The following is a 115,343-nucleotide window of genomic DNA, read 5'->3' on the forward strand; positions in this document are numbered from 1 at the left end:
TAAAAAAGCCCACGCAAAAAATTTCCGCGTGGGCTTTTTTTTACGCCCTCCGCAAGGGGACGTTGGCGAATCAGCAGCGACTATCAGATCTCGATCTTCGTCCCCAACTCCACCACCCGGTTGGCCGGAATACTGAAGAAGTCCGTCGGCTTCGCGGCGTTCTGGTGCATCCACGCGAACACCCGTTCGCGCCACACCGACATGCCCGGCAATTGCGTCGGCACCACCGTTTCGCGCGCGAGGAAGAACGACGTGTCCATCAATTCGAAAGTCATGTCATGCGTGCGGCCGACTTCGAGCAGGACCGCCTTCACGTCCGGCGTTTCGTTGAACCCGTAGGCCGCCTTGACGAGATACAGACCGCCGTCGATATCCTTCACCGTCACACGCTCTGCGTCGTTCACGTATGGAATATCGCGCGTCACGAAGGTCAGGAAAATGGTGCGCTCATGCAGCACCTTGTTGTGCTTCAGATTGTGCAGCAGGCTCACCGGCACGAGCGAATCGCTGCCGGTCAGATAGATCGCGGTACCCGACACGCGGTGCGGCGGATGCGCGAGCAGCCCTTGCAGGAACGGCATGAGCGGAATACCGTCGGCCGCCGTGCGTTCCTTGACAATCATGCGGCCCTTGTACCAGGTCATCAGCAGGAAGAACAGCAACGCGCCGATGCCGAGCGGCAGCCAGCCTCCCTCCTCGACCTTCAGCAGATTGGCGCCGAAAAAGCCCAGATCGACCGTCATGAATACGCCGATGATCAGCGCCACCAGCAGCTTGTTCCAGTTCCACACTTTCACCATCACGACGCAGGCGAGAATCGTGGTGATCACCATGGTGGCCGTCACCGCGATACCGTATGCGGCCGCGAGATTGTCCGAACTCTTGAAGGCGATCACGATGCACAGAATGATGAACAGCAGCATCCAGTTCACCACCGGCACATAGATCTGGCCGATCGCCAGTTCCGACGTGTGCAGAATCTTCATGCGCGGCACGTAGCCGAGCTGGATTGCCTGGCTCGTCAGCGAATAGGCGCCGGAAATCACCGCCTGCGAGGCGATCACCGTCGCGACGGTGGACAGCACGACGAGCGGCAGCAACGCCCAGTCCGGCGCGAGCAGGAAGAACGGATTTTCGATGGCTTTCGGATCGTGCATCAGCAGCGCGCCCTGGCCGAAGTAGTTCAGCACCAGCGACGGCATCACCAGCACGTACCACGCCATGCGGATCGGCTTCGCGCCGAAGTGGCCCATGTCGGCGTACAGCGCTTCGGCGCCGGTCAGCACCAGCACGACCGAGCCGAGCACGACGTAGGCCTGCAGCACGTGCGCAGCCATGAAGGTGTAAGCGTAGTACGGGTTGAGCGCGCGGATCACGTTCGGCGACTGCAGGATGTGCCACAGGCCGAGCGCCGCGAGCACCACGAACCACAACACCATGATCGGACCGAACAGGCGGCCGACCATGGCCGTGCCATGCCGTTGAATCCAGAACAGCAGGATGAGGATCACGATCGTGAGCGGCAGCACCAGATGCGACAGATGTGGTGCGGCGATCTCCAGACCTTCGACCGCCGAGATCACCGAAATGGCCGGTGTAATCACCGCGTCGCCGTAGAACATGCAGGCGCCGAAAATGCCCAGCATCATCAGCAAGCCCGCCATCTTCGACTTCCCGTCGAGCGAGCGCAACGCCAGCGCCATCAGCGCGAGAACGCCGCCCTCACCGTTATTGTCCGCGCGCATCACGAACAAAACATATTTGACGCCGACTACGATCACGATCGCCCAGAACAGCAGCGAGATCACGCCAAGAATGGATTGATCGGTCAGCGGAATGCCGTGCGATGGGCTGAAGGCTTCTTTCAGCGAGTACAACGGGCTCGTGCCGATATCGCCGAATACCACTCCAATCGCAGCAATGGCGAGGGAAGGCAGAGGCTGTTTGTGCTCGTGATTGTTATCTGTCATAAACGCGAGAAAATCCGTTCCCTGGGCGGGAAAAACGATCGCTATTCTAAACTGCCCATCTGGCACCGCCCGGCTTGTTGTGGATACACCACGTGATGGTCCGCGCAGTGTAGCACCGCGATATGAGCGCGTCTGCTGCGCAAGCCGTATTGTCCACATCGCCGATGCGCGGTTTGCGAGGCGCACGCGCACAGTGCGCAAACAAAAAAACGGAGCCCATTGGGCTCCGTTTTGCGAGACTACGCGGGATACGACGCAACAGGTTCGGCGCCGAAGTGTACATCACGCCCCCGACGACTCCTGCGCTTGTGCCGTGCCGCGCTTGATCCACGCGCCGAGGTTATGCGGACGCACCGTGTCCCATTCCTCGAACGGTTGATGGATCCACGGATTGGTGGGCAGATACTGCACGTGGTAGTCGGGCTTCACCTTCGAGCAGCCCTTGTACCAGAGCACCGCCGAACGCACCGCGGTGATCGCCGGATAACGTTCTTTCAGATGCTGCTGAACACGCGCGAGCGTCACGCCCGAATCGACCAGGTCGTCGACCAGCAGCACATTGCCGTGCAACTCGCCGCGCGTCATGGTGATGTATTGCGCGATGTCGAGTTCGCCCTGCTCCGTGCCGGCCGCCTCACGATACGAACTCGTGGCAAGAATCGCCAGCGGCAGATCGTAAATGCGCGAGAGCTGATCGCCGACACGCAAACCGCCGCGCGCAAGGCACAGGATCTTGTCGAATTTCCAGCCCGACTCGTGCACCTGCAACGCCAGCAGTTCGATCAACCGGTGATACTCGTCCCAGCCGACCCAGAGGTTCTTGTCGTCGTTGCGCGGATCTTTCATCGCAATCATGGGTACACCTTGCACCATGTTTAAACCTTGAACGGATGACGAAGCAGGATGGTTTCATCGCGATCCGGACCGGTCGACACCATGTCGATCGGAATGCCCGCAACCTCCTGCACACGCGACAGATACGCGCGCGCATTCGCCGGCAGCTTGTCCCATTCCTTGATGCCAACCGTGCTTTCCTTCCAGCCCGCGAAGGTTTCGTACACCGGCTCGCAACGCGCGACTTCCGACGCGCCACGCGGCAGCAGGTCGACTTGCTTGCCGTCCACCGTGTAGCCGACGCACAGCTTCACTTCGTCCAGACCGTCGAGCACGTCGAGCTTGGTCATGCACAGACCCGATACGCCGTTGATCTGGATCGAGCGGCGCAGTGCAGCGGCGTCGAGCCAGCCGGTGCGGCGCGGACGGCCGGTGACCGAGCCGAATTCCTTGCCGACCGTGGCCAGTTCGAGGCCGATCGCTTCCTGACGGGCGGCGTTATCCGCGTCGTACAGTTCGCTCGGGAACGGGCCCGAGCCGACGCGCGTGCAGTACGCCTTGGTGATGCCGAGAATGTAGTTCAGCTTTTGCGGACCGACACCCGCGCCCGCCGTGGCCGCACCGGCCACGCAGTTGCTCGATGTGACGAACGGATACGTGCCGTGGTCGATGTCGAGCAGCGTGCCTTGCGCGCCTTCGAACAGCAGGTTGCTGCCGGCCGCGTTGACGTCGTACAGACGGCGCGACACGTCGGTCACCATCGGCTTCAGACGGTCGGCATAGCTGAGCATCGTGTCGAGCGTTTGCTGGAAGTCGACCGCGGCGACGCCCAGATATTGCGTCAACACGAAGTTGTGATAGTCGAGGTTTTCACGCAGACGTTCGGCAAAAGTCTCGGGCTCGAACAGATCCTGCACGCGCAAACCGCGGCGTGCCACCTTGTCTTCGTAAGCCGGGCCGATGCCGCGGCCGGTCGTGCCGATCTTGCCCGCGCCACGGCGCGCTTCGCGGCCCTGGTCGATGGCGATGTGATACGGCAGGATCAGCGTGGTGGCTTCGGAAATGAAGAGGCGATTCTGGACATCGATCCCGGCGGCTTCGAGCTCGCCGATTTCCTTGAACAGCGCTTCCGGCGACAACACGACGCCATTGCCGATGTAGCACGCGACGCCGGGATGCATGATGCCCGACGGAATCAGGCGCAAGATGGTTTTCTTGCCGCCGATGATAAGCGTGTGGCCGGCATTGTGACCGCCCTGGAAGCGAACGACGCCTTGAGCGTGGTCCGTCAGCCAGTCGACGATCTTGCCCTTGCCTTCATCACCCCATTGGGTTCCCACGACGACGACGTTACGCCCGGGGTTCACATTCACTGCGCTGGCAGACATGTTGTTTCGTAAGCTGGTTAAAAACGTATTCTACCTATGTTCGCGGAACCTTCCGAATTTTTCCGTTTCCGCTCAACGGTATGCACGTTATGGTGGGTATAGCGAAAGTGGCGCGGCCAACGGCCGCGCCGTGCTTCGGCGACACGTTCGGCGCCGTCTGACATGCCATGAGGATCGCCCTCTGGCGGGTCTGCCGGAACGCGCTCAGGCGCGCGGTTCGACGACCCAGTTACCGCTGCGTTCGACCAGCACGCGGTCGAACGCGAATTCATCGAGATCGTGTTCGTGGCCAGGCAGCGCCTGAATCACCACCTCGCCGGCATCGCGCAACGCGGCCACGCTCACGCGCAATGCCTCGTCGTGCTGCCACGGCGCGAGAATCGCGCTGCTGCGCGCTTCGACCGGCGAAATCCGCGCCACTTCGCGCAGATCGAGCGAAAAGCCGGTTGCCGCCCGCGCGCGGCCATACGCTTGACCCACGTGGTCGTAACGGCCGCCCCGCGCCACCGCATTCGGTACGCCGTCCACATACGCCGAGAACATCACGCCGCTGTGGTACGCATAGCCGCGCAGATCGGCGAGATCGATCATGACTTCGGCGCCGTCCACCTGGCTCGCGAGGAACGCGAGGTCGTCGAGCGCGCGGGCAATGGCCGGCATATTGGGCAAGCGTGCGCGGGCTTCGTCGAGCACTGAAGCGTCGCCGTACAACGTGGGCAGCGCGCGCAACGCGTCGCGAATCGCCGGCGTGAGGTTGGCCGTCAGTTCGACGAGGCGCGGCACGTCCTTGCCCGCGAGCGCGTCGTAGAGCGACTGGCCGAGTTCGGCCGCTGCCGGTTCGGCTTCGATCAGCGCGGCGAGCACGCCCGCATGGCACAGATCGAGGCGCACTTTCGCAAGGCCGGCCAGACGCAGCGCGTCGAGCATCAGTTGCTGGATTTCCAGGTCCGCTTCGAGGCCGGCGTGGCCGTAGATTTCCGCGCCGATCTGAATCTGCTCGCGCGTGGCGTGCAGGCCGCGCGGACGCGTATGCGCGACGTTGCCCGCGTAGCAAAGACGCGTCACGCCCTGGCGATTCAACAAATGTGCGTCGATCCGCGCGACCTGCGGCGTAATGTCCGCGCGCAGACCGAGCGTGCGTCCGGACAGCTGATCGACGAGCTTGAAGGTGCGCAGATTCAGATCGTGTCCGCCGCCGGTGAGCAGCGACTCGATATATTCGAGCAACGGCGGCATGACCATCTCGTAGCCATACGAACGGAAACGGTCCAGCAGATGGCGCCGCAATTCTTCGATCTTGCGGGCTTCCGACGGCAGCACGTCGGCAATATTCTCGGGAAGTAACCAGGTCGACATCGATACAGTCCTACGACGTTGAACACGGCGGCTGGGTGCGCCGGTAAGTGAGTGTGAATGGCGGGCGGCGGCTCGATTTTGGCGGCTACCGCGGGCGTTCGGGCCGCTTGCGAAGAGCGCTTCCGACGATTGTCCGCAGGCGTTGCAGTTGTAGTTGCTTTGCGCGCCGTTCGGGAACCAACCGCCGGCAGTGGCCGCCGTTTGCAGTTGGCCTCAAGCCTTCGCGCACCATCAGGCTGGCACCAAAAGAGATCCCTTCAGGTCACGATAAACAGCAGGATCAGCCCGAGCACCATCACGATCAGGCCGCCCACGCGAATCTGATGCGGCGGCCGTTCCGCTATTTTACGGAACGTGTCGCGCCAGGCGCTCGGAAAAACGAAGGGAAACATCCCTTCAATAATCAGCATCAACGCGATCGCGAGCAATAACGAGCCGGCTATATCCATGCGAATGAAGGGGCCGCGATGCGGATGCCGCGGCGTTCCGGTTTCCGGTTATCAGTGTTTGCGTGGGACCGCGGGAGCGTCCGGGGCGGCGCCGCCGGTCGGGCTACGCATGAAGCGGAAGAACTCGTTGCTCGGGTCGACCACGATCACGTCGCCCGGCTTGAAGGTGTTCCTATACGCCTGCATGCTTTGATAGAACTGATAGAACTGCGGGTCGGTGCCGTACGCCTCGGCGGCGATTTCCGCAGCCTTCGCATCGCCCTCGCCCTTGATGGTTTGCGCCTGACGATAACCGTCCGCGAGAATTGCCTGTTGCTGGCCGAGCGCGTCCTGCCTGATCTTGTCGGCCTCGGCCGTGCCCTTCGCGCGCTCGTCGGCCGCGACCTGCTGACGCGCGGCGATCATCCGCTTGTAGACGGAGTCCGCCATCGACGCGGGGAAGTCGACACGCGTCAACTGCACGTCGACCACCGACACGCCGAGCGATGCCGCAGCCTTGTCCATCGCGGCGCGCGCTTCGTCGGCGACGGCCTGCTGGCGGGCCAGCGCGTCGGACAGCGTGACCTTCGCGAACGCATCGCCGAGCGCGCTGCGCGACAGCAAGGCGAGCCGGTCCGGCAAGCTCTGCGCATCGCCTCTGGTTTCGGCAAGCAGCTTCAGCGGATCGGTCACGCGATATTTGACGACCGGGTTGGCCAGCAGATCGGTTTTATCGGACGTCATGTAGCGGTCTTCGTCCGGTGCATCGAGCGACTGGATGCGGTTATCGACCAGCGTGACCGTTTGCAACGGCGGCGGCAGTTTGACGTGCAGCCCGGGGCCGAGCAGGCTCGGCGCCTTGTCGCCATGCGACGACAGCACGGCCAGATGACGCTGATCGACGACGAACACCATCGACGAAGCGGCAAACAGCACGATGACGACAGCCACGACGAGCGCAATGATCCTGTTCATGATGTGCGCTCCTTATTGAACGTCGTCTTCGCGCATACGGCTGCGGAAGGAGTCGCGTGAGCGCAGCGCGTCGCTGCTGGCTGCGGCCTGGCTGGCGGGCGCGGCAACTGCTGCCGGCGCGGAAGCAGCGGCGCCGGTTGCGGAGGCAGACGGCGTGGCCGAAGGCAATGCGGCACCGCTCGCCGCTTGCGGCGCGGCAGCAGCCACGGCGCCCGAGGCGGCGGCCGCGTCGGTCACCCGCTGACGGGTCTGTTCGACCAGCTTGTCGAGCGGCAGATACAGCACATTGTTGCCGCTCTTGCTGTCCACAAACACCTTGGTCGTATTCGAATAGATCTGCTGCATGGTTTCCAGATACATGCGCTCGCGAATCACAGCGGGCGCTTTCGAGTACTGCGCGTAGACCTGCTTGAAGCGCTCGGCGTCGCCCTGCGCCTGGGCGACCGTCTTGTCGCTGTACGTTTTGGCTTCGTCGATCTGGCGAGCCACGTCGGCTTGCGCGCGCGGCAACAGATCCGCGGCATAGGCCTCGGCATCGCGTTTCGCGCGCTCGTTTTCCTGACGGACTTTCGCGGCGTCGTCGAACGCGGCTTGCACCTGGTCGGGCGCCTGCACACCCTGGATCGTCACACCGGTCACGGCGAGTCCGGACTGGTATTCATCCAGGGATTGCTGGATCGCCGCCATCAGCTGCTGGCGAATTGTTTCGCGATCCTGATAGAGAATGTCATTGCTGCTGCGCGCGCCGACGATGCTGCGCACCGCCGCCTGAGCGGCCTGCGTCACGCCCTGATCGGGATCGACGCTGCGGAACAGGTAGTCGGTCGGCTTCCTCACCTGGTATTGCACCGCGAAGCGCACGTCGACGATGTCCGCGTCGTGTGTGAGCATCGACGCGTCTTTCACGTTCGCGACTCGCACCACGTTATTGCGGCCAATCTCCACCTGGCGGATCTGGCCGATATTGACGAGCTCATGCGCTTCGAACGGATATGGCAAACGCCAGTGCACACCCTGCCCGGCCGTGTAGCGATATTTGCCGAATTGCATCACGACGCCGGCCTGGCCGTCCTGCACGACGAACACGCCGCTGCCGAGATAAATGGCCAGCAGCACACCGATCACAATGCCAACGCCGATGCGCGCACCCCGACCGTTGTCCGGCCGGCCGCCACCCGCGCCGCCGCCCTTGCGGCCGAACACGCGGCTCAAACGGCGGTTGAAATCGCGCCACATCTCGTCGAGATCGGGCGGGCCTTCACCGTCCTTGCTCGGCGGACGCCTGGGCTCGTTTGGACGTTGCCGGTCGCCATTGCCGTCCCCCCGGCCCCAGCGCGGATCGTTCAGTGAAAGCATGGCGCGCATGCGCAGCCAGATACTCCGCTCGTTGTAATCGTTCACCTGTGTTCGTTCACCAGAGTAGACAGCGGGTCAGTGCAATTGGAACGGGTCAATGCCCGAGTTCTGGAACCTTGCGGTCGTCGCGTGGTGCCGCCGACCGGTCTTCTTCCGAAAGATCGACCAGCGTTTCGGGAAGAGGTTCGGCAGTAGCGATTTCAGCGATGGCAGCGCGCAGTGTGTCCAGCCCCTGCCCTGTGCGCGCGCTCAAAAAGACGCGCGAAATATTACCATACTCGTCCCGCTCGACCGCGTCCCCACGGGCTGCCAACTCCGGCACCGCGTCGATCTTGTTGAAGACCAGCACCTGCCGGATGGTGTCCGCACCGATTGCGTGCAACACCTCGTTCACCTGATCGATCTGATCGAGCCGCACCGCGCTCGACGCATCGACCACGTGCAGCAGCAGGTCGGCGTGAATGGTTTCTTCAAGCGTGGCGCGAAATGCCGCCACCAGTTGGTGAGGCAGTTCGCGAATGAAACCGACCGTATCGGACACCACGACCTGCCCCGCTTCGTCGCCGAGATAGACGCGCCGCGAGGTCGTATCCAGCGTCGCAAACAACTGGTCGGCGGCGTACGCCTGAGCCTTGGTGAGCGCGTTGAACAGCGTGGATTTACCCGCGTTCGTGTAACCGACGAGCGACACGGACATGGTCTGATTGCGGCTGCGCGCACGACGCTGCGTGCCGTGCTGACGGCGCAATTTCTCGAGCCGCGTCTTAAGCGCCTTGATGCGCTCGCCGATCAAACGGCGGTCGGTTTCGAGCTGCGTTTCACCCGGGCCGCGCAAACCGATACCGCCTTTTTGCCGCTCCAGGTGAGTCCATGCGCGGATTAGTCGCGTGGAAAGGTACTGCAACTGCGCGAGTTCCACCTGCAGTTTGCCTTCATGGCTGCGGGCGCGTTGCGCAAAAATGTCGAGGATCAGACTGGTGCGATCGATCACGCGCCGGTTAAGCGCCTGCTCCAGATTGCGCTGCTGCGCAGGCGCCAGAGCATGATTGAAAATGACGAGTTCGATGTCGTTCGCCTCACACGCAAGACGCAGTTCTTCGGCCTTGCCGCTGCCGACGAACATCTTGGCATCGGGGCTGGACCGGCGCCCGGTGAGGGTGACCAGGGGATTCGCGCCCGCGCTTTGCGCGAGCAGGCTGAGTTCTTCGAGACTGGCTTCGAAATCGATCTTACCGAAGTCGATGCCGACAAGCGCTGCATTGATCAAATTGGAGGATATCAAAATGAGGCGGCCGGGAGTAATCGCCAACGGGCGACGTTACGCCGGCCGCGACGAGGGTTAGGACTGTTCGGAATCCGGGTGGAAATTCACCGGACGGGCTGGCACGACAGTCGAGATTGCGTGCTTGTAGACCATCTGGGTGACCGTATTCCGGAGCAACACGACGTACTGGTCGAACGATTCGATGTTCCCTTGAAGCTTGATGCCGTTGACCAGATAGATCGACACCGGCACATGCTCTTTACGCAGTGCGTTCAAAAACGGGTCTTGTAACAATTGCCCTTTGTTGCTCATAGCAAACTCCGTATTTTTTTGCAGGTTGACTTAATTGACGACGAAGAAAAAGAGATCCGCCGTCAACCGCTACACTATAGCCGATTTTCATTTTTGCGCGAGGCACCTGGCCAGGCGGCCAAAGCCAGTGCGCATGCGGGTTTCAGCCTGGATTTAGCCTTTATCCGCGTAAGGGTTCGTCGACGATCTGAACTCTATTCGCAATGGAGTCCCAGTCAGCTTGAAAGTTTCCCGGAAGCGGTTTTCGAGGTAGCGTTTGTAGGTTTCGGTGATCGCGTCGAGCGCGTTGCCGTGAATCACGATGATCGGCGGATTCTGTCCACCCTGGTGCGCGTAACGCAGTTTCGGGCGCACCGGACCGCGGCGGCGCGGCTGCTGGAACTCGACGGCATCGATCAGCGCGCGCGTGAGCTTCGGCGTCGGCAGCTTGGCCATGGCGGCGGCGTAGGCGTCGTCGACCGAGCGCATCAACGGGCCGATTCCGGTTTTTTCCGCGGCGGAAATGAAATGGAATTTGGCGAAGTCGAGAAATTTTAGTTTGCGCTCGAGGTCCGCCTTGGTGCGCTCGCGCACATGCGGATCGAGCCCGTCCCATTTGTTCACGCCCACCACCAGCGCGCGCCCCTGCTCCACTACGAAGCCGGCGATGTGCGCGTCCTGTTCTGAAATATCCTGGCGCGCGTCGAGCAGCAGGATCACGACGTTCGCGTCGGAGATCGACTGCAGCGTTTTCACCACCGAGAATTTCTCGATCGCTTCGAACACTTTGCCGCGGCGGCGCAGGCCGGCTGTATCGATCAGCGTGTATGGCTTGCCGCCGCGCTCGAAATCGACGTAGATCGAATCCCGCGTGGTGCCGGGCATGTCGAACGCGATCACGCGCTCTTCACCCACCAGCGCGTTGATCAACGTCGACTTGCCGACATTCGGCCGGCCGACGATCGCAATCTTCACGCCGCGTGCGGCTTTCTCGTCGTCGTTTTCTTCAGGCTGGCCGGCATAGGCGACTTCGAGCGCCTCGTTGATCATTTCCGTGACGCCGTCGCCGTGCGCCGCGGAAATCGCGCGCGGGTCGCCGAGTCCGAGTTCGTAGAAATCGGCGGCGACCGTGCTGTACTTCATGCCCTCCGCCTTGTTGACGACGAGGAAAATCGGCCGGCCGACCTTGCGCAGATAGTCCGCGATCGACTTGTCCTGCGGCGCGAGGCCATTGCGCCCGTCGACGATGAACACGACAATGTCCGATTCCTCGACCGCCTGGCGGGTTTGACGCGCCATTTCGTGCAGGATGCCGTCTTTGGCGACCGGCTCGAAACCGCCTGTATCGACGACCAGATACGGCCGCTCGCCGGTGCGCCCTTCGCCGTAGTGGCGATCGCGGGTGAGACCGGGCAGGTCGGCAACCAGCGCGTCACGCGAGCGCGTGAGCCGGTTGAACAGCGTGGATTTCCCCACATTGGGGCGCCCAACGAGGGCAATAACGGGTTTCATCAGATGTTGTTCACGGTGAAACGCGGGATCGAAATCGACCGTCCGCGTAGCGACGCCATGCGGCCGCTACACGGCAGCGTTTGACGAAAATTATCACGAATTCGGCCAGCTCCGGATGTGCTGTCAATATGCGCACCGGAGTGGACGGGGGTTTGGCTGTATGGGGCGGTGCAAGGGGCCGCCAGGTTCAGTCTCCCTGCTCGACGACTCGCACGCCAGTTCGAATACGATTCTCCGCGGTATTTGCGAAGATGCCGTCGATGATGGCGCCGCAAGCAGCCACCGATGGCCACGTAGCCCGTGTGCCATATCTGATCCGACTTGCCGGACCAGCCAGTCCGGCGTAATTCTTCTACTTACTCTGCCTTGCAACCAACTCTTCTGAAACGCGTGCGGCCGGCAAAGCCGGCCTGCACGCCAGACGGCGATTGGCCTCGCGCGATCAGCGCGGGCGGTAGCCGTACAGGTCGCCGTCGTGCGTCAGCACCACCAGCGTCTCGCCGGCCAGCACCGGCGCGGCGGTAATCGGGCTGCCGTCGGTCTTCACGCGGGCGACGAGCGTACCGTCGTCGCGGGACAGGAAGTGGACGTAACCCTGGTAGTCGCCCAGCACCGCAGCGTGACCCAGAATGAACGGCACGCTCAGGTCGCGGTTCTTCAGCTTGTCGTTCTTCCACAGCGGCGCGCCGCTGGCGACGTCGAACGCCGACACCACCGACCAGTCGTCCGCCGCGACCACGGCGCGGTCATCCTGCGCCAGACCGCTCGTGCTCGAAAACGCTTTTTCCCACACCGCGCGGCCCGAGTTCGCGTCGAAACAGCCAATCTGACCCTGGAACGTCACTGCGCAGGTTTCCGAACCGACCAGCGTGGGCGGACCGGTCACGTCGTTGATACGCTCCACTTCCGTCACGCCCTTCGGATAGGACACCGGCGTTTGCCAGTAGTTGTCGCCCGTCTGCAGGTTGATCGCGGCGAACGCGCCGCCCGGGAAACCGGCCAGCACGGCTGCGTCGCCCGCGAACGTCATGCCCGACGAGACGCGCAGATTGAGCGGCACCGCGCGGTTGCGGTAGTTCCAGCGCTGCTCGCCGGTTTGTGCATTGAACGCGACGATCTGGCCGTCGACCGTACGCACCACCACGAGGCCATTGCCGACGAGCGGCGGCGAAATGATCTCGCCCGGCGCCTTGGCAGTCCACAACTGCTTGCCGTCCGCGCCGAGCACGTAGACGTCGCCCTTCAGGCCACCGACCGCCGTGAGCGTGCCGTCGCTGCCGACACCCGCCGAGAGGTCGTCATGCAGCTTGATGCGCCAGATGTCCTGACCGGTTTGCGCATCGATCTTCGCAACCGAACCGTTCGCGCCAGCCGCGTACACCGCGTTGCCGACCGCCACCGGCGAAAACAGGTAACGGCCTGCCTTGCCGACGCTCGCCTTCCAGGCCTGCTGCACGTCGAGCACGGGTTTGAACTCGGTGAGCGGCGTCGGCACGCGGCGCTCGTCTTTCGTGGATGAGCAAGCCGCCATGGTGAGGACGGTCATCGCACAGGCAACGGGCACAGCGTAACGTTTCAGCAGATTCATCGGTGGACGAAGCATTCAGGAAATTAGTTAAAAGAGACCAACTGGTCGTTACATGCGGCGCTAATTATGGCGCTTACATGCGGCAATCAGCCGCCCAGCGCGTCCAGCTTGAACTGAATCAACTGGCGTGCCGAACTATCGTTTTTCGACAGCGAGTCGAGCGCGAGCTTGTAGGCCGCGCGCGCATCGTCACGCTTGCCTTGAGCGGCGAGCAGATCGCCGCGGCCGTTCGCCACGATGCCTTTGAACGCGTCGGATTGCGGTTCGGCGAGCAGCGCAAGACCCTGGTCGTAAGCCTTGTCGTCGAGCAGCAGCGAAGCGAGACGCAGTTTCGCAATCTGCTTGAACTCGTCATCTTTTGCGTGATCGATGGTCCATTGCAGTTGCGCCTTCGCGGCGGCTTCGTCGCCCGCGGCGTACAGCGCCTTGGCGGCGCCCAACGCGGTCATCTGCGCATACGCGGTGCGGCTGAACCTGTCTTCCATGTCGGCGGCGACGCGCGTGATCTTTGCCTTGTCGCCCGATGCCACGGCTTGCTGCACCTGGTCATACAGCACGGCGGCTTCCGCCGCCTCGCGCCGCTGCCAGAAATTCCAGCCGTTCCAGCCGGCCGCGGCCACCAGCGCCACCAGCACGATCCATGTGGTTGCATTACCCCACTGCGTCCACCATGCCTTCAGACTTTCAATCGATTCTTGTTCGTCGTGGTAACTCATTGCCCGGCGATTTCCTCTTTCTTGCTACATGTGCGCGTCGAGTCCGATTGAAAACCAACCGGCTCGACGACATCGCGATCAGTCGTCGCCGTCTTCGGCGGTTGCAACCATCGCATTGATTAGAAATTCGGTCAAGTCTTCGGCGGGCACGTTGTGTTGCTCGTTTTTACCGCCGTTAGCATTCGTATCGCGCAGCGGCTTCACGCCGACCGTGCCGTTGGCGATTTCGTCTTCACCGAGCACCACCGCGAAGGCCGCGCCGCTTGCATCCGCACGCTTCATCTGCGATTTGAAGCTGGCCGTCTGACCGTCTGCACTGCAATGCAGGATGACGTCGAGGCCCGTGTCGCGCAAACGCTCGGCGATGATGAAGGCCTGTTCGCGCGCCGCGTCGCCCTGGTGGACCACGTACACGTCGCAACCTTCGTCTTCCGGCACGAGTTGCTCTTCTTTTAGCAATTCGAGAATCCGCTCGATGCCCATTGCCCAGCCGCATGCTGCCGTGGGCTTGCCGCCGAGCTGTTCGATCAGCGGATCGTAACGGCCGCCGGCCGCGACGGTGCCTTGCGCGCCGAGCTTGTCCGTCACCCATTCGAACACGGTCAGATTGTAATAATCGAGACCGCGCACGAGACGCGGATTGATCGTGAACGGAATATTGTTCGCCTTCAGAATGCGCTGCAAACCGTCGAAGTGCGCGCGCGATTCTTCGCCGAGAAAATCGATCAGCTTCGGCGCGTTCTGCGCGACTTCCTGCATGGCCGGATTCTTCGTATCGAGCACGCGCAGCGGGTTCGTGTAGAGACGACGCTTCGCTTCTTCGTCGAGTACGTCCATGTGCTTTTCGAGGTGCGCGATCAGTTCGACACGATGCGCCGCGCGTTCGTGCGCGAGACCCAGCGAGTTGATTTCGAGCTTGATGCCCATCAGGCCGAGGTCGTCCCACAGGCGCTGGCACATCATGATGATTTCAGCGTCGGCGTCCGGACCGGCAAAGCCCAGCGCTTCCACGCCGACCTGATGGAACTGGCGATAACGGCCGCGCTGCGGACGCTCGTGACGGAACATCGGGCCGATGTACCACAGGCGCTTCGGACCGTCGTACAGCATGTTGTGTTCGATCGCCGCGCGCACCACCGCTGCCGTATTTTCCGGGCGCATGGTCAGATTTTCACCATTGAGCGCGTCGGTAAAGCTATACATCTCTTTCTCGACGATGTCGGTCACTTCACCGATACCGCGCTTGAACAACTGCGTATGCTCGATGATCGGCGTACGAATATTCTGGTATCCGTACGAACGCAGCATCGACTTGACGGTGGTTTCGAAAAATTCCCACAACCCGGCTTCCTGCGGAAGGATGTCGTTCATGCCCTTCACGCCGGACAGCTTTTCGAGCTTTTTCTTCTGTTCAGTCATCTGTCTTTCGATAGCCGATATTTAATTGAGCGCGTCGGCGCGGCCGTAGCGGCGCTCGACGTAGTCACTCACGATTTGCTGGAATTCTTGCGCAATGTTCTCGCCGCGCAGCGTCTTCACCTTTTCGCCGTCGATGAACACCGGCGCGGCAGGATTCTCACCCGAACCCGGCAAGCTGATGCCGATGTTGGCCTGCTTCGACTCGCCCGGACCGTTGACGATGCAACCCATCACCGCGACGTGCATCTTCTCGACGCCAGGATACTGATCGCGCCACACCGGCATCTGCGTGCGCAGATAGGTCTGGATCTGCGACGCCAGTTCCTGGAACAGCGTGCTGGTGGTACGGCCGCAACCCGGACACGCGATCACCATCGGCGTGAACGAGCGCAGACCCATGGTCTGCAGGATTTCCTGGCCGACGATCACCTCGCCGGTGCGCGATCCGCCCGGTTCCGGCGTAAGCGAAATACGGATCGTGTCGCCGATGCCCTGCTGCAGCAACACGGACAATGCCGCGGTCGATGCCACGATGCCTTTCGAGCCCATGCCTGCTTCGGTCAAGCCGAGATGCAGCGCGAAATCGCAACGGCGCGCGAGTTCACGGTACACGGCGATCAGATCCTGCACGCCGCTAACCTTGCACGACAGAATGATCTGGTTGCGCGACAGACCGAGTTCGACCGCTCGCTCCGCCGAGCCGATCGCCGACTGGATGAGCGCTTCGTACATCACGCTTTGCGCTTCCCACGGCGTGGAACGCGCGGCGTTCTCGTCCATCATCTTTGCGAGCAGATCCTGATCCAGACTGCCCCAGTTGACGCCGATACGCACCGGTTTATCGTATTTGGCCGCGGCTTCGACCATCTGCGCGAACTGCGTGTCGCGCTTCGCGCCGTGGCCCACGTTGCCCGGGTTGATCCGGTACTTGGACAACGCCTCCGCGCAGGCGGGGTAATCGCGCAACAACAAATGGCCGTTGTAATGGAAGTCGCCGACGAGCGGCACCGACACGCCCATGCGGTCGAGCTGCTCGCGCACGGCCGGCACGGCCGCAGCCGCTTCCGGCGTGTTCACCGTGATACGCACCAGTTCCGAGCCGGCCTGCGCCAGCTCCTTGATCTGGATTGCGGTGCCAATGGCGTCCGCGGTATCCGTGTTGGTCATGGACTGGACGCGCACGGGCGCGTCGCCACCGATCGTGACGAGCTGGCCGCCCCAGCGGACGTCGACCGCGTGCGACTTGCGCCGCGCGGCCTGGCCGCCGAACACCGGCTCGTTGGAAACGATCTTGCTACTGGATTGGGATTGAGCTTCGGAATGCATCGAAAAACCCATTTACGCCGCATGCGCCACTCAAGAGACGTAGCGCCTGAATTGAAAAAGCGCCGCGGACCGGTTGGCCGCGGCGCATACCGTATCTGTCAAGGCAGCGCAAAGCGCGCCACATTACCTTTGGCCGCCGCATATTTCGACGGATCGACCGGCTGGCCGTCGAGCGTCAGCGATTCAAGACCGGCCTTGTTGCCAACCGTGATCCTGAACGGCGCCACACCCGTTACTTCTTTGGTATCGCCTGCGTGCACAAGGCCGGAGAACACTTCCTTGCCATCCTGTCCACGCACGCTGAACCAGCTGTCCTGCGTCACGCGCAATGCGACGATTGCCTCACCGGCAGCCGGCGCCACCGTTGCCGCCGACGCACCCGCGACCACCGCCGCCGGCGCACTTGCGCCCGGCGCTGTGGCAGCTGGGGCCTGCGACCCGGCCTTGGGCGCGGCCGCTGCCGCCGTAACCGCCGGCGCCGGCGCCGACGACGGCGTCGTGCCAGTGGCAAGCGGCGCAGGCATCAGCGTGGCCGATGCTGCATTCTCTGCTGCCACCTGCGCGTCCGGCGTGGACGCGGCCTCGTCCGCCGTTGCTTCGGAACCCGCCGCTTGACCTTGCGCCACCGCGCCCGATGCGCCGGTCGCGCCACCAGCGGCACCATTCGCACTCGCTTTCAGCCGCGCAAGCCACGCCGACGAATCGCCGCCGTTGGTATGCCACATGCCCAGCGCGATCACCGCGACGATCACCGCCGCCACGCCCCACAACCACGAGCGGCTCTTTTGCCCGCTGCCGCCCAGCGAAAGCGACACCCGGCCACGCGGCAAATCCTTACCCGACGACGCCGGCATCGACAGATCCGGCGCGGCCACGCCTTTCTCGCGCCGCAATGCCGCCGTGAACGGCGTGGGATCGGCGCCGAGCATCTTCGCGTAACTGCGCACCACACCCAGTGCGAAAGTGGTGTCCGGCAAGTGGCTGATGTCGCCCGATTCGAGCGCGCGCAACTTGATGGCGGACACTTTCAGACGCGCCGATACGTCCTCGATTGTCCAGCCTTTCGATTCACGCAATTGGGTCAAGCGCGCGCCAACCGCCGCCAACGAATCCATGCCCGGCTGCACAACGGGCTGCACCACCGCCCGTGCAACCGGCGCCGGATGGCCTTCGTTCGTGTCTGTGTCCTGCGGCTGCGGGTGCTGCGGCTCACTCATCCCAAATCCTTTCGCGTCGATTCTTTTTCACTTGTGCAACCCGGACGGGCTCAAGCCTCACGTCCAAATCGCAGACCGTTTATAACAAAATGCGCGGCCTTGTGCGCCGCTTCCGATCGCTTCTGCAAACTTTCTTTTCAATCGACACCGATACGGCAGGTCTTCGCGCGTTCGCAGAGCTTCTTCGAACACCGGCACCCTACCGTCCCGCACGATTACACGGCGCGAACCTCGATAATCTTCGCCGCCTTCCCGGTGCGCTCAGCGAGGCGAGTGCGGTCCTTCACCGCACCGGCCAACTGACCGCAGGCAGCGTCGATATCATCGCCGCGTGTTTTACGCACCGTGGTGACGACGCCCGCGTCCATCAACACTTGTGCAAACCGCTTGATCTGTTCCGGTTTCGAGCGGATGAGGCCCGATTCGGGGAACGGATTGAACGGAATCAGGTTGAACTTGCACGGCACGTCGCGCGTTACCGCCAGCAACTCGCGCGCTTGCGCTTCGCTGTCGTTCACGCCGTCGAGCATGCAATATTCAAACGTAATGAAGTCGCGCGGCGCGACCTTCAGATAGCGCTGGCAAGCCGCCATCAATTCGCGCAGCGGGTACTTTTTGTTCAACGGCACCAGCATGTCACGCAATGGATCGCTAGGGGCATGCAAGGATACCGCGAGCGCCACGGGCAGATCGGCGCCGAGCCGGTCCATCATAGGCACGACACCCGAAGTGGACAGCGTGACACGGCGGCGCGACAAACCATACGCGTTGTCGTCGAGCATCAGGCGCATGGCCGGCACGACCGCATCGTAATTGAGCAGCGGCTCGCCCATGCCCATCATCACGACATTCGTGACGACGCGCTCGCCCTTGCCGTCACCACCCGTGGCGCGGCCGCCGTCCACGCCGCGCGACGCGCGCAGCGCGAACTCGGCCATACGCAACTGACCGATGATTTCGCCGGTGGTGAGATTGCGAGAAAAACCCTGTTTGCCGGTCGAACAGAAACGGCAATTGACCGCACACCCGGCCTGCGACGATACACACAGCGTGCCGCGCGTTTCTTCGGGAATGTAGACGGTTTCAACCGCGTTGCTGTTGCCGACATCGATCAGCCACTTGCGTGTGCCGTCGGTCGAAATATGGTCGCTGACGATGCCCGGCATCGAGATCGTGGCGCGCCCCTTGAGCTTTTCGCGCAAGGACTTCGCCAGATCGGTCATGCCGTCGAAGTCGGCAGCGTTGTATTGGTGAATCCAGCGCTGCAATTGCTTGGCGCGAAACGGTTTCTCGCCCAGGCTGTCGCAGTAGGCGACAAGCCCTTGGGCGTCGAGGTCGAGAAGGTTGACGGTGGGACTGCTCGTCATATCGAATCCTGCCATTTCAGTGCGAGACTACGTTCATGCAACAAGCTGCATGAACGCCATGCCGTTCGCGCCCATTCCTGCTGCTTTTACCTTACTACTTTGCCGGGCGATTCGTGCGATAAATCCAGTCGGCGGCACGAATCCGGCATGGCAAGTCCTGCTTAACGCGAGTAGACGTTCACTTGCGGGAAGAAGAACGCGATTTCAACTGCAGCCGTTTCAGGCGCGTCGGAACCGTGCACTGCGTTCGCGTCGATGCTGTCTGCGAAGTCGGCGCGGATCGTGCCCTTTTCCGCCTTCTTCGGGTCCGTTGCACCCATCAGATCACGGTGCTTCAGGATGGCGTTTTCGCCCTCCAGCGCTTGCACGACAACCGGGCCCGAGATCATGAAATCGACCAGGTCCTTGAAGAACGGACGTGCAGCGTGCACAGCGTAGAACTTCTCCGCGTCGGCGCGCGACAGGTGAACCATGCGCGATGCCACGATCTTCAGACCAGCGTTCTCGAAACGGGTGTAGATCTGGCCGATCACGTTCTTGGCCACTGCGTCCGGCTTGATAATGGACAGGGTGCGTTCGATCGCCATAAAAACTCCAAAAAATTAAGAGGTTACAGATTCAAATGAATCCGCTATTGTAGCATGTTCCCGTGTATGATTGCGATTGAACCCTTACAACATTGAAAGACTCCAAGCAGGAGTTTCCGAATACTGGTAGCGTAGGCAGTGTCGGTATTTTCAGGGCATTGAAACTCCCTGCCCGCGCGCCAATCTTAGGGATGAGAGCGCCGCGGCCGGTGACAGAAATTCCCACGGCGCGGCTCGCTAAACCCGCTTCACAACCATACGTAACTTGCTTCTGAGGTAAGGAGAGACCATGAACGATCATCCGTATAGCTTTGGCCGCAATGGCGCGGTCAGCACGGTCGAAACGCGTAACCGCGTGCTACGGAACACCTACTGGCTGCTCGCGCTGTCCATGATTCCGACAGTGCTCGGCGCGTGGGTGGGCCTCGCCACGGGTTTCTCGCTGTTCGCCGCCACGAGTCCCGCCATGAGCATGCTGGCGTTCTTCGCGATCGCCTTCGGCTTCATGTTCGCCATCCAGAAAACCAAAGACAGCGCGGCCGGCGTGTTCGTGCTGCTCGGCTTCACATTCTTCATGGGCCTGATGCTGTCGCGCATCCTGAGCTTCGTGCTCGGTTTTTCGAACGGCCCGTCGCTGATCATGCTCGCCTTCGGTGGCACTGGTGTGATCTTCGCGTCGATGGCAACCATCGCCACGGTCAGCAAGCGCGACTTTTCGGGTCTCGGCAAGTGGCTGTTCATGGGCGTGATCGTGCTGCTGCTGGCGTCGGTCGCGAACGTTTTCCTGCACCTGCCGGCGCTGATGCTTACAGTGTCGGTCCTCGCCATCGTGATCTTCTCGGCCTACATGCTGTTCGACGTTCAGCGCGTCGTGAACGGCGGTGAAACGAACTACATCACTGCCACGCTCGCGATTTACCTGGATCTGTACAACGTGTTCGTCAACCTGCTGGCGCTGCTCGGTATCTTCGGCGGCAACCGCAACTAAGCCTGATTCGGGGCGCGGCGTTCGAAACGCCTCGCCCTTGAAAGGACAAAGCCCCTAACGAGCGATCGTTAGGGGCTTTTTTCATTGGCGCCGCGACGTCCGCCGCGCCGGGAGAGCAAGAGGCATCTGGCGTGGATTACACGCTCAGCCACGCAAACCCGTCGTCCTGCGAAGCCACCACCACGTCCGTGGGCGCCGTGCCCAGCACACCGGCCATAGCCGCCTGCGCCAGTTCCGGCAGATTGTTCTGCTGGCTCAGATGCGCGGCGACTAGATGGCGCAATCGCGAACGGTCGAGCGAGGCCAGAATTTGAGCCGCCGCGTCGTTGTTCAGATGCCCGTGATTGCCGCCGATGCGCGCTTTCAGCGACTGCGGATAGCGGCTGCCCGCCAGCATCCGCACGTCGTGATTGCATTCGAGCACCAGCGCGTCGCAACCGCTCAGCATCGCGCTGATATGCGGCGTGGACGTACCGACATCCGTCAGCACACCGAGCCGGCTCGCGCCGTTTGAGAACACGTATTGCAGCGGCTCGCGGGCGTCGTGCGGCACGGTGTAAGGGAGAATGCTGAGGTCGCCGATCGCCACCGCTTCGTCGCCCCACAGCACCTGCAGGTCGATATCGGCTTTGTCGGCTCCCACCGCGCGGGCGGTCCCCCAGCTCATATACAACGGAATCGACCACTTGCGCGCCAGCGTCAGCGCACTGCCAATGTGGTCGCTATGCTCATGCGTGATCAGAATCGCGTCGAGACCTTCGACGCTCGCGCCGAGCCGCGTCAGACGCCGCTCGACCTCCTTTGCCGAAAAGCCGCAGTCGAGCAGCACGCGCGTGGTGGTCGCGCCGCTTTGCGCTTCCACCAGCAGGGCATTGCCTTCACTGCCGCTGCCGAGACTCGCGAACCTCACGGGCCGCTTAGTTCAGTTGCGCGTGCAGCAGCGTCACGATGCGCTGCGCGTCGGACGAGTTGTCCACCTGCCCATTCGCGTCCAGCACGGCCACCTGCGTCACGGCGTCACCCTTCGAGCGCACGTTGACGAGGAATTCCTGACCCGGCTTTTTCGACGAATTGCCGCTGTAGAACAGCTTGCCGAGCAGCCCTTCTTTCTTCAGTTCCTGCATCGAGTCCGCGTAGCGCACGTAGTAGATGCCCTTCGCACGATCGCGGTTGTCGACGGTGAAGTTGGTGCGGTCGAGCGCGAGGCCCACGCGCAGCCATGCGCGATCGAACGACTCCTGCAGGTCGAGCGTGGATGCGCCCGCGCTCTGGTCGAGCGTGGTCGGTGCGGCCGCCGGACGCGCGTCGGTCAGCAGTTGCCTGGATTGCGTTTCGGTCAGGCCGAACTTCTGCATCAGCTTGGTGAGGAACAGCGCTTCGAGCGCCGGATCACGCGGACGCTCTTCCCAGCGCGACGATGTCTTGTCCTGCCCGGTCATCACTTCCTCCATTGCGCTGTGCGTGATGGAGATATCGGTCGTGCCGCCCGGCGCGCGCGAGACGAGCGTGCGGAAACTGTCACGCGTGCCCGACGAATACGCGAAGTCGATCACCTTGCCGACCGTGCGGCGGAACCAGTCGTCCGGGATATTGGCGCGGTTTTCGGCCCAGTCGGTCGTCATGATGCCGGTGGCCGGCGCGTCGGTCTTCAGCGCGAAGCCGTTTTCCTGCCAGAACTCCTGCAACTGCGGCCAGAGCTGTTCCGGCGAGCGGCCGTCGACCACGAGCCAGCGGCGATCGCCGTCACGTTCGATATGCATGCCGAGCGGATCCTGCGCGTTCGGCTGGCCTTCGGTCGAATTGCCGGCGGCCGTCACCGCGCGCTTCTGAGCGCCGCCCAGCGCCAGATTGGCGGGCGGTGCGACGTAGCGCTGATCGGTCGGCGTAGTGCTCAGATCGCCCGGAACGGCGAGCGGCGGCGCACTGCCCGCGCCCTTGTAGTTGACGCGGTCGGAAGCAAACCAGTCGTTCAGCGTGTCACAGCCGGCGAGCGTCGTAAGGGCAAGCGCCAGCGCCGCCATGCGGGTTGCGTGGAGGGAAAGTGCGGAACGTTTCATGAGGTCCTTCGTGATGCTGGAACGCGGTGCCTTGGTTCTGTGTGCCGGGAACGCGGGCTGGATCGACGTCGGTTAAGGGAGTGCCGGTGGCAGGCTTTCGTTAGCGCTACGGGTTGCCGCGGACGCTATCCGCCTAGCCCAGCAGGCCCGCTTCGCGCAGCGCGCCGCGCACCACTTCGTGGTACTGCGGGTCGAGCGGCGTAAGCGGCAGGCGGATTCCGCCCTGCACACGACCCATTTGCTGCAGCGCCCATTTGGCCGGAATCGGATTCGATTCGACGAACAGGTTCTTATGCAGCGACAGGAGTTTCAGATGAATCTCACGGGCGGTCTTAGCATCCGCGGCGAGAGCGGCCTTGCAGAGATCGCTCATGGCGCGCGGCGCGACGTTGGCGGTGACCGAAATATTGCCGTGGCCGCCGAGCAGCATCAGCGCGATCGCGGTGGGATCGTCGCCGCTGTAGATGCCGAAGTGCGACGGCGCAAACTTGATCAGATGCGCGGCGCGATCGATATTGCCGGTCGCTTCTTTCACACCGATGATGCCCGGCACCTGCGCGAGGCGCAGGATGGTTTCGTTGCTCATGTCGGCAACGGTGCGGCCCGGCACGTTGTACAGAATCACCGGCAGATCGACGGTTTCCGCGATCTTCGCGAAGTGGCGGTAGATGCCCTCCTGCGTCGGCTTGTTGTAGTACGGCACGACCTGGAGCGTGGCGTCGGCGCCGACCTCTTTGGCCCGCTGGGTAAGTTCGATCGCCTCGGTCGTGGAGTTGCCGCCCGAGCCCGCGATCACCGGAATCCGGCCCGCCGTGTGCTCGACCGCGGTCTTGACCATCAGCACGTGTTCTTCGACCGACAGCGTGGCCGACTCGCCGCTCGTGCCGACCACGACAAGAGCGTTCGTGCCCTCTGCAACGTGCCAGTCGATCAGTTTGCGAAACGCCGGCAGATCCAGACTGCCGTCTTCGAGCATCGGGGTGATGATGGCAGGAATGCTGCCGCGAATCTGAACGCCGTCGTTGCTGCCGAGCTTGCTGCTTTGGTTGCCGTTAGTCATGAAACGCCATGAATTTGATCAGGTAAACCGCGATTGTAGCGGATTAGCCAGCCAACTCGTAACAAGGCGGGGGTGCCGCCTGCGCGGGGTCGTCTGAGCGCTCCGCCTCCAGAATTGCGCAGATCCGCTGGACGTAAGCCGGGCGCGGCTGCGCAAGAAAACCATCTTGAAATGCGACTACCCGGAGTTTGCCGCGCACGCGCTCGAGAAGCTCGCCGGGCGCCAGCAAAAACGCCGGATTGGAAGGTTTGCCGACTCTTTCGTTTCCTTGCGCGAAGGTCTCGTAGACCAGCACGCCGCCCGGAGCGAGCGCGTGCAGGAGCTGCGCGAAGAGCGGCCGGTGCAGGTAATTCGTCACCACGACGGCGGCGAATTTCGCCTCGGCGGGCAACGGCCAGCCGGCACCTTCGAGATCGGCTTCGAGCGGCGTGACGAGCGGCTCTCCGCGCAGGGTAGCGAGCGCCGCCGCATCCCGGTCGATGGCCGTCACCGGATGCCCCAGCGCCGCAAAGAACCGCGCATGCCGCCCCGCCCCGCACGCGACGTCGAGCACCGCGCCGCCCGCCGCGACCAGATGCGCCCAATCGCGCACCCAGGGCGACGGTTCGCCCAATCCATGCAGGGCGGCAGCGGGCGTGTTCATCGGAGTGCTCATACCTTGGCGCGGCTCGTCGGTTGCGTCAGTTGTACGAGAGGCCCATCGCTTCGCGGACGTCGCGCATCGTTTCCGAAGCAAATTTGCGGGCCTTGTCACAGCCGTCGGCGACGATCGCGCGCAACAGCGATGGGTCGTCCATGTACTTCTGCGCGCGCTCGAGCATGGGCTGCTGCTCGCGCAGAATGCCTTCGATCACCGGCTGCTTGCACTCCAGGCAACCAATGCCGGCTGTCCGGCAGCCTTTCTGCACCCAGTCGTGGGTGGCTTCGTCCGTATAGACCTGATGGAGCTGCCACACAGGGCACTTGTCGGGGTCGCCCGGATCGGTGCGGCGCACGCGGGCCGGATCGGTCGGCATGGTGCGGACTTTCTTCGTGATGGTTTCCGCGTCTTCGCGCAAGCCGATCGTGTTGCCGTACGACTTCGACATTTTCTGCCCGTCGAGACCCGGCATGCGCGACGCCTCGGTCAGCATGGCTTGCGGCTCGACCAGAATGATCTTGCGCGAACCTTCGAGGTAGCCGAACAGGCGCTCGCGGTCGTTCATCGACAGACTCTGCGATTCCTGCAACATGGCGCGCGCCTGTTCGAGCGCTTCGTCGTCGCCTTCCTGCTGGTAGGCGTTGCGCAGTTCGTGATAGAGCTTGGAGCGCTTGCCGCCGAGCTTCTTCGCCGCCTCGTTGGCCTTCTCCTCGAAGCCTGGTTCGCGGCCGTACAGGTAGTTGAAACGGCGCGCGATTTCACGCGTCATTTCGACGTGCGGCACCTGGTCTTCACCAACCGGCACGAGCGAGCCGCGATACAGCAGAATGTCCGCCGCCATCAGCACCGGATAGCCGAGAAAGCCGTAAGTGGACAGATCCTTGTCCTTCAGCTTCTCCTGCTGCTCCTTGTAGGTCGGCACGCGTTCGAGCCAGCCGAGCGGCGTGCTCATGCCAAGCAACAGCGCCAGTTCGGCGTGCTCGGGCACCTTGCTCTGGATGAACAGCGTGGCCTGCGCCGGATCGATGCCGGAGGCAAGCCAGTCGGTCAGCACGTCCCAGACGTTCTTTTCGATCACTTCGGGCGTTTCGTAGTGCGTGGTCAGCGCGTGCCAGTCGACCACGCAGAAGAAACACGGGTATTCGGACTGCAACCGCACCCAGTTTTTCAGCACGCCGTGATAGTGGCCGAGGTGCAACGACCCGGTGGGCCGCATGCCGGAGAAGATACGGTCTGGGAACATGATATTTAGAAAAGCGAAACAAGGGGAGTCAGAATGGCGGTGATCGCGCTGTACCCGATCGTGACGAGCGGGTTCAACCAGTAACGCGTCAGCGTGCCCGTCATGACCAGTGCCATCACGATGAAAAAGCCGTACGGTTCGAGGCGCGACAGCGTGATGGATTGGCGCGGCGGCAGCAGCGCCATCAGCACACGGCCGCCGTCGAGCGGCGGCAGCGGAAACAGGTTGAGCACGCCGAGCACGAGGTTCACGCCCACGCCCGCTCCCGCCATGCGCGTGAAGAAGGGCTCGTCGACATTCAACACCGCCAGCGCGACCCCGAACAGGCCCCAGATCAGAGCCTGCACGAAGTTGCAGGCCGGCCCCGCCGCCGCGACCCACAGGCTGCCCCAGCGCGGATTGCGCAGGTTACCGAAGGCGACCGGCACCGGCTTGGCGTAACCGAACATGAACGCGCCGCTGGTGGCGAAGTACAACAGCAAGGGAATTGCAATCGTGCCGAGCGGATCGATGTGCCGCATCGGATTGACGGAGACGCGGCCGAGCACGTAGGCGGTATTGTCGCCGAGCCAGCGCGCGACGTAGCCATGCGCGGCTTCGTGCAGCGTGATGGCGAAAATCACGGGCAACGCATATACCGCAATGGTCTGTATCAGGGAAGAATCCATAACTCGTTATTGTAACAACGCGATTGCGTGCGTCTGTCCGCTTTCACTCATGCCGTCTCTGCAAGGCCGAACGGCGCGAGAGAACCGCGCCCTGCCCGCACCAGCACCGGTTCGGCACCGGTCAGATCGATCACCGTGGAAGGCTCGCACACGCAAGGGCCGCCGTCGATCACCAGATCCAGTTGCTTTTCCAGGCGCGCCCGGATTTCTTCCGGGTCGTTCAGCGGCTGGGTTTCGCCCGGCATGATCAGCGTCGAGCCGAGCAACGGCTGGCCGAGTTCCTCGAGAATCGCCAGCGTGATCGCGTGGTCCGGCACGCGCAGGCCGATGGTCTTGCGCGACGGATGCGAGAGGCGCCGCGGCACCTCCTTGGTGGCCTGCAACACGAATACGTACGGGCCGGGCGTCACCGATTTGATCAGCCGGTACTGCCGGTTGTCCACCATCGCGAAGTTCGAGAGCTCCGACAGATCGCGCACCAGCAAGGACAGCAGTTGCTTCTCGTCGAGTCCGCGAATGCGCCGCAGACGCTCGACCGCTTCCTTGTCGTCCAGATGGCAGGCGAGCGCGTAGCTGGAATCCGTCGGCAGCGCGACCACGCCGCCATCTTTGATGATCTGCACGGCCTGCTTGACGAGGCGCGGCTGTGGGTTATCGGGATGAAGCCGGAAGTATTGGGACATGGCGACTAACGTTGGCTGACGGATGAACAGCGGATGAACGGCAATGGAGTTCTGGCCGAAGACCGGCCGGAAGCACGCGCCGCGCCCAACCGGCGGTCGCGCCGGACGTGCCGCCCCGGCACGGCGCGGTCACAGCCAGCGTTCCCAGACGGGCTTCAGATCGGCGGGCAGCGGCGGCAGCGTGCCGAGGTCGACGCGGCCTTCGCCGGCTGCGTGGAAGTCGGACCCGCGCGACGCCTCGAAGCCGAAACGGCGCGCGACATCCGCGTATTCGCGATACTGGTCGGGCGTATGGCTGCCTGTCACCACTTCGATCGCCTTGCCGCCGAGATCGATGAATTCGGCGAAAAACGCGTCGAATTCGACCGGCGAGTACGCATACCGGCCCGGATGCGCAATCACGGCTTCGCCGCCTGCGGCCTGGATCCAGCCGACCGCATCGGCCAGTTTGGCCCAGCGGTGCGGCACGTAACCGGGTTTGCCGTCGCCGAGATAGCGGGTGAACACGTCCTGCGTGGAACTGGCGTAGCCGCTTTCCACCATGAAACGGGCGAAATGCGTGCGCGAAATCATGTCCGGGTTCGACACGTATCTGAGCGCGCCCTGATAGGCGTCGGGTATGCCGAGCGTGGCCAACTGCTCGCCGATCGCCTCCGCGCGCGCGGCGCGGCCGTTGCGCGTGCGCGCGAGCCCGTCGATCAGGACGGAACTGGTCGGATCGATGCCCAATCCGACGATGTGCACCGTGCGCGAAGCCCATGTCACCGAAATTTCGACGCCGCTCAGATAAGCCATGCCGAGCGCTTCGGCAGTGCTTTTCGCTTCGCGCTGACCGCCCAGTTCGTCATGATCGGTGAGCGCCCACAGCGTCACGCCGCCCGCGTGCGCGCGGCGCGCGACATCGGCCGGCGCGAACTGGCCGTCGGAAACGGTGGAGTGACAGTGGAGGTCGGCGTTCATCGTTGTCTTGAAAAGGATCAGCACTCATTTTACTGCAACGCAGTAAGTGAACGCAGAGCTATCTCGCGCAACCGCCGCCCCGAAGGAAATCCCGTTGGCGGTTCGCGGGAAACCCTGGAAACGATTTGAAAGCGCTATGCGCAAAACCCCTCGATCAGCGCGGCCACCTGCTCCGGCTGGTCGTGGTGCACCATGTGCCCCGCTTCGTCGATGATCTTCTCGCGCCAGTTCGGGAACGCCTGAAAGCGCGCCTTGAATTCGTCGAGCGGGATCTCGCCGGCGATCTGCGCGAGCGTCGGCGAGTTGGCGGCTTCAACGTGCAGCACCTTCGCGCTCACCTTGCGCCACGTCGCCATCACTTCGTCGAGGCGGTACAGCGCGGGGCCGCGCAGTTTGTGCGCGGGATCGGCGAGCAGCATGAAGCGCCCTTCACCGTCCGGCTTCGACCAGTGCTGCGCGAGGAACTGCGCGCGCTGCGGATCGAGGCGCGGATTGGTTTTGACAAGGCGCGCGGCGACGTCGTCGAGCGACGCGTAGCGCTTCAGTTGCGGCGGATCGCGCAATTCGTCCAGCCAGTTGCGCAGGCGTTTGGGCGCCTGCGCCGGGTGCGACGGCGCGAGACCGAAGCCTTCGAGGTCGACTACGCGCCGCACCCGCTCCGGCCGCACGCCTGCATATACGCAGGCGATATTCGCGCCCATGCTGTGGCCGACCAGATTCACTTCGCCGGCCGGCGCATAGTGGTCGAGCAAGGCGTCGAGATCGGCCAGATAGTCCTGAATCCAGTAATTGCCGCCGCCGCGCTCAGCCACTGGCCAGTCCGACAGGCCGAAACCGCGCATGTCCGGCGCCAGCACCTGCCAGTCACCGCCCAGCGCGTCGACGACGAACTGGAACGAGGCCGCCACGTCCATCCAGCCATGCAACATGAATAGCATCGGCGCGTCCGGGTTGCCCCAACGCCGCACATGCAGACGGATGTCGCGCACGGCGACGAATTCAGAGCGGGAAGTGTTCATGAACGGCGCGTCCAAAAAAAGAATGGTCGTTCGATTATAACGAGATAGCCGGCCGATGCACGGCGCCGGATTGCGAAGGAAACCTCAACCGGCGGCGGCCGGCGGCGCGGGTTCCGGCGCGTCGAGGCCCGCCAATGCTGCCAACTCGGCCAGTTCCGCCTCGTCGAAACCGGCATCGCGGCGCGCCTCGAAATTGAACGGACCACGTAATTTCGGTGCGTGATACTGGTCGGCGAGGCGCGTGTAAGTCTCGTGAGGGTCGAGCCCGCTGCCATCGCACAGGTAACGGAACCAGCGGTTGCCGATCAGCACGTGGCCGATTTCATCGCGCAGGATCACGTCGAGAATGGCTGCTGACGCCTGATCGCCCGCCTGCAGCAGGCGCGCGCGGATCGGCGGCGACGCGTCGAGGCCGCGTGCTTCGAGCGTGCGAGGCACCAGCGCCATGCGCGCCAGCACGTCGCCGCGGGTGCGCTCGCACATGTCCCACAGGCCGTCGTGGGCTGGAAAGTCGCCGTAGACGTGGCCGTACTCCGCAAGGCGCGCGGCCAGCAGCGAGAAGTGATACGCCTCTTCGGCGGCGACTTTGAGCCAGTCGGCGTAGAACGCGGCGGGCATGCCGGCGAAGCGCCAGACGGCGTCGAGCGCGAGATTGATGGCGTTGAATTCGATGTGCGCGAGCGCGTGCAGCAGAACCGCGCGCCCTTGCGGCGATTGCATGCTGCGCCGCTTCAGATGGCGCGGATCGACCAGTTCCGGCCGCGCCGGACGGCCCGGCAGTCCGGCCGGTTCGTCGAACGCGAGGTCCGCGGCGCATGCCATGCTGCCTTCGAGCACCGCGGCATAGAGCGCGCGGGCCGCGGCGGCCTTGGCGATCGGGTCGGCTTCGCGCAGTGCGGCGAGCGCCGCGGCGCGCGCGCAATGGGCGCTCCGCCCGGCATCGGCGACAGATGAATCGGGCGACGCGGACAACGCGGACGGAGCGGCAGAGATCATGACGAGCGGATCGACAAAGGAAACAGCAACGGAAGCCCGAAGCGCGGAGGCTGACGAAACGGCGGAGCGAGCGGCGACCGCCAAGTCAACACGCTGCCGTCAAAGCAGCCGTCGCGATAAATCGCGATAAATCGCGATAAACCTACGCAGACCGTGGCCCGAGCAGCGAAGCGGCGAATGCCCGTGCGGCTCCGGCAAGCGGGGCCGGCAGCGGCTCAAGCACACAACCGTTTACAATACCCGATTCGACGACCATTCAGCGCGCCCGGTGCGCCGGAGCGGCGCAGCCGCCCGGGGCGCAAGACCTGTCGGGCGGGTCTGCCGCCCTATCCCGCCACGTGCGTAGCGACCGATCAAAAGGAGACACTGTGACCATTTACAAGCTTGGCGATGCCGCCCCGACCATCCATGAAAGCGTGTTCGTCGCGGATTCAGCGAGCATCATCGGCAACGTGACGCTCGGGGAGAACGCCAGCGTGTGGTTCAGCGCGACGATTCGCGGCGACAACGAGCCCATCACCATCGGCACGGGCAGCAACGTGCAGGAAAACGCCGTGCTGCACACCGACCCCGGTTTTCCGCTGACGGTCGAGCCGAACGTGACGATCGGCCACCAGGTCATGCTGCATGGCTGCACGATCAAGGAAGGCTCTCTGATCGGAATTCAGGCCGTGGTCTTGAATGGCGCGGTGATCGGCCGCAACTGTCTGGTCGGAGCGGGCGCCATCGTCACCGAAGGCAAAGTGTTTCCCGACAATTCGCTGATTCTCGGCGCGCCCGCCAAAGTGGTGCGCGAACTGACCGAAACAGACATCGCCAACATGCAGCGCGGCGCGGCAACCTATGCCGAGCGCCGCGAATATTACAAGGCGCAGCTCGTGCGTATCGGCTAACCAGCCGGAGCGCGCAGCGCGCACGGCGCGGCATCACGCTGCGTCATTCGACCGAGGAAAAGTTGTGAGCGACCAGTTGCAAAAATTCATGTTCAGCGCGGCGCCGGTGCGCGGCGAGATCGTTTCGCTGCGCAATACGTGGCAGGAAGTCCTGACGCGTCGCGATTATCCGGCGCCGGTGCGCACGGTGCTGGGCGAAATGATGGCTGCCTGCGCGCTGCTGTCGGCGAACCTCAAGTTCGACGGCACGCTCATCATGCAGATTTTCGGCGACGGCCCGGTCAAGATGCTGGTGGTGCAGTGCGGCTCCGATCTGTCGATGCGCGCCACCGCCAAGCTGTCGGGCGAAGCGGCCAGCGTGATCAGCGAGACGACCAGCATGGTCGACCTGTTGAACGCGAGCGGTCACGGCCGTTGCGTGATCACGCTCGACCCGGCCTCCAAGCAGCCCGGCCAGCAGCCGTATCAAAGTATCGTGCCGCTGTCGGGCGTGGACGGCCCGCTCAACTCGATGGCCGAAGTGCTCGAGCATTACATGCATCACTCCGAGCAGCTCGACACGCGCCTGTGGCTGGCGGCGAACACCGAGCGTGCGGTCGGCATGCTGCTGCAAAAATTGCCGGGCGACGGCGGCATCGTCCCGCATCCGGGCGATCTGGACGCGGACACGTGGGAGCGCGTGTGCACGCTGGGCGGCACGATGTCGCAAGACGAATTGCTGAAGGAAGAACCGGAAACGATTTTCCGCCGCCTGTTCTGGCAGGAGAACGTTCAGCATTTCGAACCGGCGAAGGCGCGTTTCGAATGCACGTGTTCGCGCGAAAAGGTCGGCGGCATGCTGAAGATGCTGGGCCGCGAAGAAGTGGACGGCGTGCTCGAAGAACGCGGTCACGTCGAGATTCATTGCGAGTTCTGCAACCAGCGCTACGAGTTCGATCCGGTCGATGTGGCGCAACTTTTTGTCGCCGAAGCGCTCTCACAAGGTGTGACGCCCGCGGCTGACCAACGGCACTGAACGGCTCGCCGGCGCGCGGCGCTCATGCGCGCGAGGCGGCGGTTGACTACAGCCGTGTTGAGGCAGTAAAGGTACCGCGCTGCCCGCTGCATTTTCGGGGCTCGGACGGCGCGGTATCGTTGACCATTGCGTTGAATCATTGGCGGTGCGTGCGGGGCATGATTTGCTTAGGCATCCGACCGATGGAGATAGAAACATGAACCATCCTACTTCGTTGATACCGCTGCTGCGCCGTGCGCGCACGGCCGCCGTGCTGGCTGTCCTCGTCGGCGGCGGCGCGCTGGCCGGCTGCATGATGGATCCGCCGGGTCCGTCGCCGATATATAGCCGCCTGCCCGCCGACCAGTCTGGCACCGCCCAACCGCTGACGCCTCAGGAGCGACAGCGCTATGACGCGATCGACCAACAGGTCATGGTCGAGCAGAATCAGGCGATTGCCGCCGAAAACGCGGCGCAGGCGTGGTCGCGTTACTACACGCCGCCTGTGAGCGTGTACGGCAGCTATTACGGCGGTGGTTGGGGGCACGGCTGGGGTACGGGTGTCGGCGTCGGATACGGACCGTACTGGGGCTGGTAGCGAGTAAGCGGCAGAGTTCACGCACGCCGCGGGAATTCCGCCCCGACGGCGGCTCCAAAGAAAAAGGCACGGTTTATTTTTCACCGTGCCTTTTTTGCGTCCTTCGTATCAAACCGTTGCGCGGCGACGAAGCTCAGTGCGCAGGCTTTCTTTCGTTAGCAGCAGCTTTCCCACCGTGCTTGCGGTCCGGCTTCGCGCGCGACTCCGGATTCGGCACCACATGCAGCGGCGCCGCCGACATTTCGCCACGCGTGGACGTGGTTGCCGATGGCGTGTTCGCCGCCGGCAACGGCGCATTCGGCGACACGAACTGCACGAACACTTCGCCGTCCTTCACCATGCCCATTTCGTAGCGTGCCCGCTCTTCGACAGCGGCCGTGCCGTTCTGCAAATCCTGCACTTCGCCTTGAATGCGCTCATTGCGCAGCTTCGAGTCGGCATTCTTTTGCACTTGTTGCGCCAGTTGCTGCTGCAACTCGTGCACGCGCAACCAGCCGCCATGTCCCCACCAGAGCGGGTACTGGATCAGCGCCAGTAGAACGATCAGGACAGCAGTGACAAGCCGCATGAAGTAGGCACAATAAATACACGCCGCCCTGCGCTATACGCAGGGCGGCGGGGTCAATCAGAAACGAAGGATAACCGGCTCATCGGTCAGCGCCAGCAAGAAAGCCATTAGCGCAGATTGTAGAACGCCGACTTGCCCGGGTAGCTGGCGATATCGCCGAGATCTTCTTCGATACGCAGCAACTGGTTGTACTTCGAGATGCGGTCCGAGCGCGACAGCGAACCCGTCTTGATCTGACCGGCGTTCAGGCCGACCGCGATATCCGCAATCGTCGAATCCTCGGTTTCGCCCGAACGGTGCGAGATCACGGCCGTGTAGCCGGCGCGCTTGGCCATTTCGATCGCCGCGAAGGTTTCCGTCAGCGTACCGATCTGGTTGATCTTGATGAGGATCGAGTTGGCGATGCCCTTTTCGATGCCTTCCTTCAGGATGCGCGTGTTGGTGACGAACAGGTCGTCGCCCACGAGCTGAACCTTCTTGCCGAGCTTGTCGGTCAGCGTCTTCCAGCCGGCCCAGTCGCTTTCGTGCATGCCGTCTTCGATCGACACGATCGGGAACTTGTCGGCCAGATTCGCCAGGTAGTCCGTGAATTCCGTGGACGAGAGTTGCAGGCCTTCGCCGGCCAGCTGGTACTTGCCGTCGTGGTAGAACTCGCTTGCTGCGCAGTCGAGTGCGAGCAGCACGTCTTCACCGGCGCGGTAGCCGGCTTTCTCGATGGCTTGCAGGATGGTGGACAGGCATTCGTCGTTGCTGCCGAAGTTCGGCGCGAAGCCGCCTTCGTCGCCCACTGCCGTGCTCATGCCGCGATCCGACAGGATCTTCTTCAGCGCGTGGAACACTTCGGCGCCGCAGCGCAGTGCTTCGCGGAAGGTCGGCTGGCTGACCGGCACGATCATGAATTCCTGGATGTCCAGGCTGTTGTTGGCGTGCGCGCCGCCGTTGACGATGTTCATCATCGGCACCGGCAGTTGCATCGCGCCCGAGCCGCCGAAGTAGCGGTACAGCGGCAGGCCGGCTTCTTCAGCAGCGGCTTTCGCGACGGCCATCGAGACAGCCAGCATCGCGTTCGCGCCCAGGCGCGACTTGTTGTCCGTGCCGTCGAGTTCCAGCAGCGTCTTGTCGAGGAACGCCTGCTCGGAAGCGTCGAGACCCATGATCGCTTCGGAGATTTCGGTGTTGATGTGCTCGACGGCCTTCAGCACGCCCTTGCCGCCGTAGCGGCCGGCTTCGCCGTCACGCAGTTCGATCGCTTCACGCGAACCCGTCGACGCACCCGACGGCACCGCGGCGCGGCCCATCGTGCCCGACTCGAGCAGCACGTCGCATTCGACGGTGGGGTTGCCTCGCGAATCGAGAATCTCTCGACCGATGATATCTACGATAGCACTCATGGTTTCCTCAAGAAATGACGTTGAATTCTTTACTGTGACACTGTACCAGGCGTGTCGAGCCGGAGTGGGTGCTTCAACATCGTGTCGATCCGGAATTAGTGCTTCAGCACTTACTCCGGTCCCACGCGACGCGCTCCGGTCCCATGCAGAGCACCGGTCTCCCCGGCAAACTGCTTGCACGCCGATACGTTCGACGACCATTGCGTGCATTCTCCGCGTGCCGATTGTGGCTAATTGTGCAGTCCGATCGTGACACGCGGTGAATGCCTGAATCAGTTGAAATCGCTTTCGAGGAACGGCGCGCGCTTGACGGCCCGATCGAGCGTGACCAGCGTCTCGAGCAGATCGGCCATGCGATGAAGCGGCACCGCGTTCGGACCGTCCGATTTGGCCTGCGCCGGATTCGGATGCGTTTCCATGAAGAGACCCGCCACGCCCACCGCCACCGCGGCACGCGCCAGCACCGGCACGAATTCGCGTTGGCCGCCCGAACTCGTGCCCTGCCCGCCCGGCAACTGCACCGAGTGAGTGGCGTCGAACACGACAGGCGCGTTGGTTTCGCGCATGATCGCGAGCGAGCGCATGTCCGACACGAGGTTGTTATAGCCGAACGACACACCGCGCTCGCACGCCATGAAACGGTCTTCCGACAGACCGGCTTCACGCGCCGCGTCACGCGCCTTGTCGATCACGTTCTTCATGTCGTGCGGGGCGAGAAACTGGCCTTTCTTGATGTTGACCGGTTTGCCCGAACGCGCGCAAGCGTGAATGAAGTCCGTTTGACGGCACAGGAAAGCCGGCGTTTGCAGCACGTCGACCACCGAGGCGACCTGTTCGATCTCGTGCTCTGCGTGAACGTCGGTCAGTACCGGCAGACCGAGTTGACGCTTCACTTCGGACAGGATGCGCAAACCTTCGTCCATGCCCAGACCGCGGAACGACTTGCCGCTGCTGCGGTTGGCCTTGTCGTACGACGATTTGTAGATGAACGGAATGTTCAGCTTCGCGCAGATTTCCTTCAGCCGGCCGGCTGTGTCGATCGTCATCTGTTCGGATTCGACGACACAGGTGCCGGCAATCAGGAAAAACGGCTTGTCGAGCCCGATTTCGAAATCGCCCAGTTTCATGCTTTCTCCTCGACTTCGGCCGCGGTGCGCGACTGCTGGTGCGCGAGCGCCGCTTCGACGAACGACTTGAACAGCGGATGGCCGTCACGCGGCGTGGACGTGAATTCCGGATGGAACTGCACGCCGACGAACCACGGGTGCATGCTGCGCGGCAGTTCCATCATTTCCGGCAGATCTTCACTCGGCGTACGGGCGCTGATGATAAGGCCGCCCGCTTCGAGCTGGGGCACGAAGCGGTTATTGACTTCATAACGGTGGCGATGGCGTTCGTTCACGTCCTTGCCATAGATCTCTTCGGCCATCGTGCCGGGCTTGATCGGGCAACGTTGCGAGCCGAGGCGCATCGTGCCGCCGAGATCCGACTCTTCTGTGCGCTTCTCGACCCGGCCTTCGCGGTCGTACCACTCGGTGATCAGCGCGACCACGCGGTTCGGCGTTTCCTGATCGAATTCCGTGCTGTTCGCGTCTTTCAGACCCACCACGTCGCGGGCGAATTCGATCACCGCCAGTTGCATGCCGAGGCAGATGCCGAGATACGGCACCTTCGCTTCACGGGCATAACGGATCGCGGCGATCTTGCCTTCGGTGCCGCGCCGGCCGAAGCCGCCCGGCACGAGCACCGCGTCCAGATGCTTGAGGCTTTCGACGCCGTGCGTCTCGATTTCTTCCGAGTCGATGTATTCGATGTTGACCTTGGTCGACGTATGCATCGACGCATGGCGCAGCGCTTCGATCAGCGACTTGTACGACTCGGTCAGATCGACATATTTGCCGACCATGCCGATCGTGACTTCATGCCTGGGATGCTCCAGCTTCTCGACCAGATCGGACCACATGGTCAGATCGGCGGCCTTCGGCTCGAGCTTGAGTTCTTCGCAGATGATCGCGTCCAGCCCCTGATCGTGCAGCATCTGCGGAATCTTGTAGATGCTGTCCGCGTCCCACACCGAGATCACGGCGTCTTCCGGCACGTTCGAGAACATGGAGATCTTCGCGCGCTCGTCGTCCGGAATGCGGCGGTCGGCACGGCACAGCAGCACGTGCGGCGAAATACCGATTTCGCGCAGTTTCTGCACGCTGTGCTGCGTGGGCTTGGTCTTCAGTTCGCCGGCCGTGGCAACCCACGGCACCAGCGTGAGGTGCACGAAGCACGCGCTGTTGCGGCCCATGCGCAGGCTCATCTGACGCGCGGCCTCCAGGAACGGCAGCGATTCGATGTCGCCCACGGTACCGCCCACTTCGACGATGGCGACGTCCGGCTCACCGCACGTTGCGGAAGCCGCGCCGCGTTCGATGAACGCCTGGATTTCGTTCGTGATGTGCGGGATGACCTGCACCGTCTTGCCGAGATAATCGCCGCGGCGTTCCTTGCGGATCACCGATTCGTAAATCTGGCCCGTGGTGAAGTTATTGGCCTTGCGCATCTTCGTGCTGATGAAGCGCTCATAGTGGCCGAGGTCGAGGTCGGTCTCCGCTCCGTCTTCCGTCACGAACACTTCGCCGTGTTGAAACGGGCTCATCGTGCCGGGGTCGACATTGATGTAGGGATCGAGCTTGAGGAGGGTGACTTTAAGACCGCGCGATTCGAGGATCGCGGCGAGGGAAGCGGCGGCAATACCCTTGCCGAGGGAAGATACTACGCCGCCGGTGACGAAAACATATTTGGTCATCGCTGGATGCTCGCGGGAAAAACGGATTATACCGTAAAGCAGGGTCTCAACCCCAGCAAAATCCGAGCTGCGTCTGCAGACGCATGGCGCGGCGGCGGCCATCGTCGCGCGTCGATCATGCACTGTTTTTGCCACGCACATGCCGCGGCACCGCGCTGCGCCCGGCGCCACGTTGGCAGGTCGACGCAACGGCAGCCACCTGACATTCACGCCGCGTGACCGTGCGACCGTCGCCGTCTTGTGGGTGCGTTACCTGCATGCGCCGCCTGACGCGGCATCAGCCTCGCCGCTCCAGTTCATGCAACATGCTTTGCACCGCGCGCGCGGTTTCGACGGGTCTTTCCATCGGGTAAAGATGACTGCCCTCGATCCATTCCACATGGCCGCCGGTCGCGCGGCGGGTGGCCTCCAGACCGGCCTGGCGAATTTCCTTCGAACGCGTGCCGGCGATGAAGCCCACCGGCACCGGCGCGCCCCGCGCGAGCCGCGAGCCGAGCGTGTGCGGCAAGGTCTTGTAGATCTGATATTCGGTACGGCGGTCGAAAGCGAGCGACCGCGAGCCGTCCGGCGATGTTTGCGGAATGCCGAAGTCGATGTAGTCGGACAGCATGCGCTCATCCCAGCGCGCGAACGCCGGCTTCGAATGGAAGTGCCGCCACGCTTCGTCGCGGCTCGCCCACTGCGTGCGGCGCGTACGGGTGGCGGCCGCGGGCGACAGACGCTCGTCGAGGCCGGTCCATTGCGACACGCGCAGCATGCTGCTGCGCCAGCCGGCGATCACCGGCGAATCGAGCATCACCACCCCTCTCACCCACTGCGGCTTCTTCAGCGCGGCCATCAGCGACAGATAACCGCCGAGCGAATGCCCCACCAGCCACACCGGATGTTCGTACGTTCTGCCGATGTCTTCGAGCAACTGCTCGACCAGATGCGGCCAGTCCTGCGTCACCGGAAAGCGCGCGTCGTGACCGATCCGCTCGATGGAGCGCAATTCGTAGTCGTCGGCGAGTTCGGCGAAGATGGTCCGGTAGGTCGATGCGGGAAAGCCATTCGCGTGCGAGAAGTGGATGATGTTTTTCAACTGCGGCTATCTCCGTTCTGTTTTTGCGTGCGGGGTTTTGGTGCGCGCTTACGTACAGCCGCTTCGTCCAGCGACATGCTTTCTGTGCGGTCTGCTGCGCTCCGTCTATCGATGAGCGAACCTGTTAGCGGTCCATCCAGTAACGGTGCTGCGTGTCGCGATAACGATCGAGCGTCAGCGTGGTGTTTTGTCTCGCGGCGCCCTTCGCCCCGGCTTCCGGGTTCACCTCGACTCGCACCGCGCCGTCCGTGTCGCTGCGCCCAAGCTCGATCTGCCGCGCCTTGTAGCGCTCGAACACACCCGCATTCGGATGATGAAAACGGTTGCGATAGCCTACCTGAAATAGCGCGATGAGCGGGTCGATAGAGTCGAGGAACGGCTCGGTCGACGAGGTCTTGCTGCCGTGATGCGGCACGACCAGCACCTGTGCGCGCAACGCGCCGCGATCGCGCGCGAGCAGAATGCGTTCGACGGGTGCCTCGATATCCGCCGTCAGCAAGGCGGCCATGCGCGGCGGCTCCGTTTGAACGCGCGCGCCCGGCCGGCTCGTCGCGGGCGGCGACGTGCTCACCCGCAACACGCAGCAATGCGTGTTCGGCTTGCCTTGCAGCGGACCGGCGTCGGGCCAGAGCATCGCGAACTCGACACCGTCCCACTGCCAGCGCTGCCCCGCCGCGCAGGGCAGCGTGGCGGCGCCGTGCTGCCGCGCGTTCAGCCACAACGCATTCGACGGCGCCAGTGCCGCCACCATCTGATGCACCTCGATTGCGTCCAGAACAGCAGGCGCGCCGCCCGAATGATCGGAATCGGCGTGGCTGACGATCAGCGTATCCAGCGCGTTCACGCCGTGCGCCTGCAGGAATGGCACGACAACCCGTTCGCCCGCGTGAGTCGATTCCGGGCCCGGCCCCGTATCGAACAGCAACGTGTGATGCGCCGTTTCGATCAGCACGGAAGTACCTTGACCGACATCCAGCGCGGTTAGCCGAAAACTGCCATGCGGCGGCCCGGACGGCGCCGGCATCAGGAGCGGCAGCCACGTGAGCGGCGCGGCCCAGCGCAGCGGCCAGCCGCGTGGCGCGAGACACCAGAACACACCGAGCGCCGCCGCGGCCAGCGCCCACGTATCCGGTTGCGGCAGGCGCCAGAGCAGCCAGGCGGGCCCCGAGAGCCGCTGCAAGCTCGCGGCCAGCCACTCCAGCAAAGCGTGCGCAACATGCCATGCGTGGACGTCGAGGGGCGCGGGCAAAACAACGCCGGCGAGTATCGCTGGCGTGACCAGCAGGCTTACCCACGGAATCGCGAAGGCATTCGCGAGCGGGCCGATCAGCGGAATCTGCGTGAACCAGTAGACGGTTAGCGGGGCGAGCGCGACCGTAACGGCGAACTGCACGTGTGCCGCGCTGCGCAGCCGTTCGCCGGCACCGCGCACGCGACGCAGCAATCCGGCACACAGTCCCGACAATTGGGACGATGGCTCGCCGCCCTCGTTCGCAGGGTCGTGGTGCTGTTCATGATCCTGCACGCGCGGTCGCCCGGACATGGCGAACAGAATTGCCGCCACCGCGCAGAACGACAACCAGAACCCCGCCGACACGACCGCCCACGGATCGATCAGCAGCACCAGCCCCAAGGCCCAGGCGAGCACCGCCGAGCGTGCCACGTTGCGCCCGCTGACAAACGCGAGGGCGACGACGCACGCCATCCACAGCGCGCGCTGTGCCGGCACGTTGAAGCCGGCCAATGCAGCGTGCAGCGCGGCGAACAGCGCACCGCCCGTGATCGCGACGACCTGCGCGGGCAGCCGCAACGGCCAGTCGCGGCCGATCCAGCCGGAGCGCCGCCATAACGCGCCCGCGAGCCAGCCCGCAAGGCCCGCGACGAAGCCAATGTGCAGCCCGGAAATCGCCACCAGATGACTGGTGCCCGTGCCGCGCATCAGCAGCCAGTCCGCTGCGCTCACTTCGTCCTGCGCGCCGATGGCCAGTGCCACGACGATTCCGCGGTGCGGCGCGTCACCAAGCACCGCGTCGATGCGTGCGCGCAGCGCGGCGCGCAAGCGGTCCACCGTTACGCCGACACCGCGCGCATCGCCGCGCAGTCGCACGGCGTGAGCCGGCGCACTCACATAGCCGGTGGCCCGCACGTTGCGCGCGAGCAGATTCGCCTCGGCGTCGCGCACGCCGAAATTCGCATTGCCATGCGGACGTTTCAGCCGCACGGTCAACTGCCAGCGTGCACCGGGTTCGAGGATCGGCGGCGGCGCATCTTCGGCGATCCACGCCAGTTGGATCACGCGCGGGAAACTGGCCATTGGCGCGTCGGCCGGGTCGACGTCGAATAGAAAGCGTGCGCCGTTTTCATCGCGTGACGGCAGGCCTTTGATACTGCCGACGACCTCGATATCGCGGCCCTCCCATGCGGTGGGCAAGCTGAGCGCGAGGCGCATGTCCGCGCGCAAGGCCGCGTAGCCGAAGCCCATGCACGACGCCGCACACCACACCGCGCTCCAGCCGGCGAATGAACGCACGCGCGGGCCGAAGCGGACACGGCGTATTAGCGAAGCGAGAACCGCAAGCGCGTGCGCGCATTCTGTGGGCGCAACGGTAGCCTTTGCGGCAAGCGCAATTGTCGCCTTTGCCGTGAGCTCGGCTGTCGCCCCAGTTCCAGCTTCAGCCCGAGCCGTAGCGGCATACCCACCAACCGCCGCAGCCATCCCTCCAGCCACCGCATGCCGCTCAACAGCCCGCGCACTCCCGCCGTCGCCCAAACCCCAAACCGCCACGACAACCGCGACACACGCAGCGAACACCAATCCGCACAACCCGACCCAATCCGGCAGCACCGCTTGCCGCTGCAGCCAGACCACTCCCAACGCAAACCCGCACCACCATGCCCGCATCCGCCCTCCACCAGCAAACGCCGGGCGCAGCAGCGCTTGAGCACAGGCGTTAGCGAGCCCGCCAAGCGTGAATGTCGCCCGGCGCGAACCACTCAGACCTTCCGGGTTCGATTATGCAGAGGAAAGTGCGAGCCGCGGCAGCGCGGCGAGCGCGTTAGCCGTTGTGCCTAGGGCGGCTTCGTCGGCGGCCATGCCGCGCAGTTCCGCGAGGCCCGCGCCGATCGCCGGAATCTGCTCCGGCGAATTGCGCTGCCTGTAAATCCATGCAGGCGCGATGTCCGGCGCATCGGTCTCGACAACCAGCGCGTCGAACGGCAACTGTTCGGCAAGACGGCGGATTTGCCGCGCCCGCTCGAACGTCAGGTTGCCGCCGAATCCGAGATGCATGCCCTGGTCGATATACGCCTGAGCCTGCTGAAAACTGCCGTTGAATGCATGCGCGATACCACGATGAATCTGATGCCGCCGCAGTCCCTTGAGCACCTGATCCTGCGATTTGCGCACATGGCAAATCACCGGCAGATCGAATTCGCGTGCGAGTTCCAGCTGAGCGTTGTAGAAGAATTGCTGGCGCGCGTCGTCGAGACCGTCGACGAAATAATCGAGCCCGATTTCGCCGAGGCCGACGAACCGCGGATCGTCGAGACTCGCCTCGATTTCCATACGCAACAACTCGAGATCGCTCTCTTGCGCCGCTGGCGTGAACAGCGGATGGATGCCGAGCGCATACGCGCCGCCGTCGACCCGGTGCGCCAGTTCGCGCACCGTTGCGAAGTTCTCGCGGCCGATCGCCGGAATCACGATCCGCCCCACGCCCGCGCGGTGCGCCGCCGCCGCGACTTGCGCGCGGTCGGCGTCGAATTCCGAAGCGTCGAGATGACAGTGCGTATCGATCCACATGACGTGCCTCGCTAGCGGCGCAGCATCAGCGCACAGTGTCCGGCAATCAGACCGGCACCGACGGCTCTTCGTGCAGCACGCCGTCGCGCAGCCGCATGATGCGGTCGCAGCGCCCCGCCAGTTCCGGATCGTGCGTGACGATCACGAAGCTCGTTTCGAGCGTTTGCGACAGTTCGAGCATCAGGTTGAACACGGTGTCCGCCGTGCCGCCGTCGAGATTGCCGGTCGGTTCGTCGGCCAGCACGCAGGCGGGCTTCGTCACCAGCGCGCGCGCAATCGCGACGCGCTGGCGCTCGCCGCCCGACAGCTCGCCCGGACGATGCTTCGCGCGGTTCCCCATGCCGACGCGCTCCAGCACCGCGAACGCTTCGCGGCGCGAGGCTTCGGTCGACATGCGGCGAATCCGCAACGGCATGGCGACGTTATCGAGCGCGGAAAACTCCGGCAGCAGGTGGTGGAACTGATAGACGAAGCCCAGCGCGCGATTGCGCAGGTCGTTGCGTTCGCGCTCGGAGAGTTTGGTGAAAGGCTTGCCCATTACCGAGACCTGTCCGGCGCTCGGATCGTCGAGGCCGCCGAGCACGTGCAGCAGCGTGCTCTTGCCGGAGCCCGACGCGCCGACGATCGCCAGCTTCTCGCCGCGCCGCACGCTCAGTTGCGCGTTGTTGAGCACCGTCACATTCAGACCGCCCTGCACGAACGACTTGGAAATGCCGGTCGCTTCCAGCACATAGGGATGCGGCACGGTGTCTGCGGAAGGCATGGATAAGTTAGCGGAACGGTCATTCATAGCGCAGTGCCTCCGCGGGACGGACTTTCGCACCACGCCAGCTCGGGTACAAGGTGGCCAGCGCCGACATCAGGAAGGCGATGATGCCGATCCGCGCGACGTCGGCCGGAATCAGTTCGGACGGCAATTCGCTGATGAAATACACCGACGGCGGCAGGAACTGCACACCGAGCAGATGCTCGATCATCGGTACGAGCCACGGAATGCTCCACGCGATCAGGCAGCCGAGCGCGACGCCGGTGGCCGTGCCGATAAAGCCGATCGTCACGCCCTGCACCACGAAGATCTTCATGATCGAGCCGGGCTGCGCGCCGAGCGTGCGCAGAATCGCGATATCGGCCTGCTTGTTGGTCACCGTCATGACGAGCGACGACACCAGATTGAACGCCGCCACCGCGATGATCAGCGTGAGGATGATGAACATCATGCGCTTTTCGATCTGGACCGCCGAGAACCACGTCTTGTTCTGCTGGGTCCAGTCGCGAATGTATAAATCGCCGGACAGGCTGCGCGCGAGCTGATGCGCGACCTCCGGCGCGCGCTGCATGTCGGTCAGGCGCAACCGCACGCCGGTCGGCGCGGGCAGCCGGAACAGCGCCTGCGCGTCCTTGATGTTGATCAGCGCGAGCGTGCTGTCGTATTCGTAATGCCCCGACTCGAAGATGCCCACCACCGTGAACTGCTTCAGCCGGGGCAGCATGCCGGCGGGCGTGATCGTGCCTTCCGGGGCGACCAGCGTGATCTTGTCGTTGACCGCTACGCCGAGATTGGTGGCGAGGTCGGCGCCGAGCACGATGCCGAAGTCGCCCGGCACCAGCGCGTTCAGACTGCCGCCTTTCATTTCCTTGCCGATATCGGACACCTGCGGCTCGAGCGACGGCTCGACGCCGCGCAGCGCCACCCCGCTCACCGCGTCCTGGCGCGTGAGCAGCGCCTGCGCTTCGACATACGGCGCCGCGCCGATCACTTCCTTGTTCTGGCGGGCTTCCTGGGCGGTGAGTTGCCAATTGGGCATCGATCCGGTCGGCGAGAAGATCTCCACGTGCGCGAGCACCGACAGCATCCGGTCACGCACCTCTTTCTGAAAACCGTTCATCACGGACAACACGACGATCAGCGCCGCGACGCCGAGCGCGATGCCCGACATCGACACGAGCGCAATGAAGGAAATGAAGCCGTTACCGGTCGTGCGTTTGCCGGCGCGGGTGTAGCGCCAGCCAATCTGCCATTCGTAGGGAAATTTCAAGCGAATCCTTTTCTGCGTGTCTTCGGCTTTGTGCCGCGCACGAAGGCGTGAAGCGCCTGCCGTGCGGCCCGAGCGTCGTGATCATTGGTGTCGTTGCGCAGCGGATGGTTCCGGTACGACGCGCCACGTCGTAGCAATGCGCGCGCCATACCGCTCCGCGGCGGTCCGGCAGACGGCTCTTGCCGTTGCCACAATCGCTGGCAGCGCCGATCAAGCGCGAAGTTTGCCATACAATGCCGCCCGCTCGCGTAAAGGCGGTGTGGGCGCGCCCGAGACAGGAAGGGCGGCCGAGTCAGGTCAGGCTGGCTGCGGCGTCTGCGGCGTCGGAGTGGAAAGGCGACGGCCATGCCGACTACTGCTGCGCCGGAATGGAAAGGCGGCAGCCACGCTGACCGCTTCGCCTGGATTGGAAAGGCGGCGGCCGCGCCGGCAAGGCCGCGCTGCGCCGCGCCGGGCGTCCGGCGCGAAACCCGGCACGGCTTTATCTACCGCAGGTTGTACCGCTCGCGCAGCTCGTTGATGATGCCCGCCGCGGCGCTGTTGGCGGCGTCGCGGACGTCGGCGTCCTTGCGGTCGCGGTGCAGATGGGTGATGTCCCAGTTGCAGCCGCTCTCGTCCTCCACGGTCTCGTGGAAGCCGGTCGGAATCCAGCCCGCCGTGGCCGGGTTCGCATCGAGCGCCTTGACGACCAGTGCCAGCAGTTCCTGCTCGGTTTTGATTTCACGCGACATGACGGTCTCCATCGTCCTATGCGCGGTGCCGCCGCGCGCGGCTTTTGCTCCGGGCTCCAGAAGGCGGCGAACGGGTGGCCCGCCGCCGCGGTTCATCGAGCGGGAGCTGATGGACGGAATACTCGCACTCTTTGCCCTTCAATCACGTCTTTTCCCGCAAAAGCTTACCCATCAACGCGGGCAATGCAAAAAGTTGTACCTCTATCTGAGGATACCGCTTCGCATAAGCCTTTGATTTGTAGTGGTTTGGCTTTTCTTAATAGTACAGGCTGGCGCATCAGAACGCTCACGATATACTGTTTATCCATACAGGTTTTTTATGAGCATGACGTGTCCCTGCCGCCTTTCGATCCGCCGACGCTTGCCGATCTGCGCAAGTGGTATCAGCTATATAAAGAGAACGGGGATGTCTGGCGTCTGGTGCTCGAGGTTCAGCATTCGAGAGAGACGCTGGCTCACCTGAACACGTTGCTCGCGAAAGCAGCGCGCGCTGCAGAGCGCTCCGAGTTCGGCAGACTGACTGGCGAAGATGCGCCGCTGCGCGACGCCTGCGCGGTCATCGAAGCAGAAATGTTTCGCGTTGGTCCGATTGGAGGAAAGGGGAAGCGGTGGAAGCAACCGGAGCGATCGATCGAAGGTGCGGCTGGCTTCGACTTTGATCCTGACGATCCGGCCGACCAAGCCGCGTACCTAATCGCGAAAGCACACCAGAAGCGGCGCTAGGCGGATCCGTGAGGAACCATTGCCGCTAGCGCGGCGGCCGTCACGGCGTAGCCATCATTAAACAGGCGATGCCGGATTTCACTCGGCATGTTGCGATCGAGCGTCGACGCATAGCCGGTCTCAACGAATGCCATGCTTGCGCCGGCAGCCTGCGCCGCGCTCACATGCGTCGATTCGCACGCCGATAGCATTAGATCGAGCAGCCGCATGATGAACTGGTGCGGCAGAAGCCGCGCCTTCGGCTTGAGCGGCAACTCCATGCTCACCAGTTGCACGCCGAGCCGGGGCACGTCGTCCACCTTCAGCCGATCGACCGGAATATTGTTCACCATCCCCCCGTCCGACAGCAACGCATCGGCAATCACCACCGGCTCGAACACAAAGGGAATCGACGTCGACGAGCGCACGGCCAGAGCGATTGGCACGTCAGGCGTCGCGACACGCGAGAAGTCAAAGGCCCCCTCGTTGGCCACGTTCGACGCCACCGCCGTGAAGTCGATGGCCAGATCCGCGAAGGTCTTACCACCGGTATGGTCAGTCATCCACGCGAGCAGCGTCTTGCCGTCGCAGAACCCGCGCATGCGCAGCGCTGCGAACGGGCTGAACGACATCATGTTCGACCAGTCGTGCGTGAGCGCCAGCGTCTTCATGTCAGACAGCGACATGCCTGCCGCATAAAGCGCCGCGCAGATACTGCCGCCTGACGTGCCGGCCAGCTCGATCGGATGGTAGCCAGCGTCGGCGATCGCCTGCAAGGCACCGACGTGTGCCGGCACCTTGAAGCCCGATCCGCTGAAGGCAACGCGGATCGGCTTGCTCATGACACGATCAACCCGCTCGCCGCAACGGGCGCCGGCGTCGTGGTCGACGTCGCCGGCTGCAACGATAGCGCCGTGTTGATACCGGTCACCACCACCCCGACCGCTAGCGTCGCCTGCAGCTTCTGCTGATCGGTGAGGCTGGAGTTCGCGATAACCGTCACGACGATCGGGAACGTGGCCTGCACCAGTTTGCGGATGTCGACGGCGGTCACGGTCAGGCTCGCGCCGGCGGCGCAAACCGCGTCGACGTCCGGCTGAACCTGATTCGTCAAAGTGACCTGCGCGCCACCGGTGAAGACCCCCGACTTCTGCAGCACATCGATCTCAGATTGCACGCCCGGGCAGATATTGGCCGCGATCTGCGCCGGCGTTTGCTGTGGGAGGGTGACGCAGGCTGCGAGTGCGACGGACGCGACCAGTCCTGCCGCAAGCAGCATCGAAAGACGTTTCATCTTGAATTTCCTATTTGGGAGCGAATTTCGCAGCCGTGATGGCCGCGCTGGTGACTGCCGCTGAGATATCAGAAGCACCGATCGCAGCGGCGGCGATCGGTCCGGATGCGCTAACTCCGGTTTCAACGAAATGCACGACGTAGGTGCCGTTTGACTCGGTCGCGTAGAAGTTCACCGTCGCGATGTTCTTCGAATTCGTGACGGTCGCTTCGCAGCAGAGCACCTTGCCGGCGCCGGCGTCGTAAAACGGTTTGACGCTGTAGGTCGCGCAGGCCGACAGCGCGCTGGCCAGAAGCGCGACGAGAGCCGCGCGGATCATTGCAGCGTGCCGGCCGCCGATACCATCGGCGCTTCGACCGTAACTGGTCCCGGCGCCGAAACCGTAACTGAAGCCGCCGTCAAAGCCGGTTCGGCGGCCGCCGGCGACGCTCCGACGGTCTGCGCGGATGCAGCTGCCGGCGTTACGCGCGCGAGTAGTGACGCGAGCAGCGGCGACGTCGACGAGCCATTCGACGCGTGGTATATACCGAGCCCCACTAGCGCATAACCGATCGCGTCGACGAGCGGGCCCGGCGGAACGATGCGCATCAGCACAAGCACGAGCCACGCAGAGAACAGGAGAACACCGGCCAGAAATTTGACCCAGGTTGCAGAATTCATCGAAAGCTCCAAACGAAATGAAGCCGCGCGAGGCGGCGGGGAAAATCGAAAATTGATGGTTAGTCAGTGACGCCTAGCGCGGCCTTGCAGCTTGTCCAGAGCAACGACCGGTCATCCATGCCGTTCGGCGTCGCCGTGCTATTCGGGTTGCCGATATTGATCGCCCGACTCAACGTCAGAAAATCGCCGACGTCGGCGTATGCGTTGAAATTGCGGTCTGCCCAGAACTGCGCCGAGGCGAGCGATGCGGTGTCCGGATGCGAGATCTGGTCCGGATCGCCCTCGAGGTCGACGCCGATCTTCTGCCCCATCGTCCGGAAGTTGTACCGACCCGTGATCTGGATCAATCCACCGCCGCGGTACCGGAAGCCGTCGCCGGCCGTCGTGTTGCCCAAGGCCTTCGACGTCGGTGTGAATGGCTCATATAGCTTCTGCGCTGCCGTCGGGCCCCAGAGCTCGCGCAGGAAGAGAAAACGACCGCATTCATGCCCGCACTGAGCTATAAAAGCAGCCTCGCGCGCAGGCGAATCAATTGCGCATAGATCCATTGCAGCCGACAGCGGATCGGCCCACAGCGAGGCACGGGCGAGCGGAATCTGCAGCGCCGCGGCGAGCGTATCGGGTGACATAGAGATCTCCGGCGCGCAGGACAGCGCGCTAGTTAGAAAAGGGGGACCGGCAGGACTAGCGGTAGCCGCCGCTCCAGGGTTTTGCGGGGAGCGCTGGACGGGTGGCAGTGTCGAGCTTCTTGTCGACGGCTTTCGCGGTGCTGGCGGCCTCATCCGCCTTCACGGCGGCCACGTTCACCTTCTGCTCGACCTGAACGGTTGTCTTCTGGGCGGCGGTTGCTGCTACTACCGCCTCGTGCGTCTGCTTCAGCATGACGGCGCTTTGCTGATCGTTTACACGCGCACGATCGCCCATGAAGCGCAGCGTGTAAGCCGCCAACTCGTTCGTCGTCTTCATCAGCGATTTCATATCCGCAACGTCGGCCGCCGTTTGCGTGGCCTGTGCGTCGCGCGCCTCCGCGATGGCCTTAAGGCCGGCAATCTGCGTGGAATATTCGCGCATGCATGCGGCGCGCTCTTCGGCTCGAGCAACCGGAAACCCTTTCATAAGCGTCGCTCGCTCCTCGTTCCATTGCGATCGCTCCACGGACATACCCCACTGTCCGAGAAAGTAGCCGGCCGTCAGCATCCCGCCGAAGCCGCCCATCAGGCAGCCGATGAAAACCCACCAGCGCCAGTCACGAATTTTGGTCATCAATCGATCTCCGGTTGCCGACAGCCCGTTCAAGATCTTCGATACGCCGCTTTAGCTCCAGCACTTCGGTCTCTGCGTGACGTGCCCGCTGCTCTGCCTCCGAAGCGCGCCGTTCTGCATCGCGCATCAGTTGTTCTGCGCGGTCGGCGCGCTGAACAGCAAGCAGCTCGCGCGCCTCGGCGCGGCCCGCGCGCTCTTCGGCGAGGGTAGCAAGTCGTTCGAATCGCGCGATCGATTCGACCTGTCCCGCGGCGTCAGCCTCCGCGATCCTGGCATCGCCTTCGCTCTCAGCCTGGCGACGGCGGTCAATCTGCCGCCACATGCGGCCGCCGACCCAGAACGTGCCCATGCCACCGAGAGCCGTCACGATCGACTTCACACCCTCGTTCCAAAAATCCGACATCGGCTCAATCTCCTATCCGCCGGGCCTGCAGGTGTAAAAAAGCCGCCCGTAGGCGGCTGATATTCATCTTTAGTACAGGCGTAAAAAAACCGCCTTGCGGGCGGTTTCATTAGGACTTAGGGCGCACTATCGCAATTTCCCTGTTTTCGCATCGATGTACACAAACAGCATCGCGGCAGCGAGGAACGTCATGAAGAACAACGTAATCGAGACAATCATTGAAAGTGCATTGCTAGTGGTTATGAGCCGGATCAGCATGCGGGGACACCGACACCTTCGACCGATCCCGCTTCAGATAACGCTTTAGCCCATTCGCCGGCTGTTCTATCAGATGCCACGACAGGAATGCCAGCGCGGAGATAGCTGCAGCCGATGCAATCAAGTTTAGCCAAAGCGGCTGTGTGTTGTGCGACGAATGGATAATCGTCTGCTGGATCGGGAACGCGTAGATATAGAGCCCATACGACAGATCGCCGAACCTGCCAAAGCGACGCAGCACCGGCGACGACATGCTGCCGAGCGTCACCACCACGAACGGCAGCGCGATCACGATAGCCAGATACTCCATTCTCAGTAGCCAGAAAACGACAGCCGCTGCGGCAATTCCCGGCTTGATCCAATTCGCGTACCGCTGCAGGTCAGCGCGGCAGGCGTGCATCATCGAACCCGACAGGAAGCACAGCCCGAACTCGAGCAGGACATGATGCGTCAGTGGCATCGGGAGGATGAATCGGCAGAACGCCAATGCAAGAACCATTGCCGGCAGCACGAACCGCGTGCGGAGCACGCCAAATAGACCCAAGAACGCCAGGAAGCCATACCACTTAAGCTCCACCGGAATCGTCCACAGAGAGCTGTTGACCGTGCCGACATGATTGTTTACGAAGACGCCCGGCAGATGGTCTGGCATATCCCACAACCCGATCGTGCGCACGATGAAATGCCAAACGTCGCGCGAAGCGAAATAATCGGCATGGTCCAGTGTCGAGACCTTCGGCCCCATCAAAAATGCCATCAGCAGCGTGACGCAGATCAGGCCCGGGAAGATGCGCAGTGCGCGCTTCGCTGCGAAACGGGGCAGGCTGGGGTCGCGGTCCCAACTCTGCGCCACTAGATACCCGCTCAACGAAAAGAAGATCAGGACGCCGATGCCGCCGAAGCTGAAGCCCGGGAATGCTTCGGGCTCGGGGCGCCCCATCAGGCCGTACTGGTGGGACCAGATCACCAGCGACGCGGCCACTACGCGGATGAAGTCAAAGTTATTGCTGTGTCCGGCCCCTCTCATGCCAACCTCGGTAAGTCTTTGTAATGGCTCGCATTATAACGAAAGACTTTATCGTGGGCGCCGGGCCTCAATCCAGCCGCTGCAGGTTGCCGTACTTGTTCCGAATCCGAGACTTCCAGCAAGATAAACGGTTCCGGACGATGCCAATGTAATCCTGACTGTACGAGGAGTAACAAACTGCTGCTGACCGGTCGCAAACGTCGCCTGCAGTCCAGTCTCGCCGCCAGTCAGTCCTCCCAAGCTTGCAGACGTCGTGCTAATGCCAGCGAAAACGGCGCTTACAGTCGTTGTACCGGCCGGGACGAACTGAACCGTTCCACGGACATCCCAATCTCCCGCTGAGAGGGGGAGGCTGGCACAAGTGGCAGGAACCCCAGTGGAAAGAGATGTCCCGCTGGAATTGCTCTGGACATATTCCCCAACATTGCCGGCACTCGCATTGTTATTGGTTGCTGTGCCGACAATTCCGCCCCCCGCGGTGAGCACGCCGCTTCCGGTAACGTTGAAATTTGGCGCACTGATATAGTAGGTATGAGTACCAGAACCGATCTGCAGGACAATCGTGCTGTTGCTATCGTCCAAGATCGCAGCATTGCCGAATCCTGTCGCAGTGTCACCGGAAGTTGCATTGAAATGAATACCAATATCGTAAATCCGGTCGAGCGACAGTCCTTCTTTCCACCAGTTCTGGCCAGTTGAGCCGGCTGACCATGCAGAGAATGCCGCTGTGCAATATTGCGGACCCTGACAATAGACCTCTTGGCCATTTATCGGATAGATCCCGGCAGTAGCATTAAATGCTCTGTTAGAAGGCGCCCACGAAGCTGAACCGTAGACGTCAATTTCCTGTCCCTGCACTGGTCCATTGATGTAGTCGCTGGTGGTGCAACCTTCGACTGACCCGCACAGCCCAACCAGAATATTCTGGCCGTACAAAATCGAGCGGTTATTTCCATTTGCGACGCCAATAGTCGAGGCGACGGTATCACCCGCTCCCGGGGTGGCCGTTGGATTGGTGCCGATCCATATTTGCTGGCCCGCGCTATAGCCAGCTGACGTACTGCCGTTCGGGTTCTGCCAGATAAATATCGGCGCCCGGGCGCCGGGCGCGTACGTAGTCGTATAGGCCAGATTCTGGCTCGTGAATGACGCGGCCGCAGGCGTCGTGCCGCCGATAGCGCCGGGCGCGGCGAATGTCGCACCGCCGAGCGTCGCGGCGTTGACTGATGAATTGCAGCCAAAACCAGAGGAGGTCGTCCAGTTCAGTGCAGTAGTCGCCGAACTGCACGATGGCATCGCGAAAGCGGTCGGACTGGCACTCGACCCGGTCGCATTAACCAGAACGGTATTCGCGGCCTGTGTTGTGAGGTTGGCCAGCCCGACAAGCCCCGTCGCCGTGAAGCCGCTTGTCGCCGTTAGTGTCGTGAACTTACCCGTGCTCGACGTGGCTGCACCGACTGTGGCACCGTTGATCGAGCCGCCGGTAATCGTCGGTGCGCCGAGCGCGCTATTCAGCCCGGTCGCGGTCAGTATCTGGCCTGAGGTGAATTGGGCTGCCGCAATGCCCGGAAGCATCGCCGCAATTACGATAAGTGCACGCAGCATTGTTATATCCGTGTCGAAATCAAAAGATGCCGCTTAACCAAGCGTCGCGATCGTGTTACCGAGAATCGTCCAGGTTGTTCCATTCGACTGAAGCATCAGTGCGCCGTACTGGCTCGAAATGGTCTGCGATGTCGCGCCATTGATCGTGTCCGACCCAGCCCGCGCGACCGTGATCGCGTTCGCGCTCGAATCGATCTTCTGGATAACGAAAATGCGATTCGTGCTGCTCGCTGCTGCCGGAAGTGTGTAGGTGACCGCGCCGGAAGCCGCGTTGACCAGTACGACATAGTCCGTTGCAGCGGCCGACGTCGACGCGGTGATCGTGCGATTCGGCATCGCGATCGCGCTCGTCGCCGTAAGCGTCGTTGACGTCACCGCCGCTGCCGTTGAGCCGCCGACCGACGTGCCGTTGATCGACCCGCCTGTGATCGTCGCGCCGGAGCTCGCAAGCGTATTCAGCGTTGCTGTGCTGCTCGCCGCGAGCGTCGTGAACGCTCCAGTGCTTGCAGTCGTTGCGCCGACCGACGTGCCGTTGACCGTGCCGCCAGTCAATGCGACAGACGATGCGGCTTGCGTAGCGATCGAACCCAACCCGAGATTCGTGCGCGCGGTCGATGCGCTGCCAACGTCCGAAAGATTGTTTGATCCCTGCAGAATGCTGCTGAGCGCGGTGAAAGAATATGCGCCTGCACCAGTGCGGTTGATCAGCCCCGTGCCGCTGAAGCCCGTGATGTTGTCGAGTGCGGTGCCGGACGCCGTAGCTGAGTTCGTCCCACCCGACGCGACAGGGAGCGCTGTCGAAAGTGAAAGCGTGCTCGTGACCGTGAGATTGGGCACCGTCAATGGTCCGGTCAGCGTCCCGCCAGCCATCGGCACATACAGTGCGAACTGACTGTTGAGCTGTGCAGCTGTCAGGATTTGACCTGGCGTGAATTGCGCCTCTGCGAGAGGAATGCCTAGCAGCGAGAAAAACGACAATACGAGCGGGATCTTTCGAACGAGACGCAACATGGCGGTTCCGGAAATAAAAAACCCCGCATGTGCGGGGTAAATTGAGCGTGATTCGAGCGTTACGACTATTGGTTGATCGATGCCGCCTTAAGCATATTCATAGACAATAATCTTCCCGCGTATACCGACTCCGCCAATCTGCGCACTCCCACTGGCCGCTGTGAAGGCTCCACATCCACCGGATCCGACCTGAGATCCTGAGTTTCCTGGTCCGGTCCCGACGCTGCCCGTCACACCGCCTCCATACGCTGGAGAGATTCCCCCCGCACCGGAAACGGCTACGCCAGGTGTGATGCACTGCGCTGGCGGACCGGAATTGCCCGATTGTGAAATGATGATCTGCAATACGCCACTGAACGCAGGAGACGGAAGCGCCGATGTATTCCCACCGATGAACGGCGAAGATGTGGGCCCGAGAACACTGCCGCCGGGACCACCTGGACACGTGATGTAGCTCCCGAAGCTCGTCGTTCCACCGTCCTGACCTGACGCACCGGCACCTCCAGTCGAACCGCCCGCACCAACTGTGACCGGGACGGTCGATACGCCCGACAGAGAAATCTTGGCGACACCTCGGGCACCCGAATGGCCACCTGATCCGAAGCCGTTCTGCGAGCCAGAACATGCTGGGCTTCCGCCACCCTGGCCGCCGCCTGCCTGAGCATCTACGATGGCCGTCGTAGCACCCGCAGTCTTCGTATAGGTCGATGAGACCGCCGCGTCGAACACCTGAATATTCAGCAGCCTACCCGAGGCAGAGCTCCCGATTCCGCTCAAAACGAGCTCGTTGATAGCCGCGAGAATCTGGTTGTTGGCAGTCTTGCTGGGCGTGAGGCCTGCTGCCTCGACGACATTGAGCAGCTCCATCATGAGCATGTTCATGAAGTCGGAGCGCAGGATCGTTGCCGGGACACCTCCGGTCGGGCTACCGTCCGTGAAAAATCCCGCAGTTCCCGGCGCCGCAGGTGTCGGCATTGAAGATGCCGCAGTCGGATCGTCGTATTGGTACATGCGAATTCCCAGGTTCTAGCACCGCGGGAGCGATGCTCTATTAGTTCAGGCGAGAGATGATTCGTCGAGGATGAAGGTGTCGTCCAACGCCGCGGTCAACCCATAAATGAAACGCAGCACTGTATGAGCTGGCTTAATGGCATTCAGCTCGCACTCGAGTACCGCGTTGTTCCATGACTCGAGCGCATCGCCCATCGCAGACTGTCCCATCCGGAACGGAATCTCAGATACATAGGGAGCGTTGATGGCCCAGGTGAAAGCCCAGTCAGGACTACCAAGCTGGTCGCCCATCGCCTGCTGTCCCATGCGAAACGGCGTGTATTGCGTGATCGTTACCGTGAAGCCTAATTTCGCCGCATATGCGATGAAATATGGAAGCGACTGGCCGCCGACAGCAGTAAACCGCGCCAGCACCTGTGCCTGGCGTGCGGCGATCGTTGGCTGCGTGCCAGCGCACGGATCGGGCAGCCCTAGCGTGGCTTCCCATTCCGGAAGGAGCTCTTCGGGCGTTGAAGGGAATGCGTCGACGAGAAGATAGTTCGCGCGATCGTTGTGCTGCTGAAACGGGATAGCCAGTCCCTGCAGCGTCTGAGTCTGGATCGCATCGGCGGCCTTCGGCCAAACCCTCCCCCGCGGCATGCAGGCCTGCAGCGCGGCTAGAAAATCGGCTGCCTGAAAGACGGGCGCGTTGTTCATGGTCGTCACGTAAAACTGACCGTCCCGATAGTGGGCAGTTGCCCGATGACATTCGGGATGTTCACTGCCGGCGACGTAATGACGAAACCTTCAGTGCCCGCGATCGCCGCAACCTCTGATTCAATCAGCGAAAGAGCAATGGTTGGAATCGTATTTGTCACCGGGGCGCCGTACTGTAGAAAAACACTCGCGATCGCATCTTTCACGTCAGCCTTGGTCGCGGCGCTCCATTCCGAAGTGCCCGTGAACGTGAAAGGAATCGGATTCGGCGCCGGGGCACACGACCAGACCAATGCTGTAGCAGGCTGCTCGGTGAATATCGCGTTAGCGACTGCTAACAGGTCCTCAGTCGCCTTTGTCGGGCTGCGCGCCTCGTTCGTTGCGACACCGTTCACCCCTTGCGGAAAGCCTCCGTCGCCTGCTTCAGCAACATCGAACATCGTGTAGACGACCACAGTCCCCACGCCAAAGCCGCTCGGGTTGGACCATGCCCGCGTGACGCCCGGCACTGCGAGCGCCCACGTCACATAATCCTGGGCGTCGCCCCCCTGCGGCACGTTCTGATAGGCCTGCAGCATGCGCGTCATCAGGTCGTCCGGCGACTCGATATCCGCGCCGCCCGTGAAGTCCGTCGAGGCCATGCCACCAGACTGAATTCCGTCGATTGCCGTCGCTAGCGTGAAGGTCGTTCCCTCGGCACAATTACCGAAGGCGCCGGTCTGGCCAGTAGGATCCGCATTACAGATCGCCGGCGCTGTCACGCTGCCAGCGCTCACGGTCGCATCGGCCGTCGTCGTATAGCCGACGCCGTCGCCGCGAGTAATCGGCGTGCCGGAAGGAAGATCCTCGCCGTTCGTACCCGGGAAGGTGACGGCGCCCGTCGACTGTGCCGCGGTCTTCTGGAACACATTCTTGAGTGCCGCCCACATCGCGAGATATTCGCCACTCGAAGTGATTGGGACTGCCTGCTGTGCAATCCAGTCGAGGTAGCCGTAAACGGCGTTGATCAGGTTGGCGAGCGCAACACCCGTGATATTCAGATTGCTGAAACGCAAAAGCGGATCCGAACCCTGGAGGCCGGCCGCAATGTCCTGCAAGACCTGCGTCTGCAGTTGCGATAGTGTCGGTCGCGCGAAAGGCATTATTGAAACTGTCCCCAGACCCAGTTGAACTGCGGAAATTTCTTGCCATCAGGCCGGTAGGCCTGAATCCAGATTCCGATACCCCACGTTCCCTTGGCCGTCTGCACCCATGCGAGCGTGATGTCGTGCTTCGCGACCACACCGTCGTCAAGTAACCATTGGACGGCCTCAGTCACATAGGTACGCGCGCGATTCATTGTCTGTTGGCTCTTGATCGCGCGATCGAGCAACCAGAGACGCGAGCCGATCGGATACTTCTGCCCGGCGTCACCGATCCAGCCACGCGCATCGTTGGTGCCATCAGGAATCACGTCCCCAGGCTGCGCCGTACGATCACTGAAGACGCTGATGAGGTAAGCCGACTGGAGGTCCTGTCCGGTCTGAAGCATGACTCCAGACAACGCCCAGTCGCCGCGTGCGTTAGCGACATCCCAGACTGTCGATGTATCGGTCATTCGGGCACCGTTGGTGTTCCAGTCGTTATCGTGCTGCCACCGGTCTGCACGTCGACGACAGGATGGCCGTGCTCGTTGTATTCGGTGCGCATCGTCTTCATGGTGCTGCCGCCGGTGCCGGCGTTGTCCTCGATATCGCCCGTCGAAATGACAAGTGGGGTATCGAATTCGATGCCGCCAGGCGCAACAACCTTGAACTTGCCAGTGCATGTCCATGTCACGTCGCTGGCGTTGTTCACGTTCACAGGCTGGCCATTGGCATTGACCACGATTTCGCCGTTGGCCAGATATAGACTCGTGCCGGCGGGTCCGTTATAGATCTGCGTTTCACCTGACTGCAGGCCGGTAGGCCGCGTTTTCTGATGGTTCGTACCGACAACGGCGCCATTCGATGGATCGCCGCCGATATTCAGGATGTACGCATCAGTCCCTTCGGGCGGATTCGACGTCAAACCGTACTCAGCAATGCGCGGCAGGTTATCTCGTGTCTCGAGGCCGCTCGGCGGAAGCTGCACCCTCTGGATCAAGCCGCTGTCGTCGACGAGCGATATCTTCCCTCTGCGGACCATCATCATGGTTCGCAGGTAGTGACGCTCTCCATAGTCGCTCATTGGGCCGTTCCGGCAGGCACATCGGCCTGGAAGGGCTGCAGCAGGATTGGCTCCGGATTGAATGCTTCGGGCGGCATGATCGTCAGCATCGCTCGCATCCCGTTGTCGCCCCGCGCGTAGGTCACATCACCGATCACCCATATCTTGCCCGTGACTTTCAAGGTGGGCAAATCCAGCGGCACGAGCGTATTCGGGGTATAGAGCACGCCGGCGCTGTCGCGCCAGCTGTCAGTAGTCAACGTCACAACGCTGCCGCGGCCATATCGGCGTGCTGCTTCCCAATTCGCACGCTGCTTCGCGACATCCTGGCCACCACCACCGGCCTCGGCGATGATCACGCGGCGCCGGTGCCGTTCGACGCCATAGTCGTACGCGACGCCAAGCAGATTGCCGCCGTTCCCTGTGTCGGTGAAAACGTCGACCGACTGCAGGAACGCGACATATTCGGAGAATCGCTGATCCATCGAAAACACGGCACGCGCGCGCTCGACATTGATGCCCTCGCTGAACCCATTCGCCGCCTGCACCGTGCCGAGCGCACCGAGGATCAGATTTCCATCGGTGCCGTCATACGGAAGCAGTGCGCGGTACCGACAGATCCGCTCGATCACGTCATAGCCGGTCTCGCCGAGCAGCAGGTTGAACTGCGGGATGTTCCCGCCGACATCGCCTGTGCAACTGACCGTGATGCCGTAGATCTGCGCCAGTTTCTGAGCGATCGCGAGCACAGATGAGCCGAGGATCTGTCCACCGGGCCACTCGGCCGCGCAATCGACCAGATCCTGACACTTGCTGCGCCCGCTGATCGTGATCGAATGCGAATCCGAATCGTAGGCAGGCGAGACCTTGTCAACATAGCCGGTAATCACCAGATCGTCGCCGATGAGCACCTGACACGAGTCGCCCGCCTGCACCGTGATATCGAACGGTTGCCCGGGATACTTCTCAGTCATCTCGATCTGGAAGTCCGACGGGCATCGCTCGATGCCGCGCGTCACGCGCACCTGGGTCCATCCTGAGAGCTGCCGATCGCCGGCGACGAGCGTCAGCTCATTGTTGAAAACGGTCATGAAGACAGTACGGTAAAGCCAGGTGGCAGGAACGCCGGATGCGGTGCGCCCGACTCGGTCACGAGCTCATCGGCGCGCGTCGGATCGCTGTATAGGCGCTGCCCCATCACCGGCGCCGGCATCGATGTCGGGAAGTTCACGACCATCGTGCCTGGCAGACCCGCGGCCCGCGTCTGCAGGTCCTGCACGACCGCCGAGCGCAGCGAGCGAAGCGCATTGAACGTGTTGTCTTCGCCCTGGTTGCCCGCCACGAGGATCTCGGCATCGAGCAGTTGCGTAACCGTCGACCGCAGTTTCGCGGCATCGGTCGTCGACGCCGGCTGGTAATTCGCCGCGGCCCGGCACAGTGCGACCACGGCAGCGCGCCTGAACAGATCCCCGCACGCATCCTGCATCGTGCCCATCGACATCCCGACAACTGACGACGACGTGATGGCGTTCGGTTGGAAGCTGGCGAGATTCGAGAGCAGCCGCACGCCGTCGGCGGGATCGATCGCCGATCCGCGGCCGCCGACCAGTTCACGAACGTGCGGAGGACGTCCTGGTGGTTCACGAACTCGTCGTAGAAACTGTCGCCGCACAGCGCATAGATGCGCGTGGACGGAACGAACGAGCCTTGCGCCTTTCGCGCCATCGTCCGGCGGATGCCGTTGATGATCGGCCGCAGCGAGTACTCGGTGTTTGCTGCGAGGTTGAACGGGGTCGCGTTCGGCGGCGTAATGCCAAACTCATCGAACCAGTCGAACAGGATGTCGCCATTCGCGTCGAGCAGCTTGCCCTGCACAGCCGCGAGACGGTGGAATTCCCACGTGTACTCGATATTGCGCAGGATCCCGGTCGGCCCGTTCATGCGACGCGCAACTTCCACCTGCACCTGCATCAGTTCGGACTCGGTGCCGAACTGGCGGATATTCTGGATTTCGTTCGCGTAGATCGTGTCGCTGTGCATCAGACGCGGGACGTCGAAATAGCGGGCTGCCCGCTTTTCAGTCGTACGCTGAAGGCCTTCGGCACCGCGGGGCGAAGTGGGCACGATGACCAGTTTGCCCTGCCGCTGCTCGACTGCGAGTGCCGTGGTGCGGATCGGGTCCGGATCGAAGATATCCAGATCGCCGAGCCCCGTCGGCTGGAACGGATATTTGTCGACCGCAGCGGTGAGCTGGATGGTTGTGAAGGGATCCTGATGGAATACGTCCAAGCTGGCCATTATTAGGCTCCAGAAAGAATAATGGCCGCTTGCGCGGCCAACAGGTCTTGAAACAGAGGGAGATCGGCGCTGCGGATCAGCGCGTGATGATTCCCAGCGCGGTGAGCTGTGCGGTCGCCGCCGCAATCTGCGCAGCAGTCGCGCCGGTAGGCCAGAGGAGCTCAGAGCCGTTGACTTCGCATTCGCGGGTAACGACGGTGCCGGGCACATCGTTGAGCGTCGCGTCGACGAAGTTGAACGAGATCCCCGCCGCGTTCTGCGAGCCGTCGCTGGCCGACGGGTTCAACGGAACGAATGCGCCGGTGGGGAGTGCCTCGACCTCGATCGAGAACTCATCGCCGGCGACGAATGGAGTTGAACCGATCGTGATCGAAAACGCGATCTGATTGCTGAATGCGGGGGGACGGGGTCAACCCAGCCACGTGCGGGCCCAAGCCACGAGCAACCGGCATAGGCCGTCGCGGCCTCAATGAAATCTGGCGCGCCATTGGGCAGAGGCAACTCCCCGTTTTCCATCGCCTCGCGCAGCCAGACCGCATACATCGGCGTCGCGGTGCCGGCGGAAAATTCAAGCCGGCGACGAATCAGCGTCTTCCAGCTCTCGAGCAGCGCAGCGCGCGCGCTCGAATAGGTCGTACGCGTCCAGTCCTGGGTCACCTGCTCGAGCGATATGCCGAGAGCCGACGCAATGCCTCCCTGCATCTCATGAACGAAATCGCTGAATCCGCTGTGTGGGTGGTCAGAGCTGACAGACGAGATTTCTTCGCCCGGCGCGAGCGCGGGAATGCGCGCACCCTGGAACATGGCGGGCCGCTCGTCGTTCCATTCGCCGCGGAGGGTCTGATAGAACTTGAGCTCCGAGTCACCACCGATCGCGTCCTGCATACGGCCGAGCGAACTGTTGCGTCCGGTTCGGTGAGGAAATACGGGATCGCCGGAATCTGCAGCGGATCGCGGCCAACCGGAAACGCCTGCACCACAACGTCGTTGCTGTCGTCGTCGTAAGTGCCGATCAGAATGCCAACCGTCGGCCTCGTGAAGAATGGCGAGCGCACCATGACGCCTTGGCCCAGGGCCGGACGTTCCGCAGCGGCGGGTATCGCCCTCGGCTTCGGTTTATTCATCACACACCTTCACGTGAATCGCGCGGCGTACAGCAATTGGTTGCGGGGGCAGGAATTGAACCTGCTGCTCTCGGGTTATGAGCCCGATGGTCTGCCGGTGGCGTACACCCGCAATGGGCAAAGAAAAGTCGTTCAGCTGGCGTCGGTTGCGTCCGGCGCCGCTGCCGGTGCGGGCTCTGCACCTTCGGTTTCGGAAGCAGCGGGAGAAGTCTCAGCCGGTGCGGCTTGGCTTGCGGCGTCAGCGTCGGCCGGTGCGGGATCGGCAACCGGCTCAGCGACAGCGGCAGGCGGCGGTTCGCACGGCGTGATGTCGAAGTAGTACGTCTTGCCGATGACCAGCTGCTCGAGCGCCAACGGATTGTCGATTGTGTATTCGAGCAACAGCTCGCTCTCCTTCAGCGGCGGCTTTGGCTCGTCATCCGATACGTCGGGCGGCTCGCAGGCCTCGGCTGGCCAGAACGGCAACGGCTATTCATCGCAGTGGAGCAATTCGGCTGGTGGTGGTTATGCCATCGGCGGAACGGTGATCGGCGCCGGCGTCGGTTCGTACGGCTTCGCTGGTATTGGCGGTGGCGTTTCGGCGTCGGGTAGTTACACCGGTAGCACCTCAAACGCAAACGCCGGCGGCTACACCACGGGCAGCGGCTACGGCTCGAGCAAGTCGGGTGTCGGCACCGATGTCGCCGGCTATGGCTATACCAACCTCGCCGGCAGCTATTCCTTCAGCCAGTAAAAAGAAGGCCTTCGATACCGTAAATATCGAAGGCCCGACTACACACCTTGGGGGTGTAACGATGAACACGAAATTCGCCGTCGCATTGATTCTAGCATTGGGGGCAGTCAGCCATGCGCAAGCTCAATCGTCGACTTCGGCAACAGCAACTCAGCAGTCTGCCGCCACATCAACGGCGCAAGGCTCGATCCAGTTTAGCCAGACTCCGGAGCACACCACGGAAACGGTGCGAAACGTTTCTGCTCCGGTTCTCGGCGCATACGCTGCGTCGTTCAGCCAGATGAACTGCGGCCAAACCGTTCAGTTTGGTGGTGCGATCGCCGGCGTTTCGCTGGTCGGTGGTGCCTCTCACAGCCTGCTCGATTGCAAGCTCGAGGTCGCGGCCGCTGAGACCGTGCGCCAGTCGACCGTCACTGACGACACGACGACCAAAGCAAACCTGCAGAAGGCCGCGGTGCTGATTCGCTGCCAGGTGAGCAAAGAGATCTATGACGCGTACCGCGCCGCCGGCCTCGACTGCTCGCTTAAACCGTCCGAAATGCTGTCGCGCACCGACACGCAGCCGGCCAACTATCGAGTGGCGGGTAACTGATGTATGGCGAACCGCGCCGCCGTGGAGCGTTCCTGGACGCGGCGCGCGCCTACGCCACTTCGCGGATCCCGACGGACAGCGCGACGCACACGTTGTGCGCCGAGTTCGTCGAGATGCTCGCGCGAGATCGCGGTGAGCGAGTTGTGTTGCACGTGGGTCCTGTCGTGATCGCGCGCAGCAGCTCGAGCGCCAAACTGAGTAGTTCGGCGCGCTGATCCTCTCGTCAGCGCGGCGTGTGTTTGACCGGGCCTGCACCTCGGCTGGCCCGGTCCTTTTTCAGAGGACAGATATGAGCTTCGATTACATCAAATCCTATTACGGCGTCGACGTGAAGCGTGGCCAACGCGTCACCGCCTTCGGCAAGCCCGGCGTCATCACCGGCGCGGATGGCCAGTACTTGAGCATCCGCCTGGGCGGGCAGAAGCACTCTAACCCCTACCACCCCACCGAAGGCATCGATTACGAGCCGGCAGACGAGTAACCGACATGCCATGCACGCCCTTTCGCCTGCCCGGTGGTATCTCAGGCATCGTCTGCACCCGCGGGCGAAAGAGCGAGCGTCGCTGTTCCGTCGCCGGTTGCAACGCGCCGAGCGGCTTCCAGTGCGATTACCCGGTCAAGGCCGGCAAGACATGCGATCGGCACCTATGCGTAAAGCACGCGCAAGAAATTGGCACTGACATACACCGCTGTCCGGAGCACGTCGACGCGGCGGCGCAAAGCGATCTATTTGAGGAACATAAGTGAACTCACCAAACATCCTTCCCGCTAACGAGCATGATGCGGCGCCTGTCAGCGACCAGCTGGTGCTCTCGGCTATCAATGCCCTTCGCAGCTATGAATACGGCAACGCCGCTCCGGATCTCGCCAAAGCAATCGCCGATCAGCTCGCGGCTGCCCGCGCGGGCACCGGCGAGCCCGCCCTCATCTACCCCGCTGAGATCACGCCCGAACTCCGCCACGTGCTCGGCATGATGTGCTTCCAACTGGCGCGCTACGCCCACCTATTCCGCTCCATCGGGGCCGATATCAAACCGCGCGCCGAGGATGAACAGGCCTATTGCCTCCACTGGCTGATCAAGCATGTACTCGCGCACGGCGCCGAGTGGGCCGATCACGCTGACGCAGATGTCGCCGCAGCCCGCGAAAAGATTGCTGCCGCACAGGACGCCTCGGCAACGCAATAACCCGGTTTGTCAAACCGCCGTCTTTCTACCAAGGAGAAGTGATGCAACAGATTCAGATTCCGCCCCTCGCGGAAGGCGAGATTTACCTATGTGGATTCGTCAATGCGACCGGCGACATCGAGCACGTCGTCTTGCTGGCCGCCGATAGCGAGCGCGCAACGTGGCAGGAGCAGCTCGATTGGGCAAAGAGCATCGGCGGTGATTTGCCGACGCGCCCCGAGTTGGCTGTCGCTTTCGCGAAGCATCGCGATTTGTTTCAGAAGGCCGGCTATTGGTCGAACGAGACAGACGCTGACGAACCCGGTTGGGCCTGGTATCACGCGCTTCGACGACGGCTTCCAGGACTTCAACGCCAAGATCATCAAGTTGCGCGCCCGTGCCGTCCGGAGATTGACCATTTAACCATTCATCCATTTTCAAGGAGCGTCTGCAATGACGATCACGCTTGAAGCAATCGAGGCGCAGCAGTCACGCATCGCCGAGATGATTGCGGCCTTTAAAACTCAGCCGCGCGCCAGCGAATATCGCATCGACGCCGCGACAATCCCGCTCGCACCCGGTGAGCGATTCGCAGGCCCCGTGCTGAGCGACGATGGCACGCCGATGCATTACCTGATCCTTCTGCCCGGCGAGGCCGAAGAGGTCGACTTCCAGGCCGCGAATGAATGGGCGGGAGAGCGCGGTGCCACGCTCCCAACACGGCAGGAGCAAGCGCTCTTGTACGCGAATCTGAAAGCCGAGTTCGAGTCAAGCTGGTACTGGTCCGGCGAAACGCATGAAAACGACTCCGGTTGGGCCTGGTGCACGGGCTTCAGCTACGGCATCCAGGACAGCTACGACAAGTACGACGAGTTGCGCGCCCGTGCCGTCCGCAGATTTATCCCTTCAGTAATTTGATTATTTAATTTCCCATGGCTCTGCATACCCAATTGCCGATCTACAAAGCCGCATACAAGCTGCTCGATGTGGTGACCGATATTGTCACCAATATGGAGCGCGCCTTTAAGCGGTCGATCGGCGAGAAGATCAGTAGCGAGTGCCTCGAAATCATGGTGTTGGTGTTTCGCGCCAACGTCGCAGCCGACAAGTCGCCCCATCTGTCGGAACTGCTCGAGCGCCTGCAGGTAATTGAGCTGATGCTTCGACTCGGCATGGACAAGAGGAAGATCCACCGCGATGCATATGCGGGCGCGGTCGAACTCACGACCAGCATCGGGAAGCAGTGCAATGGGTGGAAAAACGCCGCAAATAGTCGCCCGCATCGTGGAGGCCAAGGCTTTCATGACTGAGCGATCTTTCAATCTGGTCGTGCCGCTGGCTCACGAGGCCACCGCCATGCGTAATGAAGAAACCGTCCGCCGGCGTGCGGAAGGGTCTAGCGCAGTTTCCCGTCTGATCGGCGCAAGCCTTCGGCAGGGCGACGTAGATAGCACGATTTCTCCGGTTGGGCCTGGTACACGAACTTCAACAACGGCAACCAGAACAACAACGACAAGAACAACAAGTTGCGCGCCCGTGCCGTCCGCAGATTGGAACGAAGATGATGGCTTCACATTCGCCGAGCTGTTCGAAGCGTATTACGACTGCCGGCGAACCAAACGCAATAGCGACAGCGCACTTGCGTTCGAGATGCACCTCGAGCACAACATACGCGTCCTGCACGACGAGCTCGCGGACGGCACCTACCGACCGGGACCGTCCGTCTGCTTCGTCATTACGCGGCCGAAGCCGCGCGAGGTCTGGGCGGCCGAATTCCGCGACCGGATTGTTCATCACCTCTGGTACCGCCGTGTCTCGAAACGCTTCGAAAACGCGTTCATCGCCGACTCGTGCGCATGCATCAAAGGTCGTGGCACCCTATATGGTGCCGAACGACTCGAGGGAAAGATTCGCGCAGTCACGCAGAACTGGGGGCGACCGGCGTATTACCTCAAATGCGATATCGCGAACTTCTTCGTGAGCATAGAGAAGGCGCGCGTATTTGAATTGCTGCTCGCGAAGATCAAAGAGCCCTTCTGGCGCTGGCTGACCGAAGTCGTGCTGATGCACGATCCGCGGACTGATTTCGTGTTTCATGGTGACCCAACGCTTATGGCGCTGGTGCCGCCACACAAGCGCCTGATGGAACAATCGGCGGACTTCGGTCTGCCGATCGGAAATCTGCCGAGCCAGTTCTGCGCAAACGTGTTGCTCGACGTCTTAGACCAATATGTAAAGCACAAGCTCGGCATGCGGCATTACATCCGCTACGTCGACGATTTCATTTTCCTTCACGAGTCGGTCGACCATCTGAATGCGGTGCTCGCCGATGTGACGGCGTTCCTACCCGAGCGGCTCGGTGTGCGTCTCAATCCAAGCAAGACGATACTGCAGCCGGTCAGCCGGGGCGTCGACTTCGTCGGTCAGGTCATCAAGCCTTGGCGCAGGTCAACGCGCAAGCGTACGCGCAATGAAGCATTACGGCGCGTCGCCGCTGTGCCGCCCGACGAGCTCCTGCAAGTGACCAACTCCTATTTCGGACTCCTCGGCCAAGCAACCGCCAGTCACCACGACCGCGCGTTGCTGGCAAACGTAGTCCGCGATCGTGGTCATGCTGTCAATCGAGCATTGACGAAAACCTACAGAGGAAGCACTCGATGAGAACACATGACGTCAGTGCCGTGCTGCGCACTCGCTTCTGCGGGCCCGAATGGGCACTCTTCTTCGAAGTCGGCGATGCCACTGGCGGCCGCCATAATCGATGGGCCGATGCTGTCGCCATCAATCTATACCCGTCGCGCGGCCTCGAGATCAACGGCTTCGAAATCAAGGTGTCGCGGGGCGATTGGCTCCGCGAGCTGAAAAACCCGGAAAAATCAGCACCGGTGCAACGCTATTGCGATCGTTGGTGGATCGTCTGCCCTCCCGCGGTCATCGCCCCGGGAGAGTTGCCTCCCACTTGGGGGCATTACGAGATCCAGCCCGGCGGCAAGATCCGGCAGATTGTCGCCGCGCCAAAGTTGACCGCGCAGCCGGTCACGCGCGATTTCGTTGCGGCGATGCTGCGTCGCGCTAGCGAGCTCGACTCGCGGCTCGTAGGCGCCGCCGTCGACGTCGAGATCAAACGGCTTCGGGACGGTGACGAAAAGCGCATCGCGCGCGAAATCGAATCACGCACGTCGCACACAACTGAACTCAAGGCGCGGATCGCAGAGATTGAGCGCGTGAGCGGCATCCAGATCACCAGTTGGTGCAACAGCGAGGAAATTGGGAAAGCCGTAAGAGCAGTCATGGCGTCCGGTGCACTCAAGACATACGGAGGCGTCAAGGCCCTCCGCGAACACGCGCAAAGGATCGTGGAACAGTGCGACGAAGCGACCGCCCTCTTCCATGACGATTTGATCGCCGAGCGATCAGCAAGCGGAGATAAGTGATGCCCTACGCCACCGTTATTCCCACGCCCGCGCGCATCCTGGCTGCCATGCAACCCGGGCAGTACTACGCGGCGTACGCGATCGCCGCGAAGCTCGGCGTCGGTGCTGCGGATATCAAACACATGCTCGAGACAATGGTCGGGCTGGGTGTTTTGTCTCGAGTGAAGCGGCCTTGCAGCAAGGTTTCCCAGTTCATCATCGCGGGCACCAAGCCTGCAGAACCACCACCCGCTAAGCAGAAGCACCCCGGCACCGAGGTCGACCCGACCACCATCGCGGCGCCGCGTACGTATTCCGTGCTGACCGGCCAGCTGACCGACTATGAAGCTGAGATCGCGCGCCGCCAGTCGCTGTGCATGCTTGCTCGAGGCGCGCGATGAAGGCAAACATTGAAGCGAGCGAAGTAGCCGAAGTCTTTCGCCAGGCGCTCCGCGGAGAGATCGAGGTTAAGTTGACGGGCGATCGATCGTGGAAAGACATCTGGTGCGGTGACGTCGAATATATGTTCGGCAGCTGGCGCGTCACGATCTTCAACGACGTGATGGATCTCGACTACGTCGACAGTGCGATCGCGCCGGACGGTCGAACCGTCGAATACGACGACTGGTTCGACCGCGATACCTTCCGCGGCGCAGATCCGGTTGATCTTCTTTCGGCGGCCGAGGCACCCGCGCTACGGAACCTCCTCGAGAACGTTGAACCGGAGACCCGATGAAAGCCCTATCCATTCGCCAGCCGTGGGCTTGGCTGATCGTCAACGATCACAAGGATGTCGAGAACCGGACATGGTCGACGAAGTATCGCGGCCGCGTGCTGATCCACGCCGGCAAAGGCATGACGCACGACGAATATGACGATGCGCTGGCCACCGCATTGCACGTCGGCTATCGCGGATTTTTCCCGCCTCGTGAGCAGCTCGAGCGCGGCGGCATCGTTGGGGCCGCGACGATCGTCGGTTGTGCACACCCCGACAACCGCACCTCTCCCTGGCATATGAACGGGCAGTTTGGTTTCGAGCTCGCATATCCGAAGCCGATTCCTTTTGTTGCCTGCAAGGGTGCGCTCGGGTTCTTCGAGGTTCCGGCCGACGTCGCTGCGCAGCTGCGCCAGATGCATGACCTCGGAGCCATCACGTGAGCGATATCAAAACCCTCGGCGATGCGCTTCCGGATGAAATTGCGCGCGTGACGGTGATCCTCGGTCATTACATCGAGATCGGACCCGCCGGCGCTTTCGGCGCCATGTTGATTCGTGCTTCGCTCGATCGCGCCACGCGCGCCGCCGCCAGCGGCGACGTTATCGCGATGATCCACGCATACGAAGATCTGAAGGAATACACAGAATGAGCACGCGGACCATCCTCGAGATCAATCACGACCGGCTCGGTCACTTGCAGACGCATCCGGAAATCTTCGCCGAGATCTTGTCTGAGCTCGGCATGTCGACACACGGCGCAGCATTGAACGAGGCAAACGAACGCGGGTGCGCACTCGATATCGGCCATGGAGTCCGGATCATCCTGCAGCGCCACCACACCACCGATGTGACCGTGCAAACCGACTATGCAGGAGTAAGGCTTTGACCGAAGCAGCACAGCGCGTGATCGACGTCACGCGCAGATATTGGTTTGGAGAATAAATATGTCCGACTCAATGTTTCTTTCGAATGACGAGCTCGTGGAGCTCACTGGTCGCCGGCACCGCGCGTGCCAGGCGGAAGTACTCCGCTCGCTCGCGGTCGACCACAAGATCCGTCCGGACGGCCGCGTCATCGTCCTGCGTCGCCACGTCGAACAGCAATTCGGAGTATCCACCGAGCATGGGCGAGCTGCGGTGACGGAACCAGACTGGAGCGCTGCGTAAATGCCGAAGCCCAGAAAAAAAGAAAACAAAGGGCTTCCTAGCCGGTGGCGACATTCGCACGGGGCATATTACTTCCAGGTGCCCAAGGGCCTCGAATCGTCGTGGGACGGCAAGCAGCTATTTCGGCTCGGCAAGACGCTGCCCGAGGCCTACAAGGTCTGGGCTGATCGGCTGGCAACCATCGACGACGCGAAGACCATTGCGGATCTGCTCGACCGCTATCTGCTGCAGGTCGTGCCGACGAAGAAGCCGACCACGCAGGCGGGTAACGCTGTCGCGATCAAGCGGCTTCGCGCGGTGCTCGGCGCGATGGCTCTCAATGATCTGAAGCCTCGGCACATTTACCAATATATCGATAAGCGCGCCGCCAAAATTGCGGCCCGGCGCGAAGTCGCGGTGCTCTCTCATGCATACACGAAGGCAGTCGAGTGGGGCTACCTCGACCGGCATCCGTTCAAAGGCGAGATCCGCCTCGACGGCGAGAAGCCTCGCGATCGATACATCGAGGACTGGGAAATTATTGAGTGCCTATCTCTGCCGTCGCGGCGCAAGAAAGGCAGCGTGCTCGCCGTCCAGGCCTATATCCGCATCAAGCTGCTGACCGGATTGCGCAAGGGCGATCTGCTGAGAATCAGGGAATCGAATCTGAAGGAGGACGGCATCCATGTGACGCCGGGCAAGACGGAAAACTCGACGGGCAAGCGCCTGATCATCGAGTGGTCGGAGGAGTTGCGCGAGGCAGTGGAGATGGCGAAAGCGGCGCGCCCGGTGCAGATCGCACCCTGGCTGTTTTGCACGTTCCGGGGCGATTGCTACTTCGACGAAGTGAGCGGCCGTGCCGCCGGCTGGCAGGGAATGTGGACGAATTTCCTGAACAAGGCGCTCGAGGTAACCAAGCTTACGGACCGGTTCAACGAGCACGACCTGCGAGCGAAATGCGCCAGCGATGCAGCGACGCTCGAGCATGCGCGCACCCTACTCGCCCATGCCGACGGCCGGGTGACAGAGCGCATTTACCGTCGCAAACCGGAGCGCGTAAAGCCGCTTCGATAGTCTGGCAAAGGTACAGCGGCCGGTTAAAGGTACAGATCGAGAAACGCGTATCCCGCGCAGCCAAGCCCAGAAGGGGAAAGCGGCCTTATCCGGAAAGACGGGATTGTTTGCCCTACAATGCGCAGCATCATGCCCGCCAACCGCCTCCATCTTCTCCTGCCCTTCGCGCTGCCCGCCGCAGCGGACGCTGCCACCGCCCTTCACGACATCCGCAGCCCGGCCCTCGACCGGCTGATCGCGCGCGCGACGCTGGTGGAGCGCGTGATCGGCGAAGACTTTCAGCGCACGCTGCCACACGAGCGCTGGGTGGCACGCCAGTTCGGCGCGCTGCCGAGCGGCGCCGCGGCCGCCGACGAAGCGCCGCTCGCGCCGTACATGCTGCGCGCCGACGGCGGCGAACCCGGCACCGCGACATGGGCCTGCGTGCAGCCGGTGCATGTGCGCATCGCGCACGACCATCTGGTGCTGATCGATCCGGCCTCGCTCGACCTGTCCGACCAAGAAGCCAGCGCGCTGCTCGCCGTCGCGCGGCCGCTGATCGAAGAACTCGGCGTGCGCATCGAAGCGCCGCGTCCGGTGCGCTGGTATCTGTCAGGCGAAGGGTTCGGCACGCTGGCCGGCGCGTCGCCGTTGCGCGCAAGCGGGCGCAACATCGAAATCTGGCTGCCGCACGAGGCGCATTCCGGCGAGCGTTCGCGCGCCTGGATGAAATTGCAGAATGAAGTACAGATGGCGTGGTTCGAGCATCCGGTCAATGAAGCGCGCGAGGCGCGCGGCCTGCCGGCCGTCAACTCGATCTGGTTTCACGCGCAAGGCGCGGCGCAGCCCGTGCACAGTCCGTTTGCACGGGTGTTCTCCGACGCGGCGGCAACGCGCGGCCTCGCAATGACCGCCGGCGTGCCGGTCGCCTCGCCACCGGGCTCGTTCAGCGCGCGGTCGTCGCTTCCGGGTGACGCCAACGGCAACCCCAAGACCAGCACGAGCACCACACTGGTCGAACTCGATCCGTTCTCCGCGCCCTACATCGAGCAGGACTGGGCGCGCTGGAACGACGCCTTCGCCGCCTTGCAGACGGACTGGTTCGAACCGGCGCTCGCCGCGCTGCAATCCGGTCAGCTCGACGAACTCGGCCTCACCTTGTGCGGCGACACCGGCTCGGTCACGCTCTCGGTCACGCGCGGCGACCTGCGCAAATTCTGGCGGCGGCGGGTGCTCGCTTCGCTCTTCATCGAATGAATGACTGAATGACCCAACGAATGATCCACGGCCTTTCCGTATGACCCGAATCGTTACGCGCGCCGCGTCCCCCGTCGACGCCGAAATCCTCACCCGCCACGGCCTGCATCCGGTGCTCGCGCGCCTCTACGCGGCGCGCGGCGTGTGCATGCCCGACGAAATCGAAACCGGCCTCGCGCGGCTCGTGCCGCCCGTCGCGCTCAAGGGTTGCGAAGACGCCGCCGCCCTGCTCGCCGACGCAATCCAGAGCAAACGCCGCATGCTGGTGGTCGCCGACTACGATTGCGACGGCGCCACCGCCTGCGCGGTCGCCGTGCGTGGCCTGCGCATGTTCGGCGGCCGGATCGAGTATCTGGTGCCGAACCGTTTCGAGTACGGCTATGGCCTGACGCCGGAGATCGTCGCGCTGGCCGCCCGCAACGCGGCGGGCAAGCCGGATCTGCTGATCACCGTGGATAACGGCATTGCCAGCGTGGACGGCGTGCAAGCGGCCAACGCGCTCGGCATCGACGTGCTGGTTACCGATCACCACCTGCCCGGCGACGAACTGCCGCCCGCCCGCGCGATCGTCAATCCGAACCAGCCGGGCTGCACGTTCCCGAGCAAATGCATCGCGGGCGTCGGCGTGATGTTTTACGTGCTGCTCGCGTTGCGCGCAGAATTGCGCCGCCGTGGCGCGTTCAACGATAACTTTCCCGAGCCGCGCCTCGACGGCCTGCTCGATCTGGTCGCGCTCGGTACGGTCGCGGACGTGGTCAAGCTCGACGGCAACAACCGCGTGCTGGTCGCGCAGGGTCTGCAGCGCATCCGCAAAGGCAAGATGCAGCCGGGCATCGCCGCGCTGTTTCGCGCCGCCGCGCGCGACGCCCGCAGCGCGTCGGGCTTCGATCTCGGCTTCGCGCTCGGGCCGCGCCTGAACGCGGCGGGCCGGCTGTCGGACATGTCGCTCGGGATCGAATGCCTGACTACCGACGACATCGGCCGCGCGTGGGATCTCGCGCAGCAACTCGACACGATGAACCGCGAACGCCGCGAAATCGAAGCCGGCATGCAGCAGCAGGCGCTCGACGACCTCTCGGCGATCGACCCCGACGGCACCACCACCATCACGCTGTTCAATCCCGACTGGCATCAGGGCGTGATCGGCATCGTGGCGGGGCGGCTGAAAGAGAAATTCCACCGGCCCTCGTTCACCTTCGCGCTCGCCGACGACAGCGGCCAGACCGTCAAAGGCTCGGGCCGCTCGATCGCGGGCTTCCATCTGCGCGACGCGCTCGATCTGATCTCGAAGCGCGAGCCGGGCCTGATCGTCAAGTTCGGCGGCCACGCAATGGCCGCGGGCCTCACGCTCGCCGCCGCCGACGTGCCGCGCTTCACCGCCGCGTTCGAAGCGGTCGGCCGCGAATGGCTGTCCGAAGAAGCGCTCTCGCGCACGGTGGAAACCGACGGCGAACTCGAAGACGCCTACTTCACGCCGCAATTCGTCGAAATGCTCGACGCGGCCGTGTGGGGCCAAGGCTTTCCGGCGCCGGTGTTTTCGGGCGAATTCGACATCGTCTCGCAGGCGCTGGTGAAGGACAAACACCTGAAGCTGCAACTCGTGCGCGGCCGCCAGCGCTTCAACGCGATCTGGTTCAATCACACCGACACCCTGCCCGCCCGCACCACGGTCGCCTACCGCCTCGCGAGCGACACGTGGAACGGCGTGTCGCGCGTGCAACTGATCGTTGAGCACGCGGCTAGCTGAAGTGGTGGACTAGTGGTGGACTGACGCCGTTCAGCCCGGCAAGGTCCGGCGTAGCGGAAACGTCGGAAATCTCCGCAAAATCAACCCCAAACACGCGCCGGATCGCTCAAGAGCCGCCGGCGCGCCGCGCCGATCGGCTATAATTTCCCCTTTTTACGAAGCTAAAAGATCGACATGGAAGCGGAACGTCTCAACGCGATCGAAGCCTCACTGGCGGACCTGCGCACTCGCGCGGACTCGCTACGGGGGTATCTTTGACTACGACGACAAAGCACTGCGTCTAATCGAAGTCAACCGGGAACTCGAAGACCCGGACGTTTGGAACGACTCGAAGCACGCTCAGGCACTAGGCCGGGAAAAGAAGCTGCTCGACGACACGGTCGGCAAACTCACGTCGCTCGACAACGACCTGCGCGACGCGCAGGATCTGTTCGACATGGCCCGCGAAGAAGGCGACGAGGCAACCCTCCTCGCCTGCGAATCCGACGCGCAAGGCATCGAACAACGTGTCGCCGACATGGAATTCCGCCGCATGTTCTCGAACCCGGCGGATCCGAACAATGCCTTCCTGGACATCCAGGCCGGCGCCGGCGGCACCGAGGCGTGCGACTGGGCGGCCATGCTGCTGCGCCAATACCTGCGCTACTGCGAGCGCAAGGGCTTCAAGACCGAAGTGCTCGAACAGACCGACGGCGACGTCGCGGGCATCAAGAACGCCACGATCAAGATCGAAGGCGAATACGCGTACGGCTTTCTGCGCACCGAAACCGGCGTGCACCGCCTCGTGCGCAAGTCGCCGTTCGACTCGTCGGGCGGTCGTCACACGTCGTTCTCCTCGGTGTTCGTGTACCCGGAAATCGACGATTCGATCGAAGTGGACATCAATCCGGCCGATCTGCGGATCGACACGTACCGCGCGTCCGGCGCGGGCGGTCAGCACATCAACAAGACCGATTCGGCCGTGCGTATCACGCACATGCCGTCGGGCATCGTCGTGCAGTGCCAGAACGACCGTTCGCAGCACCGCAACCGCGCCGAAGCGATGGCCATGCTGAAATCGCGCCTGTACGAAGCGGAAATCCGCAAGCGTCAGGAAGAGCAGGACAAGCTGGAAGCCGGCAAGACCGATGTGGGCTGGGGTCATCAGATCCGCTCGTACGTGCTGGACAACAGCCGTATCAAGGATCTGCGCACCAATGTCGAAATCAGCAATACCAAGAGCGTGCTCGACGGCGACCTCGATCCGTTCATCAGCGCCAGCCTGAAACAGGGCGTCTAAGCGCAACCGGCGCGGCCTGCCCTTGCAACGCCGCGCCGTATCTTCGCTGCTTCTTCGTTTTTGTTCGCTGTTTCTTTACACCGCCTGAGGTTTTTACTGACTGGCCACCCGCATGCGAGCCACTCCCGTGCGGGCCACCGAATACCAAATCATCATGACCGAACCGACCCAGCCTAGTGCGGCCCAGCCGAACGCCGTGCCCGAGGTGGACGACAACAAGATCATTGCCGAGCGCCGCGAAAAGCTGCGCGAACTGCGTGAGCACGGCGTTGCCTATCCGAACGATTTCCGCCCCACGCATCACGCCGAAGATCTGCAAGCGCAATACGAGCACTCCGACAAGGAAGCGCTCGAAGCGAATCCGCTCGAAGTCGCGATTGCCGGCCGCATGATGCTCAAGCGCGTCATGGGCAAGGCGAGCTTTGCGACCGTGCGCGACGGCTCGGGTCAGATCCAGTTCTTCATCACGCCGGCCGACGTCGGTCAGGAAACGTACGACGCCTTCAAGAAGTGGGACATGGGCGACATCGTCGCGGCGCGCGGCGTGCTGTTCCGCACCAACAAGGGCGAGCTCTCGGTGCGCTGCACCGAACTGCGCCTGCTGTCGAAGTCGCTGCGGCCGCTGCCGGACAAATTCCACGGCCTGTCCGACCAGGAAATGAAGTATCGCCAGCGCTATGTCGATCTGATCGTCACGCCGGAAACGCGCAAGACCTTCGTCGCGCGCACCAGGGCGATTTCGTCGATCCGCAAGTTCATGGCGGACGCCGACTTCATGGAAGTCGAAACGCCCATGCTGCACCCGATCCCGGGCGGTGCGGCGGCCAAGCCGTTCACCACGCACCACAACGCGCTCGACATGCAGATGTTCCTGCGCATCGCGCCGGAGCTGTATCTGAAGCGTCTGGTGGTCGGTGGCTTTGAGCGCGTGTTCGAGATCAACCGTAACTTCCGCAATGAGGGCGTGTCCGTGCGCCACAATCCGGAATTCACGATGATCGAGTTCTACGCGGCGTACACCGACTACAAGTGGCTGATGGATTTCACCGAACAGTTGATCCGCCAGGCCGCAATCGACGCGCTGGGCACGGCCACCATCACGTATCAAGGCCGCGAACTGGATCTGGCCAAGCCGTTCCATCGCCTCACGATCACGCAGGCGATCCAGAAGTACGCACCGCAATACACGAACGAGCAACTCGCAGACAGCGCTTTCCTGCGCACCGAACTGAAGAAGTTCGGCGTGGATGCATCGCAGCCGCAGTTCCTGAACGCGGGCGTCGGTGCGCTGCAATTGGCGCTGTTCGAGGAAACCGCCGAGTCGCAATTGTGGGAGCCGACCTACATCATCGACTATCCGATCGAGGTGTCGCCGCTCGCGCGCGCGTCGGACAAGGTCGACGGCATCACGGAGCGTTTCGAACTGTTCATCACCGGCCGTGAAATCGCCAACGGCTTCTCGGAGCTGAACGATCCGGAAGACCAGGCTGCCCGCTTCAGGAAGCAGGTCGACCAGAAAGATGCCGGCGACGAAGAAGCCATGTTCTACGACGCGGACTACATTCGCGCGCTCGAATACGGCATGCCGCCGGCCGGCGGTTGCGGTATCGGCATCGACCGTTTGGTCATGTTGCTGACCGATAGTCCGAGCATTCGCGACGTGATTCTGTTCCCGCATCTGCGCCGCGAAGACTGATCGCAGCGCGGTACAACACAAGCAAAACGCCCGGTTCGTGCCGGGCGTTTTTCGTGGTATCGCGCAAAAAGACATCTGGCGCCTGGCTGACGGTTTGTAACTATCGGTAAAAAGTGCATACTGCGCGAGGATTCGGACGTGCGGCGCACTATGCAGGCACTTGCCTTGGACGCGGCGCCTGCATGATGATTGCCCGGATATCGTTACAAATTGAAACCCTTGCAGGATCGATTTGCCAGACACTTTGTCTATTAAAAGTCGACTCTGCTAAAGACGGAGGCCAAAAATGGACAATCCAAACACGCAACCCACCACGCAATCTCCACAGCCCGCGCAACCACGCCGGCTTCACCCGCTCGTCGCAACCGCCGCCGGTGCAGTGATCATCGCGAGCCTGGTCGCCACGGCGGCCGTAACGGGCCTGTTTCCGAAGGCATCCAGCAACGGCGCGCAAAGCGATCAGACGCAAGCGGCGCAAGTGGCCACACAAGGCACGCAGCCGGGCGTGGTCGATTCAGCGGCACCGGCCAACCTGAGCGCGCAGCAGGCCGCCCAGCAGCAGGCCGCGCAACAGCCGCAACCGGCACCCGCACCCACTCCGGCGCCCGCGCAACAGCAATACGCGCAGCAACAACAGGCGCAGCCAGCCCCGCAGCCGGCTCCTGACTACGCCCAGCAACAGCCCGCACGACCCGCCTACTGCTCGACGTGCGGCACGGTCGAAGCCATCTCGGCGGTACGCCAGGAAGGTCATGGCACGGGTATCGGCGCGGTCGGCGGCGCGGTGGCCGGCGGTGTGGTCGGCAACCAGTTCGGCAGCGGCGGCGGCCGCACCGCGATGACCATTCTCGGCGCGCTCGGCGGCGGCCTTGCCGGCAACTCGGTCGAAAAACATATTCGCAGCACGACGTCGTACTCGGTGCGCGTGCGGATGGAGAACGGCAAGATGCGTTACTTCACTTACCATGAAGCGCCGCCGTTCCAGCAAGGTCAGCGCGTGCGTGTGGAGAACGGCACGCTCGTGGCAAGCTGAGAGCAGGTGTAGGCACCGGCAAACGGCGTTTCCAGCCGGCGTAAAGAAAAAGGCGACCTCAATTCGAGTCGCCTTTTTCTTTGTCGCAACCCCAGCAGCGCACGCAAACCGCTGACCGGCGTCGAAGCCTCAGAGACGCTCAATAATCCGCGTCTTCAATCCATGCAGCCTGAATCGCCTCGAGGATCTTTTCGTTCGACCGGTTAGGATCGTCGTCGAATCCTTCCAGTTCGGTCACCCAACGGTGCAAGTCGGTGAAACGCACCTGTTGCGGATCGATGTCCTGGTGCTTGTCAGTCAGGGCCATCGCGATGTCTTGCGTATCGGTCCACTTCATGGCTGCATCCTCCTGTTAGTGGTTTTCCTTCGCGTGATTGATCGAGTAGCGAGGGATTTCGACAACCAGATCCTGCTCGGCCGGCACCAAGGCCTGGCATGACAGGCGCGAGGTGGGTTCGAGGCCCCACGCCTTGTCCAACAGATCGTCCTCGTCTTCCTCGGATGGCGTCAAGGCGGCGAAACCCTCACGCACGATCACGTGACAGGTCGTGCACGCGCAGGACTTCTCGCACGCGTGCTCGATTTCAATGCCGTGTTCGAGCAGGCTGTCGCAGATGCTCTTGCCGGGCACGGCATCGATCACCGCGCCTTCCGGGCACAGTTCGACGTGAGGCAGCACAACGATTTGAGGCATACATTTTCCGTTTGGGTCGGTGGCACGGCGGCCGCAAACAGGCTCCGTACCATTTTACTGGCGCCGCGAGGACTTTTTAAGTCCACGCGGCGCGGTTCGGTTTCTTCGGCGGCGGCACGAGGCGGCCCGCCGGCCGCTGCCGCAACGCTCAGATCTCGTCGAGCTTGCGGCCGGCGAGCGCACGGCGAATGCCCTTGTTCATGCGACGGGCGGCGAATTCGTCGGTGCCTTCGGCGACAGTTTTGGTAGCGGCTTCGATCGCATCGACGTCGTCGCTTTGCGCGACGTTGCGCAATGCATCGAGCAGCTTGTCGAGCTCGGCGCGCTCGCTGTCGTCGAGCAGTTCGGCGTCGGCGGCGAGCGCGGCGTCGGTGGCTTCCACGAGACGCTGTGCTTCGACTTGCGCTTCGCGCAGCGCGCGCGCCCGCATGTCGATTTCAGCGGTCGAGAAACTGTCTTCGAGCATTCTGGCGATGTCGTCGTCGGCGAGGCCGTAGGACGGCTTGACCACCACCGACGCTTCCACCCCCGAGCCCTGCTCGCGCGCAAACACGGACAGCAGCCCGTCCGCATCTACCTGGTAGGTCACGCGGATACGCGCCGCGCCGGCAGCCATCGGCGGAATGCCGCGCAGCTCGAAACGCGCGAGCGAGCGGCAGTCGCTGACGAGCTCGCGCTCGCCCTGCACGACGTGGATCGCCATCGCCGTCTGGCCGTCCTTGAAGGTGGTGAAATCCTGCGCGCGCGCGACCGGAATCGTCGAATTGCGCGGGATGATCTTCTCGGTCAGACCGCCCATCGTCTCGACGCCGAGCGACAGCGGGATCACGTCGAGCAGCAGCCAGTCGTCGCCGTCCGCGCCGCGATTGCCCGCGAGCAGATCGGCCTGGATCGCCGCGCCGAGCGCGACCACCTGATCAGGATCGAGATTGATCAGCGGCGGCTGGCCGAAGAACGATTCGACCGCGCGGCGAATCACCGGCATGCGCGTCGCGCCGCCCACCAATACCACGCCCTTGATTTCCTTTGTCGTGACCTTGGCGTCGCGCAGCGCCTTTTTCGTGGGGCCGAGCGTGCGCTGAACCAGCGCCTGTGTAATGGCCTCGAAAGTGGCCTCACCGATTGTCAGATCGATCTCAGTGCCGTTCGAGAGCGTGGTCTGCAGCCTTGCACTCGGCGCATCCGACAACGCCTCCTTGGCCACGCGCACGCTGTCCAGCAGCAGGCGCACGTCTTCCGGTGCGAGCGTTTGCGGTGCAATGCCCACCTGCTCCAGCACGTGGCGATATAACGCGTGATCGAAGTCGTCGCCGCCGAGCGCGGAATCGCCGCCGGCTGCGAGCACTTCGAATACGCCTTTGGTGAGCTTGAGAATCGACAGGTCGAAGGTGCCGCCGCCCAGGTCGTACACGGCGTACAGACCCTCGGAACCGTTATCGAGGCCATACGCAATCGCGGCCGCGGTCGGTTCGTTCAGCAGGCGCAGCACATTCAGACCCGCCAGACGCGCGGCGTCTTTGGTGGCCTGGCGCTGGGCTTCGTCGAAGTAAGCCGGCACCGTGATGACCGCGCCGACGAGTTCGTCGCCGAGCGTGTCTTCCGCGCGCTGGCGCAGCGTGGCGAGAATTTCGGCCGACACTTCGACCGGGCTCTTCACGCCGTCGACGGTACGGATCTGCACCATGCCGGGTGCATCGATAAAATCGTACGGCGCGTTTTCGGCGCCCTCCACTTCCGCCTTGCCACGGCCCATGAAGCGCTTGACCGAGACGATCGTGTTGCGCGGATCGCTCGCCGCCTCGGCCTTGGCCGTGCGGCCGATACGGCGGCCACCCTTTTCGAGGTAGCGCACCACCGACGGCAGCAGCGCATGGCCCTCTTCGTCGGGCAGCACGTCGGGCACGCCGCTGCGTACGGCTGCGACGAGGGAATTGGTGGTGCCGAGATCGATGCCGACCGCCAGACGCCGCTGGTGGGGCGCCGGCGCCATGCCGGGTTCGGAGATTTGCAGTAGGGCCATCTGGATCTTCTCGGAGCCGCTCGGCCCCGTCCTGAATTTTCGCGTTGCTGGATGTAATGCTACGGCGCTTCGGTTCGCTTCTGGTCGCCATCGCCGCGCTGATGCCGGCGATTTACGATGCACAGCGGGCGCACAGCGCGCTCGGGTTCGCTAGTTTTCGAGCCGCTCGATCTGCGTGCCGATTTCCGACGCCACCCGCTCGATGAACATCAACTGCCGCACCGCCTCGCCCGCCGCCTGGTTCGCGCCGCTGTCGAGCAAGGCGCCGAGCTTGTCGAAACGCATGCGCTCTTCGTCGCGCAGTTCGGTGAGCAAGGCGTCGAGCGCGTCGACGTTTTTGGCCGCGGCCGCGTCTTCGATGCTTTCACGCCATTCCATCTGCTGCATCAGGAACGCCGGCTCCATCGCCGTATTGTTCTCCGCGCCGACGTCGATGCCGCGCAGATGCAGCAGATAAGTGGCGCGCGTCAACGGATCGCGCAGTGTCTGATACGCCTCGTTCGTGCGCGTCGCCCATTGCATCGCAATGCGCTTTTGCGCGTCGCCGGCCGCCGCAAAGCGGTCCGGATGCACTTGCGCCTGGACCGTGCGGTACGCGTGATCGAGCGCCGAAGCGTCGAGCGCGAATTGCGCCGGCAGGTCGAACAGGTCGAAGTGGCTGTCGTTCAGCGAGGCCATCGGATAGAAAAAGTCCGTTCAGGAAAGCGCACCGGAGTGCAGTCTAAAAACGCGGCTCGACGAAGCGGAGCACAGCGGCATAGGCGAATGCGCGGATCAAACTAAAAAGGCGGCCCGCGCCGCCTTTGATCCGCTGCACGCGGAAATATCCCGATCTATACGCGGAACGATTCGCCGCAACCGCATTCGTCCTTCACGTTCGGGTTGTTGAACTTGAAGCCTTCGTTCAACCCTTCACGCGCAAAGTCGAGTTCGGTGCCGTCGATATAGGCGAGGCTCTTCGGGTCGACAATGATCTTCACGCCGTTGCATTCGAAGACTTCGTCTTCGGGCGCGAGTTCATCTACGTACTCGAGCTTGTAGGCCAAGCCGGAGCAACCGGTGGTGCGCACGCCGACGCGCAGGCCGACGCCTTTACCGCGACGGTTCAGATACTTCTGGACGTGCTGTGCTGCCTTTTCGGTCAACGTAATTGCCATAGCGTTTCTCATTGCGCGGGCGTGCCGGCCGTTCGTCCGCCTGCTCACGCGCTGCTACCCTGCCTGCATCAAATATCGCTCGTGCCGGACGGCTGGTCTGAATTCGCGCCGTCCGCTTCGATTCACCTGAAACCGCGTTGCAACCCGCCGCTCGATCAGGCGTGCTGCTTTTCGTCTGCAACGACGGCTTCGCCGTGGCGTTGCTTGTAGTCGGCGACCGCTGCCTTGATCGCGTCTTCCGCGAGGATCGAGCAGTGGATCTTCACCGGCGGCAGTGCCAGTTCTTCGGCGATCTGCGTGTTCTTGATCGACATGGCCTGATCGAGCGTCTTGCCCTTCACCCATTCGGTGACGAGCGAGCTCGATGCAATCGCCGAGCCGCAGCCATACGTCTTGAACTTCGCGTCTTCGATGATGCCGTCCGCGCCCACGCGGATCTGCAGCTTCATCACGTCGCCGCATGCCGGCGCGCCGACCATGCCGGTGCCGACCGCATCGTCGTCTTTCGCGAAGGAACCGACGTTGCGCGGGTTTTCGTAGTGGTCCAGAACCTTGTCGCTATAAGCCATGATTAAACTCCTTGATCCGTTTCAACCTGCAATTTGCAATTCGATGAATTCGACTTCGTCCAGACGGCGCGTCAGTGCGCTGCCCACTGGATGGTCGAAATATCGATCCCGTCCTTGTGCATTTCCCACAGCGGCGACAAGTCGCGCAGCTTCGAAATCTTGGTCTTCAGCAGGTTGATCACGTAATCGACATCCTGCTCGGTCGTGAAGCGGCCCACCGTGAAGCGGATCGAGCTGTGCGCCAGTTCGTCGTTACGGCCCAACGCCCGCAGCACGTACGACGGTTCCAGCGAAGCCGACGTACAGGCCGAGCCCGACGACACCGCCACGTCCTTCACCGCCATGATCAGCGATTCGCCTTCCACGAAATTGAAGCTGATGTTCAGGTTGTGCGGCACACGCTTTTCCATGTCGCCGTTCACATACACTTCTTCCATTTCCGACAGGCCGCGCAGCAGACGGTCGCGCAGCATACGGATACGTTCGTTTTCCGTCGCCATTTCTTCACGCGCGATACGGAACGCCTCACCCATGCCGACGATCTGGTGCGTGGCCAGCGTGCCCGAACGCATGCCGCGCTCGTGACCGCCGCCGTGCATCTGCGCTTCGATACGGATACGCGGCTTGCGGCGCACGTACAGCGCGCCGATGCCCTTCGGACCGTAGGTCTTGTGCGCCGAGAACGACATCAGGTCGACCTTCAGCTTTTGCAGGTCGATCGCGATCTTGCCGGTGGCTTGCGCCGCGTCGACATGGAAAATGATGCCCTTTTCACGGGTGATCTCGCCGATCGCCTCGATGTCCTGGATCACGCCGATCTCGTTGTTCACCGACATGACCGACACCAGAATCGTGTCCGGACGCAGCGCGGCCTTGAACTTTTCGAGGTCGAGCAGGCCGTCGTCCTTGACGTCCAGATACGTGACTTCGAAGCCTTCGCGCTCGAGTTCGCGGCAGGTGTCGAGCACGGCCTTGTGCTCGGTCTTCACCGTGACGATGTGCTTACCCTTGCTCTTGTAGAAGTGCGCGGCACCCTTGAGCGCAAGGTTGTCCGACTCCGTTGCACCCGAGGTCCAGATGATTTCGCGCGGGTCTGCGTTGACCAGCGCGGCGACATTCTCACGCGCTTCTTCGACCGCGCGCTCCGCGTCCCAGCCATACGAGTGGCTGCGCGATGCGGGGTTGCCGAACTGCTCACGCAGGTACGGAATCATCTTGTCCACCACGCGCGGATCGATCGGCGTCGTCGCGCTGTAGTCCATGTAGATGGGCAGATGGAGAGTGTCGTTATTCATCAATTGCTCCGGGGACGTCATGTGCTCTGGCTTCTGGGTTCCTGATCAGGCTGCGGTGCTGCTTTGCACCATGCCTAGGAACCGGCCATGTTGAAAACGGAATTGGGCCCTTTCGGCGCCACGCGGACGGGTTCGACCGCCGGCGCCTCGTTGCGCCTGTCGCGCAACACAGCCGGCGACCCTTCGCGCGAACGCTGCTGATCGACCAGATCCTTCAGGGAGACCGAATCGAGGTACTCGACCATTTTCTGGTTCAGCGTGGACCACAGTTCGTGCGTCATGCAGTGGCCGTCGTGCTGTTTGGTGCCCTCGCACGAGCCCTTGCCGCCGCACTGGGTGGCGTCGAGCGGCTCGTCGACCGCGATGATGATGTCGGCCACGGTCACGTCTTCAGCGCGGCGGGCCAGATTGTAGCCGCCGCCCGGTCCGCGCACGGACTCGACGATCTCGTGACGACGCAGCTTGCCAAACAGCTGCTCGAGGTACGACAGGGAGATGTGCTGGCGCTGGCTGATACCCGCAAGCGTCACCGGGCCCTGCTCCTGGCGCAGTGCCAGGTCAATCATCGCCGTGACGGCGAAACGGCCTTTCGTGGTGAGTCTCATATGTGTGGGAACCGCAATTCTCGACAAGTTTTGTCAAGTATAAATACATGACCGATTTAGTCAAGTATCCCTATTGCGATTTGGGTCATTTGCTTAATTGTTGGATGGGGCTGCGCACTATCGTCGAACCCTGGTCAAACCCTACGCCTGCAAGTGGGGGCGCAACGCCGCGATCAGGCCGCGGCAGGCCGCCTCACACTGGTCCAGCACCTGCTCGAAACCTTCCGCGCCACCGAAATACGGATCGACGACTTCACGGGCGCCGCCCCAGCGGGCGTCCGCTTCGGGGACAAATTCCATCAGCAGACGAATCTTGTCGCGTTGGTCCGGTGCGCAGACCTGGCGCAACGCGACGACGTTTTTGTCGTCCATCGCGATCAGTAGATCGAAACGCTCGAAATCCACCGCCGCGATCTGGCGGCCGCGCAAGGCCGCGAGTTCGTACCCTCGCTGGCCAGCCGCATGTTGCGCGCGCGCGTCCGGCGGTTGGCCGATGTGCCAGTCGCCTGTGCCGGCGGAATCGATCAGGATGTGCTCCGCGAGCTTCGCTTCGACCACCAGACGGCGCATCACACCTTCCGCCGTCGGTGAACGGCAGATGTTGCCGAGGCAGACAAAGCAGATGGACACGGTTTTCATCAGGGGTTTTTTCAGGCGCGCGAGGCGCGTCGGCCGATGTTTATCAAGATAGGTGCCGAGATTATACAAAGCTCACCGAAATCTCGCCGGGCGCCGGCTCGCGGTGGTCACCTTCGGCACGGCGACGGCCATGCTCGCCAAACCGGTCGCGCTAGCCTTCGTGCTTACGACGCTTCCGCGAGCGGCACCGCGGCGGCGGCGCGCATGGGTTTTGCCGGCCGCGTCGAGGCGGCGTCGACCATGCCGTACGAGACGGCGCGCGCAAGCTCAGCCGTCAACTGGCCAGCGGCGAGCGGGGTTTGCGACGCGTGCGAGGCAGCGTCGCTGAGTATATGTAGACAGGCAGCCACAGCCAGCGGCACAACGATGGCGAGCGGCCAGTACGCCGATATTGCCTTTTTCATGATGTCGTTTCTTCCGATTGCGGGCGCATGGGTTTGTATTCCACTATGCCCAGTCGAAATCCTATAGGAATACGCAATCGGGAAAAACCCAACGCAGCGAGACAGATCGTTGCTCTCAATGGAACAGTCAATCGGCTGTTGTTGCAGCGCGCGCCGTTAGCGTGGTTCGTGGCATAAAAAAGAAATCCTTACAAACGCACACAAAGCCGCTGCGACGGATGGCGATAATAGCGGTCTTATTGATATAAGCCCTCGCACTGGTCCATCACATGAAACGCTTTGCACCAATCGCCTGCGTCACCCTTGCCGCCCTGCTGGGCGGCTGTGCGGTCTACCCGGACGGTACGCCGATGTACGGCAATGCCAACGGCGGATATAGCGGCTATGACGGTTACGACGGCTACGCCACCGGCGTGCCGGTCGTGCCGCAAACCAACATCTATATGGGTTATGGCAATTACTCCGGGCCGGGCTACTACAACGACGGGCCGGGCCGCTATTACGGACGCGGACCCGGCTATGGGGACTATCCCGACCGTGGGAGGCCGAACAATGGCAACTATGGAAACAACGGCAACCACGGCGATAACGGCGGCTCGCACGGTCAGCCGGGTGGCGGCGGTGGGTCGCACGGCGGACCGCCGCCCCAAGGCGCGGTGGGCGGCCCGCGGGGCCCCAGCGGATCAAATGCGCCTCGACCGGGGGCCGCCAACGCGTCCCCACCTCCGCCGCCGCAACAGGCTGGCAACGGTGGCGGTCGTGGCAACGGCAACAATGCTGCGCCCGTACGCGGAGTGCCGGGCCGCCAGTCCGGCCAGATGACGGATCACTGACGACAGAGCGCCGGGCGCAGCGGACGGACACCAGGCCCCACGTTCGCGATGTAATTGCGTAACGGCAAGCCCGGCGACGTTAGGCCGCTTCCAGGCTGCTCTGTATGAGTAGGCTTGGGAACCCCTGTGGAAGCGCGACCCAGCCACCGCGATGCTGCGATCTACGGCTCGCGCCCAATGCCACCAATCGGTGAGATACGACCGCACGCCCCCTCAGCAAAACCTGCTCAGCCAATATGGCTGCGCTGCGCGGCGTACAACTCCCTGAACGTCCGTCCGACCGGAGCGGGCATCTCCCGCGTATTGGTCCAACCGGCGCCGCCTAGCGGCAGCCGGGCGATTGACCGCTTCCTTCCGCCCATGCGCTCCAGCACGCGCACCGCCAGCTTGGTGAAAAGCGCGTAAGCGTCGGGATGCAGCGCCAGGAAACCCCACACGGCGAGCCCCGCGCGCTCTTTCCAGGGCCGCAGGCGCCGCTCCACCTGTTTCTCCCGCAGCTTGCGCAACAGATCCGATAAGGGAATCCCCACCGGGCACACGCTGTTGCACTCGCCGCACAAGGTCGCGGCTTGCGGCAAATCCAGCGCCTTGTCGATACCGACATAGCTCGGCGTCAACACCGAACCCATCGGGCCGGGATACACCCAGCCGTATGCGTGGCCGCCCACCTTCTGATACACCGGGCAATGGTTCATGCACGCGCCGCAACGGATGCACCTCAACATTTCCTGGAAATCGCCGCCTATCAACCCCGTGCGCCCGCCGTCGACGAGCACCACGTACATGTGTTCGGGACCGTCCTGATCGCCCTCGCCGCGCGGCCCGGTCAACACGGAAAAGTAGTTCGAGGTGGCCTGCCCGGTCGCCGAGCGCGGCAGCAGACGCATTGCCGTGGCCAGATCTTCGAGCGTGGGCAACACTTTCTCGATACCCGTCACGGCCACATGCACGCGTGGCATGACGGTGCACATGCCTTCGTTGCCCTCGTTCGTGACCAGCACGACCGAGCCGGTTTCCGCCACCACGAAGTTGCCGCCCGTCACCCCCATGTCCGCCGTCATGAAATGCGGACGCAGCATCTCGCGCGCTTCGCGTGTCATGTCGGTGATTTCGGTCAGGCGCGGCCGGTTGTGAGTCTTCGCGAAAAGATCCGCGATCTCGTCCTTATCTTTGTGGACGACCGGCGCGATGATGTGGCTCGGCGGCTCGTTGCCGTTGATCTGGAGGATGTACTCACCCAGATCCGTTTCGATGGATTGCACGCCCATTTGCCCGAGCACTTCGTTCAGGCGCATTTCTTCGGTGACCATCGACTTGGTCTTGATCACCTTCTTCACCTCGTGCCGGCGCGCAATGTCGCCGATGAGCCGCGCAGCCTCCTGGGTCGTCTCGGCGAACAGGACGGTCACGCCGCGCCGAGCAGCCTCGCGCTCGAAGGTTTCCAGCCACACGTCGAGATTGTCCAGCGCGCGATTGCGGCGCTCCTTCAGCGCGGCGCGCGTGGCCGGAAAGTCGATCTCGGTCATGGCCGTAGCACGGGCCGTGACGAATTTGGTCGACAGCTTGGTCAGGTTCTGCTGCAGCCGCTGGTCGGCGAGCTTCTGACCAGCGCGTGCCTTGAATTGCATGGATTGGACTTGCATGGCGGCCTTATGCGTAAATCGGCGTAAATCGGCGTAAATCGGCGGAGCCGGCAGGATCGGCGTAATCGGAAAAAGCACGCATGAAGCGTGCGTATCTGAACACGGCGGGGGTGCGGCAAGCCGCGTTACACGTCGCCGGCCAACACCTGTGCGATGTGCAGCACCCGCGTGGTCGCGTCGCCGGTACGCCGCAAGCGGCCTTCGATATTGAGCATGCAGCCGAGATCCCCGAGCACCACCGTGCCGGTGCCGCTCGCACCGATATTCGCGCATTTTTCGTCGACGATCGCCGTGGAGATATCGCCGTACTTGAGCGCGAACGTGCCGCCGAAGCCGCAGCAATGCTCGCAATCCTTCATCTCGTTCACCGTCACGCCGATCTGTGCCAGCAAGGCGCGCGGCTGCGCTTTCACGCCGAGCTCACGCAATCCGGAGCAGGAATCGTGATACGTCACCTGGCCCGCGAACTCGCCCGGCTGCAACTGCACCCTGGCCACGTTGACGAGGAAATCGGTCAGTTCGAATACCTTGGCGCGCAGCCGGCCGAAGCGGTTCATCAGTTCCGGGTCGTCGGCAAAAAGATCGCCGTAATGCGCGCGGATCATACCGCCGCACGAACCGGACGGCACCACGACGTAATCGAACTGTTCGAACTCGCGCAGGGTCTTCTCGGCCAGATCGCGCGCAATGCGCCGTTCGCCCGAGTTGTACGCGGGCTGCCCGCAACAGGTTTGGGCGGGTGGCACCACCACTTCGAAACCGGCGGCTTCGATCAGCTTGATGACCGAAAACCCGATCTCGGGACGCATCAGGTCGATCAGGCAGGTAACGAACAATCCGACTCGCATGAGCCCTCCTTCGGGAAAACGTCCCTGATTATCCGCTGTTTGGCGCACAATACCAACGGCCGGAGGGCATAGGACATACGTCAAGTTAAATTGGAATAGCGCCTCCAACCGCTTTCTTTTTTTTCACAATACGGGATACAATCAATTTCCGCTGTTTGACGCGTCAACCGATTCCTCCCATGAGCGATACGAACCCGGATCCCAAAACTTCGATCCAGGTGATCGAACGCATGATGCGCCTGCTCGATGCACTGGCTGCGCATAGCGACCCGGTCAGCCTGAAAGAACTCGCCATCCGCACCGAGCTGCACCCTTCCACCGCGCACCGCATCCTGAACGACATGGTTATGTGCCGGCTGGTGGACCGGTCGGACCCCGGCACTTACCGCCTCGGCATGCGCCTGCTCGAACTCGGCAATCTGGTGAAAGCCCGCCTGTCGGTACGCGACGCGGCGCTCACGCCAATGCGTGAACTGCACCGTCAGACCGGCCAGACGGTGAACCTGTCGGTCCGGCAGGGCGACGAGATCGTCTATATCGAACGCGCTTATTCCGAGCGTTCCGGCATGCAGGTGGTGCGCGCCATCGGCGGGCGGGCGCCGTTGCATCTGACTTCCGTCGGCAAGCTGTTTCTCGCCGCGGACGAATCCACCCGCGTACGGGCCTACGCCACGCGCACTGGCTTGTCAGGCCACACGCAGAACAGCATCACCGACCTGGCCAAACTGGAGCGCGAACTGTCTCATGTGCGCCAGCAAGCCTGCGCGCGCGACAACGAAGAACTGGAACTCGGCGTGCGCTGCATCGCTGCCGGCATTTACGACGACACCGGCAAGCTGGTCGCCGGCCTGTCGTTGTCGGCGCCGGCGGACCGTCTGCAGGATTCCTGGCTCGGCCAGGTCAGTCAGACCGCGCTGATGATCTCCGAGTCGCTCGGCTACCGGCCGCAACCCACGCAAGACCATTCGCCTAGCCATCACGCGTAAGCCGGCGTCCGGCGTTCGCGCACAAAAAAACGCCTCGCATTGCGAGGCGTTTTTTATGCAGGCCGATTCCGCGAACCGGCCACCGACGAACCGCTTCAGGTACCCGAACCGCCGGCGTCCGCGCTGGTAATGCGCGGCTGGTCGCCACCATTATCCAGCCACGTGCGCAGACGCGTTGCGTCCGCGAACCGCGAGTATTTTCCCGACGAGTCGAGCAGCACCATGATCATCGGGCGACCATGAATGGTCGCCTGCATCACGAGACACTCACCCGCTTCGTTGATGAAGCCGGTCTTTTGCAGACCGATGTCCCACGTCGGGTTACGCACCAGCGCATTCGTGCTGTTGTACGCCAGCGAGCGCTTGCCGGTGTACACCTCGTAGCTGTGATCGGTCGAGAACCTGCGGATCAGCGGATACTGATACGCCGCATTGACCATCTTCACGAGGTCGCGCGCGCTGGAGACGTTCTGGCTCGTCAAACCCGTGGGGTTTTCAAAGTGCGTGTCGGTCATGCCAAGCTGCCTTGCCTTCGCGTTCATGGCCGCGAGGAACGCCGGACGGCCGCCCGGGAAATAACGCGACAGCGCTGCGGCCGCGCGATTTTCCGACGCCATCAGAGCGATATGCAGCATGTCTTCACGCGAGAGCACCGAGCCCACCGACAGACGCGAGCCGGTGTTCTTTTCGTAATCGCGGTCTTCGTCAGTGACTTCGATCTGGTCGGTCATCGGCTCTTTCGAATCGAGCACCACCATCGCGGTCATCAGCTTGGTGATCGACGCGATCGGCACCACGGCGCGTGAATTCTTGTCGAAAAGCGGTTCGCCGGAGTTCTGATCGATCACGTAGGCGACGCTGGAGCGCAGCATGAGCGCGTCCGGCGTTTCGTGCAGGCCGAAAGCCTGGCCGACGCTCGGCGGACGCGGCTCGTACGCCACACGGCGCACCACGGAGTGGTGACGGCCATTCGACGTGTACGTTACGCGCTTGCGCTTGACGCCCGCGCGAGGCGCGTCGTCGTTAGCGGCTACGGTCTTTGCAGACGCAGCTTTCGACGCCTTCGACACCTTGGCAGGGGCGGCGGCCGGCTTTTTGGCCGCTTTCGCGTGTTTGGAGGTTTTTGCAGTTGCAGCGGGCGTGGCGGCAAAAGCGCTCACGGGCGTGGCGAACGCCGCTGCGATGACCATGGAGGCGGCCACCGACAGAGCGGTGCTGCGGGCCGCGCCGTGGATCACTTTTAGCGACGAAAACATGTCGGTTTTCATGGGTGTTCGGTAGGGAGCGGCGAGAGGGTTTCCGCAAGTGTAGTAAAACAACGAAAAATTAGCAATTTGAAGCACTTATACGCGCTCCTTAAACCGGCTTGTAAGCTCCGATCGCAAAAACACAAATAAGTGCCTCATCTCGATCGAAAAAAACGATCGCCAACGCGCTTCGCCTCGCAGCTGCCGCCATACGCCAGAATCGAGGTGATTCTTCCAGCATAACGGCAATTTCGAGACAACCTTGATCAGGGGAAATACGGTCAGAGCACCGGCGCGTCTGTCGCTGTCAGTGCAGAGGTACGGCGTTGGCATCATCCCACAGATTGTTAAACGTCCGCTGGGAACCGCCAACGCGCATTCGACCGGGTTCCAGCGTTAACGTTCCGTGACACTTTCCGGTTTACATGGATTTGCAACGTGGGCGTTTTGTTTTCGTTGTCCAATGTTAGCGGGTGCCTGCACGGCGCGCGACAGGAGGTAAAAAATACCCATCTGCAGCAATAAAACACGTCGAATATCCCGCACCAGTACGGTGCGGCGGCGAAATTGATCTACGTCATACGATCGTCATGCCTAGCGCATAACGTCTTGTTTTATCAGTAGTTTCTTAATATGGTGCGACGCACAAAAAGGACTTGACATTCGGTGCAGCCATCCTAAAATGGGAACCATTGCTGCGATGCACAAAACATCGCGGTCCGGCGGGGCGCACCAATGTGTCTCACCACTCACCCAATGCGGTCCGCACAGACAGACCGCGATCCAGGAGCGTAAACCATGACTCTGCTGACCCCTGAGCAATTCGCCGCAGCCCAGAAAGCCAACTTTGAAACGCTGTTCGGCCTGACGACCAAAGCATTCGAAGGCGTCGAAAAGCTGGTTGAGCTGAACCTGCAGGTCGTGAAATCGACGCTCGCGGAAAGCCAGGAAAATGCCCAACGCGCGTTGTCGGTGAAAGACGCGCAGGAACTGCTGGCACTGCAGGCAAGCCTTGCACAGCCGGTGGCCGAAAAGGCGCTGTCGTACGGCCGTCACGTGTATGAGATCGTTTCGGCAACGCAAGGCGAATTCGCCCGCGTCGCGGAAGCGCAATTCGAAGAGCAAAACCGCAAGGTCCAATCGCTCGTCGAAAACGTTGCCAAGAATGCTCCGGCCGGTTCGGAAACCGCCGTCGCCGTGATGAAGTCGGCCATTACCGCCGCCAACACCACGTACGAAACGGTCCACAAGGCTACCAAGCAAGCGGTCGAAATCGCTGAAAGCAACTTCAATGCAGCTGCAACGGCCGCCTCGAAGGCAGCTTCGCAAGCTGCTGCACAAGCATCGCGCTCGGCCAAGAAGGCAGTCTAAGCTTCCGTCTCACGCGTCAACCTGCAGGCATCAAACAGCGCCGGCACAGCTCATACGCTGTGCCGGCGTTACCGCAAGCAACAGCGTCGTGCCGTTGCCGCTCACACGGTGTTAATTGGCCGAACGCTCCGATACGTTGAATAGCGTATCGTTTGCCCGGCGCAAGGCCGGGATTTTTTTTCCCGCCACTGTCGTTGCGCGGTAACTGCCCGGCTCTGCTCTGCTGCTCAAAAAAAACGGCGCGTCCTTTGCGGAACGCGCCGTTTTTTGCTTTATCGGCCAGCCTGCATATGAATGCGGACGGGCCAAACCGCGCTACTTCTTTTTCTGCGGCGGCAAGTCGGTGCACACGCCTTCATACAGCTCGGCGGCCATGCCGATCGATTCGCCGAGCGTCGGATGCGGATGAATCGTCTTACCGATATCCGTTGCGTCCGCACCCATCTCGATCGCGAGACACACTTCGCTGATCAGGTCGCCGGCGTTCAACCCGACAATCCCGCCGCCGATCACACGATGCGTTTCCTCGTCGAACAGCAGTTTCGTGAAGCCTTCGTCGCGACCGTTGGCAATCGCCCGGCCCGAAGCCGCCCACGGGAACACCGCTTTGCCGTACTTGATGCCGGCCGCCTTCAACTGGTCTTCGGTCTTGCCCGCCCACGCCACTTCCGGATCGGTGTAAGCCACCGACGGAATCTGCAACGCGTCGAAGTACGCCTTCTCACCATGCGCGGCCTCGGCGGCAACGTGGCCTTCGTGCACCGCTTTATGCGCGAGCATCGGCTGACCGACGATGTCGCCGATCGCGAAGATGTGCGGCACATTAGTGCGCATCTGCCTGTCGACGTCGATGAAGCCGCGATCGGTCACCGCGACGCCCGCCTTATCGGCGCCGATTTTCTTGCCATTCGGCGTACGGCCCACCGCAACCAGCACAAGGTCGTAGCGTTGCGCTTCGGCCGGGGCCTTTTCACCTTCGAACGAGACGTGAATGCCGTCGTCTTTCGCTTCGGCTGCGGTGGTTTTGGTCTTCAGCATGACGTTTGCGAAACGCTTGCTGTTGTACTTCTCCCAGACCTTGACCAGATCGCGGTCCGCGCCGGCCATCAGGCCGTCGAGCATTTCGACCACATCGATCTTCGCGCCGAGCGTGGCATAAACCGTGGCCATTTCCAGACCGATGATGCCGCCACCGATCACCAGCATGCGTTGCGGAATCTGACGCAGTTCGAGCGCGCCGGTCGAATCGACCACGCGCGGATCTTCCGGAATGAACGGCAGTTTCACCGCTTCCGAACCGGCGGCGATGATCGCCTGCTTGAACTTGACGACTTTCTTGCCGCCTTCGGTCTGCACTTCCATGTGATGCGGATCGACGAACGCGCCGTTACCCGTCACGACTTCGACCTTGCGCATCTTCGCCATGCCCGCAAGACCGCCAGTCAGCTTCTTGACGACGCCCGACTTGAACTCACGCAGCTTGTCCAGATCGATTTGCGGCTTGGCGAACGTGATGCCGTGTGCGCCGAGCGCTTCGGCTTCATCGATCACGAGCGCGGTGTGCAACAGCGCTTTCGACGGAATACAGCCGACATTCAGACAGACGCCGCCGAGCGTCGCGTAACGCTCGACCAGCACCGTTTTCATGCCGAGGTCGGCCGAGCGGAACGCTGCCGAATAGCCGCCGGGGCCAGACCCGAGCACGAGCATGTCGCACTCGATATCCGCGCTGCCCGAATAGCTGCCGGCTTGCGGCGCGGCTGCTGCCGCTTTGGCCGGAGCCGGAGCGGGAGCCGCCGCTTGAGCCGCCTGCTGCGGTTTGGCCTCCGCCTGAGCGGGCGCTTTCTCAGCTTCTTTGGCCGGCGCCTTCGGTGCGTCTTTCGCGGGCGCCGCATCCGCCGACGTTTCGACGAGCGCGATCAGCGTGCCTTGCGAGACTTTGTCGCCAGCTTTGACGCGGACTTCCTTGACGGTACCGGCGGTGTCGCTCGGCACTTCGATGGAAGCCTTATCGGACTCGAGCGTCATCAGCGCCTGTTCGTTCTCGATGACGTCGCCCGGTTTGATATTGACTTCGATGACATCGACGTCTTTGAAGTCGCCGATATCCGGCACTTTTACTTCGACGAGACTCATTAGTGTCCCCTTCTCATATTGATCGTGATGAGACGAAGAACCCACGCAATGCAGCCCAAAAGCTGGCAGCGCTCTGGACAGAATCATCCTTTGCAGTCCGCCCAAGGACGCGCCTTTCTTTTGCCTACTTTTCTTTGGAAGACGCCCCGCAGGAAGTACCCTTGGGATGCAAAGAAAAGTAGGTGCCGCCCCGCACAGGGGCGACACTAATAGACCGAAAAGAAAGCAGGTTCTACAGAGAGACGCGGATAACAAACAAAAAACCCGCGCCCCGCGCAACCATCACCACATCAAAGAATCACACGCCGGAAATCGGCAAGAATCGCACCCAGATAAGCATTGAAGCGCGCCGCTTCCGCCCCGTCGATAACCCGATGGTCATACGATAAAGACAACGGCAGCATCAGGCGCGGCACAAACTGCTTGCCGTCCCACACCGGCTTCATCGCACCACGCGACAGCCCGAGAATAGCGACTTCAGGCGCATTGATGATCGGCGTAAAGTTCGTGCCGCCAATTCCGCCGAGCGACGAAATCGAGAAGCAACCGCCCTGCATCTGATCCGGCTTCAGCTTGCCTTCACGCGCGGCCTTCGACAGATCGGTCATTTCCTTCGCGATCTCGACCAGACCCTTCTTGTCCGCGTCGCGAATCACCGGCACCACCAGACCGTTCGGTGTATCGGCGGCAAAACCTACGTGGAAGTACTGCTTGAACACGAGGTTGTCGCCGTCGAGACTCGCATTGAACGTCGGGAATTTCTTCAGAGCCGAAACAACAGCCTTGATCACGAATGCCAGCATCGTGATCTTCACGCCGGCCTTTTCGTTTTCCTTGTTCAGTTGCACGCGCAGCGCTTCGAGTTCCGTGATGTCCGCTTCGTCGTTGTTCGTGACGTGCGGAATCATGACCCAGTTGCGATGCAGATTCGCGCCCGAAATCTTCTTGATGCGCGACAGCGGCTTCGGATCGACCGGACCGAATTTCGTGAAGTCGATCTTCGGCCACGGCAGCAGATTCAACTCGCCGCCGCCCGCCGCAGCCGGTGCCGCGGCACCCGCCGGCGCCGCACGCTGGCCGGCCATGACACTCTTGATGAAGGCAGTCACGTCGGCTTGCGTAATGCGGCCCTTCGGCCCCGTACCCCGCACCTGCGTCACGTCGACGCCGAGTTCGCGCGCGAACTTGCGCACTGACGGCGACGCATGGCTCGCGTGACGGGCGCCGCCTTCGCCAGCCGGAATCACGGGCGCCTGAGCGAGCGCCGACGGCGCCGCCGGAGCCGGCGACGGCGTAGCCGGCGCATCGGACGGCTGCTCGACAGCTTGCTGCTTCGGTGCCGGAGCCGGCGCAGCCGCGCCGCCTTCCGCTTCCACCACCACGATCACCGAGCCTTCCGACACGGTATCGCCAACCTTGACCTTCACTTCCTTGACGATGCCGGCAGCCGAGCTCGGCACGTCCATAGTCGCCTTGTCGGATTCGAGCGTCACCAGCGACTGCTCTTTCTCGACACGATCACCGACCTTCACGGCGACTTCGATCACGGGAATGTCTTTGTAGTCGCCGATATCCGGCACCTTGACTTCCTGCAGACCGCCACCGCCGCTCGCGGCGGGTGCGGGCGCAGCCGCGGGGGCGGCAGCCGGCGTCGGCGCTGGAGCCGGTGCCGGTGCGGCCGCAGGCGCCGGTGCAGCCGCGCCGCCTTCCGCGCCTTCCAGCACGACGATCAGCGAACCTTCCGACACGTTGTCGCCGACCTTGACCTTCACTTCCTTGACGACGCCGGCGGCCGAGCTCGGCACATCCATGGTCGCCTTGTCGGATTCCAGCGTAACGAGCGACTGCTCTTTCTCGACGGTGTCACCCGCCTTCACCAGCACCTCGATCACAGGAATGTCCTTGTAATCGCCGATGTCCGGCACCTTGACTTCGATCGCTTGACTCATTGTTAGTGTCTCCTGGGCCGCGCACGCACCCGGCCCCCGTCGAACGGGGGCGGGCGCACACGCCGTGGCACACGGGGAAGGATGCCTTAGACGGTCATCGGGTTGGGTTTGGCGGGATCAAGGTTGTATTTCCTGAGCGCCTCGGCGACGACCTTGCGTTCGATCGTGCCTTCATCTGCCAGTGCATTCAACGCGGCAACCGTGACCCAGTAGCGGTCGACTTCGAAGAAGTGGCGCAGCTTTTCGCGCGTGTCCGAACGGCCGTAGCCGTCCGTGCCCAGCACGACGAATTTCTGCGGCACGAACGCGCGGATCTGTTCGGTCAGCGCGCGCACGTAATCGGTCGAGGCGATGACCGGACCTTGTGCGTCCTTAAGCAGCTTCTCGACGTGCGAGAGCTTCTTTTCTTCCGTCGGGTGCAGCAGGTTCCAGCGCTGCACTTCATGGCCTTCGCGAGCCAGTTCGGTGAAGCTCGGCACGCTCCACAGATCGGCGGCAACGCCCCAGTCGTTCTTCAGCAGGTCGGCGGCGGCGATCACTTCGTTGAAGATCGTGCCCGCGCCCATCAACTGCACGCGCGGCGTCTTCTTGTCGGCCTCGGCCTTGCGGAACGCGTACATGCCCTTGATGATGTCGGCGGCCACCGAGTCACCCTGCGGAATCGCCGGGTGCTCGTAGTTCTCGTTCATCACCGTGACGTAGTAGTACACGTCTTCCTGTTCCGCGACCATGCGGCGCAGACCGTCCTGCATGATGACCGCGAGTTCGTAGCCGAACGTCGGGTCGTAGCTGATGCAGTTCGGCACCGAAGCCGCCCACAGCAGCGAGTGGCCGTCTTCGTGCTGCAGACCTTCGCCGTTCAGCGTGGTGCGGCCCGCCGTACCGCCCAGCAGGAAGCCGCGCGAACGCATGTCGCCCGCCGCCCATGCCAGGTCGCCGATGCGCTGGAAGCCGAACATCGAGTAGAAGATGTAGAACGGGATCATGATCTCGCCGTGCGTCGAGTACGACGTCGCGGCCGCGATCCAGTCCGACATGCCGCCGGCTTCATTGATGCCTTCCTGCAGGATCTGCCCGGTTTCCGACTCACGGTAGAACATGAGCTGGTCGGAATCTTCCGGCACGTACTTCTGGCCGTCCTGATTCCAGATACCGATCTGGCGGAACAGGCCTTCCATACCGAAGGTGCGCGACTCGTCCGGCACGATCGGCACGATACGCTTACCAAGCGCCTTGTCTTTCAACAGGATGTTCAGGATCCGCACGAACGCCATCGTAGTGGAGATCTCGCGGCCTTCGCCCGTGCCCTTGAGCAGCGGCTCGAATACCGACAGTTCCGGCACCGGCAGCGACTCGGCCTTCTGACGACGCGCCGGCAGATAGCCGCCGAGATCCTGGCGGCGAGCGCGCATGTACTCGAGTTCTTTCGAACCTTCTTCGAACTTGAGATACGGCACGTTGACGAGGTCTTCGTCGGAGATCGGCAGGCGGAACTGGTCGCGGAATTTCTTCAGCTGGTCCACGTGCAGCTTTTTCTGCTGGTGCGTGATGTTCATGGCCTGGCCGGCTTCGCCCATGCCATAGCCCTTGATCGTCTTCGCGAGAATGACGGTCGGCTGGCCCTGCGAATTCGACGCTTCCTGGAACGCTGCGTAGATCTTGTGCGGATCGTGGCCGCCGCGGTTCAGGTTCCAGATTTCCTCGTCGGACCATTCGGCGACCAGCGCCTTCAGTTCCGGCGTGTTGAAGAAGTGTTCGCGTACATACGCGCCCGACTCCGACTTGTACGTCTGGTACTCACCGTCGACCACTTCCATCATGCGGCGCATCAGTGCGCCCGATTTGTCGCGTTGGAACAGCGCATCCCAGCGGCTGCCCCAGATGACCTTGATGACATTCCAGCCCGCGCCGCGGAATTCGCTTTCCAGTTCCTGGATGATCTTGCCGTTACCGCGCACCGGGCCGTCGAGGCGCTGCAGGTTGCAGTTGATCACGAACACGAGGTTGTCGAGGCGTTCGCGGCCGGCCATGCCGATCGCGCCGAGCGATTCCGGCTCGTCCGTTTCGCCGTCGCCGAGGAAGGCCCACACTTTGCGGCCTTCGGTTTTCGTAATGCCGCGCGCCTGCAGGTACTTCATGAAGCGCGCCTGATAGATCGCCATGATCGGGCCGAGGCCCATCGAGACGGTCGGGAATTGCCAGAAGTCCGGCATCAGCCACGGGTGCGGGTACGACGAAATGCCCTCGCCGCCCACTTCCTGGCGGAAGTTGTCGAGCTGGTTCTCGGTCAGGCGGCCGAGCAGGAACGCGCGCGAGTACACACCCGGCGACGAATGCCCCTGCACGAACACGAGATCGCCGCCGTGTTGCGCGGACGGTGCATGCCAGAAGTGGTTGTAGCCGACGTCGTACAGCGTGGCAGCCGAGGCGAACGAGGCAATGTGGCCGCCGACGTTGGTGTCCTTGCCGGCGCGCAGCACCATGGCAATGGCGTTCCAGCGGGTATACGAGCGGATACGGTGTTCGAGATCCTGGTCGCCGGGAATTTTCGCCTGGCGCGAAACGGGAATCGTATTGATATACGGCGTGTTGGCCGAGAACGGCAGATGTTCGCCATGCACGCGGGCGAACTCGATCTGTTTCTCGATGAGATAGTGAGCGCGGTCGGGGCCCACAGCAGAAATCACGCCATCCAGCGCTTCAAGCCATTCGCCGGTTTCCTGGGGATCGTCGTCTTTTTCGGCGGCGACATATTTCATGACTTCGTCGGGTACAGCGGACATGCTCGTCTCCTGGATATAGAGGAACGCTCTTTGAACAGACGACGCGGACGAAGCACGGCCGCGGCAGCTTCGGCCGATTGTAATGACCGTCCCGACGTCCGCGCAACAAAATTTTCGAATTACGAGATTCATTCTCATAATGCGGAAAATTGTTGCGGCGCAACCTGATTTGACTGCCAATCGACGGATACGTCGGCTAGTTTGCGCCGAATAATGGCACTTTCAGCGCTTTTTTGCGCCATTTGCCAGCTTCCTGCTGCGCTACAATGCCACGCATGTTGACCGAACGGCTTTTCGCACGCTCGGCGCGCACCGCCGGTTCGCCGGCGGATTCGACGCCGTCCTCCCGCTGGCACCACGGACCGTGGTGGTCGAATTCCTATTTGCTCACGCCGCTCCTGTCGATCCTCGTTTTTCTGGTCGTCATGAGTCTGATTCTGTGGAGTCTGAACCGGCGCGAACAGCAGCAGCAGGAAGACACGCTGTATCGCAACGTCGCGTGGGCGCAGCAGCAGATCCGTCTTTCCATGACCGGCGCACAGGAACAGATCCAGGCGCTCGCGCGCGATCTGGTGGCCGGCCACGCCGATCCGCATTCGTTCCAGGTGTCCACCACCGACATCATGCAGGGGCATCCCGAGATCCTCTACATGAACTGGTACACGAGCCAGCAGCAGCCGCGCTGGCCCAATACCGCGCTGCCGGTGTTCGGCCAGCGGCTCGCGAGGCCGAACGACACGCAGATGGACGAAGCCGTCAAGGCCGCCTTTACCGAGGCGCGCAATACGCGCCGCCAGGTCTATTCGCCGCTCATTTATGACGACGTCGGCAACGGCTACATCACGCTGCAAACGCCGGTGTACCGCGACCGCGACTTCCTCGGCACGATCGCCGCGGTGTTCTCGGTGGAAGGCATTCTCAAGCACGACATTCCGCCGGAGCTTTCGGCGAAATACAAAATCTCGATCATCGATGTGAACAACCGCGAGTTGACCACCACGTCGACCCGCCCGCGCCTGCCGCGCGACATGTTCTACGATCTGCCGCTAGACCCGCCGGGCCAGGGCGTCTCCGTGCGCGTCTACGCGTTTCCGCAGATGACCAACTTCACCAACAACACCCTGGTGTGGCTGGTGGCGGGCCTGTCCTGTTTCGTGCTGTGGAGCCTGTGGAGCTTGTGGAAACACACGCGCCAACGCTTCGAGGCGCAGCAGGCGCTGTACGCCGAAGCGTTCTTCCGCCGCGCGATGGAAAATTCGGTGCTGATCGGCATGCGCGTACTCGACATGCACGGGCGCATCACCCACGTCAATCCGGCGTTTTGCCGCATGACCGGCTGGGATGAAAGCGATCTGGTCGGCAAGAATGCGCCGTTCGCTTACTGGCCGCGCGACGCTTACCCCGAAATGCAGCGCCAGCTCGACATGACGCTGCGCGGCAAGGCGCCCTCTTCCGGCTTCGAATTGCGGGTGCGCCGCAAGGACGGATCGCTGTTCCACGCGCGTCTTTACGTGTCGCCGCTGATCGACAGTTCGGGCCGCCAGACCGGCTGGATGTCGTCGATGACCGACATCACCGAACCGAAACGCGCGCGCGAAGAACTCGCCGCCGCGCACGAGCGCTTCACCACCGTGCTCGAAAGCCTCGACGCCGCCGTGTCCGTGCTGGCCGCCGACGAGGCCGAGCTGCTGTTCGCCAACCGCTATTACCGTCATCTGTTCGGGATTCGCCCGGACGGTCATCTGGAATTGGCGGGCGGCGGGTTCGATAGCGCACAGGCGTCGTCCGATTCGATCGATATGGTGGATACCTACGCCGGGTTGCCCGCCGCGGCGTTGACCGAAAGCACCGCCGATGCGCAGGAAGTTTACGTGCAAAGCATCCAGAAGTGGTTCGAAGTGCGCCGCCAGTACATCCAGTGGGTGGACGGCCACCTCGCGCAGATGCAGATCGCAACCGACATTACGACTCGCAAGCAGGCGCAGGAATTGTCGCGTCAGCAGGACGAAAAACTGCAGTTCACGAGCCGCCTCATGACGATGGGCGAAATGGCGTCGTCGCTCGCCCACGAGTTGAACCAGCCGCTCGCCGCGATCAATAACTATTGCTCCGGAACCGTCGCACTGGTTAAATCCGGTCGGACGACGCCTGACAATCTGCTGCCCGTGCTCGAAAAGACGGCCCAGCAAGCGGTGCGCGCAGGCATGATCATCAAGCGCATTCGCGAGTTCGTGAAGCGCAGCGAGCCGAAGCGTCAGGCCACGCGCGTCGCGGATATCGTCGCGGACGCCGTGGGTCTCGCGGAAATCGAGGCGAGGAAGCGCCGCATTCGTATCGTCACGGATCTGCGCGCGCGCCTGCCGGTGATCTACGTCGATCCGGTGCTGATCGAGCAGGTGCTGGTCAACCTGCTGAAGAACGGCGCCGAAGCAATGGCCGAAGCCCGTCCGAACGCGGTCGACCCGGTGATCCGCGTGGTCGTGCGGCTGGAGGGCGGATTTGTCTGCATCAGCGTCGTCGACCAGGGGCCGGGCGTCGACGAAGCAACAGCCGAGCGGCTGTTCGAACCGTTTTACAGCACCAAGTCCGATGGCATGGGCATGGGGCTGAATATTTGCCGTTCGATTATCGAATCGCACCGCGGCCGTCTGTGGGTGGTCAACAACGTCGAATCTGACGGCCACATCACAGGCGCCACGTTCCATTGCAGTCTGCCTATTGGAGAGCCTGACGGCCCGAGCAACGGCGGGTCACAGGCGCCGACACCACAAACCGTTACGGGAGAGCTATGAACAGCCCAGTCACCACACAGGAAACTGTCTTTGTCGTCGACGACGACGAGGCCGTGCGAGATTCGCTGCGCTGGCTGCTGGAGGCGAACGGCTACCGCGTGCAGTGCTTCTCCAGCGCCGAGCAGTTCATCGACGCATGGCAGCCGCACACGCATCCGGGCCAGATCGCCTGCCTGATCCTCGACGTGCGGATGTCCGGCATGAGCGGGCTCGAATTGCAGGAACGCCTGATCGCCGACAACGCGTCGCTGCCGATCATCTTCGTGACGGGTCACGGAGACGTCCCGATGGCCGTGTCCACGATGAAAAAAGGCGCGATGGACTTCATCGAGAAGCCGTTCGACGAAGCCGAGTTGCGCAAGCTTGTCGAGCGCATGCTCGACAAGGCGCGCAGCGAAAGCAGCAGCGTGCAGCAGCAGCGCGCCGCGGCAGAACGACTCGGCAAGCTGACCGCGCGTGAGCACCAGGTGCTCGAGCGCATCATCGCCGGCCGCCTGAACAAGCAGATCGCCGACGACCTCGGCATCAGCATCAAGACGGTCGAAGCGCACCGCGCGAACATCATGGAAAAGCTCAACGTCAACACGGTCGCCGATCTGCTGCGACTCGCGCTGTCGAACAAGCCGCAACCGGCGCAATAAGCCACACCCCGAGCCGCACCGCGGCGGCACGCCCCGAAGAAAATCCCCTGGGGTAGCCGCCGCCGGAAAAGTGGCCACGCATCAACGGCCGGACCCTCCACGAGTCCGGCCACCTCGCCGCCTCCCTCCTGTCATACCCCCTCGCTTTTTGCCTCGCCACCTTGCATGCCATCAACGCGACCTGCGTTAATTCGACGCATCCAGCAGGAAAATAATACGCATTACTCAGCAAATGCTTACACTATTGCGCAACAATTTCTTTCCTCAGACAAGATTGACGGACTGATGCGCACCCTTTAATTTACACAGAACTCCTTAGCGCATATCGCCGACGGCGATCAACGCGGGAACGACGTGCTGCAAAAATCAGCACGCGGTATCGCCTGGTGGTACGAAACAATCGGATCGGCTCGAGCGTTTCTTTTTCGCAGCATCGTGTCCGCCGAGCCGTTTGGCTGCCAACCGGACACCTGCTCGCCTCGCCACCTCCCTGCCACTTCCTTGCCACATTCCATCGCGGCGGAGCGACGCAGCGCGTGCTGCGCACGCACGTCGCGTCTTATAAACATTACCGGGAGGAAATCATCGTGAAACGATCCGGAGCACACCGCTCGTGTGTGTTGTTTGTCTGCGCCGTTCTTGCAGGGGCGCCGCTCGTTACCGGGCTGGCCACGCCGGGCGTCGTCCATGCGCAAGGCGTCTCGAAAATGTCGAACCAGCAACTCGATTCGCTGGCCGCTCCCATTGCACTTTATCCGGACGCCCTGCTCGCGCAGGTGCTGATGGCCGCGACTTTTCCGCAAGACGTGCGGGCTGCGGCCGCGTGGTCCAGATCAAACGCGAAGCTGCAAGGCGACGACGCGGTCAGAGCGGTCGCGGCCGAGCCGTGGGATCCGAGCGTGCAGTCGCTCGTCGCCTTCCCACAGGTGCTCGCCACGATGGCTTCGAAATCGGATTGGGTCACGCAACTCGGCTCAGCGTTCCTCGCCCAGCCCGGTGACGTGATGGACTCCGTGCAGCGTCTGCGCCGGCAGGCGCAAGCGGCCGGCAATCTGAAAACAAGTGCGCAGCAAACGGTCGTGGTCGAGCAGAGCACGATTCAGATCGTGCCGGCCAATCCGCAAGTGGTGTACGTGCCAACCTACAACCCCACGGTAGTCTATGGCGTGTGGCCTTATCCCGCGTATCCGCCTGTGTATGTTCCGCCGCCGCCCGGTTACACCATCGCCACCAGTTTCATGGCCGGTCTCGCGTTCGGCACCGGCGTCGCCGTGGCGAACGCGCTGTGGGGCGGCTTCAACTGGAACTCGCATGACGTCAATATCAACGTGAACCGGTACAACACGATCAACGTGAACAACCGCCTCAACGTGAATGGCAGCACGACGAACTGGAACCGCAACACCAACGTCAATCGAAATATCAACAATGCGAATTTCGATCGCAACCTGAACAACAACGTCGGCGGCATACAACACGATGCGTATCGCGGCCGCGACAACGCCCGCGCTCAGGCGCAGCAGACCCTGCAGAACCGCACGGGCCAGAATCTGGGCGGCAGCGCGAGCCAGCGCGTGCAAGGGATCCACCAGGGCGGCACGGCAAACCCCGGTTTGCAGAACCGCGCGCAGAACGTCAATCGCGACAATGCGCTGCGCGGCGCCGGCGACGGCAACACCGCTCGTGAGGATACGCAGCGCGGTCAGGCAAGCCGCGACGCGCTCGCGAACCGCGCTACCCAGCAACACACGGGAAGAGATAACGGCGCGAATGCCGGCGTACAGCAACGCACACACGGCGGTCCTGGTGCAGACGGCGGCGGCCAACAGCGAGCGCTGGGTGGTGCCGGCGCAAACGGCGGCGGCCAGCATGGCGGCGGTGCCGGGAATTGGGGCGGTGGCGCACTGGGTGGTGGCGGCGCAGGTGAGCGCCACTTCGGCCGCAATCGTTGAACAATAAAAAGGAGTCTCTGATGATGCGTTTACTTTCACTGGGCACGCTACGCGCCCACGCCCTGACAGTTGCCGTGGCCCTCGGCACCACCGCCGCGCTGCTCATCGCGCCGGTGCTGCTCATCAGCACGATCCCGGCCCATGCCCAGGCTGTCTATCCCAGCGCGAACGACGCCGCCAATGCATTCGTGGAAGCGCTCGCCCGCAACGACGAGGACGCACTCAAACATGTGCTCGGCAGCGATTTTCAACGCTTCATTCCGACTGAAGGTATCGGCGAGGACGACATTTATCAATTCCTCGGCGAATGGTCGAAGAACCATCAGATCGTCGAGGATCCGACGGCGGACAGGGGGCGCGTCACCGCGCATCTGACGGTCGGCTACAGTGGCTGGAACTTGCCGATTCCGCTCGTGCAAGCAGGCAACGGCTGGCGTTTCGATCTGCCGGCGGCACGCGACGAGATGCTGACGCGCCGCATCGGCCGCAACGAGCGTGCCGCTATTCTGACCTCGCTCGCCTATCTGGATGCGCAATACGACTATCGCAACCTGACGCAGCACTACGCGCAGCGCTTCGTCAGTACGCCGGGACAGCATGACGGCCTGTATTGGGCCACGGCGCCCGGCGAAGCGGAAAGTCCGTTTGGCCCGCTCGCCGCCACCATGCCCACCGGCATGCAGCCTCAGGAGGCCTACCACGGCTATCACTACCGCATTCTCGCGGCGCAGGGGCCGCACGCGAAGGGCGGCGCGCAGAACTACCTCGAAAACGGCGTGCTGACCAAAGGGTTCGGGCTGATCGCCTCGCCGGCCGAATATGGCAAAACCGGCGTGATGAGTTTCATCGTCAATCAGGAGGGGCAGGTGTACCAGAAGAACCTCGGGCCGCAGACCACGCAGGCGGCCGCGGAGATCAGGTCGTTCGATCCGGACTCGGGTTGGCAGGCGGTCCAGCCCTAGCACGATGGGTCGATAGCCGCGGCGGTAGATCAGTTGCCCCGGTCAATCGAGCCGGGAGTCCGCACGCGGCCCACCGGGCAGGGCCGGTATAATGTCGCACTTTGCAGCGCTGCTTAACCCCGATTCGCGCCGCGCGCTTTTCACGTGCCGCCCCATTCCCGCTGAAAAGCGCCATCGCGCGTGGCCCGCACGAGCGCCTGCGCGCTGCCCCGCTTTCCAAACTGCCCATCTCGACCCGACCATGACTGCCAAACTGATCGACGGCCTTGCCCTTTCCAAGACCCTGCGTGCCGACGTCGCCGCGCGCGCTGCCGCCCTCACCGCCCGCGGCCATCAGCCGGGCCTCGCCGTGGTGCTGGTCGGCGACAATCCGGCCAGCGAAGTGTACGTACGCAACAAGGTCAAGGCGTGCCACGACAATGGCCTCGGCTCGTCGTTCGACCGCTATCCGGCCGACCTGCCGGAAGCCGACCTGCTCGCGCGCATCGACGAACTGAACCGCGATCCGCTCATTCACGGCATTCTGGTGCAACTGCCGCTGCCGCCGCATATCGACAGTCACAAGGTGATTGAGGCGATCGCGCCGGAAAAGGACGTGGACGGCTTTCACGTCGCCAACGCCGGCGCCCTGATGACCGGCCAGCCGCTGTTCCGTCCGTGCACGCCGTACGGCGTCATGAAAATGCTCGCCGCTTACGACATTCCGCTGCAAGGCGCGAACGCGGTGGTGATCGGCCGCTCGAACATCGTCGGCAAGCCGATGGCGCTGCTGCTGCTCGAAGCCGGCGCGACCGTGACGATCTGCCACAGCAAGACGCGCGATCTGGCGGCCCACACACGCAACGCCGACGTGGTGGTGGCCGCCACCGGCTTGCGCAACATCCTCACGGCGGACATGGTGAAGCCGGGCGCGGCCGTGATCGACGTCGGCATGAATCGCGACGAAGCCGGCAAGCTGTGCGGCGACGTCGACTTCGCGGGTGTCAGGGAAGTGGCCGGCTACATCACGCCGGTGCCGGGCGGCGTCGGCCCGATGACCATCACCATGCTGCTCGTCAATACGATCGAAGCCGCCGAGCGTGAAGCGGCGGCAAACGCGTAAAGCGGAGAACGTCGGGCGCAGAACGTCGGGCGAAAGGCCGGTAGAGCGGAGAGCCGCTCCGCCGGCATCGAGACCTTTCGGCCCTGGCGTCGCGCCAAGGCATCGACCATGATAGACGCCACATCGCGCCACCTTCGCGCCATACACGCGCCGCATCTCAGCGCACGGCCTGATCGCTTGCCGGCATGCCGGCGGCTAGCGGCGTCGACCGGCGCGCGAGACGCCTGCGGCACCACTTCAGCACGGGCCGCTCCACGAAGTGCCACGACAGCGCCGCGCACAGCAGGATAAACGGCGCGGCGATCAAGACCGCCGCCACGTGGTTCAACTGCGGCGCGATATTCGCCACGCATTGCTGCACCATGAAGCCGTACAGATAGATGCCGTACGAGTAATCGTGATGCGGCACGAAGCGCCGCAACAGCGGCGTCGTGCCGAGCCACAGCACGCCGTACACGAAGGCCAGATAGAACAGCGGCTGCGCGCCGGCCGTATCGCGGAACACCAGAAACACCATGGTGAGCGCCAGCGCAGTCAGGCCGTTGATATCGATCCGCTCACGCCAGCCGTACAGCAGCATGCCCAGCATGAAAAACGGCTCCGGCCAGAACGAATAACCGCCGGGCGTTTCGCTGAAATCGCGCAAACCGACCTGCCAGTGCGACAGATTCACGCGCAGCACGAAAGCGGCGCACCCGAGCGCGGCTGCAAGCGCCACGCCGCGCGAACTGGACAGCAATCCCACCATGCCGGTCGCGAGCACGATCAGATAGCAACGCACTTCGAGCGGCAGCGTCCAGAGCGGTGCGCAGATGTCGACGGGAAAGCGGTTGTGCTCGAACACGCCGGGCAGCGCCCAGCCGGTTTTCAGCACGATGGTCGAGAAGTTGTCGAGATTGCCCCACGTCATGCCGGAGGCGAAATACTCGCGCAGCGGCAGCGTCGTGAAAAGCGGGCCGATGATGAACACCGTCACCAGCGAACCGGCCGCCACCGCCGGCCACAGGCGCGCAATGCGCAACACGGCAAAGCGCGGCACCGAGCGTTGCCGGTCGAAGCTGGCGGTCACCAGCATGCCGCTCAACAGAAAAAAGGCGTAGACGCCCAATGCGCCGAAACCGTCGAAACCGAGCGCGTTCTGAACCCAATCCGTGCTGCCGTCGGGCGCCTGGAGCAGATACGAATGGCCGTAGACCACGGCGACGGCGGCCAGCAACCGCACCAGATCGAAGTTGTTGCCCTTGCGCGATAGCGCATCCGAAAGCGGGTTCATCAATACCTCTTTACGAAAAACGCCGCTGACCGATAGCGGCACTCCACATTGCCGCATAGCAGCAATCGGAACCGTTCGCTTTCGCACAAAGCACAACGGCGTTTTTCGCCGCGCGGCGCCGCCGCGCCCGCCTCGCCTCGCCTCGCCTCGCCTCGCCTCGCGCATATTGCGGCGACATCTGATAATTTGTCTGTCGACGGATTGGAATCGGCACGTCCTGCCCCAATAATGTCTCTATCGGCTGCGACAGGGCGTCGCCGCGCGCGCCCGAAGACGTCCTCTTAAGGGACGCCCGTCCATGCACCGATTACCCGTTCACCCGCGTCAGACAGGAAGCCTCATGTCCACTACCGCCTCGAATCACGACAATCCGCTCCTCGATTTCTCCGACCTGCCGCGCTTTGGCCAAATCCGCCCCGAACACGTCACGCCCGCCCTCGATGTGCTGCTCGCCGACGCGTCCGCCGCCGTCGAGCGCGCCGCCCAGCCCATCACGCCTGCTTCATGGGCCGACGTGGTCGAGCCGGTCGAGCGCGCCACCGAACCGCTGTCGCGCGCCTGGAGCGTGGTCGGCCATCTGAACGCGGTGGCCGACACGCCCGAGCTGCGCGCCGTGTATGGCGAGAATCTGCCGCGCGTCACCGAATTCTGGTCGAGCGTCGGACAGAACCTCGCGCTGTACGAGAAGTACAAGGCACTGCACGCCAGCAGCGATTTCGAATCGCTGACCGGCGAGCGCAAGAAGATCCTCGGCAATGCGCTGCGCGACTTCCGCCTGTCCGGCGCGGAATTGCCGGAAGACCAGAAGCCGCATTTCGCCGAATTGCAGGAACGCCAGGCGGCGCTGTCGAAAGCGTTTTCGGATCACGTGCTCGACGCGACCAACGCATATGCGTATATCGTCGCAGCCGGCGACGAAGCGCAACTGGCCGGCCTGCCCGAAGACGTGATCGAAGCCGCCAAGGAAGCGACCGAGCGCGAAGGCAAAACCGGCTACAAATTCACGCTGCATTTCCCGTCGTATTTCCCGGTGATGCAGTACTCGGAGAATCGTCCGATGCGCGAAGCAATGTATCGCGCCTATGTCACGCGCGCCTCGGAACTCGGCCCGCAATACGGCAACGGCAAGCCCGAGTGGGATAACACCTCGGTGCTCGCCGAGCAGTTGAAACTGCGCGCCGAAGAAGCGCACATGCTCGGCTACAACAATTTCGCCGAAGTCTCGCTCGCGCCGAAAATGGCCGAGTCGCCCGCCCAGGTGATGAGCTTCCTCGAAGACCTCGCCACGCGTGCGCGTCCGCATGCCGAGCAGGACTGGAAGGAACTGCGCGAATTCGCCGCGAACGAACTCGGCATGAGCGAACTGCAGCCGTGGGACATGACATTTGCCGCTGAGCGTCTGCGTCAGAAGCGCTATTCGTTCTCCGAGAACGAGGTCAAACAGTACTTCCCGGAAGACACCGTGTTCAAGGGTCTTTTCAAGGTCACTGAAACGCTGTTCGGCGTGCGCATCCGTCGCGACAAAGCGGCCGTGTGGCATCCGGACGTGCGCTTTTTCCGTGTCGAGAATCAGGACGGCGGCCTCGTTGCACAGTTCTACCTCGATCTGTACGCGCGCGAAGGCAAACGCGGCGGCGCCTGGATGGACGACGCGCGCGGCCGTCACAGACACACGCACGGCGGCGTGCAAACGCCGGTCGCGTATCTGACCTGCAACTTCTCCGCGCCGGTCGGCGGCAAGCCCGCCTGCTTTACGCACGACGAAGTCATCACGCTGTTCCACGAGTTTGGCCACGGCCTGCACCACATGCTCACGCGCGTGGACGAGCTGGGCGTGTCGGGCATCAACGGCGTGGAGTGGGACGCGGTCGAACTGCCGTCGCAATTCATGGAGAACTTCTGCTGGGAGTGGGACGTGCTGAGCGACATGACCTCGCACGTCGAAACGGCCAAGCCGTTGCCGCGCGAACTGTTCGACAAAATGCTCGCGGCGAAAAACTTCCAGAGCGGTCTCGGCACGCTGCGCCAGATCGTCTTCTCGATGTTCGACATGCAACTGCATACCGGCTTCGATGCGTCCGGCACGAAGAGCGCCACCGAGCTCGCGAGCGAAATCAACGAGCGCTTCCACGTCGTGCCGCAGGCACCCTTCTCGCGCTGGCCGAATACATTCAGCCATATTTTCGCGGGCGGTTATGCGGCGGGCTACTACAGCTACAAGTGGGCCGAAGTGCTGTCCGCCGACGCCTACGCGGCATTCGAAGAAGCCGCGCAATCGGCCAGCGGCAGCGTGCTCGATCAGGCCACCGGCATGCGTTATCGCAAGGAGATTCTGGAGGTAGGCGGCAGCCGTCCGGCAATGGAATCGTTCAAGGCATTCCGCGGCCGCGAGCCGAATATCGACGCCTTGCTGCGGCACAACGGCATGACGCCGGGCGCTGCGCATTGATCGGTTGAGGTTGATACAAGCGTCGGCGCCTTGCATGGGCCGATGAAAGCCGGTGACCTGCTTGACGCAGGCGCCGGCTTTTTTGTTCGTGAACGTTGAATGCGCAACTAGGCGCGATGCAGCTTGAAATCCACCTCCGAAGGCCGGCCTTCGAGCGACAGCGCCGCACGCGCAGCCGGTGCGCGGCTGACCACCTTGCCGCGGCTCACCACCGCGAGACGCGCGGCGCGCAGGCGGATCGCCTCCACCGGATCGCGCGCGTCGAGCAGCACGAGATTGGCCGCGCAGCCCGGCGCGATACCGTAGCCCTCCAGACCGAGAATACGCGCGGCGTTCACCGTCACCGCGTCGAAACAGGCGCGCATGCCGTCGACGCCCGTCATCTGCGCCACATGCAAGCCCATGTGCGCGACTTCGAGCATGTCGCCCGAACCGAGGCTGTACCACGGGTCCATCACGCAATCGTGGCCGAACGCGACGTTGATGCCCGCCGCCATCATCTCCGGCACGCGCGTCATGCCGCGCCGTTTCGGATAGGTGTCGCTGCGCCCTTGCAGCGTGATGTTGATCAGCGGATTCGCAATCGCCGCGACGCCCGCCTCGCGCATCAGCGGCAGGAGCTTGCTGACGTAGTAGTTGTCCATGGAATGCATCGAGGTCAGATGCGAGCCGGTCACGCGCCCTTGCAAACCGAGCCGATGCGTTTCGGCCGCGAGCGTCTCGATGTGGCGCGACATCGGATCGTCCGATTCATCGCAATGCATGTCGACGCGTAAGCCCTGCTCCGCCGCGTACTCGCACAGGAGGCGCACGGACTGCGCGCCGTCGGCCATGGTGCGCTCGAAATGCGGTATGCCGCCGACCACGTCCACGCCCATCGCGATCGACCGCTTGAGGTTCTCGAAGGCGCCCGCGCTGCGCAATACGCCGTCTTGCGGAAAGGCTACCAGTTGCAGGTCGAGATACGGCGCGACACGGCGTTTCACTTCCACCAATGCCTCGACCGCGAGCAGGCGCGGGTCGCACACATCCACGTGGCTGCGGATGGCCAGCAGGCCGCGCGCGACGGCCCAGTCGCAATACTGCAGCGCGCGCTCGATCAGCGCTTCCTGCGTCAGGTCAGGCTTCAGTTCGCCCCACAATGCGATGCCCTCGAGCAGCGTGCCCGACGCGTTCACGCGCGGCAGACCGTACGAGAGCGTCGCATCCATATGGAAATGCGGATCGACGAACGGCGGCGTGACGAGCGAGCCCGCGGCATCGATTTCTTCGCGCGCACTGGCGGCCAGATTCGGTTCGACGGCGACGATGCGGCCCGCTTCGATGCCGATGTCGACCGGCTCTTTTTGTTGCGGCGCGGCGCCTGGGGACAGCATCGCGCGGCGGATGATCAGATCCATGTATCGCTCCCTTTGAGCCTTCCTGATTGATGACGATTCTATCGGCGTCAGAAAGCGCGTGCCGACGTTTTTATCCGCCGCCGTTGCGTCAACCCGTACCGGCGGGCGACGCGCGATCCGTACCGGCTGCGGGTCGCGCCGCCCGCCTATACTCGCCAGACAGACGGCCGATGCCGCGCCGTCATCCACTCATGGAGCAGGGACATGAAGACAATCGGCGTGATCGGCGGAATGAGCTGGGAATCGTCCACCGAGTATTACAAGCTTCTGAACCGCCACGCGAAGGCGCGCCTGGGCGGCCACCACAACGCCCGCAGCCTGATGCTCAGCGTCGACTTTGCGCCGATCGAAGCGCTCCAGCGCGCGGGCGACTGGAGCGCGCTCGGCCAGCAGATGGCCGACGCCGCGCGCCGACTCGAACAGGGCGGCGCCGATCTGGTGATGCTGGCGACCAATACGATGCATCGCGTGTATGAGTCGATCGAAGCGGCGATCGACGTGCCCTTCCTGCATATCGCCGATCCGACCGGCAGCGCGTTGCGCGCGGCGGGAATCGAACGCGTGGGCCTGCTCGGCACGCGCTATACGATGGAGCAAACTTTTTACACGGGACGCCTGCACGAGCGCTACGGCCTCGAAACGCTGGTTCCCGACCAGGCCGAACGCGCGGACGTGCACCGCATCATCTACGACGAGTTGTGCCACGGCAAGGTGAACGACGCTTCGCGTGCGGTGTATCAGCGAGTGATCGAAGCGCTGGCCGCGCGTGGTGCACAGGCGGTGATTCTCGGCTGCACTGAAATCACGTTGCTGATCAAGCCGGAGGATTCAGTAGTGCCCGTGTTCGATACGACCGCGTTGCATGCGCAAGCGGCGGTGGAGTGGGCGATCGGCTCGGCGTGAAAGCCGATGGGTGCGTGTGCTCCAGCGCGTGTGCGCGGACGAACGCAAACCTCGCAGCAAAGCCATCAGCAAATTGGCGCGCAAAGGGCTTGGCCAATCGTTCCGCCACGGATTGCAAGTCGGTTTTCTCCGCTCGTCCCATGCAGTCACTTTGCGCCAGTTAAACGCGAGCTCCCACAAGGAAATTTCCCACACATTTTTGTGATTCTTCTGATGGCGCAAAGGGTCGGCTTGCGATCCAATAGCTCTTCCGATCTGTCTTTCGACACAATTAATAAGGATGACATATGGATTACGTCTGGACGACATACGCAGAAGGCGCGCCTGCCTACGCTTGCGGACGCACCAATCCGTTTCCCCACCCATGCACCACCTGAAGTGACGTGAAGCGATGGATCCGCGACTTCTTGGGTACTACAACGCCGAATTGCTGTTCATGCACGAACTGGCGCAGGAGTTCGCGAAAGCACATCCCAAGGTCGCGAAGCGCCTTGGCATGCAGGCGGGCGAAGTCGGCGATCCCTTCGTCGAGCGCCTGCTCCAGTCTTCGGCCTTTACGACCGCGCGCATGCAGATGCGCCTGGATCAAGCGTTCGCGGAATTCACACAGCCGCTACTGCAAACCGTCTATCCGAACTATGTCAGCCAGATTCCCTCAATGGCTGTCGCGCGCATGTTTCCGCTCGTACGGGGCAAGCAGTCCGCTAACGGAACCACGGTGCCGCGCGGCACGGCTTTCTTCTCACGCGTACCCGACGGTGAGCTGACGGCCTGTGAGTTCCGCAGCAGCCAGGACGTAACGCTCTATCCACTGGAGATCGCGCAGGCACGGCTGACCGGCATCCCGCCGGATATCCCGGAGCTCGGCCGCTATATCACGCCAGAGGTGCAGATACAGGGCGCGTTGCGGCTTCTTCTGCGAACGATCAATGGCGCACCGATCTCGAGCCTCGCGGGGCTCGAACGGCTGCCGGTCTGTCTCGCGGGCAACGAAGCCGCTGCTTCACACCTGTTCGAACTGATCCACGCAGCCGGCGTAGCCACCGTTATGGGCGTACCCGGCGAACTCGCGACCGGCACGCTGCATGTCGTCACAGCTGACGCGGTCGTTCATGACGCACTGGAACCGGAACAGAGCCTGCTGCCCGCAGTCCCTCGCAAGTTTCACGGGCATAACCTGATGCAGGAGTATTTCGCCTGTCCCGCACGCTTCTGGTTTTTCACGCTCACCGGCCTCGGCAAAGGGCTATCAGCCATCGGCGGCAATGAGGCTGAAGTCATCGTGCTGCTTGACCGGTCTGTGGACGGGCTGGCGCAGACGGTCGACGCGTCGCACTTCGCGCTGTTCTGCACGCCTGTCATCAACCTGTTTCCGAGGCGCACCGAGTGGCTGGAGCTCGACGCTCAGGCAACCGGGCACCGCCTCGTGCCCGTGGCCAAATTTCCCCGCGACTACGACGTGCATTCGGTGTCGCGTGCCTGGGGGCAGGTCTCGGAAGACTCCGAAGCGCTGCGGCTCCAGCCGCTGCATGCACACTACCTGGACGACGAGAACCACGGCGGGCACCGCTTTACGATTCGTCGCGAACTGAGCCGCCCGCTCGACGAAACCCGGCACTACGGCACCCGCCGGGCGTTTACGGAAACACGCGCCTTTCTTTCGCTGGTGGATGAAAACGGACTGCCCAGTACCGAAGGCATCCGCAATATATCGCTCGAGGCGCTACTGACCAATCGTGACCTGCCATGCGTACTGCCGTGCAACGGCGTGAACGACCTGTCCGTGGCGAGTTCGATTCCCCAAAGGAGCATCGGCCTGCTGCGCGCGCCGACAATGCCACGCCCGCCGCTCGCGTGCGGCGATCACGCGTGGCAATTGATCGGGCAACTCAGCTTCACCTACGCGGCGTTCGATAGCAGGCCGGATCATCCGTGCGCGGGCGATGGACTGCGCAAGCTGCTGGCGTTGTACCTGGGCAGCGAATCTCCCGGGTTGCGCCGTCAGGTTGCGGGGTTGGTGGGCGCAACCGCAACGCCCGTCAACCGCCGCCGGGCGCTTGACGGCCATCTCACGTTCGGCCGCGGGATCGAATGCGAGCTGACTTTCGACGAAACAGAGTTCGACGGCATGAGTCCGTACACGCTTGGACTCGTACTCGAACGCTACGTGGCACGTCATGTATCGCCTCGTTCGTTCACGACGACCGTGTTGCGCTCGAAGCAGCGCGGGCGTATCGGACACTGGCCACCGCGCTCCGGCACGCGTGACGCGGCGTGACGACCTCGTCTCACCGCGCCTGACTGACCTCGCACATGAGTTGCTGATGATTGGAGTCGCTGATGTCCTGGTTTAAACAGCCGCGCACGCTGGAAGTTACCGGCAAGGCGCTGCCGCAATGGGCGGGCGGACCGCTGTTCGTCGTCTGCCGGCTGTCGGGAAAGGAGAAGCTCGGCCGTCTGTATGACTACGACGTCGACGTGAGCACCATCGATGACGCGGCGCTCAGCGTTATCGAGGCGCAGCAGTTGGTCGATGTCGATGCGCTGATCGGCAAGGAAATCACCGTCCGCATCGCCATCGAAGGCAGCGGGACTGCGGAGCCAGGCCGCACGGGCGGGGCGGAAAACTTCGGCGCGCACGTGCGCAAGCTGACAGGCCTGATCGTTTCGGCGCAGTGCGTCGGCGCGGATGACCGGCGTGCGTTCTACCGGCTCAGGATTCGCCCCTGGCTATATCTCGCCACGTTGAACCGAGACAGCCGGGTCATGCAAAACAAGGACGTGACAGAGATAACACGGGAGGTACTGCTGAAATACCCGTACCCGTTCGACATGCGTCTGGCCGGTCCCGGCGCGGCGCGGCGCCCCTACCCGAAGCGCGAATATCAGCGACAGTGGTGGGAGTCGGATTTCGCATGGCTGTCGCGCTTGTGGCAGGAATGGGGCATCACGTTCTTCTTCAGCGAGAGCACTCTGGTTCTGTGCGACTCACCCGGCGGCTATAAGAAACACCCGGCCGCCTACCAGACGCTGCGCTTTCTCGACCGCGACGGCCAGCGCATCGACGAAGAACATGTCCACGCCTTTCGCATCGCCCGGCAACTTACAACGGGCCAGGTGACGCTGGTCGACTACGACTACACGCAGTCGCTTGCCGACCTTGCGGTTGACGAGGCGAACCCTAGCCAGCGCTCATTCGACAACGCCGAGGAATACGCGTGGGGCGACTATTCGCAGCCGATGGAAGGACCGAACGGCGTCAATCCTTCGTGGCGGAACGATCCCGACTTCGACAGCAGGCACCTCGCGCGCGTGAAAGTCGAGGCGCACCGTTCGAAGAGCCTGCGCGCGAAAGGCAAAGGCAACCTGCGCGGACTGATGACGGGCTATACGTTTGCGCTCGAACGCTATCCGCTGACGCCCGGCAACGGCGAGTATCTGGTCGTGTCGACCGACACCAAGATCGTCAACAACGACACTGTCACCCAGCACGGCGGCTTAATCCGCCAGTACCACTGCGATACGAGGTTTACGGCAGTACCCGCCGCGACGTTCTTCCGTACGCCGCAAAAAGCGCGGAAGCCCCGCGCCTATGCCGAGGCGGCCATCATCACGGGTTATGGGGAGGAACCAACCTTCTGTGACCAGTATGGGCGCGTCAAAGCTCATTTCGTCTGGGACAGGATCGGTGCGAAAAACCAGGACGCAAGCTGCTGGCTACGGGTCGCGTCGCCGTGGCATGGCGCCGAACACGGCGCCATGTGGCTGCCACGCGTCGGACATCATGTACTGGTGGGCTACTACGACAGCGACCCGGACCGGCCCTACATCATGTCCGAGCACACGACCGAGTTGCATCAGGCGCCGTGGGCCTTGCCGAAGAACGACGCGCTGTCGGGCTGGCGCAGCCAGGAACTGAAAGGCCAGTCGGCGAACAGTGTCGTGACGGACGACACGCCCGGACAGTTGCAGGTTCAGGTGGCAAGCGACCACGCGCAGTCGCGGCTCGTGCTTGGCTATAACACGCGCATCGACGGACATGAAGGACGCGACAACGCGCGCGGTGAAGGCTTCGAACTGGCAACCGAAGCACATGGCGTCGTGCGTGCAAATCGGGGCATCCTGGTGACGACCGAAACGCGAGCCGGAGCAATGTCGCCCGTCAAGGACATGGGTGAGACCGTACAACGCCTGACGCAGGCGCGCGAGCAGCATGAAGACCTCGCGCAGCTTGCGCAGCGGCACAACGCGCAACCCGCTGAAGCGAACCAGAACGACGCGACCGGCGCGATCGGCACACAGAACAACGCGATCAAAGGCGGTACAAGGATCCGCGAAAATCCGTCGCCGGAAATGACCCGTCCCGACCTGCTAATGGCAAGCAGCGCGGGCATCGCGACCTCGGCAGCCGACAATACGCACATGGCAAGCGCGAATGATCACGCAGTCACGGCGGGCCGCGATGTGAGCGTGTCGTCGGGGCGGTCGTTACTCGCCTCGGTGCGCGGCGCGATCTCCCTG

Annotated in this window: 112 protein-coding genes and 1 pseudogene (1 of these 113 running past the window's edge); 38 read left to right on the top strand and 75 right to left on the bottom strand. The window is 62.8% G+C overall.

Features of this window, described 5'->3' with window-relative positions; translation table 11 throughout:
• Positions 1-83: 83 nt before the first annotated feature.
• From NE850_RS01100 to ndk, 17 genes are all read right to left on the bottom strand, one after another.
• Entirely contained in the window at positions 84-1,970 is a 1,887-nt protein-coding gene (locus NE850_RS01100; RefSeq protein ID WP_007181358.1) for a potassium transporter Kup, read from the bottom strand.
• Positions 1,971-2,252: 282 nt separating this feature from the next.
• The gene (locus tag NE850_RS01105) at positions 2,253-2,843 is read right to left on the bottom strand and encodes a phosphoribosyltransferase (protein WP_007181357.1); all 591 of its coding nucleotides are present in this window, start codon (positions 2,841-2,843) and stop codon (positions 2,253-2,255) included.
• Positions 2,844-2,845: 2 nt separating this feature from the next.
• On the bottom strand, positions 2,846-4,192 hold the full coding sequence (locus tag NE850_RS01110) for an adenylosuccinate synthase (RefSeq protein WP_007181356.1): 1,347 nt from the start codon (positions 4,190-4,192) through the stop codon (positions 2,846-2,848).
• A gap of 204 nt (positions 4,193-4,396) precedes the next feature.
• Positions 4,397-5,548 (bottom strand): ATP phosphoribosyltransferase regulatory subunit, encoded by a 1,152-nt coding sequence (locus NE850_RS01115; RefSeq protein WP_007181355.1) that lies wholly within the window; start codon positions 5,546-5,548, stop codon positions 4,397-4,399.
• Between the two features lie 257 nt (positions 5,549-5,805).
• Positions 5,806-5,997, bottom strand: coding sequence for a DUF2065 domain-containing protein (locus NE850_RS01120; protein ID WP_007181354.1), 192 nt, complete (start codon positions 5,995-5,997; stop codon positions 5,806-5,808).
• 51 nt (positions 5,998-6,048) lie between these two features.
• A complete protein-coding gene (gene hflC, locus NE850_RS01125) occupies positions 6,049-6,951 on the bottom strand; it encodes a protease modulator HflC (RefSeq protein WP_007181353.1) in 903 nt (300 codons plus the stop codon).
• A 12-nt stretch (positions 6,952-6,963) separates the two neighbouring features.
• A complete protein-coding gene (hflK, locus tag NE850_RS01130) occupies positions 6,964-8,352 on the bottom strand; it encodes an FtsH protease activity modulator HflK (protein ID WP_165186546.1) in 1,389 nt (462 codons plus the stop codon).
• Positions 8,353-8,401: 49 nt separating this feature from the next.
• A complete protein-coding gene (hflX, locus tag NE850_RS01135) occupies positions 8,402-9,616 on the bottom strand; it encodes a GTPase HflX (protein WP_007181351.1) in 1,215 nt (404 codons plus the stop codon).
• A 30-nt stretch (positions 9,617-9,646) separates the two neighbouring features.
• A complete protein-coding gene (gene hfq, locus NE850_RS01140; protein ID WP_006051315.1) occupies positions 9,647-9,883 on the bottom strand; it encodes an RNA chaperone Hfq in 237 nt (78 codons plus the stop codon).
• 153 nt (positions 9,884-10,036) lie between these two features.
• Positions 10,037-11,374 carry a ribosome biogenesis GTPase Der gene (gene der / locus NE850_RS01145; RefSeq protein WP_007181350.1) on the bottom strand — a complete coding sequence of 446 codons (1,338 nt, stop codon included), beginning with the start codon at positions 11,372-11,374 and terminating at the stop codon, positions 10,037-10,039.
• A 442-nt stretch (positions 11,375-11,816) separates the two neighbouring features.
• Positions 11,817-12,962, bottom strand: a complete 1,146-nt coding sequence (gene bamB, locus NE850_RS01150; protein WP_007181349.1) for an outer membrane protein assembly factor BamB — start codon at positions 12,960-12,962, stop codon at positions 11,817-11,819.
• Between the two features lie 86 nt (positions 12,963-13,048).
• Positions 13,049-13,678 (bottom strand): tetratricopeptide repeat protein, encoded by a 630-nt coding sequence (locus NE850_RS01155; RefSeq protein ID WP_007181348.1) that lies wholly within the window; start codon positions 13,676-13,678, stop codon positions 13,049-13,051.
• A 78-nt stretch (positions 13,679-13,756) separates the two neighbouring features.
• On the bottom strand, positions 13,757-15,097 hold the full coding sequence (gene hisS, locus NE850_RS01160) for a histidine--tRNA ligase (RefSeq protein WP_165186549.1): 1,341 nt from the start codon (positions 15,095-15,097) through the stop codon (positions 13,757-13,759).
• Positions 15,098-15,118: 21 nt separating this feature from the next.
• A complete protein-coding gene (gene ispG, locus NE850_RS01165) occupies positions 15,119-16,435 on the bottom strand; it encodes a flavodoxin-dependent (E)-4-hydroxy-3-methylbut-2-enyl-diphosphate synthase (RefSeq protein WP_007181346.1) in 1,317 nt (438 codons plus the stop codon).
• Between the two features lie 86 nt (positions 16,436-16,521).
• On the bottom strand, positions 16,522-17,640 hold the full coding sequence (locus NE850_RS01170) for a helix-turn-helix domain-containing protein (RefSeq protein ID WP_007181345.1): 1,119 nt from the start codon (positions 17,638-17,640) through the stop codon (positions 16,522-16,524).
• Positions 17,641-17,855: 215 nt separating this feature from the next.
• Positions 17,856-19,007: a 23S rRNA (adenine(2503)-C(2))-methyltransferase RlmN gene (rlmN, locus tag NE850_RS01175; protein ID WP_007181344.1), complete on the bottom strand. Its 1,152-nt coding sequence runs from the start codon at positions 19,005-19,007 to the stop codon at positions 17,856-17,858.
• A 161-nt stretch (positions 19,008-19,168) separates the two neighbouring features.
• Complete coding sequence (gene ndk / locus NE850_RS01180) at positions 19,169-19,594, bottom strand: nucleoside-diphosphate kinase (RefSeq protein ID WP_007181343.1); 426 nt, start codon at positions 19,592-19,594, stop codon at positions 19,169-19,171.
• A gap of 289 nt (positions 19,595-19,883) precedes the next feature.
• Here ndk and NE850_RS01185 point away from each other — a divergent pair, with 289 nt between their 5' ends.
• Positions 19,884-20,582, top strand: coding sequence for a Bax inhibitor-1/YccA family protein (locus tag NE850_RS01185; protein ID WP_007181342.1), 699 nt, complete (start codon positions 19,884-19,886; stop codon positions 20,580-20,582).
• A 136-nt stretch (positions 20,583-20,718) separates the two neighbouring features.
• On the opposite strand, the gene NE850_RS01190 is transcribed toward NE850_RS01185, so the two are convergent.
• The 10 genes from NE850_RS01190 to NE850_RS01235 all read right to left on the bottom strand — a co-directional run bounded on the left by NE850_RS01190 (position 20,719) and on the right by NE850_RS01235 (position 29,908).
• A complete protein-coding gene (locus NE850_RS01190; protein WP_007181341.1) occupies positions 20,719-21,492 on the bottom strand; it encodes an MBL fold metallo-hydrolase in 774 nt (257 codons plus the stop codon).
• Positions 21,493-21,499: 7 nt separating this feature from the next.
• Positions 21,500-22,639, bottom strand: a complete 1,140-nt coding sequence (bamC, locus tag NE850_RS01195) for an outer membrane protein assembly factor BamC (RefSeq protein ID WP_007181340.1) — start codon at positions 22,637-22,639, stop codon at positions 21,500-21,502.
• Positions 22,640-22,772: 133 nt separating this feature from the next.
• The gene (gene dapA / locus NE850_RS01200; protein ID WP_165186551.1) at positions 22,773-23,699 is read right to left on the bottom strand and encodes a 4-hydroxy-tetrahydrodipicolinate synthase; all 927 of its coding nucleotides are present in this window, start codon (positions 23,697-23,699) and stop codon (positions 22,773-22,775) included.
• A 43-nt stretch (positions 23,700-23,742) separates the two neighbouring features.
• Positions 23,743-24,342 carry a bifunctional 2-polyprenyl-6-hydroxyphenol methylase/3-demethylubiquinol 3-O-methyltransferase UbiG gene (locus NE850_RS01205; protein WP_197740232.1) on the bottom strand — a complete coding sequence of 200 codons (600 nt, stop codon included), beginning with the start codon at positions 24,340-24,342 and terminating at the stop codon, positions 23,743-23,745.
• A 37-nt stretch (positions 24,343-24,379) separates the two neighbouring features.
• Complete coding sequence (locus tag NE850_RS01210; RefSeq protein ID WP_007181337.1) at positions 24,380-25,582, bottom strand: tryptophan--tRNA ligase; 1,203 nt, start codon at positions 25,580-25,582, stop codon at positions 24,380-24,382.
• Between the two features lie 5 nt (positions 25,583-25,587).
• Complete coding sequence (locus tag NE850_RS01215; RefSeq protein ID WP_007181336.1) at positions 25,588-26,250, bottom strand: site-2 protease family protein; 663 nt, start codon at positions 26,248-26,250, stop codon at positions 25,588-25,590.
• 47 nt (positions 26,251-26,297) lie between these two features.
• Positions 26,298-26,933, bottom strand: a complete 636-nt coding sequence (locus tag NE850_RS01220) for an L-threonylcarbamoyladenylate synthase (RefSeq protein ID WP_007181335.1) — start codon at positions 26,931-26,933, stop codon at positions 26,298-26,300.
• A 129-nt stretch (positions 26,934-27,062) separates the two neighbouring features.
• The gene (locus tag NE850_RS01225; protein ID WP_007181334.1) at positions 27,063-27,893 is read right to left on the bottom strand and encodes a 3',5'-nucleoside bisphosphate phosphatase; all 831 of its coding nucleotides are present in this window, start codon (positions 27,891-27,893) and stop codon (positions 27,063-27,065) included.
• Positions 27,894-28,027: 134 nt separating this feature from the next.
• On the bottom strand, positions 28,028-28,912 hold the full coding sequence (locus NE850_RS01230) for an alpha/beta fold hydrolase (RefSeq protein WP_007181333.1): 885 nt from the start codon (positions 28,910-28,912) through the stop codon (positions 28,028-28,030).
• A gap of 84 nt (positions 28,913-28,996) precedes the next feature.
• Positions 28,997-29,908, bottom strand: coding sequence for a ferritin-like domain-containing protein (locus tag NE850_RS01235; RefSeq protein ID WP_007181332.1), 912 nt, complete (start codon positions 29,906-29,908; stop codon positions 28,997-28,999).
• 368 nt (positions 29,909-30,276) lie between these two features.
• Between NE850_RS01235 and NE850_RS01240 the strand changes: the two genes are divergently transcribed.
• From NE850_RS01240 to NE850_RS01250, 3 genes are all read left to right on the top strand, one after another.
• Positions 30,277-30,801 (top strand): gamma carbonic anhydrase family protein, encoded by a 525-nt coding sequence (locus NE850_RS01240; RefSeq protein ID WP_007181331.1) that lies wholly within the window; start codon positions 30,277-30,279, stop codon positions 30,799-30,801.
• Between the two features lie 64 nt (positions 30,802-30,865).
• Positions 30,866-31,816: an Hsp33 family molecular chaperone HslO gene (gene hslO / locus NE850_RS01245; RefSeq protein WP_007181330.1), complete on the top strand. Its 951-nt coding sequence runs from the start codon at positions 30,866-30,868 to the stop codon at positions 31,814-31,816.
• A gap of 196 nt (positions 31,817-32,012) precedes the next feature.
• Complete coding sequence (locus NE850_RS01250) at positions 32,013-32,393, top strand: hypothetical protein (RefSeq protein WP_007181329.1); 381 nt, start codon at positions 32,013-32,015, stop codon at positions 32,391-32,393.
• Positions 32,394-32,526: 133 nt separating this feature from the next.
• On the opposite strand, the gene ftsB is transcribed toward NE850_RS01250, so the two are convergent.
• The 10 genes from ftsB to NE850_RS01300 all read right to left on the bottom strand — a co-directional run bounded on the left by ftsB (position 32,527) and on the right by NE850_RS01300 (position 44,799).
• Positions 32,527-32,961, bottom strand: coding sequence for a cell division protein FtsB (gene ftsB, locus NE850_RS01255; RefSeq protein ID WP_007181328.1), 435 nt, complete (start codon positions 32,959-32,961; stop codon positions 32,527-32,529).
• A 107-nt stretch (positions 32,962-33,068) separates the two neighbouring features.
• Entirely contained in the window at positions 33,069-34,352 is a 1,284-nt protein-coding gene (gene eno / locus NE850_RS01260; protein WP_007181327.1) for a phosphopyruvate hydratase, read from the bottom strand.
• Between the two features lie 272 nt (positions 34,353-34,624).
• Positions 34,625-35,479, bottom strand: a complete 855-nt coding sequence (kdsA, locus tag NE850_RS01265; protein WP_171916258.1) for a 3-deoxy-8-phosphooctulonate synthase — start codon at positions 35,477-35,479, stop codon at positions 34,625-34,627.
• A complete protein-coding gene (locus NE850_RS01270) occupies positions 35,476-37,149 on the bottom strand; it encodes a CTP synthase (protein ID WP_007181325.1) in 1,674 nt (557 codons plus the stop codon). Before NE850_RS01270 ends, kdsA begins: the two co-directional genes overlap by 4 nt.
• 277 nt (positions 37,150-37,426) lie before the next feature.
• Positions 37,427-38,230, bottom strand: a complete 804-nt coding sequence (locus tag NE850_RS01275) for an alpha/beta fold hydrolase (protein ID WP_007181324.1) — start codon at positions 38,228-38,230, stop codon at positions 37,427-37,429.
• Between the two features lie 124 nt (positions 38,231-38,354).
• The gene (locus NE850_RS01280) at positions 38,355-41,132 is read right to left on the bottom strand and encodes a DNA internalization-related competence protein ComEC/Rec2 (RefSeq protein ID WP_310698334.1); all 2,778 of its coding nucleotides are present in this window, start codon (positions 41,130-41,132) and stop codon (positions 38,355-38,357) included.
• A gap of 111 nt (positions 41,133-41,243) precedes the next feature.
• Positions 41,244-42,032, bottom strand: coding sequence for a TatD family hydrolase (locus tag NE850_RS01285; protein ID WP_007181299.1), 789 nt, complete (start codon positions 42,030-42,032; stop codon positions 41,244-41,246).
• Between the two features lie 46 nt (positions 42,033-42,078).
• Entirely contained in the window at positions 42,079-42,822 is a 744-nt protein-coding gene (lolD, locus tag NE850_RS01290) for a lipoprotein-releasing ABC transporter ATP-binding protein LolD (protein ID WP_007181298.1), read from the bottom strand.
• The gene (locus tag NE850_RS01295; protein WP_007181297.1) at positions 42,815-44,068 is read right to left on the bottom strand and encodes a lipoprotein-releasing ABC transporter permease subunit; all 1,254 of its coding nucleotides are present in this window, start codon (positions 44,066-44,068) and stop codon (positions 42,815-42,817) included. The genes lolD and NE850_RS01295 overlap by 8 nt, the downstream gene beginning before the upstream one ends.
• 485 nt (positions 44,069-44,553) lie before the next feature.
• Positions 44,554-44,799, bottom strand: coding sequence for a hypothetical protein (locus NE850_RS01300; RefSeq protein WP_007181296.1), 246 nt, complete (start codon positions 44,797-44,799; stop codon positions 44,554-44,556).
• Between the two features lie 183 nt (positions 44,800-44,982).
• Between NE850_RS01300 and NE850_RS01305 the strand changes: the two genes are divergently transcribed.
• On the top strand, positions 44,983-45,522 hold the full coding sequence (locus tag NE850_RS01305; RefSeq protein WP_310698335.1) for a hypothetical protein: 540 nt from the start codon (positions 44,983-44,985) through the stop codon (positions 45,520-45,522).
• Here NE850_RS01305 and NE850_RS01310 read toward each other — a convergent pair.
• The 20 genes and pseudogenes from NE850_RS01310 to NE850_RS01405 all read right to left on the bottom strand — a co-directional run bounded on the left by NE850_RS01310 (position 45,519) and on the right by NE850_RS01405 (position 60,719).
• Positions 45,519-46,343, bottom strand: coding sequence for a patatin-like phospholipase family protein (locus NE850_RS01310; RefSeq protein WP_310698336.1), 825 nt, complete (start codon positions 46,341-46,343; stop codon positions 45,519-45,521). The two genes, NE850_RS01305 and NE850_RS01310, sit on opposite strands and share 4 nt — an antisense overlap.
• Complete coding sequence (locus NE850_RS01315; RefSeq protein ID WP_310698337.1) at positions 46,340-46,795, bottom strand: hypothetical protein; 456 nt, start codon at positions 46,793-46,795, stop codon at positions 46,340-46,342. The genes NE850_RS01310 and NE850_RS01315 overlap by 4 nt, the downstream gene beginning before the upstream one ends.
• 10 nt (positions 46,796-46,805) lie before the next feature.
• Positions 46,806-47,114 carry a hypothetical protein gene (locus NE850_RS01320; protein ID WP_310698338.1) on the bottom strand — a complete coding sequence of 103 codons (309 nt, stop codon included), beginning with the start codon at positions 47,112-47,114 and terminating at the stop codon, positions 46,806-46,808.
• Complete coding sequence (locus NE850_RS01325; protein ID WP_310698339.1) at positions 47,111-47,455, bottom strand: hypothetical protein; 345 nt, start codon at positions 47,453-47,455, stop codon at positions 47,111-47,113. The genes NE850_RS01320 and NE850_RS01325 overlap by 4 nt, the downstream gene beginning before the upstream one ends.
• Before the next feature lie 59 nt (positions 47,456-47,514).
• Positions 47,515-48,084: a glycoside hydrolase family 19 protein gene (locus tag NE850_RS01330; protein ID WP_310698340.1), complete on the bottom strand. Its 570-nt coding sequence runs from the start codon at positions 48,082-48,084 to the stop codon at positions 47,515-47,517.
• 55 nt (positions 48,085-48,139) lie between these two features.
• Positions 48,140-48,751 (bottom strand): hypothetical protein, encoded by a 612-nt coding sequence (locus NE850_RS01335; RefSeq protein WP_310698341.1) that lies wholly within the window; start codon positions 48,749-48,751, stop codon positions 48,140-48,142.
• Positions 48,702-49,097: a hypothetical protein gene (locus NE850_RS01340; protein ID WP_310698342.1), complete on the bottom strand. Its 396-nt coding sequence runs from the start codon at positions 49,095-49,097 to the stop codon at positions 48,702-48,704. Before NE850_RS01340 ends, NE850_RS01335 begins: the two co-directional genes overlap by 50 nt.
• A gap of 256 nt (positions 49,098-49,353) precedes the next feature.
• Positions 49,354-50,406, bottom strand: coding sequence for an acyltransferase (locus NE850_RS01345; protein ID WP_310698343.1), 1,053 nt, complete (start codon positions 50,404-50,406; stop codon positions 49,354-49,356).
• Positions 50,407-50,454: 48 nt separating this feature from the next.
• The gene (locus NE850_RS01350; RefSeq protein WP_310698344.1) at positions 50,455-52,011 is read right to left on the bottom strand and encodes a hypothetical protein; all 1,557 of its coding nucleotides are present in this window, start codon (positions 52,009-52,011) and stop codon (positions 50,455-50,457) included.
• Between the two features lie 33 nt (positions 52,012-52,044).
• On the bottom strand, positions 52,045-53,022 hold the full coding sequence (locus NE850_RS01355; RefSeq protein ID WP_310698345.1) for a hypothetical protein: 978 nt from the start codon (positions 53,020-53,022) through the stop codon (positions 52,045-52,047).
• 1,056 nt (positions 53,023-54,078) lie between these two features.
• Positions 54,079-54,729, bottom strand: coding sequence for a putative phage tail protein (locus NE850_RS01360; RefSeq protein WP_310698346.1), 651 nt, complete (start codon positions 54,727-54,729; stop codon positions 54,079-54,081).
• 5 nt (positions 54,730-54,734) lie between these two features.
• Positions 54,735-55,826 carry a baseplate J/gp47 family protein gene (locus tag NE850_RS01365; RefSeq protein ID WP_310698347.1) on the bottom strand — a complete coding sequence of 364 codons (1,092 nt, stop codon included), beginning with the start codon at positions 55,824-55,826 and terminating at the stop codon, positions 54,735-54,737.
• 44 nt (positions 55,827-55,870) lie between these two features.
• Positions 55,871-56,326, bottom strand: a complete 456-nt coding sequence (locus tag NE850_RS01370) for a phage GP46 family protein (protein ID WP_310698348.1) — start codon at positions 56,324-56,326, stop codon at positions 55,871-55,873.
• The gene (locus NE850_RS01375) at positions 56,323-56,937 is read right to left on the bottom strand and encodes a phage baseplate assembly protein (RefSeq protein ID WP_310698349.1); all 615 of its coding nucleotides are present in this window, start codon (positions 56,935-56,937) and stop codon (positions 56,323-56,325) included. Before NE850_RS01375 ends, NE850_RS01370 begins: the two co-directional genes overlap by 4 nt.
• The gene (locus NE850_RS01380; RefSeq protein ID WP_310698350.1) at positions 56,934-58,007 is read right to left on the bottom strand and encodes a phage baseplate assembly protein; all 1,074 of its coding nucleotides are present in this window, start codon (positions 58,005-58,007) and stop codon (positions 56,934-56,936) included. The genes NE850_RS01375 and NE850_RS01380 overlap by 4 nt, the downstream gene beginning before the upstream one ends.
• A complete protein-coding gene (locus tag NE850_RS01385; protein ID WP_310698407.1) occupies positions 58,004-58,483 on the bottom strand; it encodes a hypothetical protein in 480 nt (159 codons plus the stop codon). The genes NE850_RS01380 and NE850_RS01385 overlap by 4 nt, the downstream gene beginning before the upstream one ends.
• Positions 58,484-58,572: 89 nt before the next feature.
• A pseudogene (locus NE850_RS01390) lies at positions 58,573-59,214 on the bottom strand (major capsid protein); the annotation flags it as partial.
• A 76-nt stretch (positions 59,215-59,290) separates the two neighbouring features.
• Entirely contained in the window at positions 59,291-59,500 is a 210-nt protein-coding gene (locus NE850_RS01395) for a head decoration protein (RefSeq protein ID WP_310698351.1), read from the bottom strand.
• The gene (locus NE850_RS01400; RefSeq protein ID WP_310698352.1) at positions 59,497-60,099 is read right to left on the bottom strand and encodes a phage portal protein; all 603 of its coding nucleotides are present in this window, start codon (positions 60,097-60,099) and stop codon (positions 59,497-59,499) included. The genes NE850_RS01395 and NE850_RS01400 overlap by 4 nt, the downstream gene beginning before the upstream one ends.
• A 371-nt stretch (positions 60,100-60,470) precedes the next feature.
• Positions 60,471-60,719: a hypothetical protein gene (locus NE850_RS01405; protein WP_310698353.1), complete on the bottom strand. Its 249-nt coding sequence runs from the start codon at positions 60,717-60,719 to the stop codon at positions 60,471-60,473.
• Between NE850_RS01405 and NE850_RS01410 the strand changes: the two genes are divergently transcribed.
• From NE850_RS01410 to NE850_RS01510, 21 genes are all read left to right on the top strand, one after another.
• Positions 60,706-61,071, top strand: coding sequence for a hypothetical protein (locus NE850_RS01410; protein ID WP_310698354.1), 366 nt, complete (start codon positions 60,706-60,708; stop codon positions 61,069-61,071). The two genes, NE850_RS01405 and NE850_RS01410, sit on opposite strands and share 14 nt — an antisense overlap.
• A gap of 61 nt (positions 61,072-61,132) precedes the next feature.
• On the top strand, positions 61,133-61,663 hold the full coding sequence (locus NE850_RS01415) for a hypothetical protein (protein WP_310698355.1): 531 nt from the start codon (positions 61,133-61,135) through the stop codon (positions 61,661-61,663).
• A 289-nt stretch (positions 61,664-61,952) separates the two neighbouring features.
• A complete protein-coding gene (locus NE850_RS01420) occupies positions 61,953-62,144 on the top strand; it encodes a hypothetical protein (RefSeq protein WP_310698356.1) in 192 nt (63 codons plus the stop codon).
• A 262-nt stretch (positions 62,145-62,406) separates the two neighbouring features.
• Positions 62,407-62,850 carry a hypothetical protein gene (locus NE850_RS01425; protein WP_310698357.1) on the top strand — a complete coding sequence of 148 codons (444 nt, stop codon included), beginning with the start codon at positions 62,407-62,409 and terminating at the stop codon, positions 62,848-62,850.
• Positions 62,851-62,891: 41 nt separating this feature from the next.
• Positions 62,892-63,299, top strand: coding sequence for a DUF1566 domain-containing protein (locus NE850_RS01430; RefSeq protein WP_310698358.1), 408 nt, complete (start codon positions 62,892-62,894; stop codon positions 63,297-63,299).
• Positions 63,283-63,747 carry a DUF1566 domain-containing protein gene (locus NE850_RS01435; RefSeq protein WP_310698359.1) on the top strand — a complete coding sequence of 155 codons (465 nt, stop codon included), beginning with the start codon at positions 63,283-63,285 and terminating at the stop codon, positions 63,745-63,747. Before NE850_RS01430 ends, NE850_RS01435 begins: the two co-directional genes overlap by 17 nt.
• Before the next feature lie 14 nt (positions 63,748-63,761).
• Positions 63,762-64,139, top strand: a complete 378-nt coding sequence (locus tag NE850_RS01440) for a four helix bundle protein (RefSeq protein WP_054038039.1) — start codon at positions 63,762-63,764, stop codon at positions 64,137-64,139.
• Positions 64,140-64,479: 340 nt separating this feature from the next.
• A complete protein-coding gene (locus NE850_RS01445; RefSeq protein ID WP_405044789.1) occupies positions 64,480-65,490 on the top strand; it encodes an RNA-directed DNA polymerase in 1,011 nt (336 codons plus the stop codon).
• Positions 65,487-66,263 (top strand): hypothetical protein, encoded by a 777-nt coding sequence (locus tag NE850_RS01450; RefSeq protein ID WP_310698361.1) that lies wholly within the window; start codon positions 65,487-65,489, stop codon positions 66,261-66,263. Before NE850_RS01445 ends, NE850_RS01450 begins: the two co-directional genes overlap by 4 nt.
• Entirely contained in the window at positions 66,263-66,643 is a 381-nt protein-coding gene (locus NE850_RS01455) for a hypothetical protein (protein ID WP_310698362.1), read from the top strand. The genes NE850_RS01450 and NE850_RS01455 overlap by 1 nt, the downstream gene beginning before the upstream one ends.
• The gene (locus NE850_RS01460; RefSeq protein ID WP_310698363.1) at positions 66,640-66,978 is read left to right on the top strand and encodes a hypothetical protein; all 339 of its coding nucleotides are present in this window, start codon (positions 66,640-66,642) and stop codon (positions 66,976-66,978) included. Before NE850_RS01455 ends, NE850_RS01460 begins: the two co-directional genes overlap by 4 nt.
• Positions 66,975-67,400: an ASCH domain-containing protein gene (locus tag NE850_RS01465; RefSeq protein WP_310698364.1), complete on the top strand. Its 426-nt coding sequence runs from the start codon at positions 66,975-66,977 to the stop codon at positions 67,398-67,400. Before NE850_RS01460 ends, NE850_RS01465 begins: the two co-directional genes overlap by 4 nt.
• Positions 67,397-67,609 carry a hypothetical protein gene (locus tag NE850_RS01470; protein ID WP_310698365.1) on the top strand — a complete coding sequence of 71 codons (213 nt, stop codon included), beginning with the start codon at positions 67,397-67,399 and terminating at the stop codon, positions 67,607-67,609. Before NE850_RS01465 ends, NE850_RS01470 begins: the two co-directional genes overlap by 4 nt.
• Entirely contained in the window at positions 67,606-67,845 is a 240-nt protein-coding gene (locus tag NE850_RS01475; RefSeq protein ID WP_310698366.1) for a hypothetical protein, read from the top strand. The genes NE850_RS01470 and NE850_RS01475 overlap by 4 nt, the downstream gene beginning before the upstream one ends.
• Before the next feature lie 70 nt (positions 67,846-67,915).
• Positions 67,916-68,125, top strand: coding sequence for a DUF4224 domain-containing protein (locus NE850_RS01480; protein WP_310698405.1), 210 nt, complete (start codon positions 67,916-67,918; stop codon positions 68,123-68,125).
• A complete protein-coding gene (locus NE850_RS01485) occupies positions 68,126-69,178 on the top strand; it encodes a tyrosine-type recombinase/integrase (protein WP_310698367.1) in 1,053 nt (350 codons plus the stop codon). It abuts the gene before it with no gap.
• Positions 69,179-69,295: 117 nt separating this feature from the next.
• Positions 69,296-70,414 carry a hypothetical protein gene (locus NE850_RS01490; protein ID WP_007181295.1) on the top strand — a complete coding sequence of 373 codons (1,119 nt, stop codon included), beginning with the start codon at positions 69,296-69,298 and terminating at the stop codon, positions 70,412-70,414.
• Positions 70,415-70,454: 40 nt separating this feature from the next.
• Positions 70,455-72,161: a single-stranded-DNA-specific exonuclease RecJ gene (gene recJ / locus NE850_RS01495; protein WP_007181294.1), complete on the top strand. Its 1,707-nt coding sequence runs from the start codon at positions 70,455-70,457 to the stop codon at positions 72,159-72,161.
• A gap of 174 nt (positions 72,162-72,335) precedes the next feature.
• Positions 72,336-73,440 (top strand): peptide chain release factor 2 gene (prfB, locus tag NE850_RS01500; RefSeq protein ID WP_007181293.1). Its coding sequence is split into 2 segments (ribosomal slippage): positions 72,336-72,416 and positions 72,418-73,440, totalling 1,104 coding nucleotides; the frame shifts between segments, so codons are not numbered across the junction.
• Between the two features lie 154 nt (positions 73,441-73,594).
• The gene (lysS, locus tag NE850_RS01505) at positions 73,595-75,136 is read left to right on the top strand and encodes a lysine--tRNA ligase (protein ID WP_165186564.1); all 1,542 of its coding nucleotides are present in this window, start codon (positions 73,595-73,597) and stop codon (positions 75,134-75,136) included.
• Positions 75,137-75,422: 286 nt separating this feature from the next.
• Complete coding sequence (locus NE850_RS01510) at positions 75,423-76,169, top strand: glycine zipper 2TM domain-containing protein (protein WP_007181291.1); 747 nt, start codon at positions 75,423-75,425, stop codon at positions 76,167-76,169.
• 139 nt (positions 76,170-76,308) lie between these two features.
• Here NE850_RS01510 and iscX read toward each other — a convergent pair whose 3' ends face one another.
• From iscX to NE850_RS01560, 10 genes are all read right to left on the bottom strand, one after another.
• The gene (gene iscX / locus NE850_RS01515; protein ID WP_007181290.1) at positions 76,309-76,506 is read right to left on the bottom strand and encodes a Fe-S cluster assembly protein IscX; all 198 of its coding nucleotides are present in this window, start codon (positions 76,504-76,506) and stop codon (positions 76,309-76,311) included.
• Positions 76,507-76,521: 15 nt separating this feature from the next.
• Complete coding sequence (gene fdx, locus NE850_RS01520) at positions 76,522-76,863, bottom strand: ISC system 2Fe-2S type ferredoxin (protein ID WP_007181289.1); 342 nt, start codon at positions 76,861-76,863, stop codon at positions 76,522-76,524.
• Positions 76,864-77,011: 148 nt separating this feature from the next.
• Entirely contained in the window at positions 77,012-78,883 is a 1,872-nt protein-coding gene (gene hscA, locus NE850_RS01525; RefSeq protein WP_007181288.1) for a Fe-S protein assembly chaperone HscA, read from the bottom strand.
• A 150-nt stretch (positions 78,884-79,033) separates the two neighbouring features.
• On the bottom strand, positions 79,034-79,561 hold the full coding sequence (hscB, locus tag NE850_RS01530) for a Fe-S protein assembly co-chaperone HscB (RefSeq protein ID WP_007181287.1): 528 nt from the start codon (positions 79,559-79,561) through the stop codon (positions 79,034-79,036).
• A 155-nt stretch (positions 79,562-79,716) separates the two neighbouring features.
• The gene (iscA, locus tag NE850_RS01535; RefSeq protein WP_007181286.1) at positions 79,717-80,040 is read right to left on the bottom strand and encodes an iron-sulfur cluster assembly protein IscA; all 324 of its coding nucleotides are present in this window, start codon (positions 80,038-80,040) and stop codon (positions 79,717-79,719) included.
• A gap of 155 nt (positions 80,041-80,195) precedes the next feature.
• Positions 80,196-80,609 (bottom strand): Fe-S cluster assembly scaffold IscU, encoded by a 414-nt coding sequence (gene iscU, locus NE850_RS01540; protein ID WP_007181285.1) that lies wholly within the window; start codon positions 80,607-80,609, stop codon positions 80,196-80,198.
• Between the two features lie 71 nt (positions 80,610-80,680).
• Complete coding sequence (locus NE850_RS01545) at positions 80,681-81,904, bottom strand: IscS subfamily cysteine desulfurase (RefSeq protein ID WP_007181284.1); 1,224 nt, start codon at positions 81,902-81,904, stop codon at positions 80,681-80,683.
• A gap of 74 nt (positions 81,905-81,978) precedes the next feature.
• Positions 81,979-82,509: a Fe-S cluster assembly transcriptional regulator IscR gene (iscR, locus tag NE850_RS01550; protein WP_007181283.1), complete on the bottom strand. Its 531-nt coding sequence runs from the start codon at positions 82,507-82,509 to the stop codon at positions 81,979-81,981.
• Positions 82,510-82,650: 141 nt separating this feature from the next.
• Positions 82,651-83,148 (bottom strand): low molecular weight protein-tyrosine-phosphatase, encoded by a 498-nt coding sequence (locus NE850_RS01555; RefSeq protein ID WP_310698368.1) that lies wholly within the window; start codon positions 83,146-83,148, stop codon positions 82,651-82,653.
• 164 nt (positions 83,149-83,312) lie between these two features.
• Positions 83,313-83,552, bottom strand: a complete 240-nt coding sequence (locus NE850_RS01560) for a hypothetical protein (protein ID WP_007181281.1) — start codon at positions 83,550-83,552, stop codon at positions 83,313-83,315.
• 269 nt (positions 83,553-83,821) lie between these two features.
• Between NE850_RS01560 and NE850_RS01565 the strand changes: the two genes are divergently transcribed.
• Entirely contained in the window at positions 83,822-84,385 is a 564-nt protein-coding gene (locus NE850_RS01565) for a hypothetical protein (RefSeq protein WP_310698369.1), read from the top strand.
• A 227-nt stretch (positions 84,386-84,612) separates the two neighbouring features.
• On the opposite strand, the gene NE850_RS01570 is transcribed toward NE850_RS01565, so the two are convergent.
• Positions 84,613-86,028: a lactate utilization protein B gene (locus NE850_RS01570; protein WP_007181279.1), complete on the bottom strand. Its 1,416-nt coding sequence runs from the start codon at positions 86,026-86,028 to the stop codon at positions 84,613-84,615.
• Between the two features lie 125 nt (positions 86,029-86,153).
• Positions 86,154-86,876 (bottom strand): (Fe-S)-binding protein, encoded by a 723-nt coding sequence (locus NE850_RS01575; protein WP_007181278.1) that lies wholly within the window; start codon positions 86,874-86,876, stop codon positions 86,154-86,156.
• 179 nt (positions 86,877-87,055) lie between these two features.
• Here NE850_RS01575 and NE850_RS01580 point away from each other — a divergent pair, with 179 nt between their 5' ends.
• Positions 87,056-87,862, top strand: coding sequence for an IclR family transcriptional regulator (locus NE850_RS01580; protein WP_007181277.1), 807 nt, complete (start codon positions 87,056-87,058; stop codon positions 87,860-87,862).
• A 95-nt stretch (positions 87,863-87,957) separates the two neighbouring features.
• Here NE850_RS01580 and pbpG read toward each other — a convergent pair whose 3' ends face one another.
• On the bottom strand, positions 87,958-89,130 hold the full coding sequence (pbpG, locus tag NE850_RS01585) for a D-alanyl-D-alanine endopeptidase (protein ID WP_035518006.1): 1,173 nt from the start codon (positions 89,128-89,130) through the stop codon (positions 87,958-87,960).
• A 777-nt stretch (positions 89,131-89,907) separates the two neighbouring features.
• Between pbpG and NE850_RS01590 the strand changes: the two genes are divergently transcribed.
• Positions 89,908-90,480 carry a phasin family protein gene (locus tag NE850_RS01590; protein ID WP_007181275.1) on the top strand — a complete coding sequence of 191 codons (573 nt, stop codon included), beginning with the start codon at positions 89,908-89,910 and terminating at the stop codon, positions 90,478-90,480.
• Between the two features lie 315 nt (positions 90,481-90,795).
• On the opposite strand, the gene lpdA is transcribed toward NE850_RS01590, so the two are convergent.
• The 3 genes from lpdA to aceE all read right to left on the bottom strand — a co-directional run bounded on the left by lpdA (position 90,796) and on the right by aceE (position 97,348).
• A complete protein-coding gene (gene lpdA / locus NE850_RS01595) occupies positions 90,796-92,616 on the bottom strand; it encodes a dihydrolipoyl dehydrogenase (protein ID WP_007181274.1) in 1,821 nt (606 codons plus the stop codon).
• Between the two features lie 290 nt (positions 92,617-92,906).
• Positions 92,907-94,565 carry a dihydrolipoyllysine-residue acetyltransferase gene (aceF, locus tag NE850_RS01600; protein ID WP_310698370.1) on the bottom strand — a complete coding sequence of 553 codons (1,659 nt, stop codon included), beginning with the start codon at positions 94,563-94,565 and terminating at the stop codon, positions 92,907-92,909.
• Positions 94,566-94,651: 86 nt separating this feature from the next.
• Positions 94,652-97,348: a pyruvate dehydrogenase (acetyl-transferring), homodimeric type gene (gene aceE / locus NE850_RS01605; RefSeq protein WP_007181272.1), complete on the bottom strand. Its 2,697-nt coding sequence runs from the start codon at positions 97,346-97,348 to the stop codon at positions 94,652-94,654.
• A 275-nt stretch (positions 97,349-97,623) separates the two neighbouring features.
• On the opposite strand from aceE, the gene fixL reads away from it, so the two are divergent.
• The 5 genes from fixL (at position 97,624) to folD (ending at position 104,797) form a co-directional block, all read left to right on the top strand.
• Positions 97,624-100,140, top strand: a complete 2,517-nt coding sequence (fixL, locus tag NE850_RS01610; protein WP_035518544.1) for an oxygen sensor histidine kinase FixL — start codon at positions 97,624-97,626, stop codon at positions 100,138-100,140.
• A complete protein-coding gene (fixJ, locus tag NE850_RS01615; RefSeq protein ID WP_007181270.1) occupies positions 100,137-100,781 on the top strand; it encodes an oxygen response regulator transcription factor FixJ in 645 nt (214 codons plus the stop codon). The genes fixL and fixJ overlap by 4 nt, the downstream gene beginning before the upstream one ends.
• A gap of 587 nt (positions 100,782-101,368) precedes the next feature.
• Entirely contained in the window at positions 101,369-102,733 is a 1,365-nt protein-coding gene (locus NE850_RS01620; protein WP_310698371.1) for a DUF3300 domain-containing protein, read from the top strand.
• A gap of 20 nt (positions 102,734-102,753) precedes the next feature.
• Positions 102,754-103,695, top strand: coding sequence for a DUF2950 domain-containing protein (locus NE850_RS01625; protein ID WP_310698372.1), 942 nt, complete (start codon positions 102,754-102,756; stop codon positions 103,693-103,695).
• Between the two features lie 241 nt (positions 103,696-103,936).
• On the top strand, positions 103,937-104,797 hold the full coding sequence (gene folD / locus NE850_RS01630; RefSeq protein WP_035518004.1) for a bifunctional methylenetetrahydrofolate dehydrogenase/methenyltetrahydrofolate cyclohydrolase FolD: 861 nt from the start codon (positions 103,937-103,939) through the stop codon (positions 104,795-104,797).
• Positions 104,798-104,954: 157 nt separating this feature from the next.
• Here the strand turns inward: folD and NE850_RS01635 are convergent, their stop codons facing one another.
• The gene (locus tag NE850_RS01635; RefSeq protein WP_007181266.1) at positions 104,955-106,070 is read right to left on the bottom strand and encodes an acyltransferase; all 1,116 of its coding nucleotides are present in this window, start codon (positions 106,068-106,070) and stop codon (positions 104,955-104,957) included.
• A gap of 340 nt (positions 106,071-106,410) precedes the next feature.
• On the opposite strand from NE850_RS01635, the gene NE850_RS01640 reads away from it, so the two are divergent.
• Complete coding sequence (locus NE850_RS01640) at positions 106,411-108,519, top strand: M3 family metallopeptidase (protein WP_165186575.1); 2,109 nt, start codon at positions 106,411-106,413, stop codon at positions 108,517-108,519.
• Between the two features lie 107 nt (positions 108,520-108,626).
• Here the strand turns inward: NE850_RS01640 and NE850_RS01645 are convergent, their stop codons facing one another.
• The gene (locus tag NE850_RS01645; protein ID WP_165186577.1) at positions 108,627-109,919 is read right to left on the bottom strand and encodes an amidohydrolase family protein; all 1,293 of its coding nucleotides are present in this window, start codon (positions 109,917-109,919) and stop codon (positions 108,627-108,629) included.
• A gap of 204 nt (positions 109,920-110,123) precedes the next feature.
• Here NE850_RS01645 and NE850_RS01650 point away from each other — a divergent pair, with 204 nt between their 5' ends.
• The 3 genes from NE850_RS01650 to NE850_RS01660 form a co-directional block, all read left to right on the top strand.
• Positions 110,124-110,822, top strand: coding sequence for an aspartate/glutamate racemase family protein (locus tag NE850_RS01650; protein WP_007181263.1), 699 nt, complete (start codon positions 110,124-110,126; stop codon positions 110,820-110,822).
• 391 nt (positions 110,823-111,213) lie between these two features.
• Positions 111,214-113,100 carry a type VI secretion system baseplate subunit TssF gene (gene tssF, locus NE850_RS01655; RefSeq protein WP_007181262.1) on the top strand — a complete coding sequence of 629 codons (1,887 nt, stop codon included), beginning with the start codon at positions 111,214-111,216 and terminating at the stop codon, positions 113,098-113,100.
• Positions 113,101-113,162: 62 nt separating this feature from the next.
• On the top strand, positions 113,163-115,343 hold the 5' portion of the coding sequence (locus NE850_RS01660; RefSeq protein WP_007181261.1) for a type VI secretion system Vgr family protein. 579 nt of this gene lie beyond the right edge of the window; the window shows 2,181 of its 2,760 coding nt (coding positions 1-2,181); the start codon lies at positions 113,163-113,165; the stop codon falls past the right edge of the window.

Origin of the sequence: Paraburkholderia sp. USG1 (assembly GCF_031570135.1) — a bacterium.
Lineage (GTDB): Bacteria > Pseudomonadota > Gammaproteobacteria > Burkholderiales > Burkholderiaceae > Paraburkholderia > Paraburkholderia dioscoreae.

Bases quoted from the DNA above. Each gene is read 5' to 3' on its own strand.
- iscA (WP_007181286.1), bottom strand. From the start codon at position 80,040: ATGGCAATTACGTTGACCGAAAAGGCAGCACAGCACGTCCAGAAGTAT.
- NE850_RS01650 (WP_007181263.1), top strand. From the start codon at position 110,124: ATGAAGACAATCGGCGTGATCGGCGGAATGAGCTGGGAATCGTCCACC.
- ftsB (WP_007181328.1), bottom strand. From the start codon at position 32,961: ATGCGGCTTGTCACTGCTGTCCTGATCGTTCTACTGGCGCTGATCCAG.
- NE850_RS01575 (WP_007181278.1), bottom strand. From the start codon at position 86,876: ATGCGAGTCGGATTGTTCGTTACCTGCCTGATCGACCTGATGCGTCCC.
- NE850_RS01460 (WP_310698363.1), top strand. From the start codon at position 66,640: ATGAAGGCAAACATTGAAGCGAGCGAAGTAGCCGAAGTCTTTCGCCAG.
- NE850_RS01580 (WP_007181277.1), top strand. From the start codon at position 87,056: ATGAGCGATACGAACCCGGATCCCAAAACTTCGATCCAGGTGATCGAA.
- NE850_RS01355 (WP_310698345.1), bottom strand. From the start codon at position 53,022: ATGTTGCGTCTCGTTCGAAAGATCCCGCTCGTATTGTCGTTTTTCTCG.
- NE850_RS01225 (WP_007181334.1), bottom strand. From the start codon at position 27,893: ATGAACGCCGACCTCCACTGTCACTCCACCGTTTCCGACGGCCAGTTC.
- NE850_RS01480 (WP_310698405.1), top strand. From the start codon at position 67,916: ATGTTTCTTTCGAATGACGAGCTCGTGGAGCTCACTGGTCGCCGGCAC.
- kdsA (WP_171916258.1), bottom strand. From the start codon at position 35,479: ATGAAACTGGGCGATTTCGAAATCGGGCTCGACAAGCCGTTTTTCCTG.
- iscR (WP_007181283.1), bottom strand. From the start codon at position 82,509: ATGAGACTCACCACGAAAGGCCGTTTCGCCGTCACGGCGATGATTGAC.
- NE850_RS01430 (WP_310698358.1), top strand. From the start codon at position 62,892: ATGCAACAGATTCAGATTCCGCCCCTCGCGGAAGGCGAGATTTACCTA.
- NE850_RS01235 (WP_007181332.1), bottom strand. From the start codon at position 29,908: ATGATCTCTGCCGCTCCGTCCGCGTTGTCCGCGTCGCCCGATTCATCT.
- NE850_RS01625 (WP_310698372.1), top strand. From the start codon at position 102,754: ATGATGCGTTTACTTTCACTGGGCACGCTACGCGCCCACGCCCTGACA.
- fdx (WP_007181289.1), bottom strand. From the start codon at position 76,863: ATGCCTCAAATCGTTGTGCTGCCTCACGTCGAACTGTGCCCGGAAGGC.
- NE850_RS01645 (WP_165186577.1), bottom strand. From the start codon at position 109,919: ATGGATCTGATCATCCGCCGCGCGATGCTGTCCCCAGGCGCCGCGCCG.
- NE850_RS01640 (WP_165186575.1), top strand. From the start codon at position 106,411: ATGTCCACTACCGCCTCGAATCACGACAATCCGCTCCTCGATTTCTCC.
- NE850_RS01305 (WP_310698335.1), top strand. From the start codon at position 44,983: ATGCAAAAAGTTGTACCTCTATCTGAGGATACCGCTTCGCATAAGCCT.
- NE850_RS01400 (WP_310698352.1), bottom strand. From the start codon at position 60,099: ATGCAGGACGCGATCGGTGGTGACTCGGAGCTCAAGTTCTATCAGACC.
- hscB (WP_007181287.1), bottom strand. From the start codon at position 79,561: ATGGCCTCGCTGAACGACAGCCACTTCGACCTGTTCGACCTGCCGGCG.
- NE850_RS01485 (WP_310698367.1), top strand. From the start codon at position 68,126: ATGCCGAAGCCCAGAAAAAAAGAAAACAAAGGGCTTCCTAGCCGGTGG.
- NE850_RS01250 (WP_007181329.1), top strand. From the start codon at position 32,013: ATGAACCATCCTACTTCGTTGATACCGCTGCTGCGCCGTGCGCGCACG.
- NE850_RS01555 (WP_310698368.1), bottom strand. From the start codon at position 83,148: ATGAAAACCGTGTCCATCTGCTTTGTCTGCCTCGGCAACATCTGCCGT.
- tssF (WP_007181262.1), top strand. From the start codon at position 111,214: ATGGATCCGCGACTTCTTGGGTACTACAACGCCGAATTGCTGTTCATG.
- NE850_RS01115 (WP_007181355.1), bottom strand. From the start codon at position 5,548: ATGTCGACCTGGTTACTTCCCGAGAATATTGCCGACGTGCTGCCGTCG.
- folD (WP_035518004.1), top strand. From the start codon at position 103,937: ATGACTGCCAAACTGATCGACGGCCTTGCCCTTTCCAAGACCCTGCGT.
- NE850_RS01270 (WP_007181325.1), bottom strand. From the start codon at position 37,149: ATGACCAAATATGTTTTCGTCACCGGCGGCGTAGTATCTTCCCTCGGC.
- fixL (WP_035518544.1), top strand. From the start codon at position 97,624: ATGTTGACCGAACGGCTTTTCGCACGCTCGGCGCGCACCGCCGGTTCG.
- NE850_RS01155 (WP_007181348.1), bottom strand. From the start codon at position 13,678: ATGAGTTACCACGACGAACAAGAATCGATTGAAAGTCTGAAGGCATGG.
- NE850_RS01350 (WP_310698344.1), bottom strand. From the start codon at position 52,011: ATGCTGCGTGCACTTATCGTAATTGCGGCGATGCTTCCGGGCATTGCG.
- lysS (WP_165186564.1), top strand. From the start codon at position 73,595: ATGACCGAACCGACCCAGCCTAGTGCGGCCCAGCCGAACGCCGTGCCC.
- NE850_RS01455 (WP_310698362.1), top strand. From the start codon at position 66,263: ATGCCCTACGCCACCGTTATTCCCACGCCCGCGCGCATCCTGGCTGCC.
- NE850_RS01280 (WP_310698334.1), bottom strand. From the start codon at position 41,132: ATGCGGGCATGGTGGTGCGGGTTTGCGTTGGGAGTGGTCTGGCTGCAG.
- ispG (WP_007181346.1), bottom strand. From the start codon at position 16,435: ATGGGTTTTTCGATGCATTCCGAAGCTCAATCCCAATCCAGTAGCAAG.
- NE850_RS01435 (WP_310698359.1), top strand. From the start codon at position 63,283: ATGACGATCACGCTTGAAGCAATCGAGGCGCAGCAGTCACGCATCGCC.
- NE850_RS01465 (WP_310698364.1), top strand. From the start codon at position 66,975: ATGAAAGCCCTATCCATTCGCCAGCCGTGGGCTTGGCTGATCGTCAAC.
- NE850_RS01565 (WP_310698369.1), top strand. From the start codon at position 83,822: ATGAAACGCTTTGCACCAATCGCCTGCGTCACCCTTGCCGCCCTGCTG.
- NE850_RS01170 (WP_007181345.1), bottom strand. From the start codon at position 17,640: ATGAGTGAGCCGCAGCACCCGCAGCCGCAGGACACAGACACGAACGAA.
- NE850_RS01120 (WP_007181354.1), bottom strand. From the start codon at position 5,997: ATGGATATAGCCGGCTCGTTATTGCTCGCGATCGCGTTGATGCTGATT.
- bamB (WP_007181349.1), bottom strand. From the start codon at position 12,962: ATGAATCTGCTGAAACGTTACGCTGTGCCCGTTGCCTGTGCGATGACC.
- NE850_RS01450 (WP_310698361.1), top strand. From the start codon at position 65,487: ATGAGAACACATGACGTCAGTGCCGTGCTGCGCACTCGCTTCTGCGGG.
- NE850_RS01510 (WP_007181291.1), top strand. From the start codon at position 75,423: ATGGACAATCCAAACACGCAACCCACCACGCAATCTCCACAGCCCGCG.
- aceF (WP_310698370.1), bottom strand. From the start codon at position 94,565: ATGAGTCAAGCGATCGAAGTCAAGGTGCCGGACATCGGCGATTACAAG.
- NE850_RS01220 (WP_007181335.1), bottom strand. From the start codon at position 26,933: ATGTCCCAATACTTCCGGCTTCATCCCGATAACCCACAGCCGCGCCTC.
- der (WP_007181350.1), bottom strand. From the start codon at position 11,374: ATGAAACCCGTTATTGCCCTCGTTGGGCGCCCCAATGTGGGGAAATCC.
- NE850_RS01300 (WP_007181296.1), bottom strand. From the start codon at position 44,799: ATGTCGCGTGAAATCAAAACCGAGCAGGAACTGCTGGCACTGGTCGTC.
- NE850_RS01420 (WP_310698356.1), top strand. From the start codon at position 61,953: ATGAGCTTCGATTACATCAAATCCTATTACGGCGTCGACGTGAAGCGT.
- lpdA (WP_007181274.1), bottom strand. From the start codon at position 92,616: ATGAGTCTCGTCGAAGTAAAAGTGCCGGATATCGGCGACTTCAAAGAC.
- NE850_RS01325 (WP_310698339.1), bottom strand. From the start codon at position 47,455: ATGAATTCTGCAACCTGGGTCAAATTTCTGGCCGGTGTTCTCCTGTTC.
- pbpG (WP_035518006.1), bottom strand. From the start codon at position 89,130: ATGAAAACCGACATGTTTTCGTCGCTAAAAGTGATCCACGGCGCGGCC.
- NE850_RS01315 (WP_310698337.1), bottom strand. From the start codon at position 46,795: ATGAAACGTCTTTCGATGCTGCTTGCGGCAGGACTGGTCGCGTCCGTC.
- NE850_RS01345 (WP_310698343.1), bottom strand. From the start codon at position 50,406: ATGAGAGGGGCCGGACACAGCAATAACTTTGACTTCATCCGCGTAGTG.
- NE850_RS01440 (WP_054038039.1), top strand. From the start codon at position 63,762: ATGGCTCTGCATACCCAATTGCCGATCTACAAAGCCGCATACAAGCTG.
- NE850_RS01320 (WP_310698338.1), bottom strand. From the start codon at position 47,114: ATGATCCGCGCGGCTCTCGTCGCGCTTCTGGCCAGCGCGCTGTCGGCC.
- NE850_RS01100 (WP_007181358.1), bottom strand. From the start codon at position 1,970: ATGACAGATAACAATCACGAGCACAAACAGCCTCTGCCTTCCCTCGCC.
- hflC (WP_007181353.1), bottom strand. From the start codon at position 6,951: ATGAACAGGATCATTGCGCTCGTCGTGGCTGTCGTCATCGTGCTGTTT.
- NE850_RS01185 (WP_007181342.1), top strand. From the start codon at position 19,884: ATGAACGATCATCCGTATAGCTTTGGCCGCAATGGCGCGGTCAGCACG.
- rlmN (WP_007181344.1), bottom strand. From the start codon at position 19,007: ATGACGAGCAGTCCCACCGTCAACCTTCTCGACCTCGACGCCCAAGGG.
- NE850_RS01415 (WP_310698355.1), top strand. From the start codon at position 61,133: ATGAACACGAAATTCGCCGTCGCATTGATTCTAGCATTGGGGGCAGTC.
- iscU (WP_007181285.1), bottom strand. From the start codon at position 80,609: ATGGCTTATAGCGACAAGGTTCTGGACCACTACGAAAACCCGCGCAAC.
- NE850_RS01445 (WP_405044789.1), top strand. From the start codon at position 64,480: ATGCACCTCGAGCACAACATACGCGTCCTGCACGACGAGCTCGCGGAC.
- NE850_RS01360 (WP_310698346.1), bottom strand. From the start codon at position 54,729: ATGAACAACGCGCCCGTCTTTCAGGCAGCCGATTTTCTAGCCGCGCTG.
- NE850_RS01635 (WP_007181266.1), bottom strand. From the start codon at position 106,070: ATGAACCCGCTTTCGGATGCGCTATCGCGCAAGGGCAACAACTTCGAT.
- NE850_RS01230 (WP_007181333.1), bottom strand. From the start codon at position 28,912: ATGAACACTTCCCGCTCTGAATTCGTCGCCGTGCGCGACATCCGTCTG.
- NE850_RS01105 (WP_007181357.1), bottom strand. From the start codon at position 2,843: ATGGTGCAAGGTGTACCCATGATTGCGATGAAAGATCCGCGCAACGAC.
- ndk (WP_007181343.1), bottom strand. From the start codon at position 19,594: ATGGCGATCGAACGCACCCTGTCCATTATCAAGCCGGACGCAGTGGCC.
- NE850_RS01590 (WP_007181275.1), top strand. From the start codon at position 89,908: ATGACTCTGCTGACCCCTGAGCAATTCGCCGCAGCCCAGAAAGCCAAC.
- NE850_RS01545 (WP_007181284.1), bottom strand. From the start codon at position 81,904: ATGAATAACGACACTCTCCATCTGCCCATCTACATGGACTACAGCGCG.
- NE850_RS01560 (WP_007181281.1), bottom strand. From the start codon at position 83,552: ATGAAAAAGGCAATATCGGCGTACTGGCCGCTCGCCATCGTTGTGCCG.
- hscA (WP_007181288.1), bottom strand. From the start codon at position 78,883: ATGGCCCTACTGCAAATCTCCGAACCCGGCATGGCGCCGGCGCCCCAC.
- lolD (WP_007181298.1), bottom strand. From the start codon at position 42,822: ATGAATGACCGTTCCGCTAACTTATCCATGCCTTCCGCAGACACCGTG.
- fixJ (WP_007181270.1), top strand. From the start codon at position 100,137: ATGAACAGCCCAGTCACCACACAGGAAACTGTCTTTGTCGTCGACGAC.
- NE850_RS01210 (WP_007181337.1), bottom strand. From the start codon at position 25,582: ATGTTCCCAGACCGTATCTTCTCCGGCATGCGGCCCACCGGGTCGTTG.
- NE850_RS01380 (WP_310698350.1), bottom strand. From the start codon at position 58,007: ATGACCGTTTTCAACAATGAGCTGACGCTCGTCGCCGGCGATCGGCAG.
- NE850_RS01475 (WP_310698366.1), top strand. From the start codon at position 67,606: ATGAGCACGCGGACCATCCTCGAGATCAATCACGACCGGCTCGGTCAC.
- eno (WP_007181327.1), bottom strand. From the start codon at position 34,352: ATGAGTGCTATCGTAGATATCATCGGTCGAGAGATTCTCGATTCGCGA.
- NE850_RS01285 (WP_007181299.1), bottom strand. From the start codon at position 42,032: ATGTGGATCGATACGCACTGTCATCTCGACGCTTCGGAATTCGACGCC.
- bamC (WP_007181340.1), bottom strand. From the start codon at position 22,639: ATGAAACGTTCCGCACTTTCCCTCCACGCAACCCGCATGGCGGCGCTG.
- NE850_RS01375 (WP_310698349.1), bottom strand. From the start codon at position 56,937: ATGAGCGACTATGGAGAGCGTCACTACCTGCGAACCATGATGATGGTC.
- NE850_RS01570 (WP_007181279.1), bottom strand. From the start codon at position 86,028: ATGCAAGTCCAATCCATGCAATTCAAGGCACGCGCTGGTCAGAAGCTC.
- iscX (WP_007181290.1), bottom strand. From the start codon at position 76,506: ATGAAGTGGACCGATACGCAAGACATCGCGATGGCCCTGACTGACAAG.
- hfq (WP_006051315.1), bottom strand. From the start codon at position 9,883: ATGAGCAACAAAGGGCAATTGTTACAAGACCCGTTTTTGAACGCACTG.
- NE850_RS01215 (WP_007181336.1), bottom strand. From the start codon at position 26,250: ATGGATTCTTCCCTGATACAGACCATTGCGGTATATGCGTTGCCCGTG.
- NE850_RS01310 (WP_310698336.1), bottom strand. From the start codon at position 46,343: ATGAGCAAGCCGATCCGCGTTGCCTTCAGCGGATCGGGCTTCAAGGTG.
- NE850_RS01370 (WP_310698348.1), bottom strand. From the start codon at position 56,326: ATGACCGATACATCGACAGTCTGGGATGTCGCTAACGCACGCGGCGAC.
- aceE (WP_007181272.1), bottom strand. From the start codon at position 97,348: ATGTCCGCTGTACCCGACGAAGTCATGAAATATGTCGCCGCCGAAAAA.
- hisS (WP_165186549.1), bottom strand. From the start codon at position 15,097: ATGACTGAACAGAAGAAAAAGCTCGAAAAGCTGTCCGGCGTGAAGGGC.
- NE850_RS01330 (WP_310698340.1), bottom strand. From the start codon at position 48,084: ATGTCACCCGATACGCTCGCCGCGGCGCTGCAGATTCCGCTCGCCCGT.
- NE850_RS01490 (WP_007181295.1), top strand. From the start codon at position 69,296: ATGCGCAGCATCATGCCCGCCAACCGCCTCCATCTTCTCCTGCCCTTC.
- dapA (WP_165186551.1), bottom strand. From the start codon at position 23,699: ATGACTAACGGCAACCAAAGCAGCAAGCTCGGCAGCAACGACGGCGTT.
- NE850_RS01110 (WP_007181356.1), bottom strand. From the start codon at position 4,192: ATGTCTGCCAGCGCAGTGAATGTGAACCCCGGGCGTAACGTCGTCGTC.
- recJ (WP_007181294.1), top strand. From the start codon at position 70,455: ATGACCCGAATCGTTACGCGCGCCGCGTCCCCCGTCGACGCCGAAATC.
- NE850_RS01205 (WP_197740232.1), bottom strand. From the start codon at position 24,342: ATGAACACGCCCGCTGCCGCCCTGCATGGATTGGGCGAACCGTCGCCC.